Origin of the sequence: Brevundimonas diminuta (genome assembly GCF_022654015.1) — a bacterium.
Lineage (GTDB): Bacteria > Pseudomonadota > Alphaproteobacteria > Caulobacterales > Caulobacteraceae > Brevundimonas > Brevundimonas diminuta_C.
In genome coordinates this window covers 2,124,668-2,235,797 of sequence record NZ_CP073063.1, presented here as the reverse complement: position 1 = coordinate 2,235,797, position 111,130 = coordinate 2,124,668, and the positions used below count along the sequence as shown (strand labels likewise).

Annotated in this window: 111 protein-coding genes and 1 tRNA gene (2 of these 112 cut by a window edge); 80 read left to right on the top strand and 32 right to left on the bottom strand. The window is 66.1% G+C overall.

The window, feature by feature from the left end:
* Nucleotides 1–623, top strand: the final stretch of a protein-coding gene (locus KAK88_RS11145) for a hypothetical protein (protein ID WP_242076693.1). The gene continues 730 nt to the left of window position 1, outside the view; the window shows 623 of its 1,353 coding nt (coding positions 731–1,353); the start codon falls outside the window, past its left edge; its stop codon occupies nt 621–623.
* Between the two features lie 92 nt (nt 624–715).
* Here the strand turns inward: KAK88_RS11145 and KAK88_RS11140 are convergent, their stop codons facing one another.
* Nucleotides 716–2,068, bottom strand: a complete 1,353-nt coding sequence (locus KAK88_RS11140; protein ID WP_017504041.1) for an MFS transporter — start codon at nt 2,066–2,068, stop codon at nt 716–718.
* A gap of 210 nt (nt 2,069–2,278) precedes the next feature.
* Here KAK88_RS11140 and cyoA point away from each other — a divergent pair, with 210 nt between their 5' ends.
* The 7 genes from cyoA to KAK88_RS11105 all read left to right on the top strand — a co-directional run bounded on the left by cyoA (nt 2,279) and on the right by KAK88_RS11105 (nt 9,163).
* Nucleotides 2,279–3,508: a ubiquinol oxidase subunit II gene (gene cyoA, locus KAK88_RS11135; protein WP_242076692.1), complete on the top strand. Its 1,230-nt coding sequence runs from the start codon at nt 2,279–2,281 to the stop codon at nt 3,506–3,508.
* Between the two features lie 13 nt (nt 3,509–3,521).
* Nucleotides 3,522–5,525, top strand: a complete 2,004-nt coding sequence (gene cyoB, locus KAK88_RS11130; protein WP_242076691.1) for a cytochrome o ubiquinol oxidase subunit I — start codon at nt 3,522–3,524, stop codon at nt 5,523–5,525.
* A gap of 2 nt (nt 5,526–5,527) precedes the next feature.
* Entirely contained in the window at nt 5,528–6,151 is a 624-nt protein-coding gene (gene cyoC, locus KAK88_RS11125; protein ID WP_039248366.1) for a cytochrome o ubiquinol oxidase subunit III, read from the top strand.
* A complete protein-coding gene (cyoD, locus tag KAK88_RS11120; RefSeq protein WP_045811653.1) occupies nt 6,148–6,543 on the top strand; it encodes a cytochrome o ubiquinol oxidase subunit IV in 396 nt (131 codons plus the stop codon). Before cyoC ends, cyoD begins: the two co-directional genes overlap by 4 nt.
* Nucleotides 6,544–6,610: 67 nt before the next feature.
* Entirely contained in the window at nt 6,611–7,309 is a 699-nt protein-coding gene (locus KAK88_RS11115; RefSeq protein ID WP_242076690.1) for an SURF1 family protein, read from the top strand.
* Nucleotides 7,306–8,637: an ATP-binding protein gene (locus KAK88_RS11110; protein ID WP_242076689.1), complete on the top strand. Its 1,332-nt coding sequence runs from the start codon at nt 7,306–7,308 to the stop codon at nt 8,635–8,637. Before KAK88_RS11115 ends, KAK88_RS11110 begins: the two co-directional genes overlap by 4 nt.
* Nucleotides 8,627–9,163 carry a response regulator transcription factor gene (locus KAK88_RS11105; protein WP_242076688.1) on the top strand — a complete coding sequence of 179 codons (537 nt, stop codon included), beginning with the start codon at nt 8,627–8,629 and terminating at the stop codon, nt 9,161–9,163. The genes KAK88_RS11110 and KAK88_RS11105 overlap by 11 nt, the downstream gene beginning before the upstream one ends.
* Here the strand turns inward: KAK88_RS11105 and KAK88_RS11100 are convergent.
* Nucleotides 9,160–9,597: an HIT family protein gene (locus KAK88_RS11100; protein ID WP_242076687.1), complete on the bottom strand. Its 438-nt coding sequence runs from the start codon at nt 9,595–9,597 to the stop codon at nt 9,160–9,162. The two genes, KAK88_RS11105 and KAK88_RS11100, sit on opposite strands and share 4 nt — an antisense overlap.
* 108 nt (nt 9,598–9,705) lie before the next feature.
* Here KAK88_RS11100 and KAK88_RS11095 point away from each other — a divergent pair, with 108 nt between their 5' ends.
* Nucleotides 9,706–10,065, top strand: a complete 360-nt coding sequence (locus KAK88_RS11095) for a phage holin family protein (RefSeq protein ID WP_242076686.1) — start codon at nt 9,706–9,708, stop codon at nt 10,063–10,065.
* 3 nt (nt 10,066–10,068) lie between these two features.
* Here the strand turns inward: KAK88_RS11095 and cobS are convergent, their stop codons facing one another.
* Both cobS and KAK88_RS11085 read right to left on the bottom strand, forming a co-directional pair.
* A complete protein-coding gene (cobS, locus tag KAK88_RS11090; RefSeq protein ID WP_242076685.1) occupies nt 10,069–11,073 on the bottom strand; it encodes a cobaltochelatase subunit CobS in 1,005 nt (334 codons plus the stop codon).
* A gap of 59 nt (nt 11,074–11,132) precedes the next feature.
* Nucleotides 11,133–11,561, bottom strand: a complete 429-nt coding sequence (locus KAK88_RS11085) for an organic hydroperoxide resistance protein (protein WP_039247361.1) — start codon at nt 11,559–11,561, stop codon at nt 11,133–11,135.
* Nucleotides 11,562–11,827: 266 nt separating this feature from the next.
* Between KAK88_RS11085 and KAK88_RS11080 the strand changes: the two genes are divergently transcribed.
* Together KAK88_RS11080 and prfB are read left to right on the top strand one after the other, a co-directional pair.
* A complete protein-coding gene (locus KAK88_RS11080) occupies nt 11,828–14,242 on the top strand; it encodes a penicillin-binding protein 1A (RefSeq protein ID WP_431307187.1) in 2,415 nt (804 codons plus the stop codon).
* A gap of 118 nt (nt 14,243–14,360) precedes the next feature.
* A protein-coding gene (prfB, locus tag KAK88_RS11075; RefSeq protein WP_099052186.1) for a peptide chain release factor 2 occupies nt 14,361–15,483 on the top strand; the annotation gives its coding sequence in 2 pieces (ribosomal slippage) (nt 14,361–14,429 and nt 14,431–15,483; 1,122 coding nt in all).
* Between the two features lie 87 nt (nt 15,484–15,570).
* On the opposite strand, the gene KAK88_RS11070 is transcribed toward prfB, so the two are convergent.
* The 5 genes from KAK88_RS11070 to KAK88_RS11050 form a co-directional block, all read right to left on the bottom strand.
* Entirely contained in the window at nt 15,571–16,116 is a 546-nt protein-coding gene (locus KAK88_RS11070) for a bactofilin family protein (protein ID WP_082465003.1), read from the bottom strand.
* A gap of 114 nt (nt 16,117–16,230) precedes the next feature.
* Entirely contained in the window at nt 16,231–16,695 is a 465-nt protein-coding gene (locus tag KAK88_RS11065) for a peroxiredoxin (protein ID WP_242076684.1), read from the bottom strand.
* Nucleotides 16,695–17,948 carry a tyrosine--tRNA ligase gene (gene tyrS, locus KAK88_RS11060; RefSeq protein ID WP_242076683.1) on the bottom strand — a complete coding sequence of 418 codons (1,254 nt, stop codon included), beginning with the start codon at nt 17,946–17,948 and terminating at the stop codon, nt 16,695–16,697. The genes KAK88_RS11065 and tyrS overlap by 1 nt, the downstream gene beginning before the upstream one ends.
* Nucleotides 17,949–18,281: 333 nt before the next feature.
* Nucleotides 18,282–18,485 carry a hypothetical protein gene (locus KAK88_RS11055; protein WP_242076682.1) on the bottom strand — a complete coding sequence of 68 codons (204 nt, stop codon included), beginning with the start codon at nt 18,483–18,485 and terminating at the stop codon, nt 18,282–18,284.
* A gap of 80 nt (nt 18,486–18,565) precedes the next feature.
* Nucleotides 18,566–18,754 (bottom strand): hypothetical protein, encoded by a 189-nt coding sequence (locus tag KAK88_RS11050; RefSeq protein ID WP_242076681.1) that lies wholly within the window; start codon nt 18,752–18,754, stop codon nt 18,566–18,568.
* Nucleotides 18,755–18,825: 71 nt separating this feature from the next.
* On the opposite strand from KAK88_RS11050, the gene KAK88_RS11045 reads away from it, so the two are divergent.
* From KAK88_RS11045 to ahpF, 5 genes are all read left to right on the top strand, one after another.
* On the top strand, nt 18,826–19,344 hold the full coding sequence (locus KAK88_RS11045) for a DOMON-like domain-containing protein (protein WP_242076680.1): 519 nt from the start codon (nt 18,826–18,828) through the stop codon (nt 19,342–19,344).
* Nucleotides 19,341–20,543, top strand: coding sequence for an exo-beta-N-acetylmuramidase NamZ family protein (locus tag KAK88_RS11040; RefSeq protein WP_242076679.1), 1,203 nt, complete (start codon nt 19,341–19,343; stop codon nt 20,541–20,543). Before KAK88_RS11045 ends, KAK88_RS11040 begins: the two co-directional genes overlap by 4 nt.
* Nucleotides 20,544–20,585: 42 nt before the next feature.
* Complete coding sequence (locus KAK88_RS11035) at nt 20,586–20,933, top strand: hypothetical protein (RefSeq protein ID WP_242076678.1); 348 nt, start codon at nt 20,586–20,588, stop codon at nt 20,931–20,933.
* A 105-nt stretch (nt 20,934–21,038) separates the two neighbouring features.
* Nucleotides 21,039–21,602: an alkyl hydroperoxide reductase subunit C gene (gene ahpC, locus KAK88_RS11030; RefSeq protein WP_242076677.1), complete on the top strand. Its 564-nt coding sequence runs from the start codon at nt 21,039–21,041 to the stop codon at nt 21,600–21,602.
* Nucleotides 21,603–21,781: 179 nt separating this feature from the next.
* Nucleotides 21,782–23,371, top strand: coding sequence for an alkyl hydroperoxide reductase subunit F (gene ahpF, locus KAK88_RS11025; protein WP_242076676.1), 1,590 nt, complete (start codon nt 21,782–21,784; stop codon nt 23,369–23,371).
* A 22-nt stretch (nt 23,372–23,393) separates the two neighbouring features.
* Here ahpF and KAK88_RS11020 read toward each other — a convergent pair whose 3' ends face one another.
* The 3 genes from KAK88_RS11020 to KAK88_RS11010 all read right to left on the bottom strand — a co-directional run bounded on the left by KAK88_RS11020 (nt 23,394) and on the right by KAK88_RS11010 (nt 25,232).
* Complete coding sequence (locus KAK88_RS11020) at nt 23,394–23,678, bottom strand: hypothetical protein (RefSeq protein WP_242076675.1); 285 nt, start codon at nt 23,676–23,678, stop codon at nt 23,394–23,396.
* A 5-nt stretch (nt 23,679–23,683) separates the two neighbouring features.
* Nucleotides 23,684–24,496 carry a transporter gene (locus KAK88_RS11015; RefSeq protein ID WP_242076674.1) on the bottom strand — a complete coding sequence of 271 codons (813 nt, stop codon included), beginning with the start codon at nt 24,494–24,496 and terminating at the stop codon, nt 23,684–23,686.
* Nucleotides 24,497–24,581: 85 nt separating this feature from the next.
* A complete protein-coding gene (locus KAK88_RS11010) occupies nt 24,582–25,232 on the bottom strand; it encodes an alpha/beta hydrolase (RefSeq protein WP_017504016.1) in 651 nt (216 codons plus the stop codon).
* A 158-nt stretch (nt 25,233–25,390) separates the two neighbouring features.
* On the opposite strand from KAK88_RS11010, the gene KAK88_RS11005 reads away from it, so the two are divergent.
* Genes KAK88_RS11005 through KAK88_RS10965 form a run of 9 tightly spaced genes read left to right on the top strand, consistent with a single transcriptional unit; the run spans nt 25,391 to nt 32,641 of the window.
* On the top strand, nt 25,391–25,870 hold the full coding sequence (locus tag KAK88_RS11005) for an Rrf2 family transcriptional regulator (RefSeq protein ID WP_055753471.1): 480 nt from the start codon (nt 25,391–25,393) through the stop codon (nt 25,868–25,870).
* Nucleotides 25,867–27,006 (top strand): cysteine desulfurase family protein, encoded by a 1,140-nt coding sequence (locus tag KAK88_RS11000; protein WP_242076673.1) that lies wholly within the window; start codon nt 25,867–25,869, stop codon nt 27,004–27,006. The genes KAK88_RS11005 and KAK88_RS11000 overlap by 4 nt, the downstream gene beginning before the upstream one ends.
* A complete protein-coding gene (sufB, locus tag KAK88_RS10995) occupies nt 27,006–28,472 on the top strand; it encodes a Fe-S cluster assembly protein SufB (RefSeq protein ID WP_242076672.1) in 1,467 nt (488 codons plus the stop codon). Before KAK88_RS11000 ends, sufB begins: the two co-directional genes overlap by 1 nt.
* A 13-nt stretch (nt 28,473–28,485) precedes the next feature.
* Nucleotides 28,486–29,247 (top strand): Fe-S cluster assembly ATPase SufC, encoded by a 762-nt coding sequence (gene sufC, locus KAK88_RS10990; RefSeq protein WP_242076671.1) that lies wholly within the window; start codon nt 28,486–28,488, stop codon nt 29,245–29,247.
* Nucleotides 29,244–30,266 carry a Fe-S cluster assembly protein SufD gene (gene sufD / locus KAK88_RS10985; protein WP_242076670.1) on the top strand — a complete coding sequence of 341 codons (1,023 nt, stop codon included), beginning with the start codon at nt 29,244–29,246 and terminating at the stop codon, nt 30,264–30,266. The genes sufC and sufD overlap by 4 nt, the downstream gene beginning before the upstream one ends.
* Complete coding sequence (locus KAK88_RS10980; protein WP_242076669.1) at nt 30,245–31,483, top strand: aminotransferase class V-fold PLP-dependent enzyme; 1,239 nt, start codon at nt 30,245–30,247, stop codon at nt 31,481–31,483. The genes sufD and KAK88_RS10980 overlap by 22 nt, the downstream gene beginning before the upstream one ends.
* A gap of 4 nt (nt 31,484–31,487) precedes the next feature.
* On the top strand, nt 31,488–31,877 hold the full coding sequence (locus KAK88_RS10975; RefSeq protein ID WP_039247388.1) for an SUF system Fe-S cluster assembly protein: 390 nt from the start codon (nt 31,488–31,490) through the stop codon (nt 31,875–31,877).
* Nucleotides 31,878–31,890: 13 nt separating this feature from the next.
* Nucleotides 31,891–32,280: a HesB/IscA family protein gene (locus KAK88_RS10970; RefSeq protein WP_242076668.1), complete on the top strand. Its 390-nt coding sequence runs from the start codon at nt 31,891–31,893 to the stop codon at nt 32,278–32,280.
* Nucleotide 32,281: 1 nt separating this feature from the next.
* On the top strand, nt 32,282–32,641 hold the full coding sequence (locus KAK88_RS10965) for a TfoX/Sxy family protein (RefSeq protein ID WP_242076667.1): 360 nt from the start codon (nt 32,282–32,284) through the stop codon (nt 32,639–32,641).
* On the opposite strand, the gene KAK88_RS10960 is transcribed toward KAK88_RS10965, so the two are convergent.
* The 4 genes from KAK88_RS10960 to KAK88_RS10945 form a co-directional block, all read right to left on the bottom strand.
* Nucleotides 32,634–33,386, bottom strand: a complete 753-nt coding sequence (locus tag KAK88_RS10960) for a lysophospholipid acyltransferase family protein (protein WP_242076666.1) — start codon at nt 33,384–33,386, stop codon at nt 32,634–32,636. The genes KAK88_RS10965 and KAK88_RS10960 overlap by 8 nt on opposite strands.
* 37 nt (nt 33,387–33,423) lie before the next feature.
* Nucleotides 33,424–34,473, bottom strand: a complete 1,050-nt coding sequence (locus tag KAK88_RS10955) for a GGDEF domain-containing protein (protein ID WP_055804927.1) — start codon at nt 34,471–34,473, stop codon at nt 33,424–33,426.
* 110 nt (nt 34,474–34,583) lie between these two features.
* A complete protein-coding gene (locus KAK88_RS10950; protein WP_242076665.1) occupies nt 34,584–36,149 on the bottom strand; it encodes a DEAD/DEAH box helicase in 1,566 nt (521 codons plus the stop codon).
* A gap of 247 nt (nt 36,150–36,396) precedes the next feature.
* Nucleotides 36,397–37,002: a hypothetical protein gene (locus KAK88_RS10945; protein WP_242076664.1), complete on the bottom strand. Its 606-nt coding sequence runs from the start codon at nt 37,000–37,002 to the stop codon at nt 36,397–36,399.
* A 184-nt stretch (nt 37,003–37,186) separates the two neighbouring features.
* Here KAK88_RS10945 and KAK88_RS10940 point away from each other — a divergent pair, with 184 nt between their 5' ends.
* Together KAK88_RS10940 and KAK88_RS10935 are read left to right on the top strand one after the other, a co-directional pair.
* Nucleotides 37,187–38,050, top strand: coding sequence for a 50S ribosomal protein L11 methyltransferase (locus tag KAK88_RS10940; protein ID WP_242076663.1), 864 nt, complete (start codon nt 37,187–37,189; stop codon nt 38,048–38,050).
* 9 nt (nt 38,051–38,059) lie between these two features.
* Nucleotides 38,060–39,865 carry an aminopeptidase P family protein gene (locus tag KAK88_RS10935; protein ID WP_242076662.1) on the top strand — a complete coding sequence of 602 codons (1,806 nt, stop codon included), beginning with the start codon at nt 38,060–38,062 and terminating at the stop codon, nt 39,863–39,865.
* 1 nt (nt 39,866) lies between these two features.
* Here the strand turns inward: KAK88_RS10935 and KAK88_RS10930 are convergent, their stop codons facing one another.
* Nucleotides 39,867–41,597 (bottom strand): patatin-like phospholipase family protein, encoded by a 1,731-nt coding sequence (locus KAK88_RS10930; RefSeq protein WP_242076661.1) that lies wholly within the window; start codon nt 41,595–41,597, stop codon nt 39,867–39,869.
* A 774-nt stretch (nt 41,598–42,371) separates the two neighbouring features.
* Here KAK88_RS10930 and serS point away from each other — a divergent pair.
* The 8 genes from serS to KAK88_RS10890 all read left to right on the top strand — a co-directional run bounded on the left by serS (nt 42,372) and on the right by KAK88_RS10890 (nt 49,892).
* Complete coding sequence (gene serS / locus KAK88_RS10925) at nt 42,372–43,772, top strand: serine--tRNA ligase (RefSeq protein WP_242076660.1); 1,401 nt, start codon at nt 42,372–42,374, stop codon at nt 43,770–43,772.
* Complete coding sequence (gene surE, locus KAK88_RS10920) at nt 43,772–44,566, top strand: 5'/3'-nucleotidase SurE (RefSeq protein ID WP_242076659.1); 795 nt, start codon at nt 43,772–43,774, stop codon at nt 44,564–44,566. Before serS ends, surE begins: the two co-directional genes overlap by 1 nt.
* A complete protein-coding gene (locus KAK88_RS10915; RefSeq protein WP_242076658.1) occupies nt 44,563–45,207 on the top strand; it encodes a protein-L-isoaspartate(D-aspartate) O-methyltransferase in 645 nt (214 codons plus the stop codon). Before surE ends, KAK88_RS10915 begins: the two co-directional genes overlap by 4 nt.
* A 198-nt stretch (nt 45,208–45,405) precedes the next feature.
* Nucleotides 45,406–46,485 (top strand): peptidoglycan DD-metalloendopeptidase family protein, encoded by a 1,080-nt coding sequence (locus tag KAK88_RS10910; RefSeq protein ID WP_242078588.1) that lies wholly within the window; start codon nt 45,406–45,408, stop codon nt 46,483–46,485.
* 103 nt (nt 46,486–46,588) lie between these two features.
* The gene (yajC, locus tag KAK88_RS10905; protein WP_017504795.1) at nt 46,589–46,900 is read left to right on the top strand and encodes a preprotein translocase subunit YajC; all 312 of its coding nucleotides are present in this window, start codon (nt 46,589–46,591) and stop codon (nt 46,898–46,900) included.
* A gap of 36 nt (nt 46,901–46,936) precedes the next feature.
* The gene (secD, locus tag KAK88_RS10900; RefSeq protein ID WP_055804957.1) at nt 46,937–48,529 is read left to right on the top strand and encodes a protein translocase subunit SecD; all 1,593 of its coding nucleotides are present in this window, start codon (nt 46,937–46,939) and stop codon (nt 48,527–48,529) included.
* Entirely contained in the window at nt 48,529–49,518 is a 990-nt protein-coding gene (gene secF / locus KAK88_RS10895) for a protein translocase subunit SecF (RefSeq protein WP_242076657.1), read from the top strand. Before secD ends, secF begins: the two co-directional genes overlap by 1 nt.
* Nucleotides 49,519–49,604: 86 nt before the next feature.
* A complete protein-coding gene (locus KAK88_RS10890) occupies nt 49,605–49,892 on the top strand; it encodes a hypothetical protein (protein ID WP_242076656.1) in 288 nt (95 codons plus the stop codon).
* A gap of 39 nt (nt 49,893–49,931) precedes the next feature.
* Here the strand turns inward: KAK88_RS10890 and KAK88_RS10885 are convergent, their stop codons facing one another.
* Nucleotides 49,932–51,137: a pyridoxal phosphate-dependent aminotransferase gene (locus tag KAK88_RS10885; protein ID WP_242076655.1), complete on the bottom strand. Its 1,206-nt coding sequence runs from the start codon at nt 51,135–51,137 to the stop codon at nt 49,932–49,934.
* Between the two features lie 99 nt (nt 51,138–51,236).
* Here KAK88_RS10885 and KAK88_RS10880 point away from each other — a divergent pair, with 99 nt between their 5' ends.
* From KAK88_RS10880 to KAK88_RS10830, 11 genes are all read left to right on the top strand, one after another.
* On the top strand, nt 51,237–51,848 hold the full coding sequence (locus KAK88_RS10880) for a hypothetical protein (protein WP_242076654.1): 612 nt from the start codon (nt 51,237–51,239) through the stop codon (nt 51,846–51,848).
* The gene (locus tag KAK88_RS10875; RefSeq protein WP_242076653.1) at nt 51,845–52,270 is read left to right on the top strand and encodes a hypothetical protein; all 426 of its coding nucleotides are present in this window, start codon (nt 51,845–51,847) and stop codon (nt 52,268–52,270) included. The genes KAK88_RS10880 and KAK88_RS10875 overlap by 4 nt, the downstream gene beginning before the upstream one ends.
* A 4-nt stretch (nt 52,271–52,274) precedes the next feature.
* The gene (locus KAK88_RS10870; RefSeq protein ID WP_242076652.1) at nt 52,275–52,988 is read left to right on the top strand and encodes a TVP38/TMEM64 family protein; all 714 of its coding nucleotides are present in this window, start codon (nt 52,275–52,277) and stop codon (nt 52,986–52,988) included.
* A gap of 73 nt (nt 52,989–53,061) precedes the next feature.
* Nucleotides 53,062–53,517 carry a hemerythrin domain-containing protein gene (locus KAK88_RS10865; RefSeq protein WP_242076651.1) on the top strand — a complete coding sequence of 152 codons (456 nt, stop codon included), beginning with the start codon at nt 53,062–53,064 and terminating at the stop codon, nt 53,515–53,517.
* Nucleotides 53,518–53,737: 220 nt separating this feature from the next.
* A complete protein-coding gene (locus KAK88_RS10860) occupies nt 53,738–54,778 on the top strand; it encodes a rod shape-determining protein (RefSeq protein ID WP_017504801.1) in 1,041 nt (346 codons plus the stop codon).
* 151 nt (nt 54,779–54,929) lie between these two features.
* Entirely contained in the window at nt 54,930–56,075 is a 1,146-nt protein-coding gene (gene mreC, locus KAK88_RS10855; RefSeq protein WP_242076650.1) for a rod shape-determining protein MreC, read from the top strand.
* Nucleotides 56,072–56,590, top strand: a complete 519-nt coding sequence (locus KAK88_RS10850) for a hypothetical protein (RefSeq protein ID WP_242076649.1) — start codon at nt 56,072–56,074, stop codon at nt 56,588–56,590. Before mreC ends, KAK88_RS10850 begins: the two co-directional genes overlap by 4 nt.
* The gene (gene mrdA, locus KAK88_RS10845) at nt 56,587–58,617 is read left to right on the top strand and encodes a penicillin-binding protein 2 (RefSeq protein ID WP_242076648.1); all 2,031 of its coding nucleotides are present in this window, start codon (nt 56,587–56,589) and stop codon (nt 58,615–58,617) included. The genes KAK88_RS10850 and mrdA overlap by 4 nt, the downstream gene beginning before the upstream one ends.
* A complete protein-coding gene (gene rodA, locus KAK88_RS10840; protein WP_039243638.1) occupies nt 58,614–59,768 on the top strand; it encodes a rod shape-determining protein RodA in 1,155 nt (384 codons plus the stop codon). The genes mrdA and rodA overlap by 4 nt, the downstream gene beginning before the upstream one ends.
* Before the next feature lie 131 nt (nt 59,769–59,899).
* On the top strand, nt 59,900–61,081 hold the full coding sequence (locus KAK88_RS10835) for an acyl-CoA dehydrogenase family protein (protein WP_242076647.1): 1,182 nt from the start codon (nt 59,900–59,902) through the stop codon (nt 61,079–61,081).
* A 4-nt stretch (nt 61,082–61,085) separates the two neighbouring features.
* Nucleotides 61,086–62,204 (top strand): acyl-CoA dehydrogenase family protein, encoded by a 1,119-nt coding sequence (locus tag KAK88_RS10830; RefSeq protein WP_242076646.1) that lies wholly within the window; start codon nt 61,086–61,088, stop codon nt 62,202–62,204.
* Between the two features lie 10 nt (nt 62,205–62,214).
* Here the strand turns inward: KAK88_RS10830 and KAK88_RS10825 are convergent, their stop codons facing one another.
* The 3 genes from KAK88_RS10825 to KAK88_RS10815 form a co-directional block, all read right to left on the bottom strand.
* Complete coding sequence (locus KAK88_RS10825) at nt 62,215–63,534, bottom strand: Hsp70 family protein (RefSeq protein WP_242076645.1); 1,320 nt, start codon at nt 63,532–63,534, stop codon at nt 62,215–62,217.
* An 80-nt stretch (nt 63,535–63,614) separates the two neighbouring features.
* A complete protein-coding gene (locus KAK88_RS10820; protein WP_091746548.1) occupies nt 63,615–64,094 on the bottom strand; it encodes an NINE protein in 480 nt (159 codons plus the stop codon).
* 68 nt (nt 64,095–64,162) lie between these two features.
* Nucleotides 64,163–64,252: transfer RNA gene (locus KAK88_RS10815), tRNA-Ser, on the bottom strand.
* A gap of 105 nt (nt 64,253–64,357) precedes the next feature.
* Here KAK88_RS10815 and KAK88_RS10810 point away from each other — a divergent pair.
* Genes KAK88_RS10810 through KAK88_RS10790 form a run of 5 tightly spaced genes read left to right on the top strand, consistent with a single transcriptional unit; the run spans nt 64,358 to nt 68,435 of the window.
* Entirely contained in the window at nt 64,358–65,194 is an 837-nt protein-coding gene (locus KAK88_RS10810) for a septal ring lytic transglycosylase RlpA family protein (RefSeq protein ID WP_242076644.1), read from the top strand.
* Nucleotides 65,195–65,243: 49 nt separating this feature from the next.
* Nucleotides 65,244–65,876, top strand: coding sequence for a dTMP kinase (gene tmk, locus KAK88_RS10805; protein ID WP_242076643.1), 633 nt, complete (start codon nt 65,244–65,246; stop codon nt 65,874–65,876).
* Nucleotides 65,873–66,862 (top strand): DNA polymerase III subunit delta', encoded by a 990-nt coding sequence (locus tag KAK88_RS10800; RefSeq protein WP_242076642.1) that lies wholly within the window; start codon nt 65,873–65,875, stop codon nt 66,860–66,862. The genes tmk and KAK88_RS10800 overlap by 4 nt, the downstream gene beginning before the upstream one ends.
* Complete coding sequence (locus KAK88_RS10795) at nt 66,862–67,644, top strand: TatD family hydrolase (protein WP_242076641.1); 783 nt, start codon at nt 66,862–66,864, stop codon at nt 67,642–67,644. Before KAK88_RS10800 ends, KAK88_RS10795 begins: the two co-directional genes overlap by 1 nt.
* The gene (locus tag KAK88_RS10790; protein ID WP_242076640.1) at nt 67,641–68,435 is read left to right on the top strand and encodes an MBL fold metallo-hydrolase; all 795 of its coding nucleotides are present in this window, start codon (nt 67,641–67,643) and stop codon (nt 68,433–68,435) included. Before KAK88_RS10795 ends, KAK88_RS10790 begins: the two co-directional genes overlap by 4 nt.
* Here KAK88_RS10790 and recG read toward each other — a convergent pair.
* Nucleotides 68,432–70,519: an ATP-dependent DNA helicase RecG gene (gene recG, locus KAK88_RS10785; RefSeq protein ID WP_242076639.1), complete on the bottom strand. Its 2,088-nt coding sequence runs from the start codon at nt 70,517–70,519 to the stop codon at nt 68,432–68,434. The two genes, KAK88_RS10790 and recG, sit on opposite strands and share 4 nt — an antisense overlap.
* A gap of 176 nt (nt 70,520–70,695) precedes the next feature.
* Here recG and KAK88_RS10780 point away from each other — a divergent pair, with 176 nt between their 5' ends.
* The gene (locus KAK88_RS10780; protein ID WP_197071032.1) at nt 70,696–71,004 is read left to right on the top strand and encodes a succinate dehydrogenase assembly factor 2; all 309 of its coding nucleotides are present in this window, start codon (nt 70,696–70,698) and stop codon (nt 71,002–71,004) included.
* Nucleotides 71,004–74,453: a transcription-repair coupling factor gene (gene mfd, locus KAK88_RS10775; RefSeq protein WP_242076638.1), complete on the top strand. Its 3,450-nt coding sequence runs from the start codon at nt 71,004–71,006 to the stop codon at nt 74,451–74,453. Before KAK88_RS10780 ends, mfd begins: the two co-directional genes overlap by 1 nt.
* Nucleotides 74,454–74,459: 6 nt before the next feature.
* Here mfd and KAK88_RS10770 read toward each other — a convergent pair whose 3' ends face one another.
* Nucleotides 74,460–75,767 carry a diguanylate cyclase domain-containing protein gene (locus KAK88_RS10770; RefSeq protein WP_039243714.1) on the bottom strand — a complete coding sequence of 436 codons (1,308 nt, stop codon included), beginning with the start codon at nt 75,765–75,767 and terminating at the stop codon, nt 74,460–74,462.
* Between the two features lie 297 nt (nt 75,768–76,064).
* On the opposite strand from KAK88_RS10770, the gene KAK88_RS10765 reads away from it, so the two are divergent.
* Nucleotides 76,065–76,913, top strand: a complete 849-nt coding sequence (locus KAK88_RS10765) for a YihY/virulence factor BrkB family protein (protein ID WP_372342800.1) — start codon at nt 76,065–76,067, stop codon at nt 76,911–76,913.
* Here KAK88_RS10765 and KAK88_RS10760 read toward each other — a convergent pair.
* Together KAK88_RS10760 and KAK88_RS10755 are read right to left on the bottom strand one after the other, a co-directional pair.
* Nucleotides 76,870–77,121, bottom strand: coding sequence for a sulfurtransferase TusA family protein (locus tag KAK88_RS10760; protein ID WP_242076636.1), 252 nt, complete (start codon nt 77,119–77,121; stop codon nt 76,870–76,872). The two genes, KAK88_RS10765 and KAK88_RS10760, sit on opposite strands and share 44 nt — an antisense overlap.
* Nucleotides 77,118–77,606, bottom strand: coding sequence for a CinA family protein (locus KAK88_RS10755; RefSeq protein WP_242076635.1), 489 nt, complete (start codon nt 77,604–77,606; stop codon nt 77,118–77,120). The genes KAK88_RS10760 and KAK88_RS10755 overlap by 4 nt, the downstream gene beginning before the upstream one ends.
* Before the next feature lie 40 nt (nt 77,607–77,646).
* Between KAK88_RS10755 and KAK88_RS10750 the strand changes: the two genes are divergently transcribed.
* A complete protein-coding gene (locus KAK88_RS10750; RefSeq protein WP_242076634.1) occupies nt 77,647–79,935 on the top strand; it encodes a spermidine synthase in 2,289 nt (762 codons plus the stop codon).
* Here the strand turns inward: KAK88_RS10750 and KAK88_RS10745 are convergent.
* On the bottom strand, nt 79,932–81,083 hold the full coding sequence (locus KAK88_RS10745) for a bifunctional 2-C-methyl-D-erythritol 4-phosphate cytidylyltransferase/2-C-methyl-D-erythritol 2,4-cyclodiphosphate synthase (protein WP_242076633.1): 1,152 nt from the start codon (nt 81,081–81,083) through the stop codon (nt 79,932–79,934). The genes KAK88_RS10750 and KAK88_RS10745 overlap by 4 nt on opposite strands.
* 95 nt (nt 81,084–81,178) lie before the next feature.
* Here KAK88_RS10745 and dusB point away from each other — a divergent pair, with 95 nt between their 5' ends.
* From dusB to KAK88_RS10710, 7 genes are all read left to right on the top strand, one after another.
* Complete coding sequence (dusB, locus tag KAK88_RS10740; RefSeq protein ID WP_242076632.1) at nt 81,179–82,234, top strand: tRNA dihydrouridine synthase DusB; 1,056 nt, start codon at nt 81,179–81,181, stop codon at nt 82,232–82,234.
* Nucleotides 82,231–84,501: a sensor histidine kinase NtrY-like gene (locus KAK88_RS10735; protein ID WP_242076631.1), complete on the top strand. Its 2,271-nt coding sequence runs from the start codon at nt 82,231–82,233 to the stop codon at nt 84,499–84,501. Before dusB ends, KAK88_RS10735 begins: the two co-directional genes overlap by 4 nt.
* A gap of 9 nt (nt 84,502–84,510) precedes the next feature.
* A complete protein-coding gene (locus tag KAK88_RS10730) occupies nt 84,511–85,917 on the top strand; it encodes a sigma-54-dependent transcriptional regulator (protein ID WP_242076630.1) in 1,407 nt (468 codons plus the stop codon).
* A complete protein-coding gene (locus KAK88_RS10725) occupies nt 85,917–86,777 on the top strand; it encodes a D-amino-acid transaminase (RefSeq protein WP_242076629.1) in 861 nt (286 codons plus the stop codon). The genes KAK88_RS10730 and KAK88_RS10725 overlap by 1 nt, the downstream gene beginning before the upstream one ends.
* Before the next feature lie 101 nt (nt 86,778–86,878).
* The gene (hfq, locus tag KAK88_RS10720) at nt 86,879–87,124 is read left to right on the top strand and encodes an RNA chaperone Hfq (protein ID WP_003164861.1); all 246 of its coding nucleotides are present in this window, start codon (nt 86,879–86,881) and stop codon (nt 87,122–87,124) included.
* Nucleotides 87,125–88,438, top strand: coding sequence for a GTPase HflX (hflX, locus tag KAK88_RS10715; RefSeq protein ID WP_242076628.1), 1,314 nt, complete (start codon nt 87,125–87,127; stop codon nt 88,436–88,438).
* Nucleotides 88,439–88,444: 6 nt separating this feature from the next.
* On the top strand, nt 88,445–90,082 hold the full coding sequence (locus KAK88_RS10710; RefSeq protein ID WP_242076627.1) for a Na+/H+ antiporter: 1,638 nt from the start codon (nt 88,445–88,447) through the stop codon (nt 90,080–90,082).
* Between the two features lie 3 nt (nt 90,083–90,085).
* On the opposite strand, the gene KAK88_RS10705 is transcribed toward KAK88_RS10710, so the two are convergent.
* Genes KAK88_RS10705 through KAK88_RS10695 form a run of 3 tightly spaced genes read right to left on the bottom strand, consistent with a single transcriptional unit; the run spans nt 90,086 to nt 92,905 of the window.
* A complete protein-coding gene (locus tag KAK88_RS10705; protein ID WP_242076626.1) occupies nt 90,086–90,742 on the bottom strand; it encodes an HAD family hydrolase in 657 nt (218 codons plus the stop codon).
* Between the two features lie 10 nt (nt 90,743–90,752).
* Nucleotides 90,753–91,517, bottom strand: coding sequence for a nucleoside triphosphate pyrophosphohydrolase (gene mazG / locus KAK88_RS10700; protein ID WP_242078587.1), 765 nt, complete (start codon nt 91,515–91,517; stop codon nt 90,753–90,755).
* Between the two features lie 26 nt (nt 91,518–91,543).
* Nucleotides 91,544–92,905, bottom strand: a complete 1,362-nt coding sequence (locus KAK88_RS10695; protein ID WP_242076625.1) for an MFS transporter — start codon at nt 92,903–92,905, stop codon at nt 91,544–91,546.
* Nucleotides 92,906–93,010: 105 nt separating this feature from the next.
* On the opposite strand from KAK88_RS10695, the gene KAK88_RS10690 reads away from it, so the two are divergent.
* From KAK88_RS10690 to ygiD, 4 genes are all read left to right on the top strand, one after another.
* Entirely contained in the window at nt 93,011–93,868 is an 858-nt protein-coding gene (locus KAK88_RS10690; RefSeq protein WP_242076624.1) for a D-alanyl-D-alanine carboxypeptidase family protein, read from the top strand.
* The gene (locus KAK88_RS10685; RefSeq protein WP_242076623.1) at nt 93,844–94,302 is read left to right on the top strand and encodes a hypothetical protein; all 459 of its coding nucleotides are present in this window, start codon (nt 93,844–93,846) and stop codon (nt 94,300–94,302) included. Before KAK88_RS10690 ends, KAK88_RS10685 begins: the two co-directional genes overlap by 25 nt.
* A gap of 98 nt (nt 94,303–94,400) precedes the next feature.
* Nucleotides 94,401–95,003 carry an NAD(P)H:quinone oxidoreductase gene (gene wrbA / locus KAK88_RS10680; RefSeq protein WP_242076622.1) on the top strand — a complete coding sequence of 201 codons (603 nt, stop codon included), beginning with the start codon at nt 94,401–94,403 and terminating at the stop codon, nt 95,001–95,003.
* Between the two features lie 4 nt (nt 95,004–95,007).
* Nucleotides 95,008–95,766, top strand: coding sequence for a 4,5-DOPA dioxygenase extradiol (gene ygiD, locus KAK88_RS10675; RefSeq protein WP_242076621.1), 759 nt, complete (start codon nt 95,008–95,010; stop codon nt 95,764–95,766).
* Here the strand turns inward: ygiD and KAK88_RS10670 are convergent, their stop codons facing one another.
* Nucleotides 95,767–97,320, bottom strand: coding sequence for an AMP-binding protein (locus KAK88_RS10670; protein WP_242076620.1), 1,554 nt, complete (start codon nt 97,318–97,320; stop codon nt 95,767–95,769).
* A gap of 183 nt (nt 97,321–97,503) precedes the next feature.
* Between KAK88_RS10670 and lipA the strand changes: the two genes are divergently transcribed.
* The 14 genes from lipA to lpdA all read left to right on the top strand — a co-directional run bounded on the left by lipA (nt 97,504) and on the right by lpdA (nt 109,494).
* Nucleotides 97,504–98,466: a lipoyl synthase gene (gene lipA / locus KAK88_RS10665; RefSeq protein WP_017504838.1), complete on the top strand. Its 963-nt coding sequence runs from the start codon at nt 97,504–97,506 to the stop codon at nt 98,464–98,466.
* 7 nt (nt 98,467–98,473) lie between these two features.
* Nucleotides 98,474–98,926, top strand: a complete 453-nt coding sequence (locus KAK88_RS10660) for a type II toxin-antitoxin system RatA family toxin (protein ID WP_242076619.1) — start codon at nt 98,474–98,476, stop codon at nt 98,924–98,926.
* Nucleotides 98,923–100,038 carry an NAD(P)/FAD-dependent oxidoreductase gene (locus tag KAK88_RS10655; protein WP_242076618.1) on the top strand — a complete coding sequence of 372 codons (1,116 nt, stop codon included), beginning with the start codon at nt 98,923–98,925 and terminating at the stop codon, nt 100,036–100,038. The genes KAK88_RS10660 and KAK88_RS10655 overlap by 4 nt, the downstream gene beginning before the upstream one ends.
* Nucleotides 100,035–100,586: a sugar O-acetyltransferase gene (locus KAK88_RS16060; protein ID WP_277928789.1), complete on the top strand. Its 552-nt coding sequence runs from the start codon at nt 100,035–100,037 to the stop codon at nt 100,584–100,586. The genes KAK88_RS10655 and KAK88_RS16060 overlap by 4 nt, the downstream gene beginning before the upstream one ends.
* Before the next feature lie 134 nt (nt 100,587–100,720).
* Nucleotides 100,721–100,903 carry a 50S ribosomal protein L32 gene (rpmF, locus tag KAK88_RS10640; RefSeq protein WP_026108365.1) on the top strand — a complete coding sequence of 61 codons (183 nt, stop codon included), beginning with the start codon at nt 100,721–100,723 and terminating at the stop codon, nt 100,901–100,903.
* Between the two features lie 109 nt (nt 100,904–101,012).
* On the top strand, nt 101,013–101,630 hold the full coding sequence (locus tag KAK88_RS10635) for a hypothetical protein (protein ID WP_242076617.1): 618 nt from the start codon (nt 101,013–101,015) through the stop codon (nt 101,628–101,630).
* Between the two features lie 89 nt (nt 101,631–101,719).
* Nucleotides 101,720–102,997, top strand: a complete 1,278-nt coding sequence (gene eno / locus KAK88_RS10630) for a phosphopyruvate hydratase (RefSeq protein ID WP_242076616.1) — start codon at nt 101,720–101,722, stop codon at nt 102,995–102,997.
* Nucleotides 102,998–103,135: 138 nt separating this feature from the next.
* Complete coding sequence (locus tag KAK88_RS10625; protein ID WP_242078586.1) at nt 103,136–103,435, top strand: FtsB family cell division protein; 300 nt, start codon at nt 103,136–103,138, stop codon at nt 103,433–103,435.
* A gap of 134 nt (nt 103,436–103,569) precedes the next feature.
* Nucleotides 103,570–104,598 carry a pyruvate dehydrogenase (acetyl-transferring) E1 component subunit alpha gene (gene pdhA / locus KAK88_RS10620; protein ID WP_242076615.1) on the top strand — a complete coding sequence of 343 codons (1,029 nt, stop codon included), beginning with the start codon at nt 103,570–103,572 and terminating at the stop codon, nt 104,596–104,598.
* Between the two features lie 3 nt (nt 104,599–104,601).
* On the top strand, nt 104,602–105,981 hold the full coding sequence (locus KAK88_RS10615) for a pyruvate dehydrogenase complex E1 component subunit beta (protein ID WP_242076614.1): 1,380 nt from the start codon (nt 104,602–104,604) through the stop codon (nt 105,979–105,981).
* The gene (locus tag KAK88_RS10610) at nt 105,978–106,295 is read left to right on the top strand and encodes a DUF5076 domain-containing protein (protein WP_242076613.1); all 318 of its coding nucleotides are present in this window, start codon (nt 105,978–105,980) and stop codon (nt 106,293–106,295) included. Before KAK88_RS10615 ends, KAK88_RS10610 begins: the two co-directional genes overlap by 4 nt.
* Nucleotides 106,295–107,593, top strand: a complete 1,299-nt coding sequence (locus KAK88_RS10605) for a pyruvate dehydrogenase complex dihydrolipoamide acetyltransferase (RefSeq protein ID WP_242076612.1) — start codon at nt 106,295–106,297, stop codon at nt 107,591–107,593. The genes KAK88_RS10610 and KAK88_RS10605 overlap by 1 nt, the downstream gene beginning before the upstream one ends.
* 15 nt (nt 107,594–107,608) lie before the next feature.
* The gene (locus KAK88_RS10600) at nt 107,609–108,088 is read left to right on the top strand and encodes a glutathione peroxidase (RefSeq protein ID WP_242076611.1); all 480 of its coding nucleotides are present in this window, start codon (nt 107,609–107,611) and stop codon (nt 108,086–108,088) included.
* A complete protein-coding gene (lpdA, locus tag KAK88_RS10595) occupies nt 108,088–109,494 on the top strand; it encodes a dihydrolipoyl dehydrogenase (protein ID WP_242076610.1) in 1,407 nt (468 codons plus the stop codon). The genes KAK88_RS10600 and lpdA overlap by 1 nt, the downstream gene beginning before the upstream one ends.
* A 61-nt stretch (nt 109,495–109,555) precedes the next feature.
* On the opposite strand, the gene KAK88_RS10590 is transcribed toward lpdA, so the two are convergent.
* Entirely contained in the window at nt 109,556–109,738 is a 183-nt protein-coding gene (locus KAK88_RS10590; RefSeq protein WP_026108366.1) for a DUF3606 domain-containing protein, read from the bottom strand.
* A 33-nt stretch (nt 109,739–109,771) separates the two neighbouring features.
* A protein-coding gene (locus tag KAK88_RS10585; protein ID WP_242076609.1) for an ATP-dependent helicase crosses the window boundary here: on the bottom strand, nt 109,772–111,130 show its 3' portion. It continues 996 nt past the right edge of the window; 1,359 of the gene's 2,355 nt are visible here — the last part of the coding sequence; its start codon lies beyond the right edge, outside the window; it ends in the stop codon at nt 109,772–109,774.

Genomic DNA, 111,130 nt, shown 5'->3' with positions numbered 1-111,130 from the left:
GCACGGGCGTGGGCCTGCCGCTTGCCGAGAGGTCGGCTGAGCAGAAGCGCAATCTGGCGGATATCCTGGCCGTGACGGGCGTGAACGAGGAACAGTTGGTTCCGCATCTGGCCTGGGCGACCTTCCTGTTCCGCGACATGGTTTTGCGCCGTCTTGACGGGCTGAACCCCTTCGACAACAGCCATACGGTCTATCAGGGTTCGCACGACGACGAGGCGTTGAACGCTGGCGTTCAGCGGTTCGCGGCTGATCCGATGGGTGTGGCGCGCTTGGCCTACGACGCGGATCTCAGCGGTCTGATCGTGGCGCCGACGCTGACAATTCACGCCAAGAATGATGCTACGGCCTTTGTCTCCAACGACGCGCTTTACAGGGAAACGGTCGCCGCGGCGGGACGATCGGACTTATTGGTCCAGACGTTCACAGACGAGTCCGAACATAGCCGCCTATCGCCGCCAGAGTACGTCGGTCTTTTCCAGGCGATGATGCGCTGGCTGGACGAGGGCGTGAAGCCGACGCCCGCTGACGTTGCCACGCTGTGTCAGGTGGCGGCTTCACGCTACGAGGACGGCTGTCATTTCGACACCACCTTCAAGCCGTCGACGGACAGCCGCGCCAACTGAAGCTGCCGCTGCGGCTCACAACGATCTGCTCCAAACGCAACACGGCCCGCAGGCGACTGCGGGCCGTGTCTGTTTGTGCGTGACCTGAAAGATCAGGCCGTCTTGGCGCGGTCCTTGTCGGAGGAGCTGCGGGCCAGTTCGCGGTTCAGCCACAGGGCCAGCAGCGTGCAGATCGCGCCCGACAGCAGATAGGCGCCGGCGGCGATCAGGCCGAACTGGCTGGAGATCCACAGGGCCGCGAGGGGCGCAAAGCCCGCGCCGAACAGCCAGGCCAAGTCCGAGGTCAGCGCGGACGAAGTGTAGCGGTTCGTCAGGCTGAAGCTGGAGGCCACCGGGCCAGAGGCCTGGCCGAACGATAGGCCCAGCAGGATGAAGCCGGAGATCATAAAGGTCAGCTCGCCGACCGGGCCGCCGTTCAGCAGTTGCGGCGCAAAGCCGGAGAAGGCGGCGATGCCGGCGGCCGTGATCGCCAGCAAGGTCCGGCGGCCGTAGCGGTCGGCCAGAATGCCCGATGCGAGGATGGCCAGCAGGCCGAAGACGGCGCCCACCATCTCGATCAGCAGGAATCGGACCGGAGTTTCCTTGGTGAACAGAAACACCCACGACAGGGGGAAGACGGTGACCATGTGGAACATGGCGAAGCTGGCGAGCGGCGCGAAGGCGCCGATAGCGATCTTGGGGCCTTCGTCGCGCAGGGCCTGGCTGATCGGCGTGGGTTGCAGCTCGCGCGTCTCGAACAGCTTCTGGAAGGCTGGCGTCACCACGATGCGCAGGCGCGCGAACAGGGCCACGACGTTGATGGCGAAGGCCACGAAGAACGGATAGCGCCAGCCCCAATCCAGGAAGTCAGGGGCCGACAGCGTGTTCAGGAAGAAGGCGAACAGGGCCGAGGCCACCAGCAGGCCGATGGGCGCGCCGAGTTGCGGGATCATGGCGTACCAGCCGCGCTTCTTCTCGGGCGCGTTCAGCGCCAGCAGCGAGGCCAGACCGTCCCAGGTGCCGCCCAGAGCGACGCCCTGGCCGATACGGGTCAGGGCCAGCAGCACCGGCGCCCACATGCCGATGCTCTCATATCCGGGGATGAAGGCCACCGACACGGTGGAGGTGCCCAGCAGCAGCAGGGCGGTCGTCAGCTTGGCGCCGCGTCCGAACTTGCGGTCGATGGCGATGAACAGGACGGTGCCCAGCGGCCGGGCCAGGAAAGCCAGGGCGAAGACGGCGAAGGAGAGCAGGGTGCCGCCCACCGCGCCGGCATAGGGGAAGATCAACTGCGGGAAAACGACCACCGAAGCGATGGCGTAAACAAAGAAGTCGAAAAACTCGGAAGTTCGGCCGATAATGACGCCGATGGCGATCTCGCCGGCGTCAACCTTGCCATGACCCGTGTGAAGGGCGGCGGCGTCGCGTTCCAGCGACTCTGACGAAGGGGTCGTCGAGGCGGACATGGGCTTGGTCGCTCCGTGTGAGACTGAATTATCGGCCGTACGGCAGGTCGCCGCATTATGACCGGGCGCCCTTTGCGATGAAAGCGGCCTCGTGAGGATAGGACATATTGCCCAATGTCGTTCCTGATTGAGCTTGAGTATCCCGCCGCCTACGAACGCCAACCGTCGCGGCGCCTCCCCCTCGCCCGACGCTTTTCGATTGGATCCGCCTTGCGCCGTCTGCGCCTACTTTTGCTCGCGCCCGTCGTGGCCCTGCTGTCGGCCTGCAACCTGGTCGTCCTCAACCCTGCCGGCGACGTCGCGTCCCAGCAGGGCGATCTGCTGATGATCTCGACCCTGTTGATGCTGATCATCATCGTGCCGGTGATGGGTCTGATCGTCTTCTTCGCCTGGAAGTATCGGGCGTCGAACAAGGAGTCAGAGGCCGACTACCGTCCCGATTGGGATCACTCCACCTCGCTGGAGCTGGTCATCTGGGCCGCGCCGCTGATGATCATCATCTGCCTGGGCGCCCTGACCTGGGCCGGCACCCACCTGCTGGACCCCTACCGTCCTATCGACCGGATCAAGCCGGGCCAGGCCGTCGAGGAAAGCGTCGAGCCGTTGCAGGTCAATGTCGTCGCGCTCGACTGGAAGTGGATGTTCATCTACCCGCAGTACGGCGTCGCCACGGTCAATGAGCTGGCCGCGCCGGTCGACCGTCCGATCCGTTTCCACATCACCTCGTCCTCGGTGATGAACAGCTTCTACATTCCCGCCCTGGCCGGCCAGATCTACGCCATGCCGGGCATGGAGACGAAGCTGCATGCCGTCATCAACCGTCCGGGCGAATACGAAGGCTTCTCGGCCAACTATTCCGGCGACGGCTTCTCGCACATGCGCTTCGCCTTCCACGGTCTGGATCAGTCCGGGTTCGACCAATGGATCGCCGGCGTGCGCCAGGGCGGCCAGACGCTGGACCGCGACCGCTATCTGGAGCTGGAAAAGCCCAGCGAGAAGGTGCCCGTCATGCGCTTTGGCGCCGTGGACGGCATGCTGTGGGACGCGATCCTCAACATGTGCGTCGAGCCGGGCAAGATGTGCATGGGCGAGATGATGGCCATCGACAAACAGGGCGGTCTGTCCATGGCGTCGGTGCGCAACACCATGCCGCTGGTATATGACAAATACGCCGGCCGCGGAAAATCGCCCGCCTACTTCGGCTCCAACGACAGCTACGTCATGACGATCTGCACCCCGTTGCAGGCCGAGGCCGCCGCCGCCGACCGCATGCGCCGCGCCGAACTGGATACGGTCGCCGGACCGACCAGCCTGGAGCGCCTGAGCGGACAAGGGTTGTCGCCGGCCCAAACTCCGATGGCCTCGCTGACGACGCTGGCCCGCAATCCCTTCGCCACGGGGCCGGTTCCGACCGACGTCCGTTCCGCCCCCAACGCCTGAGCGAAAACAGTCGATGAACGCTGATCAACTCATTCCGCTAATCTTCGGGCGCCTCACGCTTGAGGCTCTGCCGCTGCACGAGCCGATCCTGGTCGTGACCATGTCGGTCGTGCTGTTGGGCGGTCTCGCCCTGTTCGGCGCCCTGACCTATTTCAAGCTGTGGGGCTATCTCTGGAAGGAGTGGTTCACCACCGTGGACCACAAGAAGATCGGGATCATGTACATGATCCTGGGTCTGATCATGTTCGTGCGCGGCTTCGCCGACGCCATCATGATGCGCCTGCAACAGGCGATGGCCTTCGGCGGGTCCGAGGGCTACCTAAACGCGCACCACTATGATCAGATATTCACCGCCCACGGCGTGATCATGATCTTCTTCGTGGCCATGCCGCTGGTGACGGGCATCATGAACTATGTCGTGCCGCTGCAGATCGGCGCGCGCGACGTGTCCTTCCCCTTCCTGAACAACTTCAGCTTCTGGATGACCACGGCCGGCGCCGTCATCGTCATGGCCTCGCTGTTCGTGGGCGAGTTCGCGCGCACAGGCTGGCTGGCCTATCCGCCGCTGTCGGGCATCGGCTACAGCCCCGGCGTCGGGGTCGACTATTACATATGGGCGTTGCAGATCGCGGGGGTGGGCACGACGCTGTCCGGCATCAACCTGATCGCGACCATCGTGAAGATGCGCGCGCCCGGCATGGGCATGATGAAGATGCCGGTCTTCACCTGGACCTCGCTGTGCACCAACGTGCTGATCGTGGCGTCCTTCCCGGTCCTGACCGCCGTCCTGGCCCTGCTGACGCTGGACCGTTACGTCGGCACCAACTTCTTCACGAACGACTTCGGCGGCAATCCGATGATGTACGTGAACCTGATCTGGATCTGGGGTCACCCCGAGGTCTACATCCTGATCCTGCCGCTGTTCGGCGTCTTCTCGGAGATCGCCTCGACCTTCTCGGGCAAGAAGCTGTTCGGCTATACCTCCATGGTCTACGCCACGGTCGTCATCACGATCCTGTCCTACCTGGTCTGGCTGCACCACTTCTTCACCATGGGCTCGGGCGCGTCGGTGAACAGCTTCTTCGGCATCACGACGATGATCATCTCGATCCCGACGGGCGCGAAGATCTTCAACTGGCTGTTCACGATGTACCGCGGGCGCATCCGGTTCGAGCTGCCGATGATGTGGCTGGTCGCCTTCATGCTGACCTTCGTGATCGGCGGGATGACGGGCGTGCTGCTGGCGGTGCCGCCGGCCGACTTTGTGCTGCACAACTCGCTGTTCCTGGTGGCCCACTTCCACAACGTCATCATCGGCGGCGTGCTGTTCGGCCTGTTCGCGGCGATCAACTTCTGGTGGCCCAAGGCCTTCGGCTTCAAGCTGGACAAGAAGTGGGGCCTGATCAGCTTCTGGTGCTGGGTGCCCGGTTTCTGGCTGGCCTTCCTGCCGCTGTACGTGCTGGGCCTGATGGGCGTGACGCGCCGGATGCGGGTGTTCGACGATCCCTCGCTGCAGATCTGGTTCGTCATCGCCGCCATCGGCGCCGGCGTCATCGCCCTGGGCATCGCGGCCATGTTCATCCAGTTCGCCGTGTCGATCATCAACCGCGACAAGCTGCGCGACACGACGGGCGACCCGTGGGGCGGCCGCACGCTGGAGTGGGCGACGTCGTCGCCGCCGCCGGCCTACAACTTCGCCGCCACGCCCTACGTCCATGACGCCGACGCCTGGTGGGATATGAAAAAGCAGGGCTATCAGCGTCCGCTGAACGGCTACAAGGCGATCCACATGCCCTCGAACACCGGGGCGGGGATCATCATCTCGGGCCTGTGCCTGGTGATGGGTTTGGCCTTGATCTGGTACATCTGGTGGCTGGCCGCCATCAGCTTCATCGGGGTGTTGGCCGTCTCGATCGGCCATACCTTCAACTACAAGCGCGACTATTACATCCCCGAGGATGAGGTCCGCGCGACAGAAGAGGCGCGCACCCGCGCCCTGGCCGGAACGGAGGCCTGATCATGAGCGCGACTGCGACCGAGATCGACCGGACCGTCTTCCACCTGGAAGAGGAGCCGCATCACGAGGAAGGCTCCAGCACCATGCTGGGGTTCTGGCTCTATCTGATGAGCGACTGCCTCATCTTTGCGATGCTGTTCGCCGTGTTCGGCGTGCTGGGCGGCAACTATGCCGCCGGGCCGGGACCCAAGGAGCTGTTCGATCTGGAGCTGGTGGCGATCAACACCGCCATGCTGCTGTTCTCGTCGATCACCTATGGCTTCGCCATGCTGGCGATGGATCGGAACAACCAGCGTCAGACGCTGGTCTGGCTGGCGATCACCGGCCTGTTCGGCCTGGCCTTCCTGGGGATCGAACTCTACGAGTTCGCGCACCTGATCCATGAGGGCGCGACGCCGCAACGCAGCGCATTCCTGTCGGCCTTCTTCACCCTGGTGGGCACCCACGGCCTGCACGTCACCTTCGGCATCATCTGGCTGGTGACGCTGATGGTTCAGGTCAGCATGAAGGGCCTGATCCCCGCCAACAAACGCCGCCTGATGTGCCTGTCGATGTTCTGGCACTTCCTGGACGTCATCTGGATCGGCGTCTTCACCTTCGTCTATCTGCTGGGCATGCTGCGATGAGCGCCGACAAGAACGACCACAGCCCTGAGTCTCACGAGACCGACCACCTGGGTCACGAGGGGCACAATCACGGCTCCTTCAAGAGCTATATGATCGGTTTCGTGCTGTCGGTGATCCTGACGGCCATCCCGTTCGCCCTGGTCATGACCGGCGTCCTGCCGACCCAGGCGACGGCCCTGATCGTCATGGGCTTCGCCGTGGTGCAGATCGTGGTCCACATGATCTTCTTCCTGCACATGAACTCCAAGTCCGAGGGCGGCTGGATCATGCTGGCGCTGATCTTCACCATCATCGTGGTGGTCATCGCCCTGTCGGGTTCGCTGTGGGTCATGTACCACCTGAACACCAATATGATGCCCATGACGCACGACATGGCGCAGATGGGCGGCTGAGGTCGAAATCACGGACCCGTCCTCAGCCCCGGCCGGCGGCAAGGCCAGAAGTTCGCGATCCTTCCGCATGGCGGTCGTGGTCGCGGGCCTGGCGTTGTTCGTCGGCTTTCTGGCGCTGGGCGGGTGGCAGGTTCAGCGCCTGGCCTGGAAGACCCATCTGATCGCCCAGGTCGATGCTCGCGTTCATGCGGCCGCCGTTGCAGCGCCTGGCCCGACCCAATGGGCCGGCGTGACGCGCGACAAGGATCAGTACCGCCGCGTCACGGTTCACGGTCGATTCCTGCACGACAAGGAAACCCTGGTTCAGGCGGTGACCGACGCCGGCGGCGGCTTCTGGGTCATGACGCCACTGGTTGACGACCGGGGCTTCACCGTCCTGATCAATCGCGGTTTCGTGCCGTCAGGCCGACGCGATCCGGCCGTCCGCGCCCATGGTCAGGTCGAGGGGCCGCAGACGGTGACGGGCCTGCTCCGGATCACTGAGCCGAAGGGCGGCTTCCTGCGCGCCAATGATCCCGCAGGTGATCGCTGGCGCTCTCGCGACGTCGGGGCGATCGCTGCGCGGCGGGGCCTGACGAATGTCGCGCCCTATTTCATCGATGCGGACGCCAGTCCGGATCCGGGCGGATGGCCGCGCGGAGGGCTGACGGTGATCCGGTTCGCCAACAGCCATTTGGTCTATGCCCTGACGTGGTTCGGCATGGCGTTGCTGACCGTGGTCGGTCTTTGGCTGTTCCTGCGCGAAGGCAGGCGCAACAGGTCGTGACGACGACAACTTTGCAAAGACTGCTCGGTCTGGGGTTCAGAGGCGGGGTCGCGACCCACGGCGGCGCCAACCGCCGCAACATGCTGCTGCTGATCCAGTTGCGCTGGCTGGCGGTCGCCGGGCAGGTGGCGACGATTCTGCTGGTCCAATATGTGATGCGGATCCCGCTGCCGGTTCTGTGGCTGCTGGCGGCGCCGGCGGGCCTGGTGCTGGTCAATCTGGTCAGCGCGCCTTTGACCGTGCGCCGGCAGGAGGTTGAGGATCAGGCGCTGATGATCGCCCTGTTGGCGGATGTGGCGGCCCTGACCTGGCTGCTGTTCCTGACCGGCGGCGCGGCCAATCCTTTCGTGGCGCTATATCTTCTACAAGTGGTCTTGGGAGCGGTGCTGCTGGCGCCGGTCTATGCCTGGGCGCTGATCGCCGTCACCAGCCTGTGTTTCGCCGGGCTGGGCCTGCATTCCCGGCCGCTGAACCTGCCGCCCGCGCGCGAGGATTCGCTGCTCAGCCTTTATCTTCAGGGCAGTCTGATCTGTTTCGTGCTGATGGCCGTGCTGCTGGTGCTGTTCGTCACCCGGATCAGCCAGAACCTGCGTGAGCGTGACGCCTCCATGGCCGCCCTGCGCCAGCAGACGGCAGAGCATGATCATATCGTCCGCATGGGCCTCTTGGCTTCGGGCGCGGCGCACGAGCTGGGAACGCCGCTTGCTTCGCTGTCGGTGATCCTCAGCGACTGGAAGCGGATGCCGGCCCTGACCCAGGATGCCGACCTGGCCCAGGACATGACGGTGATGCGGGCCGAGGTCGAACGCTGCAAGGCGATCGTCACCGGCATCCTGATGTCGGCCGGCGAGGCGAGGGGACAGGCGCCCGAGCGCACGACCCTGCGGGCCTTCGTCGCCGATGTGGTGGCCAGCTGGAGCGGCGACGGCGTGGCGGTGCAGATCCGCGACGAGCTGGCCCAGAACCCGTCAATCATCGCCGACCCGGCCCTGCGTCAGGTGCTGGGCGTGCTGTTCGACAATGCGGTCGAGGCCGGAGCGAGCCGCATCACCGTGACCACGACACGCACGGACGAGGATTTCGGCATTGCGGTCCGCGACGACGGACCGGGCTTTCCTCCGGCGATCCTTCAGGCCTGGGGCAAGCCCTACAACTCCACCAAGCCCAGGCCCGGGGCGGGCCTTGGCCTCTTTCTGCTAATGAATGTGATCCGGTCGCTTGGCGGACGGGTAGAAGCCTCCAATCCCCCGGCGGGTGGCGCAGAGGTGCGTCTGACCCTGCCGCTTTCGGCCTTGGCTCCGACGGACGAGACCCTCCATGACCGATGACGCCAGATTGTTGCTGATCGTCGAGGACGACGAGTCGTTTTCAACCACCCTGCGACGCTCGTTCGAGCGGCGCGGCTATAAGGTCGTCAGCGCCGCCAGTCCGGACCAGATGACCGAGGTGCTGAAGACGCATCGCCCCGGCTATGCGGTTGTCGATCTGAAGCTGGGCGGACATTCCGGCCTGACCTGTGTCGAGGCTCTTCACGCCTTCGACCCCGACATGAACATCGTCGTCCTGACCGGCTTCGCCAGCATCGCCACGGCGGTCGAGGCGATCAAGCTGGGCGCCCGGCACTATCTGGCCAAGCCCGCCAGCACCGATGACATCGAAGCCGCCTTCGGCCGGGCCGGCGGCGACGCCGAGACGCCCCTGGGCACGCGCCCCACCTCGATCAAGACGCTGGAATGGGAGCGGATCCACGAGACGCTGGTTGAGACCGACTTCAACATCTCGGAGGCGGCGCGGCGGTTGGGCATGCACCGCCGCACCCTGGCGCGAAAGCTGGAAAAGCGCCGCGTCACCTAGTCCAGTTCGGCCGCGATCCGGTCGGCCAGCGCCCGCAAGGTCGCCGTATCCGCCATCGGCGCATGGCCGTGACCCTTCATCTCGCGATCGGCCCAACGCGGCACGATGTGGAAATGCAGGTGGAAGACCGTCTGTCCGCCCGCCTCGCCATTGAACTGCAGGATCGACAGGCCTTCGGGCTTCAGCGCTTTCTCGACCGCCTTGGCCGTGCGTTGCAGGGCGGCGGTCACGTGGGCCAGAACTTCCGGCTCAATCTCCAATAGATTACGCGCCTGGGACTGTTTGGCGATGATCAGGACGTGGCCTTCCGACTGGGGAAACACGTCCATGAAGGCCAGGACGTGGTCGTCCTCCCACACCTTCACCGACGGAATGTCGCCGCGCAGAATCTTGGCGAAGATGTTGTTGGTGTCATAGGCGCCGTGCAGGCTCATGGGGGGTCTCCGTGCGGTTCGAATCTTCGATAGCAGCGCCGTCTGCGAAGGGGGAGCCTTCGTCCACCTCGTGCATTATGGTCACGCTTGAACGTCACGAGGGCCGTCATGATCCGTTTCATCATCCAGGCGCTGATCACGATGGCGGGCCTGTGGCTGTCCGCCCAGGTCGTGCCGGGCGTCGATTTCACAAGCACCGGGTCGCTGATCGCGGCGGCCATCATTCTGGGGCTGGTCAACGCCTTTGTGCGGCCGATCCTGGTCGTGCTGACCTTCCCGATCACCGTAGTGACCTTGGGACTGTTCCTGCTGGTCGTGAACGCCGCCATGATCGGGCTGACGTCGGTCTTCCTAGACGGCTTCCGGGTCGACGGCCTGTGGGCCGGCATCGGCGCCGCCATCGTGACCGGCGTCGTCAGCTGGATCGCCGGCGCCTTCATCGGCGGCGGCGAAGAAGCGCGGGGCTGAGCCTTACCCCACCTTCACCCGCGTCGCCGCCTCGGGCAGGTCTTCGCCGAAGGCGCGCTGGTAGAACTCGGCGATGGTCGGGCGTTCCAGCTCGTCGCACTTGTTTAGGAAGGTCAGGCGGAAGCTGAGGCCCAGGTCGTCGTTGAAGATCTGGGCGTTCTGGGCCCAGGTGATGACGGTGCGGGGCGACATGACGGTCGAGATGTCGCCGTTCATGAAGGCGTTGCGGGTCATGTCGGCGACGCGGACCATGGCGGCGATCCGGCGGCGGCCCTCGGCGTCCCTCCACTCGGGCACCTTGGCGGCGACGATCTCGGCTTCCACGTCGTGATCCAGATAGTTCAGCGTGGTGACGATGTTCCAGCGGTCCAGCTGGGCCTGATTGATCTGTTGCGCGCCGTGATACAGGCCTGTGGTGTCGCCCAGGCCGATGGTGTTGGTTGTGGCGAACAAACGGAAATAGCGGTTCGGGCGAATGACGCGGTTCTGGTCCAGCAGGGTCAGGCGGCCTTGAGCCTCGAGCACGCGCTGGATCACGAACATCACGTCGGGCCGGCCGGCGTCGTATTCGTCGAAGACCAGGGCGATGGGGCGTTGCAGCGACCAGGGCAGGATGCCCTCGCGGAACTCGGTGATCTGCTTGCCGTCCTTCAGGACGATCGCGTCCTTGCCGATCAGGTCGATCCGGCTGACGTGGCTGTCCAGGTTCACCCGCACCAGCGGCCAGTTCAGGCGGGCGGCGACCTGTTCGATGTGGGTCGACTTGCCGGTGCCGTGATAGCCCTGGACCATGACGCGTCGGTCGAAGGCGAAGCCGGCGCAGATGGCGATCGTCGTCTGGGGATCGAAGCGATAGGCCTCGTCGATCTCGGGCACATGGCTGTCGCGCTCGTCGAAGGCGGGCACGGTCATGTCGCTGTCCACGCCAAAGACTTCGCGCAGGGTCACGCGGCGATGCGGTTCGAGCGTCAGCAGGGGATCGGGGGAGGCGTCGAGCGGGGAGGTCATGGACCTCATCTAGAGGCGCCGCGCGCGCGGCTCAACACGCGCGCGGCCCTCGGCGTCGGTTATTTCGCGCTCAGCCGAACATCGACGTTGTTGCGGGTGGCGTTGGAGTAGGGGCAGACCTGGTGCGCCTTCTCGATCAGGTCGTCGATAACGGCCTGGTCCAGGCCGTGGTCGGTCACGGTCAGGTCGACATCCAGATTGAAGCCTTCGCCCTTGGTGTTCTTGCCAAAGCCGACGCCGGCCGTGACCTTGGTGTCGGGGCTCACGGGCGTGCCGGCCTTGCCGCTGACCAGACGCAGCGCGCCGAGATAACAGGCGGCGTATCCGGTGGCGAAGAGCTGCTCCGGATTGGTGCCGTCGCCGCCCTTGCCGCCCATCTCGGTCGGCGTCGACAGTTTGACGTCGATCTTACCGTCGTCGGTGGCCGAACGGCCGTCCTCACGGCCTCCGCCCGATGCCGTCGATTGGGCGCGATACAGAACTTCCATGGCAGGCTCCTTGGGTTGGGATGCTTGAGATGGGAGCTTAACGGCGGACGGGAAGGGGCGTTGCATCGCGGCTAGAGCCTGGTCCGCTTGAGTTGAAGCGCTTCGCGCTTCGACGTAGCGGTGAATCAGGCTCCAGCTTCAAGCGAGACCTTGATTCACGGCTTCAGCGGAATCGCGGAGCGATTCCTCTCCAGCCGATCAAGGTCTAGCCATCGACCGGCGACGCGGGCTAAAGCACCTGCTGGGGCGCGTCGTCGGAGTACGCAGTGAAGATTGCCGAACGCTGGTTCGTGTGGGCGGGCATGGTTCTGCTGGGCGGCATCGCCCTGGCGGGGTTGGTCGTCGCCGTCTATGCGGCGTGGCTGTTCCACGACCTGCCCGATGCGTCGGAGCTGGCGGACTATCGCCCGCCGACCGCAACGCGCGTCTATGCCGGCGACGGCACCCTTATCGGCGAGTTTTCGGACGAGCGCCGAATCTATGTCTCCTACGACCAGATTCCCCAGCCGGTGATCCACGCCTTCCTGGCGGCTGAAGATCGCAACTTCTTCCAGCATGGCGGCATCGACGTGGGCGGCATCGGCCGCGCGTCGCTGAAGAACGTCTTCAACCTGGCGTCGGGACGTCGGCTGGAAGGCGGTTCGACCATCACCCAGCAGGTGGCCAAGAACGTCCTGCTGACCAACGAATCCAGCCTGAACCGCAAGCTGAAGGAGGCCATCCTTGCCAATCGCCTGGAGGCGACCCTGTCCAAGGAACAGATCCTCGAGCTGTATCTGAACGAGATTTTCCTGGGCTATCGCTCGTTCGGCATCGCTTCGGCGGCCTACAACTATTTCGGCAAGTCGCTGGCGCAGCTGACGCCCGACGAAGCCGCCTTCCTGGCGTCCCTGCCCAAGGGGCCGAACAACTATCACCCCAAGCGTCACCCCGGGGCGGCCAAGGGCCGCCGTGACTGGGTGCTGGGCGAGATGGTGCAGAGCGGCTGGCTGACGCCTGAACAACTGGTCGAGGCCCGCGCCAAGCCTCTGGTCACGCGCGATGCGCCGCAACGGTCGGATTACAAGGACGCCGACTTCTTCGTCGAGGAGGCGCGCCGCCAAGCCGCCGCCAACCCTCAGTTCGGCGAGCAGCTGCGCGCCGGCGGCTTCTATATGCGCACGACCCTGGACCCCACGCTGCAGACGGCGGCGCGCCGGGCCCTGATGCAGGGGCTTGAGAACTACGACCGTCGTCATGGCTGGCGCGGCGGGTGGGGCACGACCGACTTCGCCGACGGCTGGCAGGCGGTCGCGTTGAAGGAGCAGGCGCCGCCCGAGCGCCGCAGCTGGCAGGCCGCCGCCATCGAAAGCGTCAGCGGCAACACGGTTCGCATCCGCACCGCCCGCGACGACAAGTCCGGCACGCTGCTGGCGTCGGACGCCGCCTGGGCCAACGCCAATCGTCAGCTGAAGCGCGGCGAACTGATCTTCGTGGAGCCGCAGGGCGGCCAGTTCGCCCTGAAGCAGGTGCCGCGCGTCAACGGGGCGCTGGTCGCCATCGAGCCGCAGTCCGGACGCGTGCTGGCGATGGTCGGCGGCTATTCCTACGCGTTGTCCAGCTTCAACCGGGCGACCCAGGCGCGCCGTCAACCGGGTTCGGCCTTCAAACCCTTCGTCTATGCGACGGCGCTGGAGGGCGACTTCACCCCGGCCTCGATCGTCCTGGATGCGCCGATAAGCTTCGCCGGCGGTCCCAACGGCACGCGCTGGACGCCCGAGAACTACAGCCGCCAATACTATGGCCCTCAGACGCTGCGTCGCGGGCTGGAGCTGTCGCGCAACGTCATGACGGTGCGGCTGGCCCAGTCGGTCGGCATGAAGAAGATCGTCGATCAGTCGGCCAAGATGGGTCTGCCAGGCATGACGCCGAACCTGTCGGTGTCGCTGGGCGCCGGCGAGGTCACGCCGCTGGAGATCACGGCCGCCTATTCCGCCTTCGCCAACGGCGGGCGGCGGGTGACGCCCTATCTGATCGACTATGTTCAAGACCGCGACGGCGAGACCATTTTCCGCGCCGACAACCGCAGCTGCCGCGAATGCGGACGCGGCTTCTCGGGCCAAGAGTCGCCGCGCCTGCAGCAACGCGGAACCCAGGTCATCGACCCGATCACCGCCTATCAGATGAGCTCCATGCTGGAGGGCGTGGTTCAGCGCGGCACCGCCGCCAGCGCGCGCGGTCTCGGCCCCTGGGTCGCGGGCAAGACGGGCACCACCAACGAATATCGCTCGGCCTGGTTCGTCGGCTTCACCACCGACATCGTGGTCGGCGTCTTCATCGGCTTTGATGACAACCGCTCGCTGGGATCCGGAGAAGCCGGCGCCTCGGCCGCCGTGCCGGTCTTCACGGAGTTCATGCAGACGGCGTTGAAGGAAAGGCCGGCTCGCCCGTTCGTGCGGCCCAAGAACGCCATCTTCCGCACCGTCAACGGCATCGAGGAGGCCTTCCGTCCCGGCACCGAGCGCCAGGCCCCGCCGCCGCGCCCGACCGGCCCGGCCCAGCCCGTCGGACCGCAGAACTACTATGAGGTGATCCGTCGCGAGCAGGAGGCCGCCAGCGGCGCGCCCGCCTCGTCGCCGGCGCCCACCGCGCCGCCGCCGCCCAAGAAGGCGCCGGCGGAGGACTTGAGCGGATTGTACTGAGGCTCTAGGTAGGCCTTTCGAACGGCGCGTCCTCGTGGCGCGCCGTTTTCCATTAATCCTGCCCTGTCGCGCGGCCTAAGGGCCGCGCTGCTGAGGGCGTTGTGTCGCGGAGTTTGCGATGAGACCGGATGTCGAGGCCATGAAGGCCGACATCGAGCAGAGCGTCGCTCTGCTCAGGAGGCGTCTTTGACTGGGATGTCGCTCTAAGAAAGCTCGATGAGCTGAATGCGCGGGTCGAGGATCCTACGCTGTGGGACAAGCCCGACGAGGCCCAGGCCGTCAGCCGCGAACGCTCGCAGCTGGAAGGTAAGATCAACACCGTCAAGGCGATGGAGCAGGACCTCGAAGACGGGGTGATGCTGGCCGAGATGGCGGACGAGGAAGGCGACGAGGGCGCGCTGGAAGACGCTCGCGCGTCGCTGCGCGGCATCAAGGAACGCGCCGCCCGCGCCGAGCTGGAAGCCCTGTTGTCCGGCGAGGCCGACGGCAACGACGCCTATCTTGAAGTCAACTCCGGCGCCGGCGGCACCGAGTCGAACGACTGGGCCGGCATGCTGCTGCGCATGTATTCCCGCTGGGCCAAGGCGCACGGCTACGAGGTCACGATCGAAGCGCACGAAGAGGGCGAGCAGGCGGGGGTCAAGTCGGCCACCATCCTGATCGAGGGGCCCAACGCCTATGGCTGGCTGAAGTCGGAATCGGGCGTGCACCGCCTGGTCCGCATCAGCCCCTATGACGCGGCGGCCAAGCGCCACACCAGCTTCGCCTCAATCGGGGTGTCGCCGGTCGTGGACGACGCGATCGAGATCGACATCAACCCCTCGGACGTGCGCACCGACACCTATCGCGCCTCGGGCGCCGGCGGTCAGCACATCAACAAGACCGACTCGGCCGTGCGCCTGACGCACACCCCGACCAACACCGTCGTGGCCTGCCAGGCCGGCCGGTCGCAGCACCAGAACCGCGAGATGGCGTGGAAGATGCTGCGCGCGCGCCTGTACGAGCTGGAACTGCAGAAGCGCGAGGCGGCGGCTCAGGCGCTGGCCGACGCCAAGACCGACATCGGGTGGGGCCACCAGATCCGCTCCTATGTCCTGCAGCCCTATCAGATGGTGAAGGACCTGCGGACCGAGGTTGAGACCTCGGACACCCAGGGGGTGCTGGACGGCGACCTGGACGCCTTCATGGGCGCGGCCCTGGCCCAGCGGGTCGGCGAGACCCGAGGATCGAGCGTGGACTGACGGAAAAGGGCGGCTCCGACGAGCCGCCCTTTTTTGTTTGGGCTATCGGCCTTTCGGCCGACTTGAACCCGTTCGCATTCGCTGCGGTCAGGCGGCGGTCTTGTCCGCCTTGTCGGCCTTCGGCGCGGGGGCTTCCAGCATGGCGGCGCCGGGGGTGTCGCGCTTGGCCTGGTTGCAGCGGCCCTGGAACCAGGCGCCTTGGTCGATGGCGAGTTGCTCTTGCGTGATGTCGCCCTCGACGCGGGCGGTGGCGTGAAGCTTGACCTGTTTGGCGACGATGGCGCCCGAGACGCGACCGCGCACGTCAAGGACGTCGGCATGGACCGTGCCCTCGACCGAGCCGCCTTCGCCGATCACGACGCGCGAGACGCGAACATCGCCCTTCAGCGAGCCGTCGACCTGAAGCTCGCCGGCGCCGGAGATGTTGCCTTCGTATTTCACGCCGGCCGACAGGGTCGACAGATTGCTGGACCGGGCTGCCGGACGGGCCGGTTCGGGCGCGCGCGGCGCAGGCGTCGTGGCGGGCAGGGACGGCGTGCTCGCAGCCGTCGGCGTGGGCGTGGTCGGTTCGGGCGCCGGGGGGATGCCCAAGCCGTTCGATCCGCTGTCGTAGGATTTGCTCTTGGTGAACATGGTGCGCTCCGCATCTGCCAGCCAAGGCCGGCCAAGCCCCTATTAGCCCCGACGCCCACTAGGCCGTGGAGGAGGGGCCAAGGTCAAGCATCGCTTCCGAACGGCGCTCGCCGATCACAGGGCCCTGGCGGACTCCAGGACGGCTGCGGCGTGGTCGGCGACCTTCACATTGCGCCAGGCCTTGGCGACCCGGCCCTCGGCGTCGATCAGGAAGGTGGCCCGCTCGATGCCCATATATTCGCGGCCATAAAGCTTTTTCTGCACCCAGACGCCCCAGGCCTCGCAGGCGGCGCCGTCCTCGTCGGAGGCCAGGGTGACGGCGAGATCGTATTTGGCCTTGAACCTGTCGTGCTTCTTCACCGTGTCCTTGGACACGCCGATGACCGGCACGCCGAGCGCGGCGAAGTCGGTGGCGAGGGCGGTGAAGTCCTGGGCCTCGCGGGTGCAGCCGGTCGTGTCGTCCTTGGGGTAGAAATAGACGACGGCGGGCTTGCCCTTCAGGGCGGCGAGGGTGACGCGGCCGCCGCCGTCCGTGGGCAGGTCGAGGGCGGGCGCGGGTTGGCCTTCGGTTGCGGACATCAAACAGGCCTCACCAGAACGATCTTTTTCTTGCCGGCCGCCAGTTTGATGACGCCGTCCTTGAGGTCGGCCTCGGTCAACAGCTGGGCGCCGTCGGCCACGGCGGCATCGTTGAGGCGAAGACCGCCGCCCTGGGCCAGGCGACGGGCCTCACCGTTGGAGGCCGTCAGGCCGGCCTTCGTCACGACAGCGGCGATCATGGCGCCGTAAATCTCGGCCGACGGCAGTTCGACGGTCGGCAGGTCGGCGGACAACTGGCCTTTTTCGAAGTTGCTTTCGGCGGCGGCGCGCGCCTTTGCAGCCTCGTCCGCGCCATGCAGCAGGGTGGTCGCTGCATCGGCGAGGGCCTTTTTGGCGTCGTTGATCGCCGCGCCTTCCAGCGCTTCGTATTGCGCGATCTGTTCCAGGCTCAGGTCGGTGAACAGGCGCATGAAGCGGCCGACGTCGGCGTCCTCGGCGTTACGCCAGAACTGCCAGTAGTCGTAGGGGCTGAGTTGTTCGGCGTTCAGCCAGACGGCGCCCTGAGCGGTCTTGCCCATCTTGCCGCCCGACGCCGTGGTCAGCAGCGGCGTGGTCAGGCCGAAGGCGGCCTTCTGATCCACGCGGCGCACCAGATCCACGCCCGAAGTGATGTTGCCCCACTGGTCCGAGCCGCCCATTTGCAGGGTGACCTTGTGGCTGCGGTTGAGCTCCAGGAAGTCCACCGACTGCATCAGCATGTAGTTGAACTCTAGGAAGGTCATCGGCTGCTCACGCTCAAGGCGCAGCTTGACCGAGTCGAAGGCCAGCATCCGGTTGACGGTGAAGTGGGTGCCGAAATCTCTCAGGAACTGGATGTAGCCGTAGCCGGACAGCCAGTCGTCATTGTTGACCATGACCGCGTCGGTCGGGCCGTCGCCGAACGTCAGGAACTTGGCGAAGACCGTCTTGATGGTGTCGATGTTCGACTGGATCGTCTCTTCGGTCAGCTGCGGACGCGACGTGTCCTTGCCGGTGGGGTCGCCGACCTTGGTCGTGCCGCCGCCCATCAGGACGATGGGCTTGCCGCCCGCCTGCTGAAGCCGGCGCAGCATCATGATCTGGATCAGGCTTCCGACGTGCAATGACGGCGCAGTGGCGTCGAAGCCGATATAGCCCGGCACCACGCCCGCGGCGGCCGCCTCGTCCAGTTCGGCGGGGTGGGTGATCTGATGGATGTAGCCGCGCGCTTGGAGCGTGCGCAGGAAGTCGGATTTGAAGGCGTGTTCGGTCATGGTGAGGCTGGGTTAGCAGGGATGACGAGGGTCGTCTTCCCCTAGTCGAGGCGGCGTCGGCTGTTCAGACCGCGCGGATGAAAAACACCGTCTGAAGTGTCTAATTCGTCTAATCTCGATCGGCGCGAAATTGCACGGCAACGCGAAAACGCGTGCAAAATGCAAGGTGGTGCAATTTCAGGTGGAGCGGCTTTGGGCATGGCGCGCCCATTTTAGCGCCGTTTCAGGCCGCGATGGGTTGGATGACGCTGCTTGGCCATAGAGCGTTGTAAAGCCAGCCGACATCCCGAGAAGATGCGATGGCTGGCGACCTTTAGACCGGCGATTTCACCTTCACGGAATCAGCCGGTTGAGGACTAGCGCGACCAGAGCGGTGCCCACTGTCCACGCCAGAAACACAGAGGACGGTTCGGAAGAAGCGCCGCTGACAGCCAGGCAGAGAACGAGCGGTCCGAGCAGGAGGTGGAAGCGATCCTTCAGCATCTGACGCTTCTCAGAGAAGGTCATCTGCGGACCGTAGGGGGAGCGCTTGGGCATGCTGTGATGTTTTCACGGAGGTCCGACGCCCGCAAGGGTTGATGAGGCGTTGGGGAGGAAGTCGGAAGCCGGCTCTCGGTCTAGCGCGTGGGCTTGCGAAGGAGCTTTCGCGCGACCAGCCACCAGGTGGCGTTCGCCAAAGACGCCCCGATGGCGCCGCAAAGCGCCACCGTCATCATGTGCGGCAAAGGCGGGGGCGCGGCCTCGCTCAAGAGCAACAGCGCAAAGATGTAGGCCAATGTCAGCGCAAAAAGGGCGAGGGGCTTCATCTCCAGATTGTAGATGCGCCGCCTCGGTCGATGCAATCGACGAGTTGGCCGGCCTGCGATACGAAGGCGGGATGCGCCTGCCCCTGATCCCGCATCCGACATCCAGCCCGGCCGGGCTGACGCTGGAGGTCGAGGCGCGACGGGCCGGGCGGGTGCTGAGCTTGGAGTATGTGCTGGCCGGAGCGGTGGAGAGTATGTGGCGGCCGGAGGCGGCGGCGCGGGTGCGGACGGACGGGCTGTGGCAGGCGACCTGTTTCGAGGCGTTCGTGCGGACGGCGGGCGGCTATATCGAATACAATCTGTCGCCGTCGGGGGCGTGGGCGGCCTATCGGTTCGACGGCTATCGCGAGGGGATGCGGGATCTGGAGATGCCCGCGCCCTTCATCGTGACGCGGTCGGCGTCCGGACAGTTCGTGCTGACGGCGGACGTGACCTTGCCGGAGGATGCGGTCGGGGCGGCGGGCCTGAGGACGGGCTTGGCGGCGGTGATCCGGGGCATGGACGGGGCGATCGGCTATTGGGCGCTGGCGCATCCTTCGGATAAGCCGGACTTTCATCATCCCGACTCGTTCGCGCTGGACCTGACATGAACTTCGGCCTCGACCGCCTTTTGTCCGACGACGCTCTCAGGGCGCAGCTGAAGGGGCGACGCGTGGCCTTGCTGGCGCATCCGGCGTCGGTGACGAAGGATCTGACCCATGCGGTGGACGCGCTGGCCGCCTGTCCCGAAATCCGGCTGACCGCCGCCTTTGGCCCGCAGCACGGGATGAAGGGCGATCTTCAGGACAATATGATGGAAAGCCCGGATTATCGCGATCCGGTCCACGGCTTCCCGGTATTCAGCCTGTACGGCGAGGTGCGGCGGCCGCGCGACGAATGGATGGCCGAGTTCGACGTGCTGCTGGTCGATCTGCAGGACCTGGGCTGCCGTATCTACACCTATGTGACGACGCTTCTGTACGTGCTGGAGGCGGCGGCGAAACACGGAAAGTCGGTGTGGGTGCTGGACCGGCCCAATCCGGCGGGGCGGCCCGTCGAGGGGATGACGTTGAAGCCCGGCTGGGAGAGTTTCGTCGGGGCCGGGCCGATGCCGATGCGGCACGGGATGACCATGGGCGAACTGGGTCGGTGGTTCATCGACCAGTTCAAGCTGGATGTGGATTACCAGGTCGTGGAGATGCAGGGTTGGGCGCCCGAGGCGGGGCCGGGCTTCGGCTGGCCGCTGCTGGACCGGTCATGGGTCAATCCCAGCCCCAATGCGCCGAACCTGTCGATGGCGCGCGCCTATGCGGGCACGGTGATGCTGGAAGGGGCGACCCTGTCGGAAGGGCGGGGGACGACACGGCCATTGGAGCTGTTCGGGGCGCCGGACATCGACGCGCGGGCGGTCATCGCGGAAATGCAGGCGCTGGCGCCGGAATGGCTGGGCGGCTGCGTCTTGCGCGACATGTGGTTCGAGCCGACCTTCCACAAGCACGTCGGAAAGCTGTGCAGCGGGGTGCAGATCCACGTCGATCACCCCGGCTATGACCACGCGGCCTTCAAGCCGTGGCGGGTTCAGGCCTTGGGCTTCAAGGCGATCCGGCGGCTATATCCCGACTACGACCTGTGGCGGGATTTTCCGTACGAGTATGCGTTCGGCAAACTGCCCATCGACGTGATCAACAGCGGGCCGGGCCTGCGGGAATGGGTGGACGACGCAGGCGCGACGCCAAGCGATCTGGATGCCGCGACGCAGCCGGACGAGGCGGCGTGGGAAGAGGCGCGGCGGCCGTTCCTGCTGTATTGATCACATCGGGCCGAGGAAGAGGCCGAGGGAGAGGATGAGATCATGATCGTTTCGATGCTGGCGGCGACGGCGCTTCAGGTGGCGGGAGCGCATGTGGAGACGCCCTATCCTGCGGACATGCAGCGCGCCGAGATCTGCTACGCCCACGTCATGATCCTGATCGAGGACGCTGCGCGCGAGACCGGTAGGGTGGCGGGACCGAGCTGGTTCATCCGCGAATGGTGGGGCGCCAGGCTGACAGATGAGCAATCCACGGACGACCGGGAAGCGAGGGTCAAGACGGCGGTGATGCAGCGCAGGATACGGGATGCCGACGGTTTCGCTGAGGAACATACCGACTGCATTCAAGAAGCGATCAAAGCCGGGGCTGTGCCGGTTATGACGCCCTGACCTATAACAAAAATCTATTGCGCATCTGCAAATAAGTGATTGGGTTTATTTGGTGCGGTGCGGTAGGGAGGGCGCCTCCCAACCACCTTGCATTGGATTTTGCGCATGGCCCTCATCAACACGACGATCAAACCCTTTACGGCCGAAGCCTATAAGGGCGGCAAATTCCTGACGGTCACGGACGCCGACGTGGCGGGCAAGTGGGCGATCTTCTTCTTCTATCCGGCCGACTTCACCTTCGTGTGCCCGACCGAGCTGGAAGACCTGGCCGACCACTATGCCGAGTTCCAGAAGCTGGGCGTCGAGATCTATTCGGTGTCGACCGACACCCACTTCTCGCACAAGGCCTGGCACGACTCGTCCCCGGCGATCGGCAAGATCGAATACACGATGCTGGGCGATCCGTCGGGCGTGGTGACCAACAACTTCGACGCGATGCGTCCGGGCGTGGGCCTGGCCGACCGCGCGACCTTCCTGGTCGATCCGGACGGCGTGATCCAGTTCACCGAGACGACCTCGGAAGGCATCGGCCGCAACGCCGCCGAACTGCTGCGCAAGGTCAAGGCCGCCCAGTATGTGCGCTCGCACCCCGGTGAAGTCTGCCCGGCCAAGTGGGAAGAAGGCGAAGCCACTCTGGCCCCGTCGCTCGATCTCGTCGGCAAGATCTAAGACCCCAAGTTCGGCCGGCGGCGTTTCGATGTCGCCGGCCTGGACGCCCGTTCCTTTCGGGCGTTCGCAGAGGCCGCGGGGTGCGTAGTCTTTCCAGCCCCGCGGCCTTTTTGCGTCCTGTCCTCGCCTGAAGCGGCTTGAGGACGGCGCTCAACCTATTGAATTCCGAGGAGCATCCGATGCTAGACGCCAATTTGAAATCCCAGCTCGAAGCCTACCTCAAGAACATCGTCCACCCCGTCGAACTGGTCGCCTCGCTGGGTGCGGGGCCCAAGTCGATCGAGTTGAAGACCCTGCTGGAGGAGATCGTCTCGGTCTCGCACGGCAAGGTCGAGATGGGCCGCGACTATGACGACGAGCGCCAGCCCAGCTTCCTGATCCGCAGGAAGGGCACGGACATCGGCGTGCGGTTCGCGGGCATTCCGCTGGGCCACGAGTTCACCTCGCTGGTGCTGGCCCTGCTGCACGTCGGCGGCCATCCGTCCAAGGCGGCGCAGGAGGTGATCCAGCAGGTCAGGGACCTGGACGGCGACTATGTGTTCGAGACCTATTTCTCGCTGTCGTGCCAGAACTGCCCGGACGTGGTGCAGGCGCTGAACCTGATGAGCGTGATCAATCCGCGCATCAAACACGTCGCCATCGAGGGCGGCCTGTTCAAGGACGAGGTCGAGGAACGCAAGATCATGGCCGTGCCGACGGTCTTCCTGAACGGCGATCTGTTCGGTCAGGGGCGGATGGAGATGGAGCAGATCGTCGCCAAGCTGGATTCCGGCGCCGAAGCCCGCGCGGCCGAGCGTCTGAAGTCCAAGGATCCGTTCGAGGTTCTGGTGGTCGGCGGCGGGCCGGCCGGAGCGGCGGCCGCCATCTATACCGCGCGCAAGGGCATTCGCACGGGCGTCGTCGCCGAACGCTTCGGCGGCCAGGTGCTGGACACGATGGCCATCGAGAACTTCGTCTCGGTCCCCTACACCGAAGGACCCAAGCTGGCGGCCCATCTGGAGCAGCACGTCCGCGAGTATGAAGTGGACCTGATGAACCTGCAGAAGGCGGCCAAGCTGATCCCGGCCAAGGTTCCAGGCGGCCTGCACGAGGTGGTGCTGGAGAACGGCGCATCGCTGAAATCGCGGACCGTCATCCTGTCGACCGGCGCGCGCTGGCGCCAGATGAACGTGCCGGGCGAGGAGCAGTACAAGAACAAGGGCGTGGCCTATTGCCCGCACTGCGACGGGCCGCTGTTCAAGGGCAAGCGGGTGGCGGTGATCGGCGGCGGTAACTCCGGCGTCGAGGCGGCGATCGACCTGGCGGGCATCGTGGCCCATGTGACCCTGATCGAATACGACAGCGAGCTGCGGGCCGATGCGGTGCTGCAGCGCAAGCTGGCGACCCTGCCGAACGTGCGGATCGTGACCTCGGCCCTGACGACCCAGGTGCATGGCGACGGCGAGAAGGTGACGGGTTTGTCCTACAAGGACCGCAACTCCGACGCCCATCACGACGTCGATCTGGAAGGCATCTTCGTGCAGATCGGTCTGGTCCCGAACACCGAATGGCTGCACGGCGCGGTGGGCCTGACCCCTCGCGGCGAGATCGAGGTGGATCACCGCGGCGAGACCTCGCAGCCGGGCATCTTTGCGGCGGGCGACGCGACGACCGTGCCCTACAAGCAGATCGTCATCGCCATGGGCGAGGGGTCCAAGGCGGGTCTGTCGGCCTTCGACTACATGATCCGCACCGAGCCGGCGAAAGAGGCGGTGGTCGAACCGGCGTGATCTAATCGGGCCGTGCGATCCGTTATCGCACGGCCTTCACGATCTCGACCAGGATCGCCCAGATCAGGGTGACGAGGAAGTAAATCCAGCGGGCGGCGAGATACAGGCCCATCGGCGCCGCCCACAGCAAAGCCCAGACATTGTAAGGCAGCGAGGAGTGGGTAAGCTTGCCCACGACCAGCGCGAGCGCCCACATCGGTAACGACAGCAGCAGATAGTTGACCAAGGTGATCCTGGGCCGCAACCACGCCCAGACTGTCGTGGGTTTCGCTTCCGCCGGCTCGGCCTTTCTTTTCCGCCGCGCCATCTCGCCTAGAAGCGCCGTGCGAGACCGACGCCGAACTCAACATCCGGGCTGTCGTCGTTCAGGCCGAAGTTGAGGCCGAAATCCAGCTGGGCGTCGGGCAGGGCCGGGGGCGACCAGACGGCGGTCAGGTCGAAGGTGGACGGCGTGGTCGGCGCGACGGGATCATCGTCGCGGCTGATCCAGACCTCGGCGCCCAGGTCCCATTGGCCGAAACCGCGTCCGACGCCGGCGACCATCGTATAGGCGCCGTGGCGGCCGTCGCCGTCCGCATCCGAGACCCAGTCGATCTGGGGCGACAGGCTCAGGCTCCAGTCGTCGTTCAGCGGGATGGAGACCGGCAAGATGACGCCGCCCTCGAAACCGTCGGCGCGAATATCGCGCGCACCCGTCGGCGCAGTGATGAAGCCGGAAATCGCAACGGACAGGCCCGAGCCGTCAGGGTTCTTCAGCGAGTGGCGCAGGCCGATACTGAGATCGCCGACGCCTTCGGCCACATCACGGTCGCCAGTCGCGCGGTCGAGGCTTCGTTCGCGGTTCCACGTCGTGAGCCCGAGTTGAAGCTCGGTCAGGCCCGTCAGGCCATAGCGCACGAAGAGATCGCCAGCGTCCCAGGTGTCGGTCCGTGTGGTGTCGTCCGTCTGACGCGCGCCGTCGAACAGGCCGAGTTCGACCTGCCAGCGGCCCTTGTCGAGGATGCAGGTCGGCGTGCCCTTGCCGGGGCGATCGGCGCAGAAATCGCGCTCTGGCGCAGACTGAGCCGCCACCGCCGTGGGTGAGGCCAGGCAGGCGATCAGGGCAATTAGAAGGGGCGGGCGCATGGCGGATCTCGCAGCGATGTCTCGCCCGATCATGCCGCCCGCGCCTTAATCAGCCGTGACGCCGAGCCGAACAACAAGCCGGATGTCAGGCCGGCTTTTCTTCCAGACGCTTGTCCAGATAGGCGCCGACGCGGGTTTCGACCGCGCTCATATGGTCCTGCCAGAAGTGGCTGGCGCCCTCTTCCAGTTCGTAGTCGATGATGATGCCCTTTTGGGTGCGCAGCTTGTTGACCACGCGCTCGACCTCGACCGGCGGGACGATGGTGTCGGCCGTGCCGTGCAGGAACAGGCCGGACGCCGGGCAGGGCGCCAGGAAGCTGAAGTCGTACATGTTCGACGGCGGCGAGACCGAGATGAAGCCGTCCGTCTCGGGGCGACGCATCAGAAGCTGCATGCCGATGTAGGCGCCGAACTGATAGCCGGCGACCCAGGTCTGGCTGGCGCCGGGATTGTTGGCCTGGAGCCAATCGAGGGCGGTGGCCGCGTCGGCCAGCTCCCCGATGCCCGAATCGAACTCGCCCTGCGACTTGCCGACGCCGCGCGAGTTGTAGCGCAGGGTCGCAAAGCCGCGCTGCTGGAACAGCTGGTGCAGGGTGACCGCGACCGGGTTGTTCATATGCCCGCCCGCCTTGGGGTGCGGGTGCAGGATCAGCGCGATCGGCGCATTCGGGCGCTTGCCCGGGGAATAGCGGCCTTCGATGCGACCGGAGGCGCCGGGCAGGATGACTTCAGGCATAGGGGCTCTGGAATCCGTTCAACTGTCATTTCGCGAATGCGTAATACTTGACCGCAGAGGTGGGACTTTCTAAGTCCCTCCGCAAGCGCGCCGCCTTTGCGAAGGCGCGGGTTCTAGCACAGGAGCCCCGAAAAGCGCGCAATTTTTGAAGGTGCGAAATGCGTCTGTCGACCAAGGGACGATACGCCGTGATGGCGATGGCCGATCTGGCGAAGAACGGACGCGGCGAGAGCGGTGAAATCCGGGCGGTTTCGCTGGCCGAGATCGCCGCGCGCCAGGAGATTTCGCTGAGCTATCTGGAGCAGTTGTTCGCTCGTCTGAGGAAGAGCGAACTGGTCAAGAGCGTGCGCGGGCCGGGCGGCGGATACCGTCTGGCCAAGGCGGCGCATGAAACGGTGGTCGCCGAGATCGTGCTGGCGGTGGATGAACCGATCCGGGCGACGCGGTGCGTGGCGCATGGCTCGCCCAAGGGCTGCATGCTGGCCGGCGAGCGCTGCATCACCCACAATCTCTGGGAAGACCTGGGCGACGAAATCCATCGCTATCTGGCGGGCGTGTCGCTGGAAGATGTGGTGATGAACCGCACGGGCCAGCGTCGGCGCAACGTCGAGCCCTCTGCCGTGGGGGTGGCGGCATGAGCGGCGTCTATCTGGACTACAACGCCTCGGGCCTGGTGCGGCCGGAAGTGCTGGACGTCATGGCGCGGGCGCTGGCCGACAACGGCAATCCGTCGGCGGTCCATGCGGCGGGCCGGCGGGCGCGGGCGCGGGTCGAGACCGCGCGGGCGCAGGTCGCGGACCTGGTCGGGGCCGATCCGACGGCGGTGGTGTTCAACTCAGGCGGCACTGAAGCCAATGCCCAGGGCATCGCCAGCGCGCTGGCGGCCGGTTGCGAACGGCTGATCGTGTCGGCGACCGAGCATCCGTGCGTGGCCGAAGCGGCCGCGAATGCGGGCGTAGCCGTAGAGGTCCTGCCGGTCGATGCGAACGGGGTGGTGGATCTGGACTGGCTGGCCGACGCGCTGCGCCGTCCGGGTCGGGCCGTGGTCGCCATCCATCACGCGAACAACGAAAGCGGCGTCATCCAGCCGATCGCCGAGGCGGCGGCGCTGGTACGGGCGGCGGGCGGCTGGCTGCATGTCGACGCCATCCAGTCGGCGGGCAAGATCGCGGTCGACATGCGCGCGCTGGACGCGGACACCCTGACCCTGTCGGCGCACAAGCTGGGCGGGGCGCAGGGCGTCGGCGCCCTGATCTTCAAGGAAGGCCTGTCGGGCGTGCGGATTTTGCACGGCGCGGGGCAGGAGCGGGGCCTGCGCGCCGGGACCGAGAATGTGCCGGGCATCGCCGGGTTCGGGGTCGCGGCCGATTGCGCCGCGCGGGATCTGGAGACGATGGCCGCGCACGTCGCCTGGCGCGATGCGGCCGAAGCCAAGGTCAAGGCCGCGGGCGCGACGATCATCGGCGGAGGCGTGGCGCGGCTGCCCAACACCCTGTTCATGGCGGTCGAGGGCTGGGACAGTCCGCAGCAGCTGATCACCCTGGATCTGACGGGCGTCATGGTGTCCGCCGGCTCGGCCTGCTCGTCGGGCAAGGTGAAGCCGTCCAAGACCATCAGCGCCATGGGCCTGAATGCGCTGGCGACCGGGGGCGTACGCGTCTCCGGCGGATGGGGCACGGTCGAGGGCGACTGGGCGCGGTTCGCCGACGCCTGGGTCGCCGCCTACAACAAGCACAAGACGCGCGCCGCCGAGCGCGTGAGAGAGGTCGCCTGATGGCCGCCGTCAAGGAAACGATCGACGCCGTCGCCGCGCTGGAGAAGTACGAGCACGGTTTCACGTCCGACATCGAGACGGAGTATGCGCCCAAGGGATTGAGCGCCGAGATCGTGCGCTTCATTTCCGAAAAGAAGGGCGAGCCGGAATGGATGCTGGAATGGCGTCTGGCCGCCTATGAGCGCTGGCTGGCGATGGAGGAGCCGACCTGGGCGGCGGTCCGTTACGAGCCCGTCGATTATCAGGACCTGTTCTACTATGCCGCGCCCAAGAAGAAGGACGGGCCCAAGTCGCTGGACGAGGTCGATCCCGAGATCCTGGAAATCTACAAGAAGCTGGGCATCCCGCTGAAGGAGCAGGAGGTGCTGGCCGGGGTGCAGGGCGCGCCCAAGGTCGCCGTGGACGCCGTGTTCGACAGCGTGTCGGTGGTCACGACCTTCAAGGAAGAACTGGCCAAGGTCGGCGTGATTTTCATGCCGATTTCAGAGGCCTTGCGCGAATATCCTGATCTGGTGCGGCAATACCTGGGGTCGGTGGTGCCGGTCTCTGACAACTATTTCGCAGCGCTGAACAGCGCGGTCTTTTCGGACGGGTCGTTCGTCTACATCCCGCCGGGCGTGAAATGTCCGATGGAGCTGTCGACCTATTTCCGCATCAATGCGAGCCAGACGGGCCAGTTCGAACGCACTCTGATCATCGCCGACAAGGGGGCCTACGTCTCCTATCTGGAAGGCTGCACCGCGCCGATGCGCGACGAGAACCAGCTGCATGCGGCCGTGGTCGAGATCGTGGCGCTGGACGACGCCGAGGTGAAATATTCGACGGTCCAGAACTGGTATCCGGGCGACGCCGAGGGCAAGGGCGGCATCTACAACTTCGTCACCAAGCGCGCCGACTGTCGGGGCGATCGGTCCAAGGTGTCGTGGACCCAGGTCGAGACCGGCTCGGCCGTGACCTGGAAATATCCATCCTGCATCCTGAAGGGCGAGGAGAGCTCGGGCGAGTTCTATTCCATCGCCATCACCAACGGGCATCAGCAGGCCGACACCGGCACCAAGATGATCCATCTGGGCAAGAATTCGAAGTCGCGGATCATCGCCAAGGCGGTGTCGGCGGGTCGGTCGGATTCGACCTATCGCGGTCTCGTCTCGGTGCATCCGAAGGCGACGGGCGTGCGCAACTTCACCCAGTGCGACAGCCTGCTGATCGGCAAGGACTGCGGCTCGCACACCATTCCCTATATCGAGGCGCGCAACGGCTCGGCCCAGCTGGAACACGAGGCGACGACGACGCGCCTGTCTGACGACCAGCTGTTCTACGCCCAGCAGCGCGGGCTGTCGCAGGAGGAGGCGGTGGCCCTGCTGGTCAACGGCTTCGTGCGCGACGTGATGCAGAAACTGCCGATGGAGTTCGCCGTCGAGGCGCAGAAGCTGGTGGCGATCAGCCTTGAAGGCTCGGTTGGATAATCAAGAAGAAACAATGCTTAATATCAACAACCTTCATGTCTCTGTCGGCGAAAAGCCGATCCTCAAGGGGCTGACGCTCGACGTTCCCGCGGGCGAGGTGCACGCCATCATGGGGCCGAACGGGGCCGGGAAATCGACGCTGGGCTACGCCCTCTCGGGACGGCCGGGCTATGAGGCGACTGAAGGGTCTGTCGAATGGTCGGGCGAGGACCTGCTGGCGCTGGACCCGGCTGAGCGGGCGGCCAAGGGCGTCTTCCTGTCGTTCCAGTATCCGATCGAGATCCCCGGCGTGCCGGCTCTGACCTTCGTGCGGACGGCGCTGAACGCCCAGAAACGCGCGCGGGGCGAGGAGGAGGTGGCGGCGCCGGCCTTCCTGAAGCTGGTGCGGGAAGCGTCCAAGGCGCTGAAGATGGACTTCGACATGCTGAAGCGGCCGTTGAACGTCGGCTTCTCCGGCGGTGAGAAGAAGCGGATGGAGATCCTGCAGATGGCCCTGCTGGAGCCGTCGCTGCTGATCCTGGACGAAACCGATTCCGGCCTGGACATCGACGCCCTGCGCATCGTGTCGGAAGGGGTCAACGCGCTGCGTCGTCCCGACCGCGCCATGCTGGTGATCACCCACTATCAGCGCCTGCTCGACTACATCAAACCGGACCGGGTGCATGTGCTGGCCGGCGGTCGGATCGTCGCCTCGGGCGGGCCGGAGTTGGCGTTGGAGCTGGAGGCGGAAGGCTACGACAAATATCTGCCGCCAGTCCTAGAGGGGGCGGCATGAGCGCGGCCTTCGCCATCGACCTGACCGACGCCGAAACCTATCCGTCCCGACGGACGGAAGCGTGGAAATACAGCGACCTGAAGCGCTATCTTCGCGCCGCGCCGGAGCCGTCAGGCACGGCCGAGGTCGGGCCGCCGGGACCGTTTTATGATCTGGGCGGCGAGGCGATCGTCTTCGCCAACGGACGCGCCGTGGGCGTGACCGACTTCATCGCCTCGGGCGAGCGGACCCTGCGGCTGCGCTATGTGTCGGACGCCGTCGGCACGGGCCACACGGCCAGCGCGCGGGTTTCGGCGCGCGCGGGCGCCAAGCTGCTGCTGCTGGAAACGCACGAGGGCGCAGGCTCGGCCTACGTCGCGCACAATACGCTGGAGCTGGACGTGGCGGCCGGCGCCGAGGTGACGCGCGTCGTCCTGGTCGAGGAGCCGGAGGACGCCATCTCCATCGCCGAGGCCCATGTGAAGGTCGAGGCGGGCGGCGTCTATCGCCAGACCATCGTCACGACCGGCGCCAAGCTGCAGCGGATCGAAACGCGCATCACCCACTATGCGCAAGGTGCTCAGGTCCAGGCCGACGGCCTTTATCTGCTGAACGGAGCGCGCCATGCGGATCTGACCAGCGTGGTGCGTCATGTGGAACACGACGGCGCAACCAGCCAGTTGATCAAGGGCGTGGCCCGCGATACGACGCGCGGCGTCTTCCAGGGCAAGATCGTGGTCGAGCGCGGCGCGGACGGCACCGATGCGCGGATGGGCCACCATGCTCTGATCGCCTCCGAGCGGGCCGAGATCGACGCCAAGCCGGAACTGATCATCTATGCCGACGACGTCCAGTGCGCGCACGGCAATACGGTGGGGACGCTGGACGAAAGCGCCCTGTTCTACATGCAGCAGCGCGGCATTCCGGCCGACGAAGCGCGCGCCCTGCTGACCCAGGCCTTCCTGATCGAGGTCATCGACCGGATCGAGCATGAGGGCGCGAGAGAGGTGGCGCGGGAATGGCTGACGGCGCGGTTGTGAACACCTTCGATCCCTATGCCGTGCGGGCGCAGTTCCCGATCCTGTCGCGACAGGTGAACGGCAAGCCGCTGGTCTATCTGGACAATGCGGCCTCGGCCCAGAAGCCGCGTGCGGTGATCGACGCCCTGGTGGCGACGATGGAGGGCGGTTACGCCAACGTCCACCGGGGGCTGCACACCCTGTCGAACGAGGCGACCGAGGCCTTCGAGAAGGCGCGCGAGATCGTCGCCCGCTTCCTGAATGCCGAGAGCGCCGAACAGGTGGTCTGGACCAAGGGCGGGACGGAGGCGATCAACCTGGTGGCCAACGGGCTGGGGCTGAGCATCGAGCCGGGCGACGAGATCATCGTCTCGGAGATGGAGCATCACTCCAACATCGTGCCGTGGCATCTGCTGCGTGAACGGCGCGGGGCGGAGATCAAGTGGATTCCGGTCAAGGACGACGGGTCTCTGGACATGGCGGCCTATGCCGACCTGCTGGGGCCCAGGACGCGGATGGTTGCGGTCACCCACATGTCGAACGTGCTGGGGACGATCAATCCGGTCGCCGAGATCACGCGACTGGCCCAAGCGGCGGGGGCGCAGGTGCTGATCGACGGGTGCCAGGGGGCGGTTCATGCGACGCCGGACGTTCAGGCCATCGGCTGCGACTTCTACGTCCTGACCGGGCACAAGCTGTTCGCCCCGACCGGCATCGGCGCCCTGTATGGCAAGGCCGAGGCGCTGGAGGCGCTGCCGCCCTATCAGGGCGGGGGCGAGATGATCGAGACGGTCGAGCAGGACCGCGTGACCTATGCCCGGCCGCCGCACCGGTTCGAGGCGGGAACGCCCCCGATCCTGGAGGCCATCGGCTTGGGCGCCGCGTTGGACTGGCTGGCGCAATACGACCGGGCGGCCGTGCAGGCGCATGAGCACGCCCTTTATCAGCACGCTGTCGACCGACTTCAGGGGCAGACTTGGCTGCGGATTCTGGGGCAGGCCGAAGGCAAGGGCGCGATCCTGACCTTCGCCGTCGAGGGCGCGCACGCCCATGACGTGGCGCAGATCATGGATCGTTACGGGGTCGCTGTGCGGGCCGGTCTGCATTGCGCCGAGCCGCTGGCGAAAAGAATGGGCGTGACGTCGAGCACCCGCGCCTCCTTCGCCCTATATAACACCATGGAGGATGCCGACGCCTTCGTGGATGCGCTGATCAAGGCGCGGAACTTCTTCGTATAAGCCGATGACAGATCAACCGATTCAAGACAGCGACGCCTTCAGGGACGCCTGGGACGAGCCCCAGAAGAGCGCCCTTTCGCAGGCCGAGCTGGACACCCTGACCGATCAGCTGATCGAGGCGCTGAAGACGGTCTATGACCCGGAAATCCCGGTCGACATCTATGAACTAGGCCTGATCTACCGCGTGGACGTCAACGACGATCGCGACGTGGTGGTCGACATGACCCTGACGGCGCCGGGCTGTCCGGTCGCCGGCGAAATGCCGGGCTGGGTCGAGACGGCGGTGGAGAAGGTCGAGGGCGTGCGCAGCGCCAAGGCCAATCTGGTGTTCGATCCGCCGTGGGACGCCTCCAAGATGAGCGACGAGGCCAAGCTGGCCCTGAATATGTTCTGATGGGCATGTTCTGATGAGCGAGCTTCAAGCCACATCCCGTCCACGTCGCCCGCGCCCCAAGGCCGTCACCCTGACGGACGCGGCCGCCGAGCGGGTGCGTGAGATCCTGGACAATGCCGAGAACGATCACATCGGCCTGCGCATCGGCGTCAAGAATGGCGGTTGCGCGGGGCAGGAATACACCTTCGCCTATGCCGACGAGATCGGGCCGATGGACGAGGTGGTCGAGGACAAGGGCGTCACCATCCTGATCGAGCCCCGGGCTGTGCTGTTCCTGATCGGCACCGAGATCGACTATGAAACGACGCCTCTGGCGTCCAAGTTCGTGTTCAACAATCCGAACCAGACCGACGCCTGCGGCTGCGGCGAGAGCGTGACCATCGTGCCGGTCGCCGCCGACTGAAATGGCTTATGACGCGGACTTCGGCGAATGGGTGCGCGAGCATTTCCATGCGCTCGGCCGCCTGGAGATCAAGCGCATGTTCGGCGGGGCCGGGGTCTATGCCGCCGGCGTCATGTTCGCCCTGCTGGACGACGGCGTGGTCTGGCTGAAGGGCGACGAGGCCCTGGGCGAGGCCTTCGTCGAGGCTGGTTCGCGTCAGTTCACCTATCCGACCAAGGACGGCCGCACGATGAGCATGGGCTATTGGACCCTGCCCGAAACGGCCCTGGACGATCCCGACGAAGCCGTCGCCTGGGCGAGGCGTTCGCTGGACTTGGCGGTGAAGAAGGCGTCGGGGAAGAAGCCGAAGCCCGTTACTTAGTCGGTGTGTCGATCAGCACGGCCGGCGTTACAGGTTGACCCGTGGCTTGAGCGACGAGTTCGGCGGTGCGGTTTTCGATCACAGCGTCCAGGCGAGCCAGGAACTCTTCTTTGGGCAAGCCGACGGGGATCGGGTCGAGGAACTCCAGCGTCGCCGTGCCGGGGTGTTTTTCGTATTTCTCCTCGGGCCAGAAGAGGCCGAGGTTGGTGGCGAGCGGCACGACCGGCACGTCGAAGTCGCGATACATGTGCCAGACGCCGGAGCGGTATTTGAACTTCTGACCGACGGGCGCGAGGTGCCCCTCGGGATAGATCAGGATCTTGCGGTTCTCGGCGCGAGCCTCGGCGGCCCGCATGGCCAGAGCTTTGCGCGCTTCGTGGCCGCCGCAGGAGTTGACGACGATGGCGCCCAGCTTCTTCAGCACACCGCCCAGCAGGGGAAACTTTTCCAGGTGATCGCCGGTGACGAAGGCGATGTCGTCGAACTGATCGTAGGTCGCAAAGCCGTCGCCCCAGCTTTGATGTTTTGAGGCGATGATGAAGGCGCCCTCGGGCAGCCGATCCTTGCCGCGAACGTCCAGCTTGATGCCGGCGAAGATAGCCATGGCCTGGACCATGCGCTTCACATAGCGACGGATGACCCAGCTGGCCGGACCGCGACCGGGGGCGAGCGCGGCGAAGGCGGCGGTCAGCCCATAGCTGATCGACAGGATCCAGTAGGCGACATTGAAGGCAAAGCTGCGCATGGGACGACTATGGCAGAAAGCTTGGCCTTGTCAGACCCTAAGCCGCCTTTTCGAGCGAGGAGGCCGGCGTTACGCAGTTACGGCCCGCACGCTTGGATTCGTACAAGGCGGCGTCGGCGCGTTCCAGCAGGCTGGCGGCGGTTTCGCCCTTGCGGCGCTGGGCGAAGCCGGCGGAGACAGTCACCGAGCCCAGGTCATCATTGGTCGAACGACGGCGCAGCGCGCGTGACGCCACGTCGTTGCGGATGCTCTCCAACGCGGCCATGACGACCCCAGCGCCTTCACCCGGGAAGATGATCGCGAACTCCTCGCCGCCGAACCGTGCGGCGAATCGGGTCTTGCCGCAGATGTTGGACAGGACGGTGGAGACATAGCGCAGCACCTGGTCGCCGGTCTGGTGGCCCCAGGTGTCGTTGAACCGTTTGAAATGGTCGATGTCCAGGATGGCCAGGCTGAGCGGCGCGCCGTCATCCTCGGCGCAGGCGGCCTCGAGCCGTTCGTCGAAGGCCTTGCGGTTGGCCAGATTGGTCAGGGCGTCGGTCATGGCGTCGCGGCGCACCTGTTCCAGGTTTTCGCGCAGGCGGATGACTTCCTTGTTGGACTTTTCCAGACGTTTTTCGAGGATCGCCGTTTCGCGGCGCACGCGGTTGGTTGCGGTCGACAGGCCGCCGACCAGATCCTTCAGCGAGGACGGATCATCGACGGTTTCCATGCACTGGGAGGCGTCGGCGAGGGTCTCGCCATAGTCGTGCTGGGTCTTGTGCGCCATGGCGATGGCGCTGGCGACGCTGGCCAATTCGCGGTCCAGCACGGCGCCGACGTCGCGGATCTGATCCGGCAGGCGACCGCGCGGCAGGAACTCGGCGGCCAGCATTTCGGACGTCTTGTCAGTGATGACGGCGGACTGCGCCAGCAGACGGCGGATTTCCTGGGCAAGGGGGCCGTCGGGATCGCTGATGTAGTGCAGCCAAAGCTCGAAGTTCAGCGGCGTGGGCCACACGCCGGCTTTTTCCATTTCGCCGATGACGTTGCGCGCCAAAGCATAGGCTTGAGGAGCTCTTAGCGCCGTCTCGACCTTTTTTGACATTCTTGTTCCCCCGAGCTCCTGTTCTGGAGCTGTGTCGGGGCGCACACTACGGGATGTTCCGTAATGCAGGGTAAACGACGCGGCGTTTCACCGCGCCGTTGTGTACGAGTTCAGGCGCGGATGACGACGGGCCGGCGCAGGAAGGCGGGGATGTCGTCGCCGAAGCCACGCACGCCCTGGCGCTGAGTATCGCTCTTGTCGGCCTTGCGGTCACCGCGGCGATCGGATTGCAGCAGGTGCGGCTCGCGGTCTGCGCGCTCGGTACGCGGGGCGCGGGCCGTTTCGACGGGTTCGACGATCGCATCCGCCTCGACTGCGGCGGCGACGGGGGCCGCAACTTCGACCGGCGCCTCGGGGCGGGCCTTGCGGCGGCTGCGGCTGCGGGGCGCCGCAGCCTCTTCAGACGATGGCGCGGCGGTGACCGGGGCGGTGTCGACAGGCTCGGCGGACGGGGTGGGCGCGCTGCTGGTGCGCGACCGGCTGCGACCGCGTTCGCCCGAGCGTTTGTCGTCGCGGCGCGGGCCGTCTTTAATGGCGGCGAAGTCGATGCCTTCAAGAACCAGCTCTTCCGGGTCCTTCTTGATCAGCTTCAGCACCTTATCCAGCGACTTGTCGTCGGCCGGGGTCACGATCATGAAGGCCTGGCCCAGCTTGCCGGCGCGGCCGGTGCGGCCGATGCGGTGGACGTAGTCGTCGGCGTGGTGCGAGACGTCGTAGTTGAAGACGTGGCTGACGTCCGGGATATCCAGGCCACGCGCGGCGACGTCCGAGGCCACCAGAATCTTCAGCGCGCCCGAGCGGAAGTCCGCCAGGGTCTTCATCCGGTGCGACTGATCCAGGTCGCCGTGGATCGGGGCAGCGTCGAAGCCGTGGGTCTTAAGCGACTTGGCGACGATATCGACTTCGGATTTGCGATTGCAGAAGACGATGCCGTTGCGCACGTCCTCGCGACCGACCAGGGCGCGCAGGGCGGTCCGCTTGGCCTTGGGGTCCGAGGTCGGGATGCGGACGATGTACTGGGTGATGGTGTCGGCGGTCATCGCCGGACGCGAGGCCTCGATCCGGGTCGGATCCTTGAGGAAGGCGGTCGTCAGGCGCGTGATCTCCGGCGGCATGGTGGCCGAGAAGAACAGGGTCTGGCGACGCGGCGGCGTCAGTTTGAAGATGCGTTCGATGTCGGGGATGAAGCCCATGTCCAGCATCCGGTCGGCCTCGTCGACGACCATGATCTCGACGCCGGTCAGCAGCATCTTGCCGCGTTCGAACAGGTCGAGCAGCCGGCCGGGCGTGGCGATCAGGACGTCGACACCCTTGTTCAGCGCCGCGACCTGGTCGCCCATGGAGACGCCGCCGATCAGCAGGACCCAGCTCAGCTTGGTGCCCTTGGCGTATTTGGCGAAGCTCTCGGCGACCTGATCGGCCAGTTCGCGGGTCGGCGCCAGGACGATGGCGCGCGGCATGCGGGCGCGGGCGCGGCCGGTGGACAGGCGATCGACCAGGGGCAGGGTGAAGGCGGCGGTCTTGCCGGTGCCGGTCTGGGCGATGCCCAGGACGTCGCGGCCGGCGAGGGCGACGGGGATCGCCTGTTCCTGAATGGGCGTGGCGGTCGTGTAGCCGGTGTCGGCGACGGCCTGAAGGGTCGTGGGCGAAAGGCCCAGTTGGGAAAATTCGGTCATGAATCCTTGGGAGAGAAAGCGTCTGCGTGCATAGCAGCGACGGAACCGCCCCTCTTCGGGCGAGCGGGCGGCGCGTATCGCAGACCTGTCCCGAGGCTGGGGGGGGCATATAGAAGCCCCTGCGCAGAAGTCAAGTATTCCTGGTTTTTCGCTCAGCAGGTCGCCGGCCGTAAAATGCGGCCCGCAAACGAAAATCGCCGGACGGGCGAGCCGTCCGGCGATCTGCTGGATCAGAGAGAAAGTGCGATCAGCGCTTGCCGAAGATCATGTCGCCCAGTTTGGCGAAGAAGCCCTTTTCCTCGGGCTTGGCGGCGGGCGCCGGCGCCGGCTTGGGGGCTTCGACCGGCTTGGCAGCGGAAGCCGGCATCGGCGCGGGCGCCGCAGCGGCGGGCGCAGCAGCGGGTGCGGGCGCAGCGGCGGGCTTGGGCGCGGCGACGGGGTCCGCAGGCTTGGGCGCTGCTGCGGCCGGCTTGGCGACAGGCGCAGCCTTCGGGGCGGCGGCGGGTTTCGAAGCGGCGGCCTTGGGCGCAGCGGTTTTGGTCGCTGCGGGCTTCGCCGTCGTCGCCTTCGCGGCGGCCGCTTTCGGAGCCGCAGCCTTCACTGGGGTCTTGGCGGCGGCGGGCTTGGGGGCGGCGGCTTTGGACGCGGCTTTTGGAGCCGCCTTGGGGGCAGGGGCGGTTTTCGGCTTGGTTGCGGCCTTGGCGGCGACCGGCTTAGCGGCAGCCTTGGGGGCGGCGGTTTTGGGCGCCGCAGCCTTGGGTGCGACAGCCTTGGCGGCGGCGGGCTTCGGCGCAGCGGCCGCCGGCTTTGCCACGGCCTTGGGCGCAGCGGTTTTCTCGGCGGCGATCTTCACGGCGCTCGACTTCGGCGCGGCTTTAGGCTTGGAAGCGGCGGTCGCCGGCTTTGGCGACGCAGGTTTAGACGTAGACGGTGACTTGGCCATGTATTCCCCGACCCCTCGGTTTGATAAAAACGCGGCGGCGACGGGCGTTCAGCACCGGATCGCTACGATTCGCCATATTACCGGTGTTTGAAAAATGTCCGAGTCCGCACTTCAGATAATCGCACGCGGCCCGCGCGCCGCCGCCGAGGCCGCCGCAGAGGCCGTAGACGCCGATCCGCGACTGGAAGGCGCGACCTATTCGATCCTGGAAGAGGACGAGGACAATGACGTCTGGCGCATCGACGCCTTCCCCACGACCGATGACGAGGTCGAGGGGCTGAAGGCGGTGCTGGCGGGCTATCCGGTGACGGTGCTGGTGGAGAAGCTGGCAGACGCTGACTGGCTGGCCATGTCGCTGTCGGGCCTGCCGCCGGTCGAGGCCGGACGGTTCTTCGTCTATGGCGCGCACGATCAGGGCAAGGTGCCCGAAGGCCGCGTCACGCTGAAGATCGACGCCGGCGCCGCCTTCGGCACGGGTCACCATGGCACGACGGTCGGCTGCCTGGAGGCGTTCGACAAGCTGCTGGAGACCGAAAGCTTCGATAAGGTGCTGGACGTGGGCTGCGGCACGGGCGTGCTGGCGATCGCGGCGGCCAAGACGGGCACGCCCATCGCCGTCGGCACCGACATCGACGAGCCCTCGGCCCGGATCGCCAACGAGAACGCCGAGATCAATGAGGCCAAGTGCGACTTCTATTTCGCCGATGGTCTCAGCGATCCGCGCATCGCCCAGCATCAGCCTTATGACCTGGTGTTCGCCAACATCCTGGCCGCGCCGCTGGTGCATCTGGCGCCCGAGATCGGGGCTGCGCTGAAGAGCGGCGGGGTCGCGATTCTGTCCGGCCTGCTGCGCACGCAGGAAGAGCGTGTGCTGGAGGCCTATCTGCCGCTGGGCTTTACGGTCGAGCAGACCATCCATCACGACGCCTGGAGCGCCCTGCAACTGCGCAAGGGCTGAGGATCGATCATGCGCCAGACTTTTGACGAGACGACCGACCCGTCCTTTGGGGCCAAGCACCTGCCGCTGCTGCGCGCCGAAATGGCCAAGCAGGGGCTGGACGGGTTTCTGATCCCGCATGAGGACGAGCATCAGAACGAATATCTGCCGGACGCGAACGAGCGCCTGGCCTGGGCGACCGGCTTCACCGGCTCGGCCGGGGCGGCGGTGGTGTTCCAGGATCGGGCCAGCATGTTCACCGACGGCCGCTACACCGTTCAGGTGAAGGCCCAGACCGATCCGGCGCTTTTCGAGCAGCGCGATCTGACCGAGGTCGCCGCCTATCTGGAGACGGCGGCGAAGGGGGCGGTGATCGGTTACGATCCGCGTCTGCACAGCCCCGACGCGCTCGTGGCATTGAAGGCGGCGGCGCAGAAGGCGGGGGCCGAGTTGCGCGCCGTGGAGGCCAATCCGCTGGATTTGGCCTGGGGCGCCGATCGTCCGGCCCAGCCGACGGCGCCGGTCGTGCCGCATGAGGACGCCTATTCCGGAGAGAGCCATGCAACGAAGCGGGCGCGGATCGGCAAGGCCGTGGCGGACGCCGGCGCAGATGCGGTGGTGCTGACGGCGCCGATGTCGATCGCCTGGCTGTTCAATGTGCGCGGCGGGGACGTGATCCGTTCGCCTCTGCCGATCGGTCAGGCCATTCTGGCGGCGGACGGCAAGGCGCGGCTGTTCCTGGACCCGGCCAAGGTGACGAATGCTTTGCCGGGCTGGCTGGGCGACGATGTTCGCATCGAGGCGACCGAGCAGCTGCCTGCGACGCTGGACGGGCTGTCGGGCCAAAAGGTCATGATCGATCCGTCTCTGTCCTCGGCCTGGTATTTCGACCGGCTGGACGCGGCGGGCGCGACGGTGGTGCGGGCTATGGACCCCTGCGCCATTCCTCGAGCCGCCAAGAATGCGGTGGAGATTGAGGGCAGCCGTCAGGCGCATATCCGCGACGGCGCGGCGCTGAGCCGGTTCCTGCACTGGGTCGACACCGTGGTGCAGGAGACCCTGCCGGACGAGCGCGAAGTGGTCGAGGCGCTGGAGCGATTCCGCGAGGAGACCGGCGCGCTGAAAGACCTGAGCTTCGACACCATCGCCGGGGCTGGGCCGAACGGGGCCTTGCCGCATTACAAGCCGGTCGGCGCCAGCATTCGCAAGGTCGAGAAGGGCTCGCTGCTGCTGGTGGACGGCGGCGGCCAGTATCTGGACGGCACGACCGACGTGACCCGCACCATGGCGGTGGGCGAGCCGAGCGAGGACCAGCGCCACAAGTTCACGCTGGTGTTGAAAGCGCATATCGCCATGGCGACGATCCGCTTCCCGGCCGGGACCAGCGGCATGGCGCTGGACGCTATCGCCAGGGCGCCGATGTGGGCGGCGGGGCTGGATTACGATCACGGCACCGGTCACGGCGTCGGCAGCTATCTGGGGGTCCACGAGGGGCCGCAGCGGATCGCGAAATGGGGCACGTCCCAGCCGCTGTTGGAAGGGATGATCCTGTCCAACGAGCCCGGCTATTACCGCGAAGGCCACTGGGGCATCCGCATCGAGACCCTGCAGGTGGTGACGCCGGCGGTGGTCCCCGAGGGCGGCGAGCGACCGATGCACGGGTTCGAGCAGCTGACGTTCGCGCCCATCGATCGCAAGCTGATCGCGGTCGAGATGCTGACGCCGGACGAGCGGGCCTATATCGACGCCTATCACGCCGAAACGCTGGCCAAGGTCGGGCCGTTGATCGACGGCGAGGCGCTGGACTGGCTAAAGCGGGCCTGCGCGCCGCTGTGACCTAAAGGACCGGAACCCGTCGCCGCAGGTGGGTGACGGGGACGGTCAGTTCGGCAAGCGCCGCCTTCATCGCCTCATAGCCTGTGGCGACGGGGCCGTCGTAGGTCTTCCAGTCGCGAATGTCGCTGCCGGCGACATGAGGCAGGACCAGAATGTCGGCGTCGGCGCGCGACTGGGTCATCTCGGCGTCGGTGGTGATGGTCGCCGAGCGCATCAGGATGGAAACGATGGGCGGGCCGGCCTTCCAGGCGCCGGACAGGACCCATTTCCACCAGGACGGCGGATTCTCCAGCGCCTGGGGATCGACGCCGCGCGTCTGGGACATGTCGACGCCGATGATCGGGCCGCTGTTCAGTTGACGCATGACGCTGGTGGGGAAGTTCTTCAAAACGGCGCCGTCCACCAACACCTGACCGTCCATCACGACCGGCGGCAGGACGCCGGGAATGGCGATGGAGGCGCGCATGGCCCGCCGCATCAGGCCCGTGCGATGGGCCTCGATTCGGCCCGAGGTCAGGTTCGAAGAGACGGCGAAGAAGGGCAGGGCCAGGTCCGCCAGATCGATGTCGCCGTAAGCCTGCTCCAGCAAACGGGCGACCTTGCGGGCGCGGGACATGGCGATGATCGGCACGGCGAGGTCCGACAGCGGATCGGACTCGACGAAGGCGCGCCGAATCTCGAAATCCAGCCGTTCGAAGGACCAGCCCAGGGCCGGGCCGGCCGCGACGACCGCGCCCATGGAGGCGCCGCCCGCGAAGTCGATGGGGACCTTGGCCTCTTCCAGGGCCCTGATCGCGCCGATGTGGCAATAGGCCCGCGCGCCGCCGCCGGACAAGACGAGGCCGACCGCCGTGCCGGTGACGACGCGGGCGATCCGCTCGGCGTCCTTGGCCAGTCCTTCGACGCAATGGAACCAGCGATCGGGCTGTAGCGCATCCAGCCAGACGCGGGTGTTGGCCGGATGATGCATGCGCGGATCGCGCAGCAGGATCAGGTCGGTCAGGCGGCGGCCGTCGCCGAAGCCCGCCCGGCGCGGCACGGCGGACGGCGGCGCCAGAAGGCCGCTGCCGACGATGAACATCCGGTCCACCTGACGCGCGCACAAACTGGCCCAGGCGGGCTGATCCTGTTCGGCGACATAAAGGACATAGTCGTGGTCGCCCTCCACCCGGCTGAACCACTCGGACGCCGAGGCCAGGGCCGACTGGTCGATGACCTGACAGGTGAAACCCATGGCCTGGATGGCGGCGGCGATGCGTTCGACGAAGGCGCGGATGGGGCGTGGGCGGGCCGAGACGAAGCCGAAGACGCTGGGCTCGGACGCGCCGGCCGTGCGTTCGCGGGCGCGGTGGATCATCAGCCGCGACAGTTCGACCATCAGGTCCGGCTCGGTGCGGGCGGCCTCGAAGAAGGCTTCGCGCGGCAGGGCCAGAATCTCGCTGTCCCTCAGGGCGACGACGGTGGCGGTGTGCGGCGTGCCGGCCAGCATGGCCATCTCACCCACCGGCTCGCCCGCCTTGACCACGCCCAGCATGTGCGGCGGTTGATCCGCTTCCATCCGAAACACGCCCAGACGGCCGGAGCGCACCAGATACAGGGTGTCGGCCGGATCGCCCTCGGTGAACAGGGGCTCGCCGCCGGTCAGCGCGAACCAGCTGGCCCGGTCGACCATGCGACCTTCGAAGATGCGCGCGAGCGAGGTCGCCAGCGTGTCGGGGCGAAGCGTGGCCATGGTTCGGTTGTAGGCGCGATTCTAGGGCGGGTGAATGGGATGTTTGGACGTGCGAAGGCGCCCTCGGGCATTCGCCACGAGGTTGAAAGAGGGCTGGGCGGAGCACCGGGCCTTCGCCCGGAGTTCTGTTGTGGTGTTACCGTTTCGACGAAGGGTATGACGCTCCGCGCGGAAGGTTGGCCTGCAAGCTCGGGGCGCCGAGCGGTGGCGGTCTCATCGCCTAACCCCATAAGCCTGCGACGGGCGGGTCGGAGCAGCGATCCCCGATCCCCGTTTGGGCGAGTATGCCCCTCGACCCTGCGACGCGACTGCGGACGCCGGGGCGATTCCCCGGCCGATCAGCCCCGGCGCCGCGATGGGATTTCACCATCGCCCCCGTTCCATCCGCTCTCGCCGCCGCAAGGTCGCAGGCCAGGCGAGCCCTCCATGCGACGAGACGGGGCTATTATGGGGTCGTTTGACCTCGTGGACGGGAGACGGGGGACATAAATCGGCAAGCGGTTGAAATCGCTTCGGATGGACCAGCGACATTGCGATGGCGGAGCATCGTCTCCTCCCCATTCATGGGGAGGTGGCTCGAAGCATAGCGGAGAGACGGAGGGGCTCTTCACTGCATCGCAGGCGCCCGTGAGACGTTAAGAGCCCCTCCACCGCTTCGCGGTCCCCCTCCCCGCAGAGCGGGGAGGAGACGATGATGCGAGCTTCCCGCGTTGCCCGATTCCGCGTGGGCGGGTAGAGCGTTCGGCTTCTCCCGCCTAGCCGAAGTTTCAGACCATGCACGACATCAGAGCCATTCGCGAGAACCCCCAGGTTTACGTGGCGGGCTGGTCGTCGCGCGGGGTGGATGAGGCAGACGGGCTGGTGGCGGACATCCTGCGGCTGGACGGCGAACTGCGCCACGCCCAGACGACGGGTCAGGACGCCCTGGCCAAGCGCAACGCGGCCTCCAAGCTGATCGGCGCCGCCATGGGGCGCAAGGACATGGCCGAGGCCGACCGGCTGAAGGCCGAGGTCGAGGCGCTGAAAGGCGATATCGCGGCGGCGGCCGAGGTCGAGGCGCGGGTTGGCAAGGAACTGCGCGACCTGCTGTCGGCGCAGAAGAACCTGGCGGCCGAGGATGTGCCGGACGGCGAGGACGAGGCGGGCAATGTCGAGGTCTCGACCTGGGGCGAGCCGCGTCGGACGGGGCCGTCCAAGGATCATGCCGACCTGGGCGAGGCCCTGGGGATGCTGGACTTTGAGGCGGCGGCGAAGATGTCGGGCGCGCGGTTCGCAGTGCTGAAGGGGCAACTCGCGCGGCTGGAACGGGCCGTGGGGCAGTTCATGCTGGATATGCAGACGGACCAGCATGGGTATCTGGAAGTGAACCCGCCGCTGCTGGTTCGGGACGAGGCGATGTTCGGGACCGGGCAGTTGCCGAAGTTTGCTGACGACCTATTCAATGCCTCGAGTGTGATTGAAGAAGATGTTTGGCTGAAAGCTGCGCCTCAAGGCAGCAGCGACAATCTTGGCGTCGTGCAGGGGCAGCTGGAATTTATCCTCGAGCAACTGAGAAATCGCACTCATCATTGGCTTATCCCCACAGCCGAAGTCTCCCTTACCAACCTCGTGCGCGAGACCATCCTGTCCGAGGACGACCTCGCCACGCCGGTGCGGATGACGGCGTTGACGCCGTGCTTCCGGGCCGAGGCGGGGTCGGCGGGGCGCGATACGCGCGGGCTGATCCGTCAGCACCAGTTCTCCAAGGTCGAGATGGTGTCGATTGCACGGCCGGAGGACTCAGACGCCGAGCATGAGCGGATGACGAAATGTGCAGAGGCCGTGCTGAAGGCGCTGGAGCTGCCGTTCCGGCGGATGCTGCTGTGCAGGGGCGACATGGGCTTTTCGGCGCAGAAGACCTTCGACCTGGAGGTCTGGCTGCCCAGCCAGGGGACCTATCGCGAGATCAGCAGCTGCTCGAACTGCGGCGACTTCCAGGCGCGGCGCATGGATGCGCGGTTCAAGCGGGCCGGCGAGAAGAAGACCGAGTTCGTCCATACGCTGAACGGCTCGGGCCTGGCGGTCGGCCGGACGCTGGTGGCGATCATGGAAAACTATCAGCAGGACGACGGACGGATCGCCGTGCCGAAGGTGTTGCAGCCCTATATGGGCGGTGTGGAGTTCGTGGGCGGCTGATGCGAATTCTTCTGACCAACGACGACGGGATCGAGGCCGAAGGCCTGGAGTGCCTAGAGCGGATCGCGCGGACCCTGAGCGACGACGTGTGGGTGTGTGCGCCCGCGGTCGAGCAGTCGGGCAAGGGGCGCGGGATCACCCTGACCGAACCGCTGCGGGTGCTGAACCTGGGCGAGAAGCGGTTCGCGGTGACGGGGACGCCGACCGACTGCGTCGTGCTGGCGGTCAACGATCTGATGCCGGAGAAGCCCGATCTGGTGCTGTCTGGCGTCAATCGCGGGCACAATATCGGCGAGGACGTCAGCTATTCCGGCACGGTGGCGGGCGCCTTGCAGGGGATGGCGTTCGGCATCCGCTCCATCGCCCTGAGCCAGAGCCTGGAGCGGTTCCACGACGAGGTGGTCGCGCACTGGGAGACGGCGGAAGCCTTCGCGCCTGCGATCATCAGCAGGCTGCTGGACCAGAAATGGGCGAACGGGGTGGTGATGAACCTGAACTTCCCCAACCGGCCGCCCGAAGCCGTCGATCAGGTCGAGGTGACGACCCAAGGCTTCCGCAACGTCGGCGAGATGCACGCGGTGCGGCGCACGGACCTGCGCGGACGGGACTATTACTGGATGAGCTTCCGGGACGAAAAGCAGGAGCATGCCGAGGGCACGGATTTGCGGGCCATCGAGGAGGGGCGGATTTCGGTCACGCCGCTGCATATCGACCTGACGCACATGACCAGCGTGCATGACCTGAAGAAGGTGCTGGGCGGAGCGCCGCCCAAGACTGTGGCGACCGCCGCATGAACCTGCACGACGACCGGGCCGGGCGGCTGATCCTGTCGCTGCGGCAGCAGGGGGTCACGGATCCGCGCGTGCTGAAGGCGATGGAGAGCATCGACCGCGCGGTCTTCGTGCATGAGAAGTTTCTGGATCAGGCGTGGGAGGATCAGGCCCTGCCGATCGACTGTGCCCAGACGATCAGCCAGCCCTATATCGTCGGACTGATGACTCAGGCGCTGGAGGTGCAGGCGCGTCATCGGGTTTTGGAGATCGGCACGGGCAGCGGATACCAGTGCGCGGTGCTGAGCCGATTGGCGCGGTATGTCTATTCGGTGGAGCGGTATCGCAGTCTGCTGGTCGAGGCGGAAACCCGATTGCGGGTGCTGAAGATCGAGAACGTCATCACCAAGCACGGCGACGGCGGCCTGGGTTGGGCCGAACAGGCGCCCTTCGACCGGATCATGGTCACGGCCGCCTCGCCGACCGAGCCGACCGAACTGCTGAAACAGCTGAAGCCGAACGGGGTGCTGGTCGCGCCTGTGGGACGCACGTCGGTGCAGATGCTGCATCGCTACGTCGGACAGGGCGACGGGTCCTTCCACCGCGAAAGCCTGACGGAAGTGCGTTTCGTGCCCCTGGTCGAGGGGACGGCGAAGGAGGGGTGAAGGGTCACTCGTGAATAGTGAGTGGTGACTAGGGTGCCAGAGGGCGACTGCTCACGAATCACCACTCACTAATCACCCCTGGTTCCGCTCGTTAACCTTCGCGCCCCAATTCCGTGCGGTTTGCGGGGTTGGCTTATGGGGCGCGAGCGGGCACACCGGGCGGGCGAGTTTAACCACGAATGGGAGCAGCCGGTGGCGATGATTTCGGGCTGGATGAGAGCGGTTCTGGTCGCGGGGGCGGCGTTGAGCACGGCGGCCTGCATCAGCTATCCTTCGGAGCCGCGCTATTCGACGCATGCGAACCCGGCGCCGGCCTATGGTCCGGGGCAGGGCGTCTATACTCAGCAGCCGGCCTATCCGAACGCCGGCCAGAATTCGAACCAGCCCTATCGGCCGGCCCCCTATGAATCGCCGCCGCCCGCGACGGCGCCGATCGGTCAGGTGGACGGCGGAGCCTTGCCGCCTACGGTCAATGTCGGTCCGAGCCAACCGACCTATCAGCCGCCGGCGTCGCAGCCGCCCGCCTATACGCCGCCGTCCTATCCGTCGTCGTCGGCCCCGGTGCGGCCGGGCGCGGCCTATGTGATCCAACCGGGCGACACGATCTCGGGCGTGGGGCGCCGCTTCCAGACCCCGGTGCAGACGCTGATCGACCTGAACGGCCTGGGCCCGCGCGGGGCGATCACGACGGGCCAGCGAATCATCCTGCCTGAAGCGGCGGTGGATACCGGCCGCGATCCTTATGCGACCGGCGCCTCGCCCGTCGGCGTGCTGGTGCCCAACAACGGCGCCGTGCCGCCGCCCCCGCCGCCGCCCTCGGGCAATGCGGCGCTGCCGGTCCAGACGCGACCTGTCGAACAGACCAACGCCGCCGGCGCCGCTGCCGGTCAGCCGAACCTGCTGTGGCCCGTGCGCGGCGACATCGTGCGGCGTTTCGGCCCGGTCGGCATGGGCGAGCGGAACAACGGCATCAATATCGGCGCCTCGGCCGGCGCGACGGTCAGCGCCTCTGCGGCCGGGCGCGTGGCCTATGTCGGCAGCGATCTGGTGGGGCAGGGGCTGACGGTGCTGATCGTGCACGCCAACGGCTGGCGCACGGTCTATGGCCATCTGGGTTCGGCGACGGTCAAGGATGGCGACGACGTGCGCGCGGGCCAGCAGATCGGCACCGTGGGGCTGACGGCCGGTGACGGACGCCCCTCGATCCACTTCGAGACCCGTCAGATGCGCGGCGACGATCCGGTCGCCGTCGATCCTTTGACAGTGTTGCCCAGGTAGCGCTTTCGCCGCGTTGCAATCTGCGAGGCGCGGCCCTAGGTTCCGCGCCTCGTTTTAATGGGGGCTCCGACGAGGGCTACCCTTCTATGTTCGGAGACGACCCATGGGCGCTGAAGGCGGCTTGACGGCGCAGTTGATCGGGTTTGCGCCCATCATCGGTATTTTCATCCTGTTCTACTTCCTGCTGATCCGTCCGCAGCAGAAGCGCGCCAAGGAACACGCGACCGCCATCGCCGCCGTCAAGCGTGGCGACACCGTCGTCCTGGGCAGCGGCATGATCGGCAAGGTCACCCGCGTCGAAGAGGCCGAGGTCAACGTCGAGATCGCGCCCAGCGTCAACGTGCGCGTGGTCAAGGCCATGATCGCCGAGGTGCGCAACCGCACCGCCATCGCCGCCAACGATTCCAAGGCCTGATACGCTCGCGTATCCGCCGATACCTGGACCGCCCTCATGATTCAGCTGTCGCGCTGGAAAGTCATTCTCGTCGTCGTCGCGGCCGTTCTCGGCTGTCTGCTGGCGTTCCCGAACCTGTTGTCGGATCAGCAGCGCGAGGCGCTGCCCGGCTTCATGCCCAAGAACAAGCTGAACCTGGGGCTGGACCTTCAGGGCGGTTCGTATCTGCTGCTGGAAGTCGATGTGCCGGCGATGCGCGAGAAGCGCGTCACCAACCTGATCGAAGACGTTCGGGTCACGCTGAACGGTGCGGGCGTCGCCACCAACGGCTTCCAGCGTGAAGCCGGCGGCGTGGTCGTCACCCTGGCCAATCCGGCTCAGGGCGATGCCGCGTTCAAGGCGCTGCAGCAACTGGGCGGTCAGGTCGGACCGGGCGGCCAAGCGGAACGCACCGCGACGCGTCTGGGCGATAACCGCATCCGGTTCGCCTATACCGACGCCGCGCTGAACGGCATGGGCGCGACGGCCGTGGACCAGTCGATCGAGGTGGTGCGCCGCCGGATCGACAGCCTGGGCACGCGCGAACCCTCCATCACCCGCCAGGGCGCCGACCGGATCGTGGTCCAGGCGCCGGGCGAGAGCGATCCGAGCAAGCTGGAAGAAGTCATCGGCCAGACGGCGCAGCTGACCTTCCAGATGGTGGACGTCGAGAATTCGGTCCAGGACGCCCTGGCCGGCCGTGTGCCGCCCGATTCCGAACTGCTGCAAGGCGAGGACGGCACGCCCTATCTGGTCAAGAAGCGCGTGCTGGTGTCGGGCGAGAACCTGACCCGCGCCGGCGTCGGTTCGGACCAGAGCGGCCGCCCGGCCATCGACTTCCGCTTCGACGGCGCCGGCGCGCGTCGCTTTGGTGAAGCCACCGCCGCCAACCTTCAAAAGCCCTTCGCCATCATCCTTGACGGCAAGGTCATCTCGGCCCCGACGATCCAGAGCGCGATCACCTCGGGCTCGGGTCAGATCACCGGCAACTTCTCGATCCAGGAAGCGGCGACGCTGGTGAACCTGCTGAACGGGGGCGCCCTGCCGGCGCCGCTGAACGTCGAGGAGCGCCGCACCGTGACGGCCGAACTGGGTGCGGACGCGGTCGCGGCCGGCGCCCTGTCAACCGCCGTCGGCTTCGCCATCATCGTGCTGTTCATGATCCTGGCCTACGGCTTGCTGTTTGGCGGCGTGTCTGTGGTTGGCCTGGTGCTGAACGGCGTGCTGATCGTAGCGGCCATGTCGTTGACCCAGGCGACACTGACCCTGCCCGGCATCGCCGGTCTGATCCTGACCTTCGCGGTCGCGGTGGACGCCAACGTCCTGATCTACGAGCGGATGCGTGACGAGGCCCGGGCGGGCCGCAGCGTCATCGCCTCGATGGACGCCGGCTTCAACAAGGCCATGGGCACCATCATCGACGCCAACCTGACCACCCTGGTCGCGGCGGGCATCATGTTCGTGTTCGGCGAAGGCCCGGTTCGCGGGTTCGCCTGGACCCTGACCATCGGTGTGTTCACCTCGGTCTTCTCGTCGGTCCTGGTCGCCCAGGTCCTGCTCGGCTACTGGCTCAAGACGGCCAAGCCCAAAAAACTGCCGATCGCGGAGTGATGGCGATGCGTGGATGGCCCCTCATCAAACTGCTGCCGCAGAAGACGAATTTTCACTTCGTCAAATATGCGCGGTTCGCCGGCGTTCTGTCGGTGATCCTGTGCGTCGCGGCGATCGTGTCCTGCTTCTATCCCGGCCTGAACATGGGCATCGACTTCCGGGGCGGCGCCTCGATGGAAGTGTCCAAGCCGGCGGGCCAGACGATCGAGCTGGATCGGGTCCGCGAGGCCGTGAACGGCCTGAACCTGGGCGACGTCCAGGTTCAGGGCATCGCGCGCCGCGACACCAATGTCGATGACGGCTCGACCGCCATTCTTCGCTTCCAGGTGCCGGAAGGCCGCGATCAGACCCAGGTGGTCAACCAGGTCGAGGGCGCCATCAGCGGCGCGGTCGGTCAGGTCAACTATTCGGGCGTCAGCGTCGTCGGCTCCAAGGTGTCGGGCGAGCTGTTCACCTCGGGCCTGTTGGCTCTGGGCGTCGCGATCGGCCTGATGTTCCTGTACATCTGGTTCCGGTTCGAGCCGCAGTTCGGTTTCGGCGCCGTGGTTGGTCTGCTGCACGACGTGATCCTGACGTTCGGGCTGATCGTGCTGTTCAAGCTGGAGTTCAGCCTGAACATGGTCGCCGCCGTCCTGACCGTCATCGGCTATTCGATGAACGACACCGTCGTCGTGTTCGACCGCCTTCGCGAGAACCTGCGCAAGTACAAGACCATGCCGCTGCGCGACGTGATCGACCTGTCGCTGAACGAGACCTTGTCGCGGACCATCATCACCGGCGTGACCGCCGTCATGGTGCTGGCGGCCTTGGCCATCTTCGGCGGCGAGGCCCTGTTCGGCTTCTCCATCGCCCTGATGTTCGGCATCATCATCGGCACCTATTCGTCGATCTATGTCGGCGCGCCGATCATCCTGCTGTGGGGCGTCAAGCGCGGTGCCCTGGCTGACGAAGCCAAGCCTGTGAAGCTGGGCATGGCCAGCCGGCCGTAGGTCGAGCGCTATCGTCGAAAGTTGGGCCGTCCCGGCATCGCCGGGGCGGCCTTTTCCTTGGTCGGCGTCCGTGCAAGGCTGAGCCTATGAAAGCATTCGTCTATACCGCCGCCGCCCTCGCCCTGACTGGCACCCTGACCGGCGGACTGTCCGCCTGCACCGACAGCAAGCGGGCGCGCAATGACGCCACCTGGGGCGACAAGCCGGCGGATATCACTTGCTGGACCTATGGGGTGGAGAACTTCAAGGGACGATCGACGGGCAAGGTTGAGTACAACGACGGCGGCCGGATCGCCTTCGTGGACGCATCGAACAACCGCTACACGACCATCGATGGCGACTGCCGGGTGGTTTACAGCCAGCCGGTCAAATAGGGCAGGCGGGCGGAGGCCGGAGCCTCCGCCCTTCGTCGATCAGCGCAGCGAGGCGGTGAAGCGCTGGATGCGGGTGCAGGCTTCTTCCAGCACGGCGTCCGAGGTGGCGTAGCTGATGCGGAAATAGGGGCTGAGGCCAAAAGCCTCGCCCTGGACGACGGCGACGCCCTCGGCGTTCAGCAGTTCGGCGGCGAAGGTGGAATCGCCGTCGATGACCACGCCCGTTTCCGTGGTCTTGCCGATCAGTGCGGCGATCGACGGATAGACGTAGAACGCGCCCTCGGGCGTGGCGCAGGTGACGCCAGCCGCCTGGTTGAGCATCGACACGACCAGATCGCGGCGCTTCTCGAATGCGGCCTTGCGCTCGGGAATGAAGTCCTGCGGGCCGTTCAGCGCCTCGACGGCCGCCCACTGGCTGATGCTGGACGGATTGGACGTGGTCTGGCTGGCCACCTTGCGCATGAGATCGATTAGCGGCTTGGGCCCGCCGGCGTAGCCGATGCGCCAGCCAGTCATGGCATATGCCTTGGAGACGCCGTTGACCGTCAGGGTGCGATCGATTAGGTCCGGCGCCACCTGGGCGATGGTGGTGTACTCGAAGTCGCCATAGACGAGGTGCTCGTACATGTCGTCCGTCAGCACCCAAACGTGGGGGTGGCGACGCAGGACCTCGGCCAAGGCTTCCAGTTCGGCGCGGGTGTAGGCGGCGCCGGTGGGGTTGGACGGGCTGTTCAGGATCAGCCACTTGGTGCGGGGCGTGATCGCGGCCTCCAGCACGGCCGGCAGCAGCTTGAAACCGTCCTTCTCCTCGCCAACCACGGTCACGGGCTCCCCGCCGGCCAGCAGCACCATGTCGGGATAGCTGACCCAGTAGGGGGCGGGCACGATGACTTCGTCGCCGGGGTTCAGCGTGGCGACCAGGGCGTTGAAGATGACGGGTTTGCCGCCCGGCGCGACGTGGATGTGGGCCGCCGTATAGTCGAGAGCGTTTTCGCGCTTGAACTTGGCCACGATGGCCGCCTTCAGTTCGGGCATGCCGTCGGCGTCGGTGTATTTCGTCTCGCCGCGGTTGATCGCGTCGATCGCGGCCTGTTTGATATTTTCGGGGGTGTCGAAGTCCGGTTCGCCGGCGCCCAGGCCGATCACGTCGCGACCTTCGGCTTTAAGCTTCCGGGCCTGCGCGGTGACGGCGATGGTGGCCGAGGGCTTGACGCGGGCGAGGGCGGAAGATTGCAGGCTGGACATGAACTATCCCGTGGTTTTGGAAGTTTTTGCCGGGGAGGCGGGGTTGTTTACGTGCGCAGAACTGCATGCGCAAATGATCCGACGTGTCGGAGATGAAGAATGCTGATCGCGACTTTTCTTGCCGCCTTGTTTACGAGCCAAGCCGAGCCGCCTCGGGCCTGCCGCGACGACAACTGGCGTGACCGTTGCGCGGCGGAGGATCGAGCTCGGGTCGAGAACCTGCTCAGCATAGCTTCGATAGAAGAGGAGGCGCGAAGCGAGTCAGAAGTCTACCGCGCTCGTTATGTGGACGGATACGGGCGCGATTTGCCTGTTGTTGCTTTCGTGAGACGGCCAGGACAGGATCCAACGGTTGAGGTTTCCGGCACGAACGACCGCAAGCTGACGGCGCCGGTCGGTCCTGAAAGCTGGGACGCGATCGTCGCAGGGTCTCGCTTCGCGGATCGTGTTTTGGCGCCATTGCCGTCACAGCCAAATGCTGCAGGTTCGCCGCCGTCCATGGCGAGCATTTGTCTGCATGCCTGGGTCGTTTCGGTCGAAATGGCCAATAGCCAGGTCGCGCGCCACAAGACCGAACCGGTTCGAAGGGCGACACAAAGCGGTTGTGACGGCGAACTGACCGTGGATTACGCCTTTGATCTGGCGAAGCGGGCAGTTGAAGCCTTGGGGCCGTGCCAACTGCTTGACGAAAAAATCAGCGAAACAGCGTGACCATTCTGGAGACTTGCCTCGGACTAGAAGGGGATCGCTTCGCGGCGGCCACACTCTGGAACCGGCAATCCGAGGGGCGACCGCGCTATGGGCTCGATCCCAAAGACCCCGGTGTCTGGCGTGCCTATCTCGGCACAAACGGATCGCCGACGCTGGACTGGCAAGGCGAGGTGACAACGACGGATCGGGGACGCGACAACCGGGTGGCTGAGGCGATTGTGGCGCGACTGGGCCAAACACCGATGTCGTTTCGGCCGACAAAATTCCGCGGGCTGAGTCGAACACGAGCGGAGATCGAAGGCGCAGTAGAAGCGGAAGGCGGTCGTACTGCGCCCTATCGCCAGATCTGGGTCTGGGACCCCAATCTATCGGAATGGATGTTGGAACGCTGGACCGTGGAGCCGTTCTCCGTCACGGACTGACGTCATGAGTCGGTTTTTCGATTTCCTGTCGAACATGGAGGCGCGTCGCTGGCGCGCCGTGCTGGCGACGGCCCTGCTGCTGGGCGCGATGATCGCCCTGTTCGCTGTGGGCAAGAGCCAACTGGGGCTGGAGGCCGAAGGGCGGCTGGAAGACTGGCTGGCCGGATTCCGCCAAGGGCCTTGGGGCCTGGTCGCCGCCATCGTGGTGTTCACGGTCTCGGCTTTCTTTGGGGCGCCGCAGTTCATCTTGATCGCCGCCTGCGTCGTGGCGTTCGGGCCGTGGTTTGGCTTCCTCTACAGCTGGATCGCGACGGTCGTGTCGGCGGGCGTGACCTATTGGCTGGGACGCGGACCCACGGCGCGGCTGCTGGCGCGGCACGGCGGCAAGACGGTCGGACGGCTGACGCGGTTCGTCGGCAAGAACGCCTTCTACGCCAGCTTCATGATCCGCAACGTGCCCTCTGCGCCGTTCATCGTCGTCAACATGGCGTTCGGGGCGGCGAGGGCGTCTTTCCCGGGCTTTCTGGCGGGGTGCGCGCTGGGCGTATTGCCGAAGACAGCTCTGGTCGCCTTCTTTGGCGGATCGTTCATGACGGCGGTCAGCGGTGACGGCATCTGGACCTCGGCCATACTGGCTGGCGTGGCGCTGGCCTGGCTGGCGCTGATGCTGGTGGTGCGTGAACTGGTCAAGCGGCGCGAGATCGCGCGCGGCGACTGAGGGAATTTGCTTAGCCTGCTATTTAGAGTCTCTTCACCCACAGGTTGCATTATGGCTTGTGGGAGGCATCGCTATGGATGTCGAGGTTCTAAAAACGCAGCACGGCCGGATCATACGATTGGCCAGCGCCTTGGGCGGGATCGCCGCTGTTCTAAAAACATCGGATGATGCGACACGCGCCCGCGAGTTGATGAGCGCGCTGAACGTCGCCCTTACCGAGCATCTCGCGATTGAGGACGGTGAACTCTACCCTGTCCTGATGCAGTCCGACGATGTGTCGGTTCGCGACCTTGCGCAGCACTATGTCGAGGACATGGGCGCGCTCAGCGGGGTTTGGGCGCACTATTTCATGGAATGGACGCAGGCCCGGATTCTAGCGGAGCGTGACCGGTTCGCCGGTGTGACCAAGGGGTTGATCGGCGCGCTGGCGCACAGGGTCGCGCGCGAGGAAGACACGCTGTATCCGACGATGCTGGCCGCCACGAATTTCGACGTCGGCGCACATGGGCGGAGCAGGGCGGCCTTCTAGTCATGGCGTCCACAGGCGTCGCGCCTCGATAGCCCTCTGCATATGACGACACTGTCATCGGGGCTTGTAATCCCGGTTTCATACGGGCAAACCCGCCGCTAGTAGGCGTGGCGAAGACGATCAGGAACTGTCCGGCGTGGGGATGTCAGGGCAGTTGGGGCGTCGCCAGGTCGACTGAGACATCAAGACGCCCTGCCAGCTAACAACGGTATCGATTCCCATGAGCTTCTCCCTTTTCGGCGCGATCTCCAACGACATCGCGATGGACCTGGGCACCGCCAACACCCTGATCTACATGAAGGGCAAGGGCATCGTCCTGAATGAGCCGTCGGTCGTGGCGCTGAGAAACGTCGGGGGGCGCAAGGTCGTCCACGCCGTGGGCATCGAAGCCAAGCAGATGCTGGGCCGCACGCCGGGCCACATGGAGGCGATCCGCCCCATGCGCGACGGCGTCATCGCCGACTTCGAAGTCGCCGAAGAGATGATCAAGCACTTCATCCGCAAGGTTCATAACCGTAAGGGCTTCGTGAACCCGAAGATCATCGTCTGCGTGCCCTCGGGCGCCACGGCGGTCGAGCGTCGCGCGATCAACGACAGCTGCCTGAACGCCTCGGCGCGCCGCGTGGGCCTGATCGACGAGCCGATGGCCGCCGCGATCGGCGCCGGTCTGCCGATCCACGAGCCGACCGGCTCGATGGTCGTCGACATCGGCGGCGGTACGACCGAAGTCGCCGTCCTGTCGCTGTCGGGCATCGTCTATTCGCGTTCGGTCCGCGTCGGCGGCGACAAGATGGACGACAGCATCATCAGCTACATGCGCCGCAACCATAACCTGCTGATCGGCGAAACGACCGCCGAACGCATCAAGAAGGACATCGGCACCGCCCGCATCCCGGCCGACGGCGAAGGCCTGTCGATCGAGGTCAAGGGCCGCGACCTGATGCAGGGCGTGCCTCGCGAAGTGCGCATCTCTGAGCGTCAGGCGGCGGAAGCCCTGGCCGAGCCGGTCACCCAGATCATCGAGGCCGTGAAGGTCGCGCTCGAAGCCACCCCGCCGGAACTGGCCGCCGACATCGCCGACAAGGGCATCATGCTGACGGGCGGCGGCGCCCTGTTGCGCGGTCTGGACGTCGAGATTCGCGATCACACCGGCCTGCCGGTTTCGGTCGCCGACGATCCGCTGTCGTGCGTGGCCATCGGCTGCGGCCGCGTGCTGGAGCACCCGCGCTGGATGAAGGGCGTGCTCGACTCCGCGCTCTGATCCGCCCGTTGCGGCCGGGTGAAAGCTTGGCTGCAAATCCTTGTCTAGCCTGCGTGATCACGGTTCCATTCCGGCCTTGATTTTGCGATAGGCAGGTTCAGCGGCAGGGGGCGTCCTGCCGATTCCAACCCCTTTGAGTGGAAGGTCGCCCGTGGCGTTTCGCGACGGCCCTTTTGAAAACATCAAGGTGCCGCTGGCGTGGACCGCCGCGGTCGTCGTCGTCGTGGCTGTCATCGGCGCGATCGTCCTGTTGCTTGGCGACCGGACGACGTCCGAGGGCGGCTCGACCATGGGCGCGGCGCGTGGCGGATTCGAAGCGGCGGCCGGGCCTGTCGGCGGGGTCTTCGCCGCGCCGGTGCGTTGGGCTGGGGCCGCGCGCGACTATGTCGGCGGCTATTTCTTCGCCATCGGCGAGAACCGCCGCCTGAAGGCCGAGATCGCCGAACTGCGCGGCTGGCGCGACGAAGCGATCGCACAAAAGAACATCAACGGCCGCTATGAGGCCCTGCTGGGTCTGCGTACCGAGCCGCCGGTGCCCATGGCCACGGGGCGAGCGATTTCGGAATCGCGCGGTCCCTTCTCCAACGCCAAGCTGATCGACGTCGGTTCGGCCAAGGGCGTGCGGATCGGCAACCCGGTCGTGACGGAACACGGTCTGGTCGGGCGGATAACCGGCGTGACGGGCGGCGTCAGCCGCGTCGTGCTGCTGACGGATGTGGCGTCGCGCACCCCAGTGATGATCGAGCGGACCGATGCGCGCGCCATGCTGACCGGCGACGGCGGCGACAGCCCGCGTCTGGAGTTCATTCGCGGATCCGGTTCGATCAAGGCGGGTGACCGCATCCTGAGTTCGGGCGACGGCGGCGGTCTGCCGCGTGGGCTGCCGATCGGGGTCGCCGCCAAGGGCGTGGACGGCGCCTGGCGGGTCAAACTGTTCAGCGATCACGGCGCGATCGACTATGTCCGCGTGCTGCTGTTCCAGAGCTTTGGACAACTGGTCAGCCCGAACGCCTTGAACGCGCCGCCGCTCGCAGGCCTGACGACGGCGCCGGAGCCGAGCGCGACCGAGGTCGGGGCTATCCGTGACGCCGCCGCCCGTCGCGCGGCGGCGCAGCAGGCCCAGGCCGAACGGGCGCGTGCTGCGGCCGCGACGCCAGCGCCAACGACTGCGCCCGCCGCTGCGCCGACGGCGGCTCGTCCGGCTGCGACGTCTCCAAGGCCTGCGGGTTCGACCCCGTCGCCTGCACCGACGGCGCCCAGCCCTGCGCCCACGCCCGCTCCGGGAGGCGCGGCGTGAGACGGCCCGTCGCGGTTCGCGTTGTCGGACCTCTTCAGTGGATCGTCTATCCGGCCCTGCTTGTTCTCGCCGCGACGGTCATTCTGGGAACGCCGCTCCAACTGTTCGGTCTGTATCTGCCCGAGCCGGTCATTCCGATGATCCTGGCCTTCGCTTGGCCGTTGATCCGGCCGTCGATGCTGGCGCCGGCCGTCTTGTTTCTGATTGGCCTGTTCCTGGATCTGTTCTGGAATACGCCGCTGGGCCTTTGGGCGCTGTGCCTGATGGGCGTCTATGGAACGGTGCTGCTGTCGCGCAATCTGCTGGCGGGGCATGAGGGGCTGATCCGCTTCGGAGCCTATGCCGCCTGTACGCTGGGCGCCTTCTTTCTGGCCTATCTTGTGGTTACCATGCGAGCGACGAACGCGCCGGCGATTTTGCCGCTGGTCGGACAGGTCGCGCCGACGCTGCTGCTGTATCCGATCGCCAACTGGATGCTTGAGCGATTCGACGACGGGGATATTCGGTTCCGATGAGCGGCGAGCCCTCCATCTTCTTTGCCGATGTGAACGAGCGTCAGGGGTCCTTCCTGCGGCGCACCTTCGTGTTCGGCGGGGCGACGGCGTTGGGGATCACGGCCTTGATCGGGCGCCTGGGGCAGCTGCAGGTGGTGCAGGCTCAGGAATATGCGACCCTGTCGTCGCAGAACCAGTTCAACTTTCGCATGGTCCCGCCGCCGCGCGGCCTGATTAAGGACCGCAACGGCGTCGTCATCGCCGGCAACCGACCGAGCTTCCGTGTGCTGGTGGTGCGCGACGAAACCAAGGACCTGGACCAGACTCTGGACCTTCTGGGACGGCTGTTGCCCGACACGCTGGAGCGCCGTCGCGCCATCATCCGCGACGTCAATGCGGCGTCCAAGTTCAACCCGGTGCCGGTCAAGAGCGACCTGACCTGGGAGGAGTTCGCCAAGGTCAATCAGTACGCCAACGAACTGCCCGGCGTGATGGTCGATATGAACGAGGCGCGCTACTATCCGTTCGGCGGATCGTTCGCCCACGTCATCGGCTATGTGGCCAAGGTTTCAGATCGGGACGTCAAGGCGATCCGCGACAAGGGCGAGCAGCCGCCCGCCCTGCTGTTCAACCCCAGCTTCCGCATCGGCCGCCAGGGCGTCGAAAAGGCGCTGGATATGTCGCTGCGCGGCGAGCCGGGCGGCAACCGCGTCGAGGTGGATGCGCGCGGACGGGTGGTCGCCGAGGATATTGGCGGTTCGCGGCCGGCCGTGCCGGGCAAGGAAGTCGTCCTGACGCTGGACGCCGACGTTCAGAACCGGGCGCTGGAAGTGTTCGGCGACGAGTCGGGCGCCTGCGTCGTCATGGACGTGCGCAACGGCGACATCCTGTGCATGGTCTCGGCGCCGTCGTTCGACCCGAACCTGTTCGTCGGCGGGGTGCCGACCAAGACCTATCGCGCGCTGGCCGACTATGAACGCAAGCCGCTGCTGGACAAGACGCTGAACGGCACCTTCCCGCCGGGCTCGACCTTCAAGCCGACCACGGCCCTGGCCCTGCTGGAAGCCGGCGTCGATCCCAACATCAGCGTCTTTTGCAGCGGCGCCTATCGCACCGGCAACCGCGTGCAACGTTGCTGGGGGCGGCATGGCACCCAGAATATGCACGACGCGATCAAGAACTCTTGCGACGTCTATTTCTACGCCATGTGCAACCGCGCGGGCGTGGACAATATCCGCAAGGCTGGGCTGGCGCTGGGCTTCGAGCACGAGTTTGACATCGGCGTCGGCAACCAGCGCAAGGGTCTGTTGCCGTCCACGGAATGGAAGGCGCGAACCTTCCCGCGCGATCCGGTCTGGCATCCCGGAGAGACGACCTCGGTCGCTATTGGCCAAGGCGCGATCACGGTGAACGCCCTGCAGCTGGCGGTCATGACCTCGCGTCTGGCGAACGGGAAAAAGCAGCTTCAGCCGCGCCTGATCAAGTCCATCGGCGGCGTCGAACAGCCCAGCGGGGCCGAGGCGCCGGACCTGCCGTTCGATCCGTCCCACGTCGAATATGTGCGTCAGGGCATGATCGCCGTGGCCAACGATCGATCCGGCACCGCCTATCGCCAGAGCCAGTTGGGCCTGGGCGACATCCAGATGGCCGGCAAGACCGGCACGGCGCAGGTCCGGAACTACGGCTCCGGCTCGCGCAAGAGCAATATCTGGGCGCTGAAGGACCACAACCTGTTCGTGGCCTTCGCGCCGGTGGATGCGCCGCGATACGCGGTCGCCGTCATCGTCGAACACGGGGGCAAGGGCGGGGCGACCGCCGGCGCGCCGCGTGCGCGCGAGGTGATGCGCACCGTGCTGCTCAAGGATCCGGACATGCGAGCCCGCATCGAACGGCCGCTGCCGCCCGAACCGACCGGCGACGCCATCGTCGAGGACGGGGTGGTCGGCGCCGCGCCCGAGCCCGATGTCGTGGCCCCGCCGCAACCGAGCCGCCCTGCGCCGTCTGCGACCAGCGGGCCGCGTCCCTATCTGTCCGAGCCCGGCCGATGACCGCCTCGGCCCTGTCACGTCCCGGCGAGCGCGAACGCGTCTCGACCAAGCTGGGCCAGATCGACTGGCGGCTGACGGCCTTGCTGTGCGTGGTGTCCGGCACCGGCGCCCTGATGCTGTATTCGGTGGCGGGCGGATCCTGGTCGCCGTGGGCGATGAAACACCTGATCCGGTTCGGCCTTTGTCTGGCGCTGATGCTGATGCTGTCGCTGATCAGCATCCGCTACTGGTTCGCCCTGGCCTATCCCATCTACGGGATGGCGCTGTTTATGCTGGCGCTGGTGGAGACGCCGCTGGGCTATACGGCGCTAGGGGCCACGCGATGGCTGGACCTGGGCTTCACCCGCATCCAGCCGTCCGAGATCATGAAGATCGGCGTCGTACTGGCCCTGGCGCGCTGGTATCACGGCGCCTCGGCCAAGGAGGCGAGCTTCCATTGGAAGCTGATCTTCCCGGTCGGGATCATCGGCCTGCCGTTCCTGCTGGTCGCGCACCAGCCGGACCTGGGATCGGCCATGCTGATCGGCTTGACGGGCGCGGCGATTATGTTCGTCGCCGGGCTGAGCTGGCGGATCATCCTGCCGCTGATCATCGCCGCCGCCGTGCTGGTGCCGCCCTATGTGATGTTCGGCATGCATGACTATCAGCGTCACCGGGTGCTGACCTTCCTGAACCCCGAGGCCGACATGTCGGACAAGGGCTATCAGATCGTGCAGTCCAAGATTGCCATGGGCTCGGGCGGGCCGCTGGGACGCGGGTTCGGCCTGGGCAGCCAGAGCCAGCTGGAGTTCCTGCCTGAACGCCAGACCGACTTCATCTTCGCCGCCTTCGCCGAGGAGTTCGGTTTCGTGGGCACCTTCACGCTTCTGGCCTCCTATGCCGCCATCATTCTGATCTCGCTGAGGATCGCCTCGCTGTCGCACAGTCACTTCGGGCGATTGGCGGCGTCGGGCGTGACGGCGACATTCGCGCTCTATGTGCTGATCAACGGGGCGATGGTGATGGGACTGGCGCCAGTCGTGGGCGTGCCGATGCCGCTCTTGTCCTATGGCGGCACGGTGATGCTGACCGTCATGATCGGCTTCGGTCTGGTTATGGCGACGCGGGTTCACCGCTATGCCGAACTGCCCAAGGGCCACGGTCTGATCTGACGTTACGTCAGCTAAGTAATCAGCATTCAGGTTTCGCTTTCTAAGGCGGGGATTTCCTGGATAAGGTCATTCCCAACGATGTCTCGCATCGGTTTCGGCCGGTCAGCGACGCACGCCATGGGAGACGAGGAATGACCGATCTGGAGCAATTCCGCGCCGAGACGCGCGCCTGGCTGGAGGCGAACTGCCCGGCCGAATGTCGCGGGCCGATGGCCGACGACGAAATGATCTGGGGCGGCCGAAATCCCACGTTCAAGACCCCGGCGCATAAGCTGTGGCTGGAGCGGATGGGGGCACGGGGCTGGACAGCGCCGGAATGGCCCAAGGCATACGGCGGAGGCGGCCTCAGCCGCGAGGAGGCCAAGGTGCTGGCCTCCGAACTGCGCCGCATCAAGGCGCAGCCGGCCCTGGCCAGTTTTGGCGTCTGGATGCTGGGCCCGGCGCTGCTGGCCTTTGGGACCGAAGAGCAGAAAAAGCGCTTCCTGCCCGAGATCGTGCGCGGCGAGATCCGCTGGTGCCAGGGCTATTCCGAGCCGGGCGCTGGGTCCGATCTGGCGTCCATCCAGACGCGGGCCGAGGATCGGGGCGACCACTGGATCGTCAACGGCCAGAAAATCTGGACCTCCTACGCCGACAAGGCCGACTGGATCTTCTGCCTGGTGCGCACGGACCCGGAGGCGCCCAAACATCTGGGCATCAGCTTCGTGCTGTTCGACATGAAGACGCCGGGCGTGACGACGCGGCCGATCACCCTGATTTCCGGGAAATCCCCCTTCTGCGAGACCTTCTTCGACGATGTGCGGGTGGAGAAGGAAAACTTGGTCGGGACGCTGAACCGGGGCTGGGACGTGGCCAAATACCTGCTGGCGCACGAGCGGACCATGATCGGCGCGATGGGCGAGGTCGGCGGCGGGCGGCCTGTAGGGCAGGTGGCGATGGACGCCATCGGCGCCGACGAGGCCGGACGACTGGATGAGCCGATGCTGCGCGCCCGGATCGCGGACCTGGAGATCGACGCCGCCGCCTTCCGTCTGGCGATGGAGCGGGTGGGCGATCAGGTGAAGGCCAAACAGGCGCATCCGGCCATCGCCTCCATGCTGAAATACTATGGCTCCGAGCTGAACAAGCGGCGCCATGAGCTCCTGATGGCGGCGGGCGGGGCCGATGCGCTGGAATGGGAGGGCGAGCGGTCGCACGACGGCAAGACGGCGCGCGACTGGCTGCGGACCAAGGCCAACTCCATCGAGGGCGGCACCAGCGAGGTTCAGCTGAACATCATCGCCAAACACCTGCTGCAGTTGCCGGGAGCGTGAGACGATGCCGCTGATCCTGACCGAAGAACAGACGATGTTGCAGGACGCCGCCGACGGCTTCCTGAACGAACAGGCGCCGATCGCGCATCTGAGAAAGCTGCGGGACGAGCGGGACGCCGACGGCGTGTCGCGCGACCTGTGGCGGGCCTTTGGCGAGATGGGTTTCGCCGGCGTCATCATCCCCGAGGCGCTGGGCGGCATGGGGCTGGGTGCCGTCGAGGCCGGGGTGATCGCCGAGAGCCTGGGGCGCACCCTGACGCCGTCGCCCTATTTGGGATCGTCGATCCTGTCGGCCAAGGTGCTGATCGACGGCGGATCGCAGGCGCAGCAGGCCTGGCTGCCCAGGATCGCAGCCGGTGATGCGATCCTGTCGCTGGCGGTGGACGAGGGCGCGAAACACGCGCCGTCTCGGATCACCACGCGGGCCGAACGGGCGGGCAACGGCTTCAAGCTGAACGGGGCCAAGGCCTTTGTGCTGGACGGCCATGTGGCAGACGCCCTGATCGTGGTCGCCACGGCGGACGAGGGCACGACGCTGTTCCTGGTCGATCCGGCGACGGCGGGCGTCGAGATCGAGCGCACGGTGATGGTGGATGCGCACAATGCCGCGCGGATCACCCTGAACGAGGTCGCGGTCGACGCAGACGCCGTGATCGGCGCGGTCGGGGGCGGGGAGGCGCTGCTGGACGGCGCGCTGAACCTTGGGCGGGCGTGTGCAGCCTCCAGTCTGACCGGCGCCGGCGATCAGGCGTTCAAGACGACGATGGAGTATCTGCGGACCCGCAAACAGTTCGGAAGGCTAATCGGCGAGTTTCAGGCGCTGCAACACCGGGCCGCGCATCTGTTTTCGGAACTGGAACTGGCGCGCGCGGCGACGATCGGCGCCCAGATCGCCCTCGACGAGGGGCGCGAGGACGCGCCGCTGGCAGCTTCCATCGCCAAGGCCAAGGCAGGGCGCGTCGCCGAGCTGGCGGTGCAGGAGGCGGTCCAGATGCACGGCGGCGTCGGCATGACCGACGAGTTCGACGTCGGCCTGTTCATGAAGCGAGTGCGGGTGCTGAACGAACTGCTGGGCGACGCCGGATTCCACGCCGAACGAGTGGCGCGGGCGCAAGGGTTCTAGGGTCGGGATTCTAGACCGCCTTTTCGCTCCACAGGTCCAGATCCGCCTCGCGGCCGATCAGGGCCAGGCCGGCGGCGATGGATTCGAACTCGCCGCCCGTCTCGATCCGTTCGGCGCCGAAGCGGTTCTGGAAAAGCGCCCGCACGGCCGGCACGAAGGAGGTGCCTCCGGTCAGGAAGACACGGTCGATGGCATCGGGCGCCAGGCCGCTGCGGGCCATCGCCTGATCCACCGCGCCCTCGATGGCGGCCAGTTCCGGCGCGATCCAGCGTTCGAAATCGGCGCGGGCGACCGGCTTTTCGATATGGACGCCGCCGGCCTGGAACAGGAAGGTCGCCTGGTCGTCAGCCGAAAGGGCCATCTTCAGCGTGGAGACGGCGCGGTACAGGTCATGGCCGTGGTTGTCGTCCAGCACCTCGATCAGGCGCTCGATCTTTTCCGGTTCCAGCGCAGTGCGGGCCAGCGCCCGGATGTCGCGCATGTCACGCGAGGCGCGCAGCAGGGCCAGCTGATCCCAGCGGGCGAAGGCGGAATAGTACCGTTGCGGGATCGGCAGTTGCTTGCCGACCGAGCTGTACAGACCGCCCTTGCCCAGTTCGGGCGACACCAGCTGGTCGATGATCCGGTAGTCGAAGGCGTCGCCCGCCACGCCTACGCCCGAGCGGGCCAGCGGCGTCGAACGCAGACCGTCGGGCGTATGTTCGAATCGGATGATCGAGAAGTCGCTGGTGCCGCCGCCGAAGTCGGCGACCAGGACCGTGGCGTCCGCCTTCAGCTGGCGTGCGAAATAGAAGGCGGCGCCGACCGGCTCGTGCGCATATCGGATGTCGGTGAAGCCCAGCCGCTGAAACGCCGTCTGATAGCGCGACAAGGCCAGGGTCTCGTCCGGGTTGCCGCCCGCAAAGGTGACGGGACGGCCGACAATGACGGCGGGCGGAGTGTCGGTGAGTTCGTCACCCGCATGGTGGCGCAGGCGCAAGAGGAAGGCGGCCAGCAGATCCTCGAAGGCGTAGCGCTTGTTGTCGATCCGGGTTTCGGTGAAGGCGGCGCTGGCGGCGAAGGTCTTGAACGACTGGATGAAGCGGGTCTCCAGCGGGTCCTCGACATAGGCGGCGATGGCCCAGGGCCCGGCCTCGACCACGCGCTCGGGCGACTGGCCGTCCACGCCCGGATGGGTCTGGAAGCTGAGCGCCGAGCGGAAGGTGGTCGTCTGACCCTCGACCGCGTCGAAGGTCACGAGATGGGCGAGGCCGTCCGCATCGGTCAGGGCCACGACCGTATTGGTCGTGCCGAAATCGATCCCGATCGTCATCGGTTTCGTCGCCGTCATGGCAGGGCTCCAGGCAGGGGAGCCGGGTTCCTAACGGCAGACGGGGCAATAGCAAGCGTTAATGCGGGCGCGCGGTCGCCTCAGACCACGGCGTTGCCGGGCACACCCAAAATGCGCCGCTTCTGGGCTTCGTACTCGTCGCTGGAAATCGCACCGCTATCGCGCAGAGCCGCGAACTTGGCCAGGTCGTCCACCGATGCGGTTTCCCGACGAGGCGCCGCGTTCAGCCGAACCATCAGGTCGGCATTGTAGGCGCGGATGATGCCGCCCAGAAGGAAGACATCAACCAACAACCAAATGCCGAGCGCGCTCAGAAAGACGAAGCCAAGGCCAAACCAAATGGTCGCCCAGCCCAGGATCGTAAGCATCAGTTGGGCCACGGCGGAACCCGTGCGGCCCGCGTAGAAGCGATGTCCGCCGACTCCACCCGTGAAGAACCAAAGCAAGTAAGCGACACCCGCTGACTTCTTGTTCGACTCGAACGCCATCAGCGCCTGCGTATCGGCGCTCAGGCCGGTCGATTGATTTGACATGGTCACCCCCGTGATGACCTTCGTCATTCAACCTTGAGGTTTTGTAGTCAAGTGCTTTGGGTTGTGATCCGCTGCTTTATAGCACCGAGCATAAGTGGCGGAAGCGGTGGGATTCGAACCCACGGACGGCTCTCACCGTCGCTGGTTTTCAAGACCAGTGCCTTAAACCACTCGGCCACACTTCCTTGCCGCCGCAGCGGAGGCGGACGCCATAGCAGGCGAACGGGTCATTAACCAAAGCGGAAATGTCTTCGGTCATCCTGTTTTCGTATTTTTTGCGAGGCGGGTCGATGACGTTTGGACAGGGAGTGCGCGGCGCGCTGATCCTGGGGCTGTTTTCGCTGCTGGCCGCCTGTTCCACCGTCGGCGGCGCGGGCGTGCGCGGGACGGTCGCGGGGCGCGGCGAGGACCGCCTGCCCGTCGTCAAGGACCCTGCGCCGATCGTGTCCGGGACGATGCGGCCCTATCAGGTGCGCGGGCGCTGGTACACGCCCAAGGAGCAGCCGGATTACGAAGAGGTCGGGATGGCGTCCTGGTACGGCGACGCCTTCAACGGGCGTCCGACCTCGACCGGCGAGCGGTTCGACATGCATGCCCTGACGGCGGCGCACAAGACCCTGCCTCTGCCCGGTCTGGTCGAGGTGACCAACCTGGAGAACGGGCGGCGGCTGGTGGTGCGGATCAACGATCGTGGGCCGTTCGTGGACAGCCGGATCATCGACCTGTCGCGCGAGGCGGCGAGCGAACTGGGAATGCTGTCGCAGGGCGTGGGGCGGGTGCGGGTGCGCTACCTCGGCCAGGCGCCGCAGCAGGGCGGGGGCGCCTTGTTGCGGGCGTCGGCGCCCGCGCCGCGAAGCGCGGTTCCGGCCAACACACCCGTCGTTGCGCCTGCGCCGGTCGTTGTGGCGGAGGTGACAACCTTCTGGGTTCAGGCAGGCAGTTTCTCGGACCAGGTTGAGGCCGGGCGAATCGCCGACAGCCTTAGCGGCTGGGTGCGGGCTGATCGGGGCGCGGGACGGTTCAACGTCGTGGTGGGACCGTGGGACAGCGCCAATGCCGCCGAAGCGGCGCGTCAGTCGGTCGTGGCGCGCGGTTATGCGGGCGCCCTGTTGATATCCGGCAGCTGATCGCGCGGGCGGGCTTGCGCCGGGCGGCGTCGGCGCGCCATGAAGGCGCGTGACCCGTGGACAATTCATAAGCTTCGAAGGCGGCGAGGGCGCCGGCAAATCGACCCAGGTCGGGCGGCTGGTCGCGCGGCTGCAGGCGGTCCTGGGCGAGCGCAAGGTCGTGCGCACGCGTGAGCCGGGCGGCTCCAAAGGCGCGGAGGTGATCCGCAATCTGGTGGTGGCCACGGACGCCGAGCCGTGGTCGGCCATGACCGAGACTCTACTGATGTACGCCTCGCGCTCGGACCATCTGGAGCGGACCATCCGCCCGGCGCTGGCGGCCGGCGACTGGGTGGTGTGCGACCGGTTCGCCGACTCGAGCCGGGCCTATCAGGGGGCAGGCGGCGGCGTGGCGCAAAGCTTCATCGAACAGATCGACGCCGGCGTGGTCGGGGACGATCAGCCGGACCTGACCCTGGTGTTCGACCTGCCGGTCGAGGTCGGACTGGAGCGGGCGTTCGGGCGCGGCCTGTTCGAGACGCGGTTCGAATCCAAGGGTCTGGAGTTCCATCAGCGGCTGCGCGAGGGCTTCCTGCGCATCGTCGAGGCCAATCCGCAGCGTTGCGTGCTGATCGACGCGGTCGGATCGCCGGATGAGGTTGAGGCGCGGGTTTGGCAGGCGGTTCAGGACAGGCTGCTGTGAGCGACCACCCGCGCGACCGGTTCGACCTGGTTCCTGATGCGGCGGCGGAGACGGCGTTTCTGGATGCGTGGGAGCGGGGGCGGTTGCACCACGCCTGGCTGCTGTGCGGGGTCGAGGGGACGGGCAAGGCGACGTTCGCCTATCGCGCGGCGCGACGGCTGCTGGGCGCGGCGGCCGATCCGGCGTCCGGGCCGCTGGGCGCCCGGCGCGACGATCCGGTCAGCCGGCTGATTTCGGCCCAGTCGCATCCGGACCTGCTGGTGCTGGAACGCCTGGTGGAGGGGGGCAAGACCAGGAAGTCGATCTCGGTCGATCAGTCGCGCGAACTGCCGGAGTTCTTTTCAAAGAGCCCGTCTCAAGCCCAGTTCCGGGTGGCGATCATCGATGCGGCGGATGACCTGAATCTGAATGCCGCCAACGCCTTGCTGAAGGTTCTTGAGGAGCCGCCTGAGCGTGGCGTGCTTTTTCTGGTGACCCATGCGCCGGGACGGTTGCTGGCGACGATTCGGTCGCGGTGCCGGCGGCTGAGCTTTCCGATCTGGACGCCGGATCGGCTGGAGAGTCTGGTGGGTAACCGGACGGGCGCCGAGCGTGAGGATGCCGAACACGCGGCGATCATGGCGGGCGGATCGCCGGGCGCGGCCCTGGCCCTGGCGTCCGGCGCGACGTTCGAGATGGACCAGCTGGCGCGGCGATGGGTCGAGGGCGACGTGGACCGGGCCGAAGCCCTGGCCATCGCCGACCGGTTCCGCGGCGCCGAGGGGCAGGAACGGTTCGAGATCCTGATGGATCGGCTGGTCGCGGCGGTGCGGATGCGCGCTTTGCAGAGCGCGCCGGCCGCAGGCAATCGATGGGCCGAACTATGGGAGCGGCTGCAGCCGTTGCCGGAACGGGCGGCGGGACTGAACCTGGACAAGGCCGATGTGCTTGCCGGCGCGCTGGCGGACCTGAAGCGGGTCCAGGCCCAGCAGGAACGGATGGGCTGATGCTGATCGACAGTCATGTGAATCTGCACGCGCCGCAGTTCGACGAGGACCGGGACGCCGTGATCGCGCGCGCGCGCGAGGCGGGCGTCGGGCTGATGGTCGAGATTTCGGACAAGCTGACAACCTTCGAGGCGACGCACGGCATCGCCATGGCCAATGACGACATCTGGTGCACGGTCGGGGTCCATCCGCATGAGGCCAAGGATGCGGCGGACCTGACGGCGGCGACCCTGATCGAACTGGCGCAGCGGCCCAAGGTTGTGGGCATTGGCGAATGCGGTCTGGATTTCCACTACGACTTCAGCCCGCGCGAGGTGCAGGCGGCGGTGTTTCGCCAGCATGTGGCGGCGGCGCGCGAAACCGGTCTGCCGCTGGTGATCCACACGCGTGAGGCGGACGACGTAATGGCGTCGATCCTGCGCGAGGAATATGCCGCCGGGCCGTTCAAGATGTTGATGCACTGCTATACGAGTGGCGCGGAACTGGCGAAAATCGCTGCCGAAATGGGCGCCTGGTTTTCCGTGTCCGGCATTGCGACCTTCAAGGCGGCCGAGGACGTGCGGTCGGTGATCCGCGATATGCCGGGCGACCGGATCATCGTCGAGACCGACTGCCCCTATCTGGCCCCCATTCCGCATCGGGGGCGGCGCAATGAGCCGGCCTATATTGGTCATGTGCTGGACAAGCTGGGCGAAATCCGTGGCTGGAGCGCCGAGGAGGCGGATCGCATTACGACAGAGGCCTTCTTCGGCCTCTTTGACCGGATGCCCAGGCCCACATGAGCTTCGAAGTCGTCATTCTGGGCAGCGGATCGTCGGGCGGGGTGCCGCGCGTGGACGGCGACTGGGGCGCCTGCGACCCGACCGAGCCGAAGAACCGGCGCACGCGCTGTTCGATGCTGGCGAGGAAGACCGGGCCGGAGGGGGTGACCAATGTCCTGATCGACACCTCGCCGGACCTGCGCGAACAGATGCTGGCCAGCGGCACGAAGCATGCGGACGCGGTTCTCTACACCCACGATCATGCGGATCAGACCCACGGCATCGACGATCTGCGCACCTTTGCCGCGCGGGCGAGAAAGCGCATTCCGGCGTGGATGGATGCGGCGACGCATGGCTCGCTGACGCATCGGTTCGACTACATCTTCGAGAGCAAGTTCGGTTATCCGCCGCTGCTGGACGGACGGATCATTCCGCCGCATGGCACGGCCTGGTCGGTCGAGGGCGCGGGTGGGGCGATCCCGGTCACGACCTTTGATCAGGCGCACGGGCCGATCCGCTCGGTCGGCTATCGATTGGGCGACGTCGCCTATTCCAGCGATGTGTCCGATCTGGACAAGGCGGCCCTGGCGGCGGTGGCGGGGTGCAAGCTCTGGATCGTCGATGCGCTGCGTTATGCGCCGCATCCGACCCATGCCCATCTGGACCAGTCCCTGGCGTGGATCGCCGCAGCCGATGTCGAACACGCCGTGCTGACGAACCTGCACATCGACATGGATTACAAGACCTTGTCGGCGCTTGTTCCCGAAAACGTCGAGGTCGGATTCGATGGCTGGAGCCGAGTGATCGGCTAGCTCGCGCTGGCCTTGTGGTTTTTCCAGTCGAATAGCTCTTCCAGCACCTGCACCGCCTGGCCGCGTTCCGACGTCAGATCAGGATCGCGGTTCATGATCAGTCGCGCATCGTCGGCGGCGGCTAGCATCAGGCTGCGGTGGCGGATCGGGTCGGCGAAGCGGTAGGCGGGAAAACCGCTCTGTTTCAGGCCCAGCGGATCGCCGCCGCCGCGCAGGCGGAAGTCTTCCTCTGCGATCTCGAATCCGTCCTCGGTGCGACGCAGGGTTTCGAGCCGCTCTTTCGCCGTCTCGCCCAAGGCGCCGTCCTGACCTCCATACAGCAGGATGCAGGAACTGGCCTTGGCGCCGCGACCGACGCGCCCGCGCAACTGGTGCAACTGGGCCAGACCGAAGCGGTCGGCGTGTTCGATGACCATGATCGAGGCGTTGGGCACGTCCACGCCGACTTCGACCACCGTGGTGGCGACCAGAACCGGCAGTCGGCCGTCGGCGAAGTCGGCCATGACGGCCTCGCGTTCGGCGCCCGGCATCTGGCCGTGCGCCAGGCCGACCTCGACGCCCAGCAGACGTCGCAGATCGTCGGCGCGATCAACGGCGGCCGCCAGGTCGATGGCTTCGGATTCCTCAACCAGAGGACAGATCCAATAGGCCTGGGCGCCGCTTTCGACGGCGGTCTTCAGACGGGCGGCGACCTCGCCGATGCGGGCCAAGGGCAAGACGGCGGTCGTGACGGGCGTGCGGCCGGGCGGTTTTTCCATCAGGCGACTGACCTCCAACTCGCCGTACTGCGTCAGCTCAAGCGTGCGGGGGATGGGGGTGGCCGACATGGTCAGCAGGTGCACGGCGCCCAGGCGCGGGTCGCCCTTGGCCTGCAATCGCTGGCGCTCGTTGACGCCGAACCGGTGCTGTTCGTCGATGACGGCCAGGGCAAGTCGGTCAAAGCGAACGGCGTCCTGGAACAGGGCATGGGTGCCGATAGCGACCTGGGCCTGACCAGAGGCCAAGGCAGCCAGTTTCTCGCGGCGCTGGGACGGGGTGTCCCGGCCGGTCAGCAGGACCGCGGCGACGCCGGCCGTGTCCAGCATGGGGCCGAGTTTTTCGTAATGCTGGCGCGCCAGGATCTCGGTCGGAGCCATGAGCGCGGACTGGAAGCCGCTGGCAGCGGCGTCGGCCAGAGCAAGAGCGGCGACGGCGGTCTTGCCGGAGCCGACATCGCCTTGCAGCAATCGGCCCATCTGCTGGCGCGAGGCCAGATCGCGACGGATTTCGGCGACGGCCTGGGCCTGGGCGTTTGTCAGCTGGAAGGGCAGCGCCTGCAACAGGTGTTCGGACGCAGTGCCGGGGGCGATGACGGGGGCGGGCCTGATCTCGCGGGCGCGGCGACGACGGGCCAAAGCCAACTGATGGGCCAGGAACTCGTCATACGCCAGGCGCTGGCGGACGGGGGCGTCTGGCGACAGGTCGATCTCGCCTGTGGGGGCGTGCAGGGCGTCCAGAGCGGCGCGCCAACCCAGCCAGTTCTGCTTCTTCAGCCAGGCGGGATCCTGCCATTCCGGAAGGTCGGGCGCGGCGGGCAGGGCGGCCTGGACCAGTTTACGCAACTGGCGCGAGCTGAGGCCCTGCGTCGCCGGATACACGGGCTCGGAAGTCGGAATATCGGCGGCCTTTTCGAGTGTCACGATGTCCGGATGGACGATCTGGACCTCGCCATTGAACCTTTCGACCTTGCCGGCGACCAACCGCGTCTCGCCGCGCGGCAACAGCCGGTCGATGTGCTGGGGCGAACCGCCGAACCAGACCAGGTGAACGAAGCCGGTGGGATCGCTGGCGCGGACCTTCAGCGGTGCGCCGGGACGGCTGGGCGTGAACAGGCGGTCGATGGTCACGGTGAAGACGCCCACCTCGCCATCGACGGCGGTGGCGGCCTCTGCGGGGCGGCGGACGATGACGCCGTACGGGCTGAGGAACAGCAGATCTCGGACCAGCGGGCCCGCCACCTTTTGCACCAGAGGCAGGACGCGAGGGCCCACGCCTTTGAGGGTCGAGACCTCGGCGAACAGGGGAAAGAGAATCTGCGGGCGCATCGCCGTGAACATAGCGTGACCATCACGGGTGGCGAAGTGCGTTCAGGAGCGCTATCTGCGCTTCTCACATTCCTGATGCGCTATCGCTCTCCGCGCGGCGGATCGCTGCATGCGCATCAGCATTTTAACGGGCAAGGATTCTTGTGGCCGAAATCGACGCGCGTCCCGAAAGCGAAATGACCTCTGAACAGATGACGCCTGAGCGCAGGCAGCGGCTAGGCCGCATCCAGTTCCGCGCCTGGCGGCGGGGCTTTCGCGAGGCCGATATGGTGCTGGGGCCGTTTTCCGATCAGGTCGCGCCGACCCTGACCGATGCGGAACTGGACCAGTTCGAACGACTGATCGACGAGGAAGACCAGTGGCTTTACGGCTGGATCATCGAGCGTGATCCGACGCCGCCCGAGTTCGAAACCCCGGTGATGGCCAAGGTGCGCGCCTTCATGCGCGCCCACGTCGCGGCCGAAGTCGGCAAGGGAATCGGCTGATGGACGCCAAGGTCGAACATCGGACCGACGCCGATCTGGGCGGCGCGCCCGAGGGGTTGGACGCGCTGATCGTCGCAGAACGGATTAAGGCCGGCGGCGGCGTCGGCCTGTTCGTCGCACGCGACTTTCAAAGGTCGGGCAGTTTCGTTCAGGCGTTTCAGTTCTTCTCGAAAGATATTGAAGTTCTGGATTATCCGGCCTGGGACTGTCTGCCCTATGACCGTCTGAGCCCCACGGCGGGGATCGCGGCGCAGCGCATGGCGACGCTGACGCGCCTGGCGCTGCGCAAGCCCGGCGATGCGCCGGTTCTGGTCGTGACGACGGTGTCGGCGGCCATGCAGCGTACCCCGCCCAAGTCGGTCACGACACAGGCCGGGTTCGAAACCAAGGTCGGACGCGATCTCGATATTCAGGCGCTGGAGCGCTATTTCGCGGCCAACGGCTATGTCCGGGCCTCGACCGTGTCGGAGCGCGGCGAGTTCGCGGTGCGCGGCGGGGTCGTCGACGTCTATCCGCCTGGCTTCGAGGAGCCGGTCCGGCTGGACATGTTCGGATCCGAGCTGGAATCGATCCGCACCTTCGATCCCGAAACGCAGCGGTCGACCGGCCAGATGACGTCCGTGTCCCTGGCGCCCGTTTCGGAGGCGCTGCTGGATGCGGCGGCCATCTCCCGCTTCCGCACCGGCTATCTGAACCTGTTCGGTGCGCCGGGCGACGACCCGCTGTATGCGACGATCAGCGCGGGCGCGCGGCGTCAGGGCATGGAGCAGTGGCTGCCGCTGTTTTATGAGACCTTGGACAGCCTGTTCGACTATCTGTCGGACGACGCGGCGATCTTCCTCGACAATCAGGTCGAGACGGCCCGCGCCGAGCGATGGGATCTGGTCGCGGACGCCTATGACGCGCGTGCCGAAGCGGCCAAGGCTAGAGGACAGGCCAGCGCCAATCGCGCCTTGCCGCCCAAGCGGCTCTATCTGGACGCCGGAGACTGGAATCAGGCGCTGGCGGGTCGCACCGTGCGGCGCTTCACGCCCTTCTCCACGGGTGGCGAGGATGCCGGCGGACGTTTGGGCCGGACCTTCGCCGCCGAGCGGGCGCAGGACAGCGTGAATCTGTTCGAGGCGGTGGCGGCCCACGCGGCGGGGCTGAAGGCCGAGGGCCAGCGGGTGCTGTTCGCCTCCTGGACGGAAGGGTCGTCGGAGCGGCTGGCGACCATGCTGGCCGACCACGGGCTGGATCACATCGTCGCCGTGCGCGACTGGGCCGACGTTCAGGCGGCGCCGAAAGACCTCTATCTGCGCGGCGTTCTGCCGGTCGAGCATGGCTTTGTCACCGACGAGGTGGCGGTCATTTCCGAGACCGACGTCCTGGGTGACCGTCTGGCGCGACCGCGCAAGAAGCGCCGCGCCTCCAACTTCCTGGCGGAGGCGTCGGCCCTGACGACGGGCGATCTGGTGGTTCACCTGGATCACGGCATCGGCCGGTATGAAGGGCTCAAGACGCTGGAAATCCAACAGGCTCCTCACGACTGTCTGGAGCTGTTCTACGCCGGTGAGAGCAAACTTTATTTGCCGGTTGAAAACATTGACCTTCTGACCCGATACGGTTCGGATTCTGAAGGCGTTCAACTGGACAAGTTAGGCGGCGCAGGCTGGCAGGCGAGAAAGGCCAAGGCCAAGGAACGTCTGCGCGCCATGGCCGAGGGGCTGATCGCTCTGGCCGCCAAACGGGCGCTGCGCGAGACCGATGCGGTCACGCCGCCGCCGGGTCTGTTCGCCGAGTTTTGCGCGCGCTTCCCCTACGAGGAAACCGACGATCAGCTGAACGCCATCGGCGACGTGCTGGAGGATCTGGGCAAGGGCACGCCGATGGATCGCCTGATCTGCGGCGATGTCGGCTTCGGCAAGACCGAGGTGGCGCTGAGGGCCGCCTTCGTCGTCGCCATGACGGGGCAGCAGGTGGCGATCGTTGCGCCGACGACCCTGTTGGCGCGCCAACATTACAAGACCTTCTCCGAACGATTCGCGGGCTGGCCGGTCAAGGTGCGTCAGTTGTCGCGGATGGTGGGCGCCAAGGAGGCGGCGGAGACGCGGGCCGGGCTGAAGGACGGCTCGGTCGAGATCGTCGTCGGCACCCACGCGGTGCTCAGCGAACAGGTCGGCTTCCGCGATCTGGGCCTGGTCATCGTCGATGAAGAGCAGCACTTCGGCGTCAAGCACAAGGAGAAGCTGAAGACGCTGCGCGCCGACGTGCATCTGTTGACCCTGACCGCCACGCCGATCCCGCGCACGCTTCAGATGGCGCTGTCGGGCATCCGCGAGATGTCGATCATCGCCACACCGCCGGTCGATCGTCTGGCGGTGCGGACGTACGTCACGCCGTGGGATCCGGTCCTGGTGCGTGAGGCCCTGCTGCGTGAGAAGTATCGCGGGGGTCAGGCCTACTATGTCGCGCCGCGCCTGAAGGACCTGCCCGCCATCGAGAAATTCCTGCGCGAACAGGTGCCCGAGGTGAAGTTCGTCGTGGGCCACGGCCAGATGAGCGCGACCCAGCTCGAAGAGGTGATGAGCGCCTTCTACGACGGGGAATATGACGTCCTGGTCTCCACCACGATCGTCGAGAGCGGGCTGGATATCCCGACGGCGAATACGCTGATCGTGCACCGCGCCGACATGTTCGGCCTGGCGCAGCTGTATCAAATTCGGGGGCGGGTCGGCCGGTCCAAGGCGCGCGCCTTCGCCTATCTGACCACCGATGCGGTCAAGCCGATGACGCTATCGGCCGAGCGGCGGTTGCAGGTTCTGCAGTCGCTCGACAATCTGGGCGCCGGCTTCCAGCTGGCCAGCCACGACCTGGACCAGCGCGGCGGCGGCAATCTACTGGGCGACGAACAGTCGGGCCACATCCGCGAGGTCGGCGTCGAACTGTACCAGCAGATGCTGGAAGACGCCGTTGCGGAGCTGCGCGAGAAGGGCGAGGGACAGGCGGTGGATCGCGGTTGGTCGCCTTCGATCAATGTCGGCGCTTCTGTCTTGATTCCAGAAGATTACGTGCCGGACCTGAACGTGCGTCTGAGCCTGTATCGTCGTCTTTCCGACGCCGAACAGGCCGAGGATCGTGAAGCCCTGGCCGCCGAACTGATCGACCGTTTCGGGCCCTTGCCGGATGAGGCGCAGCAGTTGCTGAAGATCGTGGGCATCAAGTCAAACTGCCGCAAGGCCTGCATCGAGAAGATCGACATCGGGCCGCGCGGCGCGGTGCTGACGTTACGCGACAACAGCTTCCCCAATCCGGCGGGACTGGTCGGGCTGATCCAGAAAAACCACGCCTTCTGGAAAATTCGGCCGGATCAGAAGATCGTCGTTTCAGGCGATTGGCCGACGGCGGAAGAGCGTCTGAAGGTGGCCGAGCGGATCACCGCCGATCTGGCGCGGGTGGCGGGGGCGTAGAGCCCCTCAGCGCGTCTTTTCGAACAGGTCGGCGGAGGCGCGTTCAAGCAGGGCGGCGGCGCTTTCGTCGGGGCGCATCTCGGCGGCGCCGACGTCAAACTCGGCGACGAAGGGCGACCGGTCCGGGCCGGCGTCGAAGGCGGTGCAGCCGATTACGGCGGCGATCCGTTCGGCGGCCAGGCGCGCCGGTTCGGCGTGGGTCGCGGGCAGGGCCAAGGCGAAGACCTCCTTGGCCAGGCGGGCAGGGGTGTCCTCGACGCGGACCAGGCGCGAAACCATGGCCCCGATCTGCGGCATGGCGCGATCCAGCCAACCACCCTGACGCGCCCAGGTGACGGATTCGGTTTCGCGCACTCTCAGAACGCAGACGGATAGCGGGCGCTTGCGCGCGCGCGAGGCCTCGGCGACACGGCCCAGGTGGCTGGCGAACAGTTCGGGCGTGAACAGGCCTGTTTCCGGGTCCATCACGTCCAGGCTGCGCACCGAGTCCAGCGTCTTGCGAATGCCCAGGTGGATGCGGTGCGCGCCGGCCAGGGACAGGATTCGCTCGGCCGTTTCGCCCTCGGGCGTGTCGGCGGAGGCGACGTCGGCGAAGCCGCGATTGAACAATTCGGCCAGGCTGATCTCGTTCCTGCCGCGCAGATAAAGCATCAGCGGGATGTGATAGAGACGAGTGTTGCGCTTCATGCCCGCCGCGATCGACAGGGCCGGCGCATGGTCTTCGGCGCCCCACAGAACGGCGGCGTCGAACGGGCTTTCGTGCAGATAGTCGAAGGCGGTGTAGGGCGTCGGCGCCGCCACCACCTCGACCCCGGCCGCAGTCAGGGCGTTCGACAGGGCGAGAAAGCGCCGGTCGGCTACGCCGGCGGCCAGAACACGCAAGGGACCGTCGTCGTCCGTCCGCTTGTCCAGACCGACCCCGCGCGTGGCAAAAGTGGTGACGCGCAGCCGATATTCTTCCTCGGCGATGGCGGCCCGGCCCAGCTGCTCCAGACGCAAGGCGGCCTGGGCCGGATGCGGCGGCGTGGACATGGTCAAATCCGCGCCCTTCACCGAATCGGGGCGGGCGCCGATGACCACGATGGGCAGGCGACGCGGCTCGGCGGCGGCGCGAAGGCGAGACGCCACATCGGCGTCGAAGGTGTTGATGTCGATGACGGCGGCTTCGAGCGGAAAGTCCTGAAGCGTCATCTCGGCGGAGACGACGTCGCGGGCGGTCACCGTCGTCCAGCCCAGCGCATCCAGACCCGCAGCGAGCGGCCCGATCCGGCCATCGTCAGCCGCCAGGATCAATACGCGCGCGTCGAAAGCCAAGCCGATCGTCTCCAAAGGTCGCCGCGCCAATAGCCGGCGGGAAACGCGCGGACCATAGCGACGAGCGTGTTAAGGATGCAATGTCGTCGGGCCAAAGGGATGCGGCCGGATCGCGAATGATCGTCCTCACGCGGATGAGACTTTCGCCACAGACGAATTCCGCTAGGTTCCGCCGCTTGTGCAACGGTTGTGGGGACCGATTTGAGTGAGCAACTGACACGGTCGGTCCTGAAAGCGCCCGGGTTCTGGGGTGGGCTGGCCGTGCGAGCGTTTACCCGCAGTTGGGGGCGCGACGTCATGCTCTACACGGGCGGCGTGTCCTTCTTCGCCCTGTTGGCCGTGTTTCCGGCGATTGCCATCCTGATCGGCTTCTACAAGCTGGGTCTGTCGATCAGCGAGGTCAGCGCCCAGGCGACCGCGCTATCGGACCTGTTGCCCAAGGCGGCGCAGACAATTTTTCAGGGCGAAATCACGCGTTTAAGCAATGCATCGGCGCGGACGGTTTCCGCTCAGAGCGCCTTCGCCCTGTTCGTCGGCGCCTATGCCGCGCATCGAGGTTTTAAGGCCTTGTTGGCGGGATTGAACCTGATCCATGATGAGACCGAGCCGCACGGCTTCTTCAAGTTCAATCTGCTGGCCTTCTTCGTGGCCATCTTCGCCTTTGCGCTGTTCACTGTGGTGTCGGGCGCGGTCGTGACTGTTCGCATCATGGCGCATGCGTCGTCGTCGGCCGCCGGCCTCCCCGGGCGAAGCGGCATGGCGCCGCTGGACGCCTTCCTGCCCGCCATTGGCCTGGTGATCGGGCTGACGCTCCTTTACCGCTACGCCATGAGCCACAGGGCGCCGGTCGCCTGGCTGCCGGCGACGGCGGGCGGTCTGGTGGCGACCTTGATGTCGGTCGTGTCGTCGTGGCTGTGCGCCATCTATGTCGAGCAGATCGCGCCGCTGGGGGCCACCTATGGATCGGTCGGCGCCGTGGTGGTGCTGCTGATCTGGCTGTCGTGGAACGTCAACGCCATCTTCTACGGCGGCGCCTTTGCTACCGAGATGGAGTTGGCGGCCAAGGCGCGCGCGGTCGTCGATGCGCCGCCGGCCGATGTCGTCAATCTGTCGGAGCGTCGGGCCGGGCGCCGGTCTCGATCGTAATGCGAAGAAGGCCGTCGGCATCATCGATCTCGAGGACGCGCCCACCTTTCTGAGACATCAGAAACGGCACATCGATCCGGGCCATCGGATCGGTGGCCAGCAGCACAATCCGCGCGCCGGACGAGGCGGATTCCATCGCCATCATCAGCTTTAGACTGGGAACAGGGCAGCGATAACCCCTGGCGTCGATGACGACGGGGTCGCTCACGCGAGCCGATCCGCCAGCAGTTCCAGCGCCACACGAACGCTGGCTTGGCGGATCTCGTCGCGGCCGAGGTCGCCGAATCGCTCGACGCGGTGAACGACGCCCTGCGGTCCGCACGCCGCGAAGTGGACCAGACCCACGGGTTTATCCGCCGACCCGCCGCCTGGTCCGGCCACGCCTGTCACGGACACCGACACGGAGGCGCGCGAGTGCGCCACGGCGCCCTCAGCCATGGCCAGAGCAACCGCTTGCGACACGGCGCCGTGGGCGGACAGGCTTTCCAGAGACACGCCCAGCATCTCGGCCTTGGCCTCGTTGCTGTAGGTGACGAACCCGCGATCCAGGACCGCTGATGAACCGGGAATGGCCGTGATCGCAGCGGACACCAGCCCGCCCGTGCAGCTTTCGGCCGTCGCCAGCATCAGGCCGCGCTCACTGGCCGTTGCGACAATCTGTTGCGCCAGGTGCGCGATATCTTGGGAAAACATGGTCTTTTCATAGGCCGCGAACCCCGCTCTAACCAGAGCTATGACTGAGGCTGTCGATCCGTTAAGCCCCGCCGCCCCGACATCGGATCGCATCGCGCCGATCTTGTTCGCCGTCGCCATCTTCACATCGGCCTGTCTGGTCTTCGTCGTTCAACCGATGGCGGCAAAGCTGCTGTTGCCGACGCTGGGCGGATCGCCTTCGGTGTGGAACGCGTCGATGGTGTTCTTCCAGACCGCGCTGCTCGCCGGATATGGCTATGCGCACCTGCTGCAACGTCTGGCGACCATGCGGGCGCAGGTCGGGGTTCACTTGGGCCTGCTGATCGTCGCGGCGTTTTTCCTGCCCTTGCAGATCAGCGGCCTGCTGGGAGATCCCGATCCGTCACAACCGGCGATGTGGCTGCTGGCGACACTGGCGGTATCGATCGGCGCGCCGTTTGCGGTTCTGTCGGCGACCGCGCCGCTGCTTCAGGCCTGGTATGCGCGTGTGCGGGCCGGACATGCAGACGGCCAGAATCCCTATGTTCTCTACGCCGCCTCGAACCTCGGCAGTTTCCTGGCCCTGCTGGCTTATCCGGTCGTGATCGAGCCGCTGGCCAGCCTGTCGGATCAGCGTCTGGGCTGGAGCGTCGGCTATGGGCTGTTCGTGGTGATGGTCGTGGGGCTGGGCGTTCAGGTCTGGCGACGACGCGAGATCGGGACGGCGGAGCCCGCGCCGCTTGAGGCCAGCCCGCCGATCGCCTGGCGCGAAAAAGGGATGTTGGTTCTGCTGGCCGCCGCGCCATCCAGTCTGATGCTGGGGGTGACGGCGCATCTGACGACCGATGTGGCTTCGGCGCCCTTTCTGTGGGTTATACCGCTCGCGCTCTATCTGCTCACGTTCGTCATAGCGTTCCAGACCCGGCCAGCGATCCCGCCAGTCATCGGCCTTGGGCTGCAGGCGGCGATGGGCGCGGCCTGCGCCGCCCTGATCGCCTTCCGGACGGGCGAATGGCTGCTGGTGTTCACCGTCAATCTGGCGGCCTTCTTCTTCACCGCTCTGATGTGTCACCAGCGGCTGGCGGCGCGGCGGCCGGCGCCGGATCGGCTGACCGAATTCTATCTGTTGCTTTCGCTGGGCGGCGTGGTCGGCGGGCTGTTCAACGGCCTGATCGCGCCGGCCGTTTTCGACATGGTGTGGGAATATCCGCTGGTGCTGGTGGCGGCCGGATTGCTGCGGCCGTGGAGCCGTCGCGAGATCAGGCCGTGGGAGATCATCTGCTGCGTCGCCGGCGTGGTCATCGCCCTTTTGGGCCCGCTGTCGATGGAGGCGGTCCGTTATGCGCCGGACATTCGCGCGGCCATCCCCGACGCCGAACTGGTGCGGATCGCGCAAGCCATCCTGGGGATCGCGACCCTGTTCGCCTTCTTGGTGCGCGATCGGGCGGTGATGTTCACGATCGTTTTGGCCGCCATCGTCTGGTCCGGCTATCATCTGGCGCGCGGTTATGACTGGGCCCTGTCGGAGCGCAGCTTCTTTGGCGTGATGCGGGTGGCCAAGATCGAGGATCCGCTGATGGGCGGGCCGGTCCATGTGCTGATGCACGGCACGACCCTGCACGGCGCCCAGGCCCAGGCGCAGTCGAACCGCTGTCAGCCGACGCTCTATTATGCGACCTCGACGCCACTGGGGCAGGCGATGCTGCAGATGCAGACGAGACGGCTGGACGGCGCGCGCGTCGGCGTGGTGGGGCAGGGCTCGGGCGCCATGGCCGCCTACAAGCGCGCCCAGGACCAACTGACCTTCTTCGAGATCGATCCGATGGTGGATCGGCTGTCGCGCGACCCCCAATGGTTCAGCTTCATCAACGGCTGCGCCGACGGGCCGGTGCGGACGGTTCTGGGGGATGCGCGCCTGACGATGGATCGTGAGCCGGCAGGATCCTACGACCTGTTGGTCATCGACGCCTTCTCGTCCGACGCTGTGCCGACGCACTTACTGACGGTCGAGGCGATCCGCGGCTATCTGCGGCTGCTGGCGCCCGACGGCGTCGTGGTGCTGCATCTGTCGAACCGGAACCTGGAGATCACCCTGCCGGCCGAGGCGGCGGCGCAGGCGCTGAAGGTCCCGCATTTGCACCAGGTCTATATCGAGCAGTCGGGCCAGGGCGACATGGCCGAGGCCTCGACCGAGGCCCTGCTAATCGGCAAGAGTCCGGCGGCGCTGGAAGGATTCAGGGACGATGCGCGTTGGCGCAAGCTGACGCCGACGACGGTGCGTCCGTGGACGGACGACTATGTCAATCTGTTCGGATCGCTGGTGCGTCAGATGAAGATGGCGGCGCGCTAGGCGACTGGCGTTTCCACGGTCGCCACCGCCTGGGCGGCCAGACCCTCGCCGCGTCCGGTGAAGCCAAGCCCTTCGGTCGTGGTCGCCTTGACGCTGACGGCGTCGAGCGGAAGCCCCAGCAGCCCGGCGATGCGGTCGCGCATTGCCTGGCGGTGCGGTTTCACCTTGGGGCGTTCGCAGATCAGGGTGACATCGACATTGACGATGCGGCCGCCGCGCGCCGCGACCAGTTCGGCGGCATGGATCAGAAACTGGTCCGAGGCGGCGCCCTTCCATTTCGGATCGGTTGGAGGGAAATGGTCGCCGATGTCGCCCGCCGCGATGGCGCCAAGGATGGCGTCGGTCAGGGCGTGGAGACCGGCGTCGGCGTCGGAGTGGCCGATCAGCGTCTGATCGTGCGGCACCTCGATCCCGCACAGCCAGACGGACCCGCCCGGTCCCCAACGATGCACGTCGTAGCCGGAGCCGATGCGGGTCTGATAACGCTGCACTTGGGGCAGCAGAGCTTCGGCCATGGCGAAATCCTCGGGATAGGTCAGTTTCATCAGACGCGCATCGCCCTGAACCAGGGCCACCGCGCCGCCGTTGCGCTGGACGACGACGGCTTCGTCGGTCGGGACTTCGGCGTCCGACCAGGCGGCGTATGCGGTCTCGATCACGCCGCGGCGAAAGGCTTGAGGCGTCTGGGCGCGCCACAGACCGTCGCGATCAACCACGTCGGTCATGACGTCCGCCTCGCCCCGCCGAAGGCTGTCGGCGACAGGCAGGGCGGGCAGGGCGCCGTCCGAAGTTCCAAGGGCCGACAGCAGACGATCGACGACGGCGCGATCCAGCAGGGGGCGGGCGGCGTCATGGATCAACACAGGCTGATCTGCCGGACAGGTCAGGGCCGCAAGCCCGGCGCGAACCGAATCGGCGCGGGCGGCTCCACCGACGACGGCTTTCCAACGCGGCAAACCGGACATCACCTCCGCCACACGCTCAAGGGCGTCAGGCGCGATCACGACGATCAGTTCGTCGGCGCCGGCGTTCAGCATGGCCTCGGCTGACCAACGCAGCACGGGCTTTCCAGCCAGATCCCGCCACTGTTTGTCGCCGCCGGCGCGCGAGCCGGAACCGGCTGCGACGATGATGCCCGAGAATGTCATGGCGGCCTTGATAGTGCGCGCGGCGACGGGGCGAAACCATCAAAGCGCCGCGGTCGTGCTTGACGAGGGCGGTCGCGATGCGGCGAAAGACGGAAATGGCCAAGACTCTGCAAATCGGCGATGTGACCGTGCCCGGCCAAGTGCTGATGGCGCCGATGACCGGCGTGACCGACCTGCCGTTCCGCGTGCTGGCCTCCAAGCTGGGCGCCGCCTATGTCGCCACGGAGATGGTGGCGGCTAAGGAACTGGCGCGGGCGCGGCCGGACGTTGTGCGGCGCGCCGCCGTGGGGGCGGGTCTGCCGCTGACCGTCATCCAGCTTGTCGGGCGCGATCCCGAGCAGATGGGCGAGGGGGGGAGGATGGCGGAAGAGGCTGGGGCGGACATCGTGGATCTAAACTTCGGCTGTCCTGCCAAGGAGGTCACGGGCTCGGCCGCCGGTTCGGCCCTGATGCGGACGCCCGATCTGGCGTGTCGGATCATGGAGGCGGCGGTCAAGGCGACTAATCGGCCTGTCACGGTCAAGATGCGGCTGGGCTGGGACGACGAGAGCCGCAACGCCGCCGAACTGGCCCGCCGTGCGGAAGCGATCGGCGTCAAGGCCGTCACGGTGCATGGCCGGACACGAAAGCAGTTCTACACCGGGCAGGCGGATTGGGACGCGGTCGGGACGGTGAAGGCGGCGGTCGGCATTCCCGTCATCGTCAATGGCGACATCATCACCGCCGAGGAAGCGCGCCAGGCCTTGGCGAAGTCGGGGGCGGACGGATTGATGCTGGGACGCGGCGTTTACGGCCGGCCATGGCTAGCGGCGCACCTTGAACGGGCGCTGATCGACGGTGTGGCGCTGGAGGAGCCTGGACCGGAAGAGCGTCTGGCGATCGTGACCGAGCACTTGCGGGCGTCGGCAGAGTTCTACGGCCTGCCGCTGGGTTTGAAGATGGTCCGCAAACATCTGGGCTGGTACATCGAACAGGCGCCGTGGCCGGCCGATCCGCAACACCGTCGCGAGGCCAAGGCAAGAATTTGCCGCCTCGACGATCCGATGGCCGTCGAAGCCGCCATGCGCGAACTGTGGCGGCCGGATTTGCCTCAGTTGGATAAGTCTGCTGTTGAAAATGGGCCACAGGTGTTGGAGACTGCTGTGGCATGACGGATACGCCTTCAGCACGCACCGCTTCGCCCGACCTCGCGTCGGACGACGGGTCGTTCTGGGGGTGGGTCGATAGCGAACGGTCGCGGACCGGCTTCGGACTGGCCTTCTTTTTAGCGGTCGCGATCACGGCGGCGGCCATCTGGCTGGTGGCGGTCGCGCCGGGGGCCACATCGGGGTCGGCGCGCGGATCGAGCAGCCAGATCGCCCTGATCGTTCTGGCGGCCAATCTGCTTCTAATTTCCGGCCTGGCCATCATCGTCGGCCGGCGCGTGCTGACCCTGGTGCGTAGCACCGACGAAGCCGGATCGCGCCTTCACCTGAGGTTCGTCGCCTTGTTTTCGATGGTGGCCCTGGTCCCGTCGGTGCTGATCGCGCTGGTGTTCGGCGTTCTGGTCAATCGGGGCGTGGATCAGTGGTTCAGCCAAAACGTCCAGGCCTCGGTCGAGAACGGGGCGATCGTGGGACGCGCCTATATCCAGGACGTGTCGGCTGCGATGGATGCTGACTTGGTCACGATTTCGGATCAGTTGGGAAGTGCGCGAAGCCTGTTTGCTGATCGCATTCAATTCAACGACGCCCTAGGCCAAGTTGGAGACATCTTCGGCTACCCCGCCATCTACATTCTGGATGGCAAGGGCGAGGTGCTGGCTGGTGCTGAAAAGACAGGCGCGCCTCCCTATCTTGCGCCGCCGCGCGATGAACTCGCGGCCGCAGCTGAAGGCGGGCAGCCTCCGCAAACCGTCACGCAGCATCCAGACGCCGTCAGGTCGATCATCGCCCTGCCAGCCTATGGCGACGCCTATCTTTATCTGGTGCGCCCGCTGCAGGACGGCCTTGTGGCGCGAATGAACACGTCGGTTCAGTCGATCCAGGCTTACCGAGAGGCTCAGGAGAGCCGCGCTCGGATCCAGTCGGCCTTTATTCTCAGCTATCTGGAGACGGCGCTGCTGGTGCTGGTCGGGGCGGTTTGGCTGGGGATGTCGGCGGCCAGCAGCATCTCCGCGCCTATTGGTCGACTGGTGAAAGCCGCGGGACAGGTCGCAGGCGGCGACTTCACCGCACGGGTCGACAGCGACGGCGCGCCTGCCGAAATCGCAACCCTGTCGGACGCCTTCAACCGCATGACCGGCGATCTGCAGGCGCAGCAGGCGGCGCTGAAGGCCGCGAGCGACGAGGCGCATGACCGCAGCCGCTTCATCGAAACGGTGCTGTCGGGCGTCAGCGCCGGCGTCATTGGTCTGGACAAGCGCGGGCGGGTGTCGGCGATTAACGACAGCGCCCTGCAACTGCTTCACATCAACGAGGCAGAGGTTCTGGGTCACGAACTCGCGGCGCTGTCGCCGGAACTTAGCGATTTGGTGCGGCGCGCCGAGGCCCATATTGAGGAAGACATCGACGTCAGCCGGGGCGGGGACACGCGGCGGCTGCGCGTTCGGATCGAGGGCGGGCTGGGCGGCGAGATGGTCCTGACCTTCGACGATATCACTCGCCTTGTGACGGCGCAGCGAAACGCCGCTTGGCGCGATGTGGCCCGTCGCATCGCCCATGAGATCAAGAATCCGCTGACGCCGATCCAGCTGTCGGCCGAGCGGCTGAAGCGGAAATATCGCGCGCGGATCGGCGAGGATGTCGAGATCTTCGACCGCTGCACCGACACCATCATCCGCCAGGTCGGAGACATCGGCCGCATGGTCGATGAGTTCTCGTCCTTCGCCCGCATGCCGGCGCCGCGGTTCGCGCCCGAGAACCCGGCCGAAATGCTGCGCGAGGCGGTTTTCGCTCAGCGGGTCGCCGCGCCGGACATCGTCGTCGACATCATCGAGCCCCTGCCCAAGGCGACGATGCAGGCCGACGGCCGCATGGTGGGGCAGGCGCTGATCAACATCCTCAAGAACGCGGGCGAGTCGGTTGCGGCGCAACGGCTTGCGGCGGGTGAGGCGGCGGCGTCGGATCGTGCGGGCGTGATCGCGTCGCTGACAGTCGAAGACGGCGTCGCGACCTTCGTGATCGAGGACGACGGCGTGGGGCTGCCGGCGCGCGACCGCGATCGCCTGACCGAACCCTATGTGACCACGCGCGAGAAGGGCACGGGCCTGGGACTGGCCATCGTCAAACGTATTTGCGAGGACCACGGCGGCGAGCTGAAGCTGGCCGACGCCCAGACCCTGCGCGGCGCACGCGTGTGCATGATCTTCCCCCTGAAACCCCACGGCAAAGGCGGCGAGGGCGTGGAGCGCAAGCTCCAGACCCTGGCCGCCGAATAGCGAGGCAAGATGCGACCAACCGGTTCCGACATTCTCGTTGTCGATGACGAGGCCGACATCCGCGACCTGGTGTCCGGCCTGCTGGAGGACGAGGGCCATGCCGTGCGCGTCGCCGCCAACTCCGACGAAGCCCTCGCCGCGATCCGGGCCAGGAAGCCGTCGCTGGCGATCCTGGACATCTGGATGCAGGGCGGCGGGCTGGACGGGCTGGAGTTGCTGGAGGTCGTCAAGGAGCTGGATCCTGACCTGCCGGTGGTGATGATTTCCGGTCACGGCAACATCGAGACGGCGGTGACGGCGCTGAAACGCGGCGCCTATGACTTCATTGAAAAGCCGTTCAAGTCGGATCGGCTGGTCGTCGTGGTCGAACGCGCCATCGAGGCGGCGACGCTGAAGCGTGAGAACCGCCGCCTGCGCGCGGCGACCATGACGCCGTCAGGTCTGATCGGCCGATCGCAGGCCGCGCAGGCCTTGCGCAGCACCATCGCCAAGGTGGCCCAGGCCAACAGCCGGGTCCTGATCGCTGGACCGGCCGGCTCGGGCAAGGAGCTGGTGGCGCGGCAGATCCACGAAGCCAGCCCTCGCGCCCGCGCCGAGTTCGTCGCGATTTCGGCCGCCGGCATGACGCCGGAACGTCTGGACGTCGAACTGTTCGGCGAAGAGGGCCAAGACGGCCGCCCCCGCAAGATCGGCGTGTTCGAACGCGCCCACAACGGCACGCTATATCTGGACGAAATCAGCGACATGCCGCGCGAGAGCCAGAGCCGTATTCTGCGCGTCTTGGTCGATCAGCGTTTCCGTCGGGTCGGCGGAGAGCAGGACGTTCAGGTCGATGTGCGGGTCGTGACCTCCACCTCGCGCGATCTGAAGGCCGAGATCGCAGACGGGCGTTTCCGCGAAGACCTGTTCCACCGTTTGAACGTGGTGCCGATCCGTGTCCCGCCGCTGTCGGAACGGCGCGAGGACATCGCCGAGCTGGTCGAATATTTCGTCGACACGATCAGCGCTTCGCAGGGACTGCCTAAACGCATCGTCGGGGACGACGCGGTGGCGGTGCTGCAGGTTCATCCGTGGCCCGGCAACATCCGCCAGCTGCGCAACAATATCGAGCGTCTGCTGATCCTGGCGACCGGTGATCCGGCCGAGACGATCACCGCCGACATGCTGCCGCAGGAGGTGGCGACCTCGAACGGCGGGACGGCGAACCTGGGCGGCGAGCGCACCATCGCCCTGCCGCTGCGCGAGGCGCGCGAGGTCTTCGAACGGGAATATCTGGCGGCGCAGATCATGCGGTTCGGCGGCAATATCTCGCGCACCGCCGCCTTCATCGGCATGGAGCGATCGGCCCTGCACAGGAAGCTGAAGTCGCTGGGCGTGTCGCCTGCGCGCGGCGGCGATGAGGAAGAACCGGCCTGATGTCACGCGTCGCCTATGTGAATGGCGCCTACAGCGCGCATGGTGAGGCCGTGGTCCATATCGAGGATCGCGGTTTCCAGTTTGCAGATGGCGTCTATGAGGTCTGGTCCGTCTTTGACGGGCGGCTGGCCGATTTCGAAGGTCATATGAGCCGCCTTCATCGCAGCCTGAGCGAACTGAAGATCGACATTCCGATGAGCGCCGGCGCCTTGGGCGTCGTTCTGCGCGAGACCGTGCGGCGAAATCGCGTACGTCACGGCATGGTCTATCTGCAGGTCACACGCGGCACGGCGCCGCGCGATCATGGTTTTCCGGTCGATGTCGCGCCCAGCGTGATCGTGACGGCCAAGTCGATGGATCCGGCGCGAAATCAGCGACTGGCGAAAAACGGCGCAGCCGGCGTCACCCAGCCCGATGTTCGTTGGGGGCGTTGCGACATCAAGACCGTCGGTCTCTTGCCGAACGTGCTGGCCAAACAGGCGGCGCGCGAGCGCGGCGCCTATGAGTGCCTGATGTATGACGACATGGGTCTGATCACCGAAGGCGCATCGACCAATGCGTGGATCGTGGATGAGGACGGCAGGCTGAGAACACGGGACATCCAGGCCAATATCCTGCGGGGCGTAACGCGAGCGGCGGTCCTCAATCTCGCCGCCGCCGAGGGTGTCGAACTGGAAGAACGCGCCTTCTCGGTCGATGAAGCGAAACGGGCGCGCGAGGTGTTCGTCACCGCCGCTAGCGCCTTCGTCATGCCGCTGGTTTCGCTGGACGGCGTGAAGATCGGCGACGGCCAGCCCGGGCCCATCGCGACCCGCCTGCGGGAACTCTATCTTGAACAGGCGCGTCGAGGGGCCATTTAGGGCGTTGCCCGAGCGGCCGGGCGGCGGTTAAGGTCGCCGTCGGCTGCATCGGCCCCGCCGCTCCCACGGCGACAAACAACGAAGAACAGGAAAAACCTGCCATGTCGCAAGACAAACGTCAGAACCTTCAGGACACCTTCCTCAACTCGGTCCGCAAGACCAAGACGCCGCTGACCATCTTCCTGGTCAACGGGGTCAAGTTGCAGGGCATTGTGACTTGGTTCGACAACTTCTGTGTCCTGCTGCGCCGCGATGGCCAGTCCCAGCTGGTGTACAAGCACGCCATTTCAACCATCATGCCGTCCGCGCCCGTGCAGCTGTACGAGCCCGACGCCGAAGAAGACTGATTGACCCAAAAACTGATCGACCACACCGTCCCGCTGATCCGGGCGGTCGTCATTCACCCCGACCGACGCTCGGACAGTCCTCGGCTGGCGAGCGAACGGCTTGAGGAGGCGGCGGGCCTAGCCCGCGCGCTGGACCTCGACGTGCGCGCCGAAGAGATCGTGCGGCTGCGCAGCACCACGCCCGCGACCCTGTTCGGCACGGGCAAGGTCGAGGAATTGGCCGCGCTTGTGCGCGCCGCAGACGCCGAGGCCGTCATCATCGACGACGCCCTGACGCCGGTGCAGCAGCGCAATCTGGAAAAGGCGTGGGAGGTGAAGGTCATCGACCGCACCGGCCTGATCCTGGAAATCTTCGGCCGTCGCGCGCGGACCAAGGAGGGGCGGCTTCAGGTCGAGCTGGCGCGGCTGGATTATGAGCGGTCGCGTCTGGTGCGCACCTGGACCCACCTCGAGCGGCAACGTGGCGGCACCGGTTCGACCGGCGGGCCCGGCGAAACCCAGATTGAACTGGACCGGCGACTGATCGCCGACCGGATCGTCAGGCTGAAGGCCGAGTTGGAAGAGGTGCGTCGCACGCGCGGCCTGCACCGCAAACAGCGTCAGAAGGCGCCGTTCCCGACGATCGCCCTGGTCGGCTACACCAACGCCGGCAAGTCGACGCTGTTCAACCGGCTGACGGGATCAGAGGTCTTCGCCAAGGATCTGCTGTTCGCGACGCTAGATACGACCCAGCGCACCATCCGCCTGCCGCAGGGGCGGCCCGCCATCGTGGCGGACACCGTCGGCTTCATCTCCGACCTGCCGCACGAACTGGTCGAGAGCTTCCGCGCCACGCTGGAGGAAGTCGGCGAGGCCGATCTGATCCTGCATGTCCGCGACATCGCCTCGCCCGACAGCGCCGCCCAGGCCAAGGACGTCGAGGCTGTGCTGAAACAGATCGAGACGCCAGAGGGCAAGACGCGCCGGGTGCTGGACGTTTGGAACAAGATCGACCTGCTGGACGACGAAGCGCGCGAGACCGTGCTGGGTCAGGCCGAACGTCTGGCGAAGGACGGTGAGGCGGTCGCCGTCTCAGCCTGGACGGGCGAGGGGATCGAGCCTCTGCGCCAGATCATCGCCGGCCTGATCGACGATGATCCCGAGACCCGGCTGACGCTGGAGCCTCATCAGGGCGACGCCCTGGCGTGGCTGTACGAGCATGGGCGGGTCACGGCGCGCGATGCGGACGAGCTTGGCCGTACTCACGTCACGGTGCGGCTGCATCCTGCGGCGCTCGGGCGATTCGAGCGCCTGTATCCCGACCTGACCGACTGAGTTTTCATGCATCTGATCGAAACCGTCCTGCTTCTGCTGTTGGCCGTGGTGGTGTCGGGTTCGATCGCGCGGATCACGCGCATCGCCTTGCCTCTGGTTCAGATCGGGCTGGGCGCCGCCATCGTGCTGATCACGGGCAAGACGGTCGATCTTGAGCCGGACATCTTCTTTCTGCTGTTCCTGCCGCCGCTGCTGTTTCTGGACGGCTGGCGAATTCCCAAGGAAGACCTGTTTCGCGACCGCGCGGTTATCCTCGAGCTGGCGCTGGGGCTGGTGCTGTTCACCGTCGTCGGTCTGGGTTTCCTGATCTGGTGGATGATCCCGGAGATGCCGCTGCCGGTGGCCTTCGCCTTGGCCGCCATCCTGTCGCCGACCGATCCCATCGCGGTTCAGGCGATCGCGGCGCGGGCGCCTATCCCGAAGCGCCTGATGCACATTCTGGAAGGCGAGTCGCTGTTGAACGATGCGACGGGCCTGACCTGCATGCGGATCGCGGTCGCCGCCGCGACGACGGGCGCGTTTTCGATCGGCCATGCAATCGGAACATTCGCTTGGCTGGCGCTGGTCGGGGTCGCTGTCGGCGTTCTGGTCACCATGGCCATCAGCTACGCCAAGAGCTTCGTCAGCCGACGCTGGGGCGAGGACGTGGGCGCGCAGATTCTCATCAGCCTGTTGATCCCGTTTGCGGCCTATCTGGTCGCAGAAGAACTGCATGCGTCAGGCATCCTGGCGGCGGTGGCGGCCGGGGTGACGATGAGTTTCACCGAACGCGGCGGCATCGCCGGCCAGTCGATGGCGATGACGCGAATCCGGCGCAGCGTCGTGTGGGACACGGTTCAGTTCGTCGCCAACGGCATCATCTTCGTGATCCTGGGTGAACAGATGCCCTCGATCATGTCGCGGGCGGCCGAGGTGGTGGCGGGCACCAGCCGGCCCGAGGTCTGGTGGCTGGCGGTCTATGTGTTCGGCATCGTCGCCACCCTGGCGGCGCTGCGGTTCGTCTGGGTGTGGACCTCGCTGAAGCTGACCCTGTTTCGCCGACGCCATCGCGGGCCGCCGGCCAAGGTCGGTTTGCGGCTGACCATGGTGATGTCTCTGGCGGGCGTGCGGGGTGCGATCACTCTGGCGGGTATTCTGACCCTGCCGTTCGCCTTGGGCGACGGGTCGCCGATGCCGTCGCGGAACCTGGCGATCTTCCTGGCGGCGGGCGTGATCGTGGTGTCGCTGGTGCTGGCGACCTTCGCCTTGCCCCGGTTGCTGAAGAACGTCGAACTGCCGCCGGAGCCTTCGCATGAGCAGGAAGAGGATCGGGGCCGGGTCGCCGCCGCCTCGGCCGCCATCCGCGCCATTGAGGACGCCTCGCACGCCATGGCGGAGGGCAAGTCCAACCCCGACCTCTATTCCGACATCGCAGGCCGGATCATGGAAACCTATCGCCAGCGGATCGAGACCCACACCCGCACGGACCAGGAAGACGCCGCCCTGACGCGCAAGATGGACGATATCGAGCGTCGTCTGTGGCTGGCAGGACTGGCCGCCGAGCGAGAAGAGTTACGTCGGTTGCTGAGGGCGCGTCAGCTGGACGAGGTGACGGCGAAGAAGCTGTTCCGTGACGTCGATCTACAGGAACTGCGCTACCTCTGACGCTCAGCGATCCATGAAGGCGGAGACAGCTGCATAGCTGTCGGCGATGTGGTGGGCGCCACGGGCCGTCAGGCGTTCGGCATGGCCGTCACGGACATGGCCGCCCGCCATCAGCCCCACGACTGTCATGCCTGCCGCGACGCCTGCGGTGACGCCCGCCTCGCTGTCTTCGATCACCAGGACGCGCGCCGGATCGACGCCCATCTTCTGGGCAGCGTGCAGGAAGATGTCGGGGTGGGGCTTGCCGCGCTCGACCACCAGGCCGGTGAAGACCGCGCCGTCGAAATGGTCCGTCAGGCCGAACAGGTTCAGGCCGACGCCGATCCAGTCTGGTCCGCTTGACGAGGCGATACAGCGGGGCTCAGGTCTGGCGGCGACGAAGTCCAGCAAACCGGGCACGGGTTCAAGCTGCTGTGGCGCGCGCTGGCGACAGGTCGCAAACCATGTGGTGTGGAAGTCGTCAGGGCAGGCACGACCTAAGGCCGCCTCGACGACCGGCCGATTGTCGCGCCAGCGCTTGCCCGTATAGGAGGCCAAGACGTCGTCGAGCGAGGTCGGCAGGCCAATGGCGGTCAGTTGCTCGGCCATGACAGTGCTGTTCAGCACCTCGCTGTCGGCGACCACGCCGTCGTAGTCGAATATGATCAGGTCGTAGGTCACGCGGGATCGCTCAGGCTTGAGGCGCGGCCTTTTCCGCGACCTTTGCGGCGTCCCAGAGGCGATCCATCTCTGCCAGGTCCGATTGGTCGGGCGTACGGCCGTCCTTGGCCAGTTCGGCCTCGATGAAGCCGAAGCGACGCACGAACTTGGCGTTGGCGGCGCGCAGGGCGTCTTCGGGCTCGACATCCAGCTTGCGCGCCAGGTTGGCGACGACGAACAGAAGGTCGCCCAGCTCTTCGCGCGCCTTGGCCTTGTCGCCGGCGGCGATCTCGACGCGCAATTCCTCGACCTCTTCGGCCAGCTTGTCGAAGACCTCGTCGGTGGAGGGCCAGTCGAAGCCCACGCGGCCGGCGCGCTTGGTCAGTTTGGCGGCGCGGGTCAGGGCGGGCAGGCCAACGGGCACATCATCCAGAACCCCGGGTTTTTTGCGGTCCTTGCGCTCGGCGGCCTTGATGACTTCCCAGGCGATGGCCTGTTCCTTCGAGGAGCGATGCGCCGCGTCACCGAAGACGTGGGGGTGCCGGCGCTCCAGCTTGTCGGCGATGGCCGTGACCACGTCGTCGAAAGCGAACAGCCCCTGTTCCTCGGCCATGCGGGCATGGAAGACGACCTGAAACAGCAGGTCGCCCAGTTCGCCCTTAAGTTCGACCAGATCGTTGCGCTCGATGGCGTCAGCGACCTCATAGGCCTCCTCGATCGTGTAGGGGGCTATGGTGGCGAAGCTCTGCTCCACGTCCCAGGGGCAGCCGCCGTCAGGATCGCGCAACCGTTCCATGACGTCGAGCAGGCGGTCGATCGGTCTCAACGGCGGGCTCCGTCGCGAGCTTCCAGGGCGAGGCGGATTTCATCGTGCCGCTTCGGCGTCAGGGGATAGCCCTTCAGCACCCAGGCGGCGGCGGCCAGCAACAGGCCGGGGACCAGAATGAACAGGATCTGGAGCGTCAGCAGGGAAAAATCGCTGTTGCCCGTCGGTCCTGGCACAGCCTTGAAGCCCACGCCCTGCAGGATCAGGTAGGGGATCAGCGCGACCACATGGCCGATCTTGGTCGTCGCGGACAGGATGGAGAACATCAGTCCGGTGCGATCCACGCCGGTCTCCAGCCGCACCTCGTCGCCGGCGTCCGCCATCATGGCGCGCAACAGGAACAGGCCGGCCGCATAGGGCAGGCCGGCGATGAACATGGCGGCTGCCGTCAGCATGAAGTTGCCGCCGGGAACCAGGGTGGCGGCGATATACAGGGCCGCGAAGATCAGGCTGGCGACGGCCAGGGCCTTGTCCTTGCCGATCCGCGTGGCCAGCCAGGCCCAGATGGGCGCGCCGCACAGACCGGCGATGAAATAGAACAGCATGAATAGGCCGGCCTGACTGTGGTCGTAGCCCTTGATCTGTCCAAAGAAGAAGAAAAGCAGCGAACCCGTGATGCCCGGCGCAACGCCCAGCAGAAGATCGGCGATCAACAGTTTTCTGACCGTCGGCATCTTCAACAGCGCCAGATAGGCGCCGGCGCCGCCGTGCGGCTGGTCGCCCGCGTTGACGGGCTCCGGCACGGCGACCATGGCCAGGCCGATGGTGACGGGCAGGGCGATCAGGATGGCCCAGCCCATGATGCGCACGCCGTCGGCATAGTTACCAATGCCCGTCTGAACCACCACGGTCGGCAGCACCAGGATCAGAATGACGCCGATGATGTTGAACACCTGCCACCAGCCATAGACGCGGCTGCGCTGGTCATACTGCGGGGCAAGCACGGCGGCCCAGCCGAGTTGGCCCAGGGTGCCGATCGAAAAGCCGAGATAGAGGACCAGCAGCCAGCCAAACAGATAGGCCGGTCCGGCGCCGGGCTGGACCACGACGAACATCATGAAGGCCGACAGCATCAGGATCGGCGTCGAAATCGCCATCCAGGGGCGATAGCGGCCGAACCGCGTCTTGGTCTTGTCCATGCCCCAGCCGATGAAGGGGTCGAAGACGATGTCGATCAGGCGCACGGCCATGAACACGGCCGCCACGACTCCCAGCTCCAGGCCCACATGAGTGGCGTAGAACTCCGGCAGGGTGACGGGCAGGGCGACGCCGAAGGCCGCCAGCGGCAGGCACGGCCCGGAAAAGGCCGCAAGCACGGCGTTGGAACGGCGGGGCGCGGTCGGCGCGGCGGTGGACATGCGTCGGTCCGAAAGGCGCGGCGCGAGTCGGCCGCGCGTCACCATGCCAGCGATCGGTGACGCATGCACTTGTGAGATCGACCGGCTTGGGGCTTCCTGTGGGACATGTGGCGAAGCCTTTTTGCGTTCCTGTCCGTTTGCTGCGTTCTGACGTTCGCCGGCGGCGCGCGGGCGGCCGGCCCATGCCACACCAATGCCGACGGATGGCAGGCGCAGGGACTGGCGAACGCGGCGTCGGCCTACGGCATGGAATGGGCGCCGTTCGGAGCGGCGGAGTGGGGGTGGCGGGCCTATCTGCCGCTGATCCAGCGCGAACTGCATACGACGTGCGGACCCGGCACGCCGATCTTTGCGTCGCAACTGGCGGGGTTCCAGCAGACCTATGGCCTCACGCCGACCGGTCTATTCGATGCGGCGACATTCCAGGTGTTTCGCGGCCTTTGGCAGGAGCGGCGGCCGTTCGTCATGGCGCGCGTCGGCGGAGCCTGTCCCGAGCCGCCGCCGATCAATCAGCTCGGCTATCTGGTCGCGTCCGAGGAACATGCAGACCGTCTGACACGTCTGCTGCGCCGGGACGTGCTGGACGCCTATCGCCGGCTGGTCGCGGCCGCGCGGGCGGAGGTTCCTGAGGTGGGCGCCGATCCCGAACTGCTGCAGATCTTCTCCGGCTTCCGCGATCCCGAGGCGGACGCGGCGCGCTGTGCGCAGCAGGGCAACTGCGATGGGCTGCGCCGCGCGGTCTGTTCGCCACACCGGACGGGGACGGCGGTCGATCTGTATGTCGGCCAGGCACCCGGTCTGGGCGTCGATTCAACCACTCCGGCCAGCCGCGAATATATGGCGCGGTCGGCGACGTATCGATGGCTAGTGGCGAACGCTGGGCGTTTCGGCTTTGTGCCCTATGTCTATGAGCCTTGGCACTGGGAGTATGTGAAGCCTTGGGATCCTTCGTTCGCGCCCTGACCGAAGCTGAAAAGGGCCTGGCGCGAGAGGCGTTCGGCGCCGCCATCGACCTTGCGCCCGTCCGTTTGATCGGCTGGCCGTTCCGCCGCGCCTTCGTCGCTGGACGCTGGTTCGGGCGAGATTGGGTCGTGTGGCCGCAAGCGCAGCTCGTCGCAGACTTCACTTTGGCGTCCGAGCGAATGCAGGGCGTCCTGATCCATGAACTGACGCACGTCTGGCAGGCCCAGCAGGGTGTCAATCTGCTGTTCGCCAAGCTGAAGGCTGGGGACACCTCCGCCTCCTACGCCTATCGCGTGGAACCGACCTGCCGGTGGGACGCGTTGAACATTGAGCAGCAGGCGATGGTGATGGAGCATCGTTTCCACTGTCGCCGCGGTCGCTCCACGCCGGGCGACGAGGCCTTTTACGATACCGTCTGTCCCTTCAAGACGTGATTTGATGTCGGGGACTTGCGGAAGCCTCAGCAGCGCGCCAAGTTAGCAACGGTCGTTGTTGCGAATGACGACCCTTGTCATTCAACGGAGCCTCCTCGATGCCGAAAATCCTCGTCCTCTATCATTCGACCTATGGTCACCTGGAAACCATGGCGGAGGCGGTCGCCGAAGGCGCGCGCGAGGTCGAAGGCGCCGTCGTGGACATCAAGCGCGTGCCGGAAACCGTGCCGGAAGAACTGGCCAAGGCCTCGCACTACAAGCTGGATCAGAAGGCGCCGATCGCCAAGATCGACGATCTGAAGGACTACGACGCCATCATCATCGGCGCCGGCACCCGCTTCGGTTCGGCCGCGTCGCAGATGCGCGCGTTCCTGGATCAGGCCGGCGGCCTGTGGTTCTCGGGCGCCTTGATCGGCAAGTTGGGCGGGGCCTTCACCGCGACGGCGACACAGCACGGCGGTCAGGAGACGACGTTCCAAGGCCTGCACAACTTCTTCATGCACCACGGCATGCCGGTCGTGGGTCTGCCCTATTCCTTCCAGGGACAGATGACGCTGGACGCCATCCACGGCGGCTCGCCCTATGGCGCGTCGACGATCACGGGCGGCGACGGCTCGCGTCAGCCCAGCGACGTCGAGCTGGACGGCGCCCGGTTCCAGGGCAAGCATATCGCCGAGCTGGCCAAGAAGCTGCACGGTTAATCTGATGCGTCAGCCCGCCGTCTTCTTCGGCCATGGTTCGCCCATGAACGCGCTCGGCGGTCCCTATGGGGCCGCCTGGCGTGCGCTGGGCGAAGCGATCGGCAGGCCCAAGGGTGCGGTGATGATCTCCGCCCACTGGGAGACGCGCGGGCTGGGCGTCACCGCGCAGGAGAGGCCCGAGACCATTCATGACTTCGGCAACTTCCCGCGCGAACTTCATGAGATGCAGTATCCGGCGCCCGGGTCGCCTGCCTTGGCGGCGCGGGTGTCGGCGCTGACCGGGGCCGTCCAGACGCAAGCGTGGGGCCTGGATCACGGGACCTGGTCGGTGCTGTGCCATGTGTGGCCAGAAGCGGACGTGCCTGTGGTGCAGTTGTCGCTGAACCGCGAGCTGACGGCGCGCCAGCATTACGACCTGGCCAAGGCGCTGAAACCGCTGCGCGACGAGGGGATCGTCATCGCCGGCTCGGGCGATTTCGTCCACAATCTGCGGACGTGGAAACGCGAGGACGGCGCAGAGCCCTATGCCTGGGCGACCGGCTTCAACGAAGCGGTCAAGGCGGCGTTCGAACGGGGCGACCATGAGGCCCTGATCGACTGGGTGGGCTTGGCCGAGGACGCGCAACTGAGCGTGCCGACCGACGAACATTTCCTGCCGGTGCTTTATATCGCCGCCCAGCAGGAGCCGGGCGAGGCGGTCAGCTTCTTCAACGACCGTATCGACGGCGGCTCGATCTCCATGACGGGCGTCCGGATCGGCTGATCAGGCCGCCTTCTCGGCCTCGACCATCTTCTGGATCGACACGTAGTCGGTCTTGCCGGTGCCCAGGACGGGGACCTCGACGACCTTGACGATCTTTTTGGGCACGATCAGTTCGGGCGCACCGTTGGTCCGCGCCCATTCAGCCAGTGGAGCGACCTCAGCGTCTGCGTGGTCAGTGACGAGCACCAGCTTCTCGCCCTTGCGGCTGTCCGGGATCGACACGACGGCGTGGCGCTGATCAGGCCAGACGGCGCCGGCGATCCCTTCGACGGCGGTCAGCGAGACCATCTCGCCGCCGATCTTGGCGAAACGCTTGGCGCGGCCGCGGATGGTGACATAGCCGTCGTCCGTCACATCGACGATGTCGCCGGTGTCCAGCCAGTCGTCGCCAATGGGATCCCACTGCAGGGGCTCGGCCGAAGTGACATAGCCGCTCATGACATTGGGCCCTCGCAGCATCAGGCGACCGCCGGCGTCGATGCCCTCGACCGGTTCCAGCTTCCAGTCGATGCCAGGCAGCACCTGGCCGACCGTGCCGGGCGCGTTGCGGTCAGGATGGTTGACGGCGATGACGGGCGAGGCCTCGGTCGCGCCATAGCCTTCCAGCAGTTCGACGCCGCCGAACTTGGTGTTGAACAGGGTGCGGGTTTCCTCGCGCACCTTCTCGGCGCCGGCGACGACGAACTTCAGCGTCGAGAAGTCGTTCGGTTCGGCGACGCGGCCGTACTGGTTCAGGAAGGTGTCGGTCGCGAACAGGATCGAGGCGTTCACCTGGGGCAGCAGGTCGGTGATCTGTTTGGCGTGCAGCGGCGACGGATACTGGAAGGCCTTCAACCCTTGGAGCAGCGGCAGGATGACCCCGCCGGTCAGCCCGAAACAGTGGAAGGTCGGCAGGGGATTGAACATCACCCAGTCCGGCGACAGGTCGATATGGGCCGCCACCTGACGCGCATTGGCGACGAGGTTCTTCTGGCTCAGCACCACGCCCTTGGGCGTGCCGAAGCTGCCGGAGGTGAACAGGACGACGCCAGGCGCGTCGGGGTCCGTCTTTACGCGGAACCGCTTGGGCGCCGCGCCGGCGGCGAGACCATAGAGCTTGTCGGCCAGGCCGATGGTCTTGCGCACGTCGTCCAGCCAGACGACCTCGGCCACCGTCTTCAATTCGACGATCAGGTCGTCCAGCTTGGCCTGGTCGATGAAGCGTTTGGCGGTCAGCACCTTCTTGACGCCCGAGGCCTTGATGGCCGCATTCAGATTGGCTTCGCCGGCGGTGAAGTTCAGCATCACCGGCACACGACCGTGGGCGTGCAGACCGAAGAAGGTGACGACGACGCCCATGGACGACGGCAGCAGGATGGCGACCCGCTCGCCCTTGTCGGTCAGATTGGCGATCTTGCGGCCCAGCACGAAGGCGGCGCGGATCAGGCCGGTGTAGGTCAGCGGATGCCGGTCCTGATCCTCAAGGATTTCCTTGTCGCCGAACCGCGACCGCGCATCGATCAGGGCGTCGATCAGGGTCGAGTCGTAAAGCGAGGGATCCAGGGCCTGGCGCAAGCGCGTCTCCTACGGAGGACGCGGGCGGCCCTCCCTGTTGTTCGGGCGACTGTCATTAATGACGCCGCGTCATCTTGAAAAGATGCGTAACGTCGCGTGAGTTCCAATGCGCGATCACGCCTGCGGCAAGTCTGTTACCCGGTGTGCCTTGCCTAAACGGCCTCAAAGTCCGAAATACCGGCCATGGTCACCCTGATCGACACCCTTCAGCGCAAGCCGTCCGAGCTGCGTCACCCCGAAAAGCAGAACCGGCCCGAGTCGGTCGTGCTGAAGAAGCCCGACTGGCTGCGGGTCAAGGCGCCGGGCTCTGGTCAATATAACGCCACCAAGGAGATCGTTCGCTCCAAGGGACTGGTGACGGTGTGTGAAGAAGCGGCCTGCCCGAACATCGGCGAGTGCTGGAGCCAAAAGCACGCCACCCTGATGATCATGGGCGACACCTGCACGCGGGCCTGCGCCTTCTGCAACGTCAAGACGGGCTTGCCCCAGCCGCTGGATCCGGAAGAACCGGGCAAGGTGGGCCTGGCCGTCCAGCAGATGGGCCTGAACCACGTCGTCATCACCTCGGTCGATCGCGACGATGTGGCCGACGGCGGCGCAGCCCACTTCGCCGAGGTGGTGCGCCAGATCCGCATCCAGGCGCCGGACACCACCATCGAGATCCTGACGCCCGACTTCCTGCGAAAGGACGGGGCGGCGGCCGTGATGATCGACGCCAAGCCCGACGTCTTCAATCACAACCTCGAGACCGTGCCGCGCCTGTATCTGAAGATCCGGCCGGGCGCGCGCTACTTCCACAGCCTGCGCCTGTTGCAGATGGTCAAGGAGCGGGACCCGAACCAATTCACCAAGTCCGGCATCATGGTCGGCCTGGGCGAGACGAAGGAAGAGGTCATGCAGGTGATGGACGATATGCGGTCCGCCGGCGTCGACTTCATCACCATCGGCCAGTATCTGCAGCCAACGCGCAAACATGCCGCCATCGACCGCTTCGTGACGCCGGAAGAGTTCAAGGCCTATGAGGCGATCGCGAGGGCCAAGGGCTTCCTGATGGTGTCGTCCAGCCCGCTGACGCGTTCGTCGCACCACGCTGGCGACGACTTCGCCCGGCTGAAGGCGGCGCGCGAGGCGCAGCTGCGCCGCTAAATCCCGCATGGCCGTCCACCGCGTCACGCGCATTCTTCCCTATGCGCCCGAACAGCTTGCCGATCTGGTCGCCGACGTGCGCGCCTATCCCGACTTCGTACCGTGGGTGACGTCGATGCGCGTCTGGAACGGGCGCGAGGAAGGCGAGGGCGTCGGCTTGCAGGATGCGGAGGCCAGCGTCGGGTTCTCCTTCCTGAAGGAGCGATTCTCCACCTGGGTCCGGCATGATCGCAATGCGCCCAAGGTCGAGGTCGGCTTGCTACGCGGCCCTTTCAAGCACTTGAAGAACCGTTGGGAGTTCTTTCCCCATCCGGACGGCACGCGGCTGGAGTTCATGATCGACTTCGCCTTCAAATCCCGGATGCTGGACATGATGCTGTCGGCGAATTTCGACCGGGCCGTGGAAAAGCTGATCGGCTGTTTCGAGGCCGAGGCGAAACGGAGGTACGGCGGCCGATGAGTTTCGATTTCGACGCGGCCGTCGTGGGCGCCGGGGCTGTGGGCCTGGCCTGCGGTCGGGCGCTCTCGAAACGGGGCCTGACGGTGTTGGTGCTGGAGAAAGAAGGCCACATCGGGCAGGGCGTCTCCTCTCGTAATTCCGAGGTGATCCACGGCGGCCTCTATTACCCGACCGGGTCGTTGAAGGCGCGCTTCTGCGTCGAGGGGCGGCGCGCCCTTTATGACTTCCTGGCCAGCCGCAAGATCCACCATTGGAAATGCGGCAAGCTGGTCGTGGCGACGCAAGAATCAGAGGTCGAGCGGATCGAGGCCATCTTCGAACAGGCGACGGCGAACGGCGTCGAGGGGCTGGCGCATCTGACCTGCGCCCAGGCGCGGGCGCTGGAGCCGGAGCTGAACGCCCAAGCCGCCATCCTGTCGCCCGAGAGCGGCCTGTTCGACAGTCACGGCTATATGCTGGCCCTGCAGGGCGAAATCGAGGATGCGGGCGGGTCGGTCGTGGTCTCAGCGCCGTTCGAGGGCGCAGAGCCGCTGGCGGGCGGCGGCTTCACGATCCGTGTCGGCGGGGAGGGGGCGATGCAGGTCACCAGCCGCCTTTTGGTCACCGCGCCAGGACTGTCGGCCCAGGCGGTGGCGGCGTTGATCCAAGGCTATCCGCCCGGCGACATTCCCGCCGGACATTTCGGCAAGGGCGTCTATTTCCGGCTGACGGGCAAGGCGCCGTTCGACCGCCTGATCTATCCGCCGCCCATCCCCGGCGCGCTGGGCACCCACTATCGCAAGGATTTGGGCGGTCAGGCCGTGTTCGGCCCCGATCTGGCCTATGTCGACACCGAGGACTATTCTGTCGATCCCGCCAAGGCGGAGGAGTTCGCCACTTACATCCGCCGCTTTTGGCCGGGATTGCCCGACGGCGCCCTGACACCGGACTACGCCGGCATTCGGCCCAAACTGCATGGGCCAGGCGAGCCGCAACCGGACTTCCAGCTTCATGGCCGCGAGCATCACGGCATCGATGGTCTGATGGCCCTGTTCGGCATCGAAAGCCCGGGCCTGACCAGTTCGCTGGCCATCGGTGAAGCGGTGGCTGACGCCCTGATGGAGGCCGCATGACCGAGCGCGAAAAGATGCTGGCGGGCTTGCCCTATGATCCGGGCGATCCCGAATTGCGCGATGGCCGGGCGCGCGCCGTGGCCCTGACCGTGGCCATCAACGCCGAGCCGGATCGCGACCGGCGCGGCGCCCTGGTCAACGAACTGGTCAATGCTGCCGATGGTAAGGCGATCATCATGCCGGGCTTCTTCTGCGATTATGGCATCAACATTCATCTGGGCGCGCGGGCCTTTGCGAACGCCAACTGCGTGTTCCTGGACTGCGCCGAAATCCGTATCGGCGACAACTTCCAGGCTGGGCCAGGCGTCCAGCTTTTGACACCGGAACATCCGTTGGATGCGGTCGCCCGCCGGGGCGAGGAAACGGCGCGGCCGATCGTCATCGGGGACGACGTCTGGATCGGCGGCGGCGCCATCGTTCTGGCGGGCGTCACCATCGGCGATCGTTCGGTGATCGGCGCGGGAACGGTCGTGACGAAGGACGTGCCGTCCGACGTGGTGGTGGTCGGCAATCCTGCGAAGATCGTCCGGCGTCTGACGCCTGCTTAAACGCCTTGAAATCGTCGCGCGGTTCATGCATAAGCCGCGCCTCGCGTGGCGGCTCTTTCGGGCCGCCGCTATTGTTTTCGCGCTAGACGGAGCTCGGCTCTGGGCGGCGCCCGACTTAGAAGATTGAGACGGACATGGCCGTTCCGAAGCGCAAAGTATCTCCCTCGCGTCGCAACATGCGCCGCGCCCACGACGCCCTGACCTCGAACGTCTACGTCGAGGACAAGGACACCGGCGAGCTGAAGCGCCCGCACCACATCGACCTGAAGACCGGCACCTATCGCGGTCGTCAGGTCATCACGCCCAAGGAAGACTAGTCTTTCAGGCGATCCCGACTTCGGTCGGATGACGATTTCGACGGCGCGCGGTGACCCGCGCGCCGTTTTCGTGCGTTCAGTCCGGTGAAGCTTCCATTGGAGACGCCGCATGATGATTCGTTTCACCGCCGTCAGCGCCTGCGCGCTGCTGACCCTTGCCGCCTGCAATCGCGCGGAAGAGCGCGTCTCGGAGCCCGCAGCGCCGGTCGCCTCGGCGAGTGAGACGCCCGCAACGCCCGCCGCCGATCCCAATGCTTTGACGGCCGAAGGGCTGGGGCCGGTGCGAATCGGCATGACGCGCGCCGAACTGGTGAAGGTCTGGGGCGAGGACTCCCAACCGAACGCCCCTGGCGGCGCCGAGCCCGAAGTCTGTGACCAGTTCCATCCGGCCAAGGCGCCCGCAGATGTTCAAGTGATGGTCCAGAACGGCGTGCTGACGCGAATCACCCTGGCGCGCGGTGCGACGACCAAGACCGATCGCGGATTCGGGGTGGGCGATACGGCTATGGCAATCAAGCAAGCCTATGGCGGCGCGGTCTTCGCCCAGCCGCATAAATACCAGGAAGCGCCAGCCGAGGATCTGTTCGTCTGGTCGAAAGGCGGATCGACGACCTATGTCACCGATCCGACGGCGCGCGGCGTTCGATATGAGATCGGCAGCGACGGCAAGGTGATGATGGTCCATGCGGGCGATCCTTCGATCCAATTGGTCGAGGGCTGTTCCTGACGCACGGCGACGATGTCGGCATTGGCGTTTGGCGGGTAGGCGGCTAAACCGTCTGACCTTCCTTGCCCCTTGAGCCAAAGAGCCGAGCCATGACCGACATCGCCGACATCGTCGCCCGCCAGATACTCGACAGCCGGGGCAATCCGACGGTCGAGGTCGATGTCACGCTGGAAGACGGTTCGTTCGGCCGCGCCGCCGTTCCGTCCGGCGCGTCTACAGGCGCGCACGAAGCGGTCGAGCTGCGTGACGGCGACAAGGACATGTGGGGCGGCAAGGGCGTCCAAAAGGCGGTCGACGCCGTCAACGGCGAAATCTTCGACGCCCTGTCCGGCATGGACGCCGAGCAGCAGCGCCGGATCGACGAGGCGATGATCGAACTGGACGGCACGCCCAACAAGGGCCGTCTGGGCGCCAATGCGATCCTGGGGGTGTCTCTGGCCGTCGCCAAGGCCAGCGCCCTGTCGGCCAATCAGGAGCTGTATCGTTATCTGGGCGGCGTCTCGGCCCGCGTCCTGCCGACCCCGATGATGAACATCATCAACGGCGGCGCCCACGCCGACAATCCGATCGACATCCAGGAGTTCATGATCCTGCCCACCGGTGCCGAGACGTTTTCGAACGCGGTGCGCATGGGTGCCGAAATCTTCCACGCCCTGAAGAAGCAATTGAAGGACGCCGGCCACAACACCAACGTCGGCGACGAGGGCGGCTTTGCGCCCAATCTGGCATCGGCCGATGAGGCGCTGAGCTTCATCACCAAGGCGGGCCAGGCGGCGGGCTACCTCGCGGGCGAGGACTTCCACCTGGGCCTCGACGTCGCCTCGACCGAGTTCTTCAAGGACGGCAAATACGTCATGGCCGGCGAGGGCAAGACCGTCGATTCCGAAGGCATGGCCGCCTATCTGGTCGACCTGTGCGAACGCTTCCCGATCGTGTCGATCGAGGACGGCATGGCCGAGGATGACTTCGATGGCTGGCGTCTGCTGACCGAGCGTCTGGGCGACCGCGTCCAACTGGTCGGGGACGATCTGTTCGTGACCAATCCAGCGCGTCTGGCCGCCGGTATCGGCGAAGGTCTGGCGAACTCGATCCTGATCAAGGTCAACCAGATCGGCACCCTGTCCGAGACGCTGGACGCCGTCGATATGGCCCACCGCGCAGGCTACACCGCCGTGATGAGCCATCGGTCGGGCGAGACCGAGGACTACACCATCGCCGACCTGGCCGTGGCGACGAACTGCGGGCAGATCAAGACCGGCTCGTTGGCCCGCTCCGACCGGGTAGCGAAGTACAATCAGTTGCTCCGCATTGAGGAAATGTTGGGCGATCAGGGGGTCTATTTCGGCGACGGCATGTTGTTGAAATAAGCATCAGAATTGTCGGCGGAGAATCGGCGTTTTCCGCCGACAATCTTACGGTCAAGCTACATTTCGTTAGGCATTTTCGGGCACGGTTTCTGAACTGTGTTTTCGCGCTCAGAAGGAGCGTCTCAAGTGCTCGAACGGATGAAACCTTACCGCCTGGCCCTCGCCCTGTTGCTGCTTCTGGCCTATCTCGGGGTGCAGGCGCTTACGGGCGAGCGCGGACTGTTGAGCGGATCGTCTCGCGACGCACTGCTGGGGCAACGCGAGGACCAACTGGCGCATCTGACCGAGCAGCGCCGCGACCTTGAGACGCGAGTTCGCTATTTACGCACCGACAGTCTGTCTCGCGACCTTCTGGAAGAGCGTGCACGCGCCGTCCTGGGTTTCTCCGACCCGCGCGACTATGTGATCCGCGTCTCGGCCCCAGCCGCCCAAGGCTGAGCGACCTTCACCACTTGAACTATTGTTACAGGGCGACCCGCACCCCTTTGCGTTACCGGAAGGAAGGCTGCTAAAGCCCCTTTCCGTAACGATAAGAAGGCGTCGGTTCTCGGCGCCTAGCCGGGAGATACCGGATGGCGAGAGCCCCAGCCAAATCCGCTCAGACGACCACGCCTGACAAACTGCCCAACACGCCGACGGCGTCCAAGGAAGACCTTCTCCGCTTCTATCGCGAGATGGTTCTGATCCGCCGCTTCGAAGAGCGTGCGGGCCAGCTCTACGGCATGGGTCTGATCGGCGGCTTCTGCCACCTGTACATCGGACAGGAAGCCGTGGCGGTCGGCGTTCAGGAGAGCGTCAAACAGGGTCACGACAAGATCATCACCGGCTATCGCGACCACGGCCACATGCTGGCCGCCGGTATGGATCCCAAGGAAGTCATGGCCGAGCTGACCGGCCGCAGCGGCGGTTCGTCCAAGGGTAAGGGCGGCTCGATGCACATGTTCGATGTGCCGACCGGCTTCTACGGCGGTCACGGCATCGTCGGCGCCCAGGTGGCTCTGGGCACCGGCCTGGCCTTCGCCGGCAAGTATCGCGGCGACGATTCGGTGGCCTTCGTCTATTTCGGCGACGGCGCCTCGAACCAGGGGCAGGTGTACGAAAGCTTCAACATGGCGCAGCTGTGGAAGCTGCCCGCCATCTACATCATCGAGAACAACCAGTACGCCATGGGCACGAGCATCGAGCGCTCGTCCTCCACGACCGAACTGTATCAGCGCGGCGCCAGCTTCGGCATTCCGGGCGAACAGGTCGACGGCATGGACGTGCTGGCCGTGCGCGACGCGACGGCCCGAGCGGTGAAGCGCGCTCGCGAAGGCGGCGGCCCCTTCATCCTTGAAGTGAAGACCTATCGCTATCGCGGTCACTCGATGTCCGACCCGGCCAAATACCGGACCAAGGAAGAGGTCGACGAGGTCAAGAAGACCCGCGACCCGATCGATCACCTGAAGACGCTGCTGTCGGCCGCCAATGCGACCGAGGACGAACTCAAGGCCATCGACAACGAGATCAAGGCGATCGTCGCCGAAGCTGTTCAATTCGCCCAAGAGAGCCCGGAACCCGATCCGTCCGAGCTCTATACCGACGTCTACGTGGAGGCCTGATCCGTGACCGACATTCTGATGCCGGCGCTGTCCCCCACGATGGAAGAGGGCACGCTGACCAAATGGCACATCAAGGCGGGCGACACCGTGTCGGCCGGCCAGGTGATCGCCGAGATCGAAACCGACAAGGCGACGATGGAAGTCGAGGCCGTGGATGAAGGCGAAGTGCTGGAAATCCTGGTCGCCGAGGGCTCCGAGAACGTGAAGGTGAACACGCCGATCGCGCGTCTGGCCGGCGAAGACGGCGCAGCGACGCCTGCGCCCAAGGCGGAATCCGCAAAGGGCGAAGCTGAGGCGCCCAAGGCGACGACCGAAGGCAAGACCGGCGATCCCGAAAAGGCCCCGGCCCAGACCGCGACACCCAAGGTCGAGCTGCGGGACCCGGAAATCCCGGCCGACGCCAAACTGGTCAAGACGACCGTGCGCGACGCCCTGCGTGACGCCATGGCCGAAGAGATGCGTCGCGACGACCGCGTCTTCCTGATCGGCGAGGAAGTCGCCCAGTATCAGGGCGCCTACAAGGTCAGCCGCGACCTGCTGCAGGAATTCGGCGACCAGCGCGTCGTCGATACCCCGATCACCGAGCACGGCTTCGCCGGCCTGGGCGTGGGCGCGGCCATGTCGGGCCTGAAGCCGATCGTCGAGTTCATGACGTTCAACTTCGCCATGCAGGCGATCGACCACATCATCAACTCGGCCGCCAAGACGCTCTATATGTCGGGCGGTCAGATTCGCGCGCCTATCGTCTTCCGCGGTCCGAACGGCGCCGCCTCGCGCGTCGGCGCCCAGCACAGCCAGGATTATTCGGCCTGGTATGCTCAGGTGCCGGGTCTGAAGGTCATCGCGCCCTATGACGCGGCCGACGCCAAAGGCCTGCTGAAAGCCGCCATCCGCGACCCGAATCCCGTCGTCTTCCTCGAGCACGAGATGATGTACGGGCTGGAGTTCGACGTGCCGGAGGTCGAGGACTACGTCCTGCCGATCGGCAAGGCCAAGGTCCGTCGCGAAGGCAAGGACGTCACCATCACCGCCCACAGCCGCATGGTCGGCTTCGCCCTGCAGGCTGCCGAGAAGCTGGCGGAGGAGGGTATCGAGGCCGAGGTGATCGATTTGCGCACCCTGCGTCCGCTGGATCACGAGACCATCGTCGAGAGCGTCAAGAAGACCAACCGTCTGGTCTCGGCCGAAGAGGGTTGGGGGCCGATGGGCGTCGGCGCCGAGGTCGTGGCCCGCGTCATCGAACACGCCTTCGACTATCTGGATGCTCCGCCGCTGCGCGTGCATCAGGAAGACGTGCCGCTGCCCTATGCCGCCAACCTGGAAGTGCTGTCGCTGCCAGGCGTGGACAAGATCATTGCGGCCGTGAAGCAGGTGGTCGCATGACCGAGGCATCGGAGTTCATGCTGACGACGCCAGACAGTGTCGCTGCTGATCCTAAGGCCATCGAAGTCCTTCGGATGTGGTGGTCGAAGGACGAGCCGGTGATGTCCGTCAAACCGGCCTTCAACGATCCCATACAGTTCGGCCGGCTGCTGGCCTATGCGGCTCGACATATGGCGCATGGTTATGCCGTGCGGCATCAACACGATGAAACTGCGGCCTACCACCGCATCCTCGAAGGTCTCAGCGAAGTGGTGAAGGCGAACGACGTCCGCACTGTCGCCGAACCGATTACGCCAACCGGGGGGACCGCCTGATGACTGACATCCTGATGCCGGCCCTGTCTCCGACCATGGAGGAGGGCGTTCTGGCCAAGTGGCACGTCAAGGTGGGGGACGTCGTCTCCGCCGGAGACGTGATCGCCGAGATCGAAACCGACAAGGCGACGATGGAAGTCGAGGCCGTGGACGAGGGCGAAGTCACCGACATCCTGGTCGCTGAAGGCACGGAAGGCGTGAAGGTCAATACGCCCATCGCCCGCCTGAAGGACGAGGGCGGCGCGGCCGCACCCAAGCCGGCTGAAAAATCCGCCGCCAAGACGGAAGAGGCCCCCAAGGCCGAGGTCGCTCCGGCTGCGGTCGAGGCGCCCAAGGCCGCCACGCCTGCCGCTCCGGCGCCCGCCGCGCCGGAGTCGGACAGCGGAGATCGCATCTTCTCGTCACCGCTCGCTCGACGTATCGCCGCCCAGAACGGCGTCGATCTGAAGTCGATCAAGGGCACCGGTCCGCATGGTCGCATCGTCAAGCGCGACGTCGAGGCCGCCGGCAAGGCGTCGGCCCAACCTGCGACCGCATCCGCGTCGCCCGCCGCGACCGCAGCCGAGCCGCGCAAGGCGCAGTCGCTGGCGCAGATGGGCATTCCGGACGGCAGCTACGACCTGATCCCGCTGGACGGCATGAAGAAGGCGGTGGCGCGTCGCATGGTCGACAGCGTTCAGAACGTGCCTCACTTCCCGCTGTTCATCGATTGCGAGATCGACCAGCTGATGGCCGTGCGCGCCAAGGTCAACAAGATGCTGGAGCCGCAAGGGATCAAGGTCTCGGTCAATGACTTCGTCATCAAGGCCGCCGCCCTGGCCCTGAAGATGGTGCCGGAGGCCAACGCCTCCTACACGCCCGAAGGCATCGCCATGCACCATAACGCCGATGTCTCCATGGCGGTGGCGATCGACGGCGGCCTCATCACCCCGATCATCAAGAAGGCCGAAACCAAGGGTCTGGCGCAGATCGCGACCGAGTCCAAGGATCTGGCCAAGCGCGCCCGCGACCGCAAGCTGAAGCCCGAAGAGTTCCAGGGCGGCACCTTCTCGGTGTCCAACCTGGGGATGTTCGGCATCAAGCAGTTCACCTCGATCATCAATGAGCCGCAGGGCTGCATCATGAGCGTGGGCGCGGGCGAGCAACGCGCGGTCGTCAAGAACGGCCAGGTCGTGCCGGCCACCGTCATGACCGTGACCCTGACCTGCGATCACCGCGTGGTGGACGGCGCGACCGGCGCCCGCTTCCTGCAGGCGTTCAAGCCGCTGATCGAAGATCCCGTCGCGATGCTGGCCTAAGGGGAGGGTGAGGTCATGACCTCGGTCTATGACTTCTCCGCCCGCGCCATCGACGGCACGGACGTTTCGCTCGATCGCTTTCGCGGTCAGGCGTTGCTGATCGTCAATACGGCGTCCAAGTGCGGCTTCACCGGCCAATACGACGGTCTGGAAAAGCTGCACCGCGCGTTTGCTGATCAGCCCTTCGAGGTGTTGGGCTTTCCCTGCAACCAGTTCGGAGAGCAGGAGCCGGGCAAGGCGGCGGAAATCGCCGCCTTCTGCGCCACCAGTTTCGACGTGACCTTTCCCCTGTTCGATAAGGTGGAGGTCAACGGACCGAACCGACATCCGCTTTACGCCTGGTTGACCGAACAGAAGCGCGGCTTCCTGGGCTCCAAAGCCATCAAGTGGAACTTCACCAAGTTCCTGACCGACCGCGAGGGCAGGGTGGTTGCCCGCTACGTCCCGCAGACTGAACCCGAGGCCATCAAGGCCGACATCGAGAAGTTGATCTAATGGCTGCTGAATTCGATCTCGTCGTTATCGGCTCGGGCCCCGGCGGTTATGTCGCGGCCATTCGCGCCAGCCAGTTGGGCCTGAAGGTCGCCATCGTCGAGCGCGAGAACCTGGGCGGCATCTGCCTGAACTGGGGCTGCATCCCCACCAAGGCCCTGCTGAAGTCGGGCGAGAAGTTCGAGAGCCTGAGCCATCTAAAGGACTACGGGCTGTCGGCGTCCGGCGCGTCGTTCGATTTCGACGCCATCATCCAGCGCTCGCGCGGCGTGGCCAAACAGCTGAATCAGGGCGTCGGCTTCCTGATGAAGAAGAACAAGATCGAGGTGATCGAGGGTTCGGCCAAGCTGGAGAAGGGCGCCGCCGCGCCGAAGGTCGTGGTCGCTCTGAAAGCGGGCGGTTTGCGCGCCTTGGAGGCCAAGTCGGTTATGCTGGCCGTCGGCGCCCGCGCCCGCGCCCTGCCGCAGATCGGACTGGAAGCCGATGGCGATCGCATCTGGGCCTATCGCGAGGCCATGGCGCCGAAATTCCTGCCCAAGTCGATCGTCGTGATCGGTTCGGGCGCTATCGGCATCGAGTTCGGCAGCTTCTATCGCGCCTTGGGCTGTGACGTGATCGTGGTCGAGGCAGTGGATCGCATCATGCCGGTCGAGGACGAAGAGGTCTCTAAGGCCGCTCAGAAGTCGTTCGAAAAGCGCGGCATGAAGTTCAAGCTGGGCGCCAAGGTCACCAAGGTGAGCAAGGACGCCAAAGGGGTGAAGGTCGCGGTGGAGATTGGCGGCAAGGCCGAGACCCTGGAGGCCGAGGTCTGCATTTCGGCCGTCGGCATCACCGCCAACACCGACGGCATCGGCCTGGAAGACCTGGGTTTGGAAATGGACCGCGGCCACGTCAAGATCGACGGCCACTGCCAGACCAACGTCAAGGGTCTGTACGCCATCGGCGACTGCGCCGGCGCGCCCTGGCTGGCGCATAAGGCGTCGCACGAAGGCATCCACGCCGCCGAACATATCGCCGGCTACAAGACCACCAACGTCCATTCGCCCATCGCCGGCTGCACCTATGCCCAGCCGCAGGTGGCCTCGGTCGGCGTTACCGAACAGGCTGCGCGCGCCGAGAAGCGCGAAGTGAAAATCGGCCGCTTCCCGTTCCGCGTGAACGGAAAGGCGATCGCCTCGGGCGACACCGACGGCTTCGTCAAGGTGATCTTCGACGCCAAGACCGGCGCCCTGATCGGGGCGCACATGATCGGTCATGAAGTGACCGAGATGATTCAGGGCTATGTCACCGCCATCACCATGGAGGCGACTGAGGAAGACATCCACGGGATCGTCTATCCGCACCCGACCATGTCGGAGGCCATGCACGAGGCGGCGCTGGACGCCTATGGGCGGGTAATCCACATCTAAGCCAGAGACCGAAACGGCCCCGGGGTGCTCCGGGGCCGTTTCTCGTTTCAGGCAGGCGGCGTCAGCGCTTCTTGCCCAATTCCGCCGCGATATCTTTGGTCATGCGACCGACCTTGCGGTGGGCGGCGGTGATCTGATCCTTGGTGACGCCCCAGCGCTTCATCCAGTATTCGACAGACTGACGCTCGGTCAGGTCGATCCGGTCCTTGTCGATGAAGCCGCGCTTGTCCTTGAGGCCCGCCATGGTCGGCTCCGTTTGTTGTGTTAAAGCGCCGAATTAGGCCTTCTCGACAAAGCTGTCGATCACACGCTTCTCCCCGGCCTTTTCAAACTCGACCAGCAGTTTGTTGCCCTCGATGACGCGCACGTTTCCGTAGCCGAACTTCTGGTGGAAGACGCGTTCGCCCTTTTTCCAGCCTGAGCTGGATTTGGGGTCGGCGGTGGCGATCAGGCGGCCGTCGCCCTCGATGACGGCCTTGCGCGCCGGAATCTTGGCCGGGGTCTGGGCGGCGGTGAAGGATTGGGCGCGTTTCCAGCCGGGGGAGGAATAGCCGCTGCCGAACGATGGCGCGTCGTCCCAGCGGCTCTTGGCCTCCTTCATGCCGGTCGAAGCGCCGTAATAGCCGGTGTCCGATTGGGGATCGACGTGAGCGATGGGCAGTTCGTCGACGAAGCGGCTGGGCAGTTGCGAAGTCCAACGTCCATAGACCAAACGATTGGCGGCGAAGGAGATACGCGCGTCCTGCTTGGCGCGTGTGACGCCGACATAGGCCAGGCGGCGTTCCTCCTCGAGGCCTTTTTCGCCCTTCTCATCAATGCTGCGCTGGCTGGGGAAGACGCCTTCCTCCCAACCCGGCAGGAAGACCAGCGGGAACTCCAGCCCCTTGGCGCCGTGCAGGGTCATGATCTGCACCGCGCCGTCGCCATTGAGATCATCGCTGGTCGCGCGCTCCAGATCCATCACCAGAGAGACGTGCTCCAGATAGGCTTGCAGCGTCTCGAACTGCTGCATCGACTGGGTCAGTTCCCGCAGGTTCTCCAACCGCGTCTGGCCGCTGGTGCGGTCGGCCTTCTGCATGTCGGTATAGCCGCTCTCCTCCAGCACCGTCTCCATGACCTGCCAGTGGGGCGTGGTCTCGGATAGTTGGCGCCAGCGGTCGATGTCGCGCACGAAGTTGGACAGGGCGGTGCGGGTGCGGGCCTGAAGCTCGTCGGTATTGATCAGGCCCCGCACAGCCGTCAGGGCCGACAGGTCGTGCTGGCGGGCCAGGTGCAGGATCTTCTGCACGCTGGTGTCGCCTATGCCGCGTTTGGGCACATTGACGATCCGCTCGAAGGCGAGGTCGTCGTCTTCCGACAGGATCAGGCGCAGATAGGCGTGGGCGTCGCGAATCTCGGCGCGCTCGAAGAAGCGCGGCCCGCCGATGACGGTGTAGGGAATGGCCAGCATGACCAGCCGTTCCTCAAATGCCCGCATCTGGAACGAGGCGCGGACCAGAATGGCCATGTCTTTATATTTCAGGCCCGGCTCGCCAGCGTGGGGACGCCGCGCGGTCTCGATCTCGTCGGCGATCAGCCGGGCCTCGGCCTCGCCGTCCCAGACGCCGCGCACGCGCACCTTGTCGCCGCTGTCGTC

What these genes read in the sequence shown, in the direction of transcription:
- cyoB (WP_242076691.1), top strand. Translation starts at nt 3,522, where the DNA reads ATGAACGCTGATCAACTCATTCCGCTAATCTTCGGGCGCCTCACGCTT.
- mrdA (WP_242076648.1), top strand. Translation starts at nt 56,587, where the DNA reads ATGAGCGGCGAGCCCTCCATCTTCTTTGCCGATGTGAACGAGCGTCAG.
- ahpC (WP_242076677.1), top strand. Translation starts at nt 21,039, where the DNA reads ATGGCCCTCATCAACACGACGATCAAACCCTTTACGGCCGAAGCCTAT.
- KAK88_RS11015 (WP_242076674.1), bottom strand. Translation starts at nt 24,496, where the DNA reads ATGCGCCCGCCCCTTCTAATTGCCCTGATCGCCTGCCTGGCCTCACCC.
- yajC (WP_017504795.1), top strand. Translation starts at nt 46,589, where the DNA reads ATGGGCGCTGAAGGCGGCTTGACGGCGCAGTTGATCGGGTTTGCGCCC.
- KAK88_RS10970 (WP_242076668.1), top strand. Translation starts at nt 31,891, where the DNA reads ATGAGCGAGCTTCAAGCCACATCCCGTCCACGTCGCCCGCGCCCCAAG.
- KAK88_RS11055 (WP_242076682.1), bottom strand. Translation starts at nt 18,485, where the DNA reads ATGCCCAAGCGCTCCCCCTACGGTCCGCAGATGACCTTCTCTGAGAAG.
- KAK88_RS10930 (WP_242076661.1), bottom strand. Translation starts at nt 41,597, where the DNA reads ATGGCCACGCTTCGCCCCGACACGCTGGCGACCTCGCTCGCGCGCATC.
- KAK88_RS10835 (WP_242076647.1), top strand. Translation starts at nt 59,900, where the DNA reads ATGACCGATCTGGAGCAATTCCGCGCCGAGACGCGCGCCTGGCTGGAG.
- sufB (WP_242076672.1), top strand. Translation starts at nt 27,006, where the DNA reads ATGGCCGCCGTCAAGGAAACGATCGACGCCGTCGCCGCGCTGGAGAAG.
- KAK88_RS10880 (WP_242076654.1), top strand. Translation starts at nt 51,237, where the DNA reads ATGCTGATCGCGACTTTTCTTGCCGCCTTGTTTACGAGCCAAGCCGAG.
- ygiD (WP_242076621.1), top strand. Translation starts at nt 95,008, where the DNA reads ATGCGTCAGCCCGCCGTCTTCTTCGGCCATGGTTCGCCCATGAACGCG.
- KAK88_RS11100 (WP_242076687.1), bottom strand. Translation starts at nt 9,597, where the DNA reads ATGAGCCTGCACGGCGCCTATGACACCAACAACATCTTCGCCAAGATT.
- KAK88_RS10725 (WP_242076629.1), top strand. Translation starts at nt 85,917, where the DNA reads ATGTCACGCGTCGCCTATGTGAATGGCGCCTACAGCGCGCATGGTGAG.
- sufD (WP_242076670.1), top strand. Translation starts at nt 29,244, where the DNA reads ATGAGCGCGGCCTTCGCCATCGACCTGACCGACGCCGAAACCTATCCG.
- KAK88_RS11045 (WP_242076680.1), top strand. Translation starts at nt 18,826, where the DNA reads ATGCGCCTGCCCCTGATCCCGCATCCGACATCCAGCCCGGCCGGGCTG.
- KAK88_RS10600 (WP_242076611.1), top strand. Translation starts at nt 107,609, where the DNA reads ATGACCTCGGTCTATGACTTCTCCGCCCGCGCCATCGACGGCACGGAC.
- serS (WP_242076660.1), top strand. Translation starts at nt 42,372, where the DNA reads ATGCACGACATCAGAGCCATTCGCGAGAACCCCCAGGTTTACGTGGCG.
- KAK88_RS10890 (WP_242076656.1), top strand. Translation starts at nt 49,605, where the DNA reads ATGAAAGCATTCGTCTATACCGCCGCCGCCCTCGCCCTGACTGGCACC.
- KAK88_RS11010 (WP_017504016.1), bottom strand. Translation starts at nt 25,232, where the DNA reads ATGCCTGAAGTCATCCTGCCCGGCGCCTCCGGTCGCATCGAAGGCCGC.
- KAK88_RS10755 (WP_242076635.1), bottom strand. Translation starts at nt 77,606, where the DNA reads ATGTTTTCCCAAGATATCGCGCACCTGGCGCAACAGATTGTCGCAACG.
- KAK88_RS11040 (WP_242076679.1), top strand. Translation starts at nt 19,341, where the DNA reads ATGAACTTCGGCCTCGACCGCCTTTTGTCCGACGACGCTCTCAGGGCG.
- cobS (WP_242076685.1), bottom strand. Translation starts at nt 11,073, where the DNA reads ATGACCTCCCCGCTCGACGCCTCCCCCGATCCCCTGCTGACGCTCGAA.
- KAK88_RS10965 (WP_242076667.1), top strand. Translation starts at nt 32,282, where the DNA reads ATGGCTTATGACGCGGACTTCGGCGAATGGGTGCGCGAGCATTTCCAT.
- KAK88_RS10830 (WP_242076646.1), top strand. Translation starts at nt 61,086, where the DNA reads ATGCCGCTGATCCTGACCGAAGAACAGACGATGTTGCAGGACGCCGCC.
- KAK88_RS11035 (WP_242076678.1), top strand. Translation starts at nt 20,586, where the DNA reads ATGATCGTTTCGATGCTGGCGGCGACGGCGCTTCAGGTGGCGGGAGCG.
- KAK88_RS10750 (WP_242076634.1), top strand. Translation starts at nt 77,647, where the DNA reads ATGACTGAGGCTGTCGATCCGTTAAGCCCCGCCGCCCCGACATCGGAT.
- KAK88_RS10910 (WP_242078588.1), top strand. Translation starts at nt 45,406, where the DNA reads ATGATTTCGGGCTGGATGAGAGCGGTTCTGGTCGCGGGGGCGGCGTTG.
- KAK88_RS11140 (WP_017504041.1), bottom strand. Translation starts at nt 2,068, where the DNA reads ATGTCCGCCTCGACGACCCCTTCGTCAGAGTCGCTGGAACGCGACGCC.
- secF (WP_242076657.1), top strand. Translation starts at nt 48,529, where the DNA reads ATGGCGATGCGTGGATGGCCCCTCATCAAACTGCTGCCGCAGAAGACG.
- hfq (WP_003164861.1), top strand. Translation starts at nt 86,879, where the DNA reads ATGTCGCAAGACAAACGTCAGAACCTTCAGGACACCTTCCTCAACTCG.
- KAK88_RS11105 (WP_242076688.1), top strand. Translation starts at nt 8,627, where the DNA reads ATGACCGATGACGCCAGATTGTTGCTGATCGTCGAGGACGACGAGTCG.
- KAK88_RS10955 (WP_055804927.1), bottom strand. Translation starts at nt 34,473, where the DNA reads ATGTCAAAAAAGGTCGAGACGGCGCTAAGAGCTCCTCAAGCCTATGCT.
- KAK88_RS10730 (WP_242076630.1), top strand. Translation starts at nt 84,511, where the DNA reads ATGCGACCAACCGGTTCCGACATTCTCGTTGTCGATGACGAGGCCGAC.
- KAK88_RS11000 (WP_242076673.1), top strand. Translation starts at nt 25,867, where the DNA reads ATGAGCGGCGTCTATCTGGACTACAACGCCTCGGGCCTGGTGCGGCCG.
- wrbA (WP_242076622.1), top strand. Translation starts at nt 94,401, where the DNA reads ATGCCGAAAATCCTCGTCCTCTATCATTCGACCTATGGTCACCTGGAA.
- KAK88_RS10885 (WP_242076655.1), bottom strand. Translation starts at nt 51,137, where the DNA reads ATGTCCAGCCTGCAATCTTCCGCCCTCGCCCGCGTCAAGCCCTCGGCC.
- KAK88_RS11070 (WP_082465003.1), bottom strand. Translation starts at nt 16,116, where the DNA reads ATGTTCACCAAGAGCAAATCCTACGACAGCGGATCGAACGGCTTGGGC.
- KAK88_RS10950 (WP_242076665.1), bottom strand. Translation starts at nt 36,149, where the DNA reads ATGACCGAATTTTCCCAACTGGGCCTTTCGCCCACGACCCTTCAGGCC.
- KAK88_RS10820 (WP_091746548.1), bottom strand. Translation starts at nt 64,094, where the DNA reads ATGACGAAGGTCATCACGGGGGTGACCATGTCAAATCAATCGACCGGC.
- KAK88_RS10695 (WP_242076625.1), bottom strand. Translation starts at nt 92,905, where the DNA reads ATGTCCACCGCCGCGCCGACCGCGCCCCGCCGTTCCAACGCCGTGCTT.
- rpmF (WP_026108365.1), top strand. Translation starts at nt 100,721, where the DNA reads ATGGCCGTTCCGAAGCGCAAAGTATCTCCCTCGCGTCGCAACATGCGC.
- KAK88_RS10605 (WP_242076612.1), top strand. Translation starts at nt 106,295, where the DNA reads ATGACTGACATCCTGATGCCGGCCCTGTCTCCGACCATGGAGGAGGGC.
- KAK88_RS10870 (WP_242076652.1), top strand. Translation starts at nt 52,275, where the DNA reads ATGAGTCGGTTTTTCGATTTCCTGTCGAACATGGAGGCGCGTCGCTGG.
- KAK88_RS11050 (WP_242076681.1), bottom strand. Translation starts at nt 18,754, where the DNA reads ATGAAGCCCCTCGCCCTTTTTGCGCTGACATTGGCCTACATCTTTGCG.
- KAK88_RS10625 (WP_242078586.1), top strand. Translation starts at nt 103,136, where the DNA reads ATGAAACCTTACCGCCTGGCCCTCGCCCTGTTGCTGCTTCTGGCCTAT.
- KAK88_RS10825 (WP_242076645.1), bottom strand. Translation starts at nt 63,534, where the DNA reads ATGACGGCGACGAAACCGATGACGATCGGGATCGATTTCGGCACGACC.
- mfd (WP_242076638.1), top strand. Translation starts at nt 71,004, where the DNA reads ATGGACGCCAAGGTCGAACATCGGACCGACGCCGATCTGGGCGGCGCG.
- ahpF (WP_242076676.1), top strand. Translation starts at nt 21,782, where the DNA reads ATGCTAGACGCCAATTTGAAATCCCAGCTCGAAGCCTACCTCAAGAAC.
- KAK88_RS10655 (WP_242076618.1), top strand. Translation starts at nt 98,923, where the DNA reads ATGAGTTTCGATTTCGACGCGGCCGTCGTGGGCGCCGGGGCTGTGGGC.
- tyrS (WP_242076683.1), bottom strand. Translation starts at nt 17,948, where the DNA reads ATGACCGAACACGCCTTCAAATCCGACTTCCTGCGCACGCTCCAAGCG.
- KAK88_RS10660 (WP_242076619.1), top strand. Translation starts at nt 98,474, where the DNA reads ATGGCCGTCCACCGCGTCACGCGCATTCTTCCCTATGCGCCCGAACAG.
- rodA (WP_039243638.1), top strand. Translation starts at nt 58,614, where the DNA reads ATGACCGCCTCGGCCCTGTCACGTCCCGGCGAGCGCGAACGCGTCTCG.
- KAK88_RS10735 (WP_242076631.1), top strand. Translation starts at nt 82,231, where the DNA reads ATGACGGATACGCCTTCAGCACGCACCGCTTCGCCCGACCTCGCGTCG.
- KAK88_RS10790 (WP_242076640.1), top strand. Translation starts at nt 67,641, where the DNA reads ATGAGCTTCGAAGTCGTCATTCTGGGCAGCGGATCGTCGGGCGGGGTG.
- KAK88_RS10865 (WP_242076651.1), top strand. Translation starts at nt 53,062, where the DNA reads ATGGATGTCGAGGTTCTAAAAACGCAGCACGGCCGGATCATACGATTG.
- KAK88_RS11095 (WP_242076686.1), top strand. Translation starts at nt 9,706, where the DNA reads ATGATCCGTTTCATCATCCAGGCGCTGATCACGATGGCGGGCCTGTGG.
- KAK88_RS11020 (WP_242076675.1), bottom strand. Translation starts at nt 23,678, where the DNA reads ATGGCGCGGCGGAAAAGAAAGGCCGAGCCGGCGGAAGCGAAACCCACG.
- recG (WP_242076639.1), bottom strand. Translation starts at nt 70,519, where the DNA reads ATGCGCCCGCAGATTCTCTTTCCCCTGTTCGCCGAGGTCTCGACCCTC.
- KAK88_RS10780 (WP_197071032.1), top strand. Translation starts at nt 70,696, where the DNA reads ATGACCTCTGAACAGATGACGCCTGAGCGCAGGCAGCGGCTAGGCCGC.
- sufC (WP_242076671.1), top strand. Translation starts at nt 28,486, where the DNA reads ATGCTTAATATCAACAACCTTCATGTCTCTGTCGGCGAAAAGCCGATC.
- KAK88_RS16060 (WP_277928789.1), top strand. Translation starts at nt 100,035, where the DNA reads ATGACCGAGCGCGAAAAGATGCTGGCGGGCTTGCCCTATGATCCGGGC.
- KAK88_RS10765 (WP_372342800.1), top strand. Translation starts at nt 76,065, where the DNA reads ATGCTCTACACGGGCGGCGTGTCCTTCTTCGCCCTGTTGGCCGTGTTT.
- KAK88_RS10810 (WP_242076644.1), top strand. Translation starts at nt 64,358, where the DNA reads ATGACGTTTGGACAGGGAGTGCGCGGCGCGCTGATCCTGGGGCTGTTT.
- dusB (WP_242076632.1), top strand. Translation starts at nt 81,179, where the DNA reads ATGGCCAAGACTCTGCAAATCGGCGATGTGACCGTGCCCGGCCAAGTG.
- KAK88_RS10915 (WP_242076658.1), top strand. Translation starts at nt 44,563, where the DNA reads ATGAACCTGCACGACGACCGGGCCGGGCGGCTGATCCTGTCGCTGCGG.
- lpdA (WP_242076610.1), top strand. Translation starts at nt 108,088, where the DNA reads ATGGCTGCTGAATTCGATCTCGTCGTTATCGGCTCGGGCCCCGGCGGT.
- KAK88_RS10635 (WP_242076617.1), top strand. Translation starts at nt 101,013, where the DNA reads ATGATGATTCGTTTCACCGCCGTCAGCGCCTGCGCGCTGCTGACCCTT.
- pdhA (WP_242076615.1), top strand. Translation starts at nt 103,570, where the DNA reads ATGGCGAGAGCCCCAGCCAAATCCGCTCAGACGACCACGCCTGACAAA.
- lipA (WP_017504838.1), top strand. Translation starts at nt 97,504, where the DNA reads ATGGTCACCCTGATCGACACCCTTCAGCGCAAGCCGTCCGAGCTGCGT.
- KAK88_RS10710 (WP_242076627.1), top strand. Translation starts at nt 88,445, where the DNA reads ATGCATCTGATCGAAACCGTCCTGCTTCTGCTGTTGGCCGTGGTGGTG.
- KAK88_RS10690 (WP_242076624.1), top strand. Translation starts at nt 93,011, where the DNA reads ATGTGGCGAAGCCTTTTTGCGTTCCTGTCCGTTTGCTGCGTTCTGACG.
- KAK88_RS10975 (WP_039247388.1), top strand. Translation starts at nt 31,488, where the DNA reads ATGACAGATCAACCGATTCAAGACAGCGACGCCTTCAGGGACGCCTGG.
- eno (WP_242076616.1), top strand. Translation starts at nt 101,720, where the DNA reads ATGACCGACATCGCCGACATCGTCGCCCGCCAGATACTCGACAGCCGG.
- KAK88_RS10940 (WP_242076663.1), top strand. Translation starts at nt 37,187, where the DNA reads ATGTCCGAGTCCGCACTTCAGATAATCGCACGCGGCCCGCGCGCCGCC.
- KAK88_RS11115 (WP_242076690.1), top strand. Translation starts at nt 6,611, where the DNA reads ATGGCGGTCGTGGTCGCGGGCCTGGCGTTGTTCGTCGGCTTTCTGGCG.
- KAK88_RS10935 (WP_242076662.1), top strand. Translation starts at nt 38,060, where the DNA reads ATGCGCCAGACTTTTGACGAGACGACCGACCCGTCCTTTGGGGCCAAG.
- surE (WP_242076659.1), top strand. Translation starts at nt 43,772, where the DNA reads ATGCGAATTCTTCTGACCAACGACGACGGGATCGAGGCCGAAGGCCTG.
- KAK88_RS10745 (WP_242076633.1), bottom strand. Translation starts at nt 81,083, where the DNA reads ATGACATTCTCGGGCATCATCGTCGCAGCCGGTTCCGGCTCGCGCGCC.
- mazG (WP_242078587.1), bottom strand. Translation starts at nt 91,517, where the DNA reads ATGGAACGGTTGCGCGATCCTGACGGCGGCTGCCCCTGGGACGTGGAG.
- secD (WP_055804957.1), top strand. Translation starts at nt 46,937, where the DNA reads ATGATTCAGCTGTCGCGCTGGAAAGTCATTCTCGTCGTCGTCGCGGCC.
- KAK88_RS10590 (WP_026108366.1), bottom strand. Translation starts at nt 109,738, where the DNA reads ATGGCGGGCCTCAAGGACAAGCGCGGCTTCATCGACAAGGACCGGATC.
- KAK88_RS10860 (WP_017504801.1), top strand. Translation starts at nt 53,738, where the DNA reads ATGAGCTTCTCCCTTTTCGGCGCGATCTCCAACGACATCGCGATGGAC.
- KAK88_RS11065 (WP_242076684.1), bottom strand. Translation starts at nt 16,695, where the DNA reads ATGTCCGCAACCGAAGGCCAACCCGCGCCCGCCCTCGACCTGCCCACG.
- KAK88_RS10960 (WP_242076666.1), bottom strand. Translation starts at nt 33,386, where the DNA reads ATGCGCAGCTTTGCCTTCAATGTCGCCTACTGGATCCTGTCGATCAGC.
- cyoD (WP_045811653.1), top strand. Translation starts at nt 6,148, where the DNA reads ATGAGCGCCGACAAGAACGACCACAGCCCTGAGTCTCACGAGACCGAC.
- KAK88_RS11005 (WP_055753471.1), top strand. Translation starts at nt 25,391, where the DNA reads ATGCGTCTGTCGACCAAGGGACGATACGCCGTGATGGCGATGGCCGAT.
- KAK88_RS10610 (WP_242076613.1), top strand. Translation starts at nt 105,978, where the DNA reads ATGACCGAGGCATCGGAGTTCATGCTGACGACGCCAGACAGTGTCGCT.
- KAK88_RS10795 (WP_242076641.1), top strand. Translation starts at nt 66,862, where the DNA reads ATGCTGATCGACAGTCATGTGAATCTGCACGCGCCGCAGTTCGACGAG.
- cyoC (WP_039248366.1), top strand. Translation starts at nt 5,528, where the DNA reads ATGAGCGCGACTGCGACCGAGATCGACCGGACCGTCTTCCACCTGGAA.
- KAK88_RS11085 (WP_039247361.1), bottom strand. Translation starts at nt 11,561, where the DNA reads ATGGAAGTTCTGTATCGCGCCCAATCGACGGCATCGGGCGGAGGCCGT.
- KAK88_RS10980 (WP_242076669.1), top strand. Translation starts at nt 30,245, where the DNA reads ATGGCTGACGGCGCGGTTGTGAACACCTTCGATCCCTATGCCGTGCGG.